Genomic DNA, 115,343 nt, shown 5'->3' on the forward strand with positions numbered 1-115,343 from the left:
GCGCTGACCAGGAGGTAGAGCGCGGACCAGAAGACGGAGAACGGTGCGTACGCCGCCGTTCCGAGCGCCGCCCCGGTCACGATCTGCAGCAGGTAGCCTGCGCCACCGCCGACGGCGGTCGCCACGAGGATGAGGACGGCGCCGTTGGGTCCGCGACGCGCGGCGTCGGCGGGCGTGGCGCTACCGGGAGCCGACACGCCGGTCCTCGACGGGAAGGTGCAGAACGAGAGGCACGGAGCGGGATCCTTCGCTTGGGACGGACGACATTCGATGGTACCGCCGCACCGGCCACCGCCCAGGCCGGCGGGTAGACTGACGCAGCAGACCAGACCGAACGCGCGGCCAGATGCAGCGTGTGCTCCCTGATTGGACCAGCCGCCCATGGCCTCAGCCCCTTCCGTCCCACCGATCGACGACCGGGAACGGGGGGCACGCCCGGCTGATGGCCTCGTCCGCCGGTTCCTCATCGTGTTCGCGTTCGCGTGGATCATCTGCACGGCGATCACGAGCGCCTGGGCCCTGACGACGCCGCTCGCGGCCGCCCCTGACGAGCCGGCACACATCGTCAAGGCCGCTTCAGTGGCGCGCGGGCAGCTCGTCGGACCCTCGACGCCGAAGGGCAACGTCGTGCAGGTTCCGTCGTACATCGCCTGGACCAACAATCAGACCTGCACCGCCTTCACCGAGACGGTCACGGCGGACTGCGTCACGCAGGTGCCGGGCGACCCGACCACCCTCGTCGACATCACCACGACGGCCGGACTCTACAACCCGCTGTACTACGTGCTCGTCGGCTGGCCGTCGCTGGTCTTCGACGACTCGACCGGCATCTTCGCCATGCGTGCCATGAGCGCACTGGTCTGTTCGTTCTTCCTCGCCGTGACCTTCGCGCTCATCGCCACCTGGCGCCATCGCGCCCTGCCGGTCATCGCGTTCCTGACCGCGGCGACACCGGTCACGCTGTTCCTGGCGGGCACGATCAACCCGAACGGGCTCGAGGTCACCGCGATGATGGCGGCCGTCGTCGGACTGCTGACGATCACGACGAGACAGTCCGCGGCTCCGATCTGGCTGCCACTCAGCGCGCTCGTGGTCGGCGGGGTCGTCGCCGCCAACACGCGTGGCCTGTCGCCGCTGTGGCTCGCGATGGCCATCGCGGCGGCGCTCGTGCTGTTGCCGGGCCGAGACCTCCTCGCGCTGCTGAAGCGCCGTTCGGTGCAAGTGACGATCGTCCTCGTCGCGCTCGGCACCGCCGCCGCCGCCGCATGGTTGCTCGGCTCGAACTCGCTCGCCATGGCGGTCGACCCCAACGCGCCCCCTCCCCCGTACCCGCACGTCGGCGACGCCCCCATCGTCGGGGTCGCGGTCATCCTCGACCTCACCTTCTACTACGGTGCGCAGATGATCGGTGAGTTCGGGTGGCTCGACACGCCCGCCCCCGACGCGGTGTTCTTCATCTGGCCGGCCGTCATCGGCCTGCTGCTCCTCGGTGCCGGTGTCCTCCTCCGCGGGCGTCGACTGGTCGTCGCCGTCCTCCTCATGGCCGCCGTCGTCTTCGTCCCCGCGCTCCTCCAGGGCGTGTGGGTGACGTCGGGCGGCATCATCTGGCAGGGCCGGTACACGCTGCCGCTGTTCGCGCTGCTCCTCCTGACGATCGGTGCGTTGCTCGCGGAGCACGCGTCGAAGCTCGAGCGTTCGGTCCGACGACGACTCATCGTGATCCTGATCGCCGCGCTCGGATTCGCGCAGTTCCTCAGCTACATCGGGGCGCTCCGTCGCTACAGCATCGGTGACACCGGTGGCAGCTGGCTCGCGATGATCACCCGGCCGGAATGGGCGCCTCCGGGTGGCATGACGCTCTGGCTCGTCATCGGCGTCCTCACGATCGGTGCAGCCTGCGTCGGCGCCGCCCGGGTCGCGCTCCGCGCGCCGAGCGAGGATGAGCTCGTGACCGCGCGCTGACTCCCCCTGCCCGCAGCGGACGACGAAGGCGCCGACACCCTGGAGGGTGTCGGCGCCTTCGTCGTGTCGGCCCGGTCAGTTCACACGGACCGTCGTGCAGCCGAAGAGGACGTTCTTGCCGGTGTTGAACACCGCGGTTCCGATCCCGTAGCCACAGACCTTGTAGTCTCCAGCGGCCGTCACCGGGATCGACTCGCTGAGCCCGTGCGCACCGCCGTAGGCGGGATAGATGCGGGCGATGTCCGAACGCACCTTGTCAGCCTGGAACGCGTACCCCTCGACCGTCCCGTCGGGTGCCGTGACATAGACGTGCATCTGGATCGGCGTCTTCGGGATCTGCGCGTCGACCGTCCACCCGGAGACGGACAGCGAGGCGTTCCCCGCAGCCGTCGACCCGGAGACCTGCGCTCCGTCGAAGGACCCGACCGGGTAGCTCGTCCCCACCGTCACCGTACGGCACCCGATCGTGGAGTTCATCCCGACGCTCAGTGGTGACACGGCGATCCCGTGGGTGCACACCTGGTAGTCACCGGGAACCGTCACCGGGAAGGACTCCGAGAAGCCGTGCGGCCCCGTGGCACCGTACACGCGGTTGACATCGTCCCGCTGACCGGCGGAGCCTCGTACGTAGCCGGTCCGCTTGCCAGACGGGTCGGTGATGTACACGTGGACCGGGATCGAAGTGCTCAGGGCACCGCGATCGAGAGTCCATCCACCGACGTTGATCGACGCGCCCGTGGGGCTCTGGGTCACGTCGACCAGGTCGAGACTGCCCGCCGGGAAGTCCTTCACGAGGTCGACGGCCACGCAGCCGAGCTCCGTGTTCACGCCGATGTTCTGCCAGAACTTGGCGATGCTGTAGGCGCAGACTTCGTATCGCCCGCCGGCGGAGACCGGGAAGCTCCGACTGAACCCGTGGGCAGCGCCCGCCCCAGGGTACACATTGGCGACATCGGGACGTGATGCGGACGCCGTCATGGCGGTGCCCGGACGCTGCCCGTCGGGCTGCTTGACGTAGATGTGCACGTCGTTCGAAACCGACCGCGCGTCAGGGTCCATCGCCCACCCTGCTACGTAGAGCGCCGTCGACGAACCGCTTCCGGTAACCCGGACCGCGTCGAGTGAACCGATCGGCGCATCCTGCGGCACGCTCACCGATTTGCATCCGAGCAACCGGTTGGCGCTCAAACCGATCCCGTACACGCAAGCGGTGTAGGTCCCCCCGCGCGTGACAGTGATGTTGGTGCTGTAGCCGTGGGCCTCACCGGCGCCCGGGTACGCGCGGGCGACATCCGGTCTGGACTTGTTCGCCTGCATGACCGACCCCTTGGTCGAGCCGTCCGGGTAGGTCAAGTACACGTGCGCCTCGAGCGACGCGGATGTGCGGTTGAGGTCCAGGGTCCAGCCCGACAGGGAAATGGTCGCATCGTTCGCCCCGACGTTGACGCTCAACGCGTCGTAAGCACCTGCAGGGTTCAGCACCCCATTGGTCGGTCCGAACCAGTCGGTGTAGATGCGGAAGAAGTTCCGGTTGCCATACGCACTGCAGCCGTCACCCGTGCCGTACAGGTTGGCGAGCGCGGCGGCGTTCGGCTGGTAGGGCGTGTAGTTGTACAGCCCAGCCGTCGCAGCGTTCTCGATGAAGACGTTACTGGATCCGCATGAGGCGGTCGGTGAGAACCGGACGGCGTTCACGCGACCGGGGACGTGGTTCCACCGGGTCGGGTTCGCCTGGTAGTTCTTGAACTGCAGCGCAGCCGCGTACACCTGGTTGAAGAACCCGTAGTAGGTCGTGTCGCAGTCGGCCGTGTCCGGGCACCCGTAACCGGTTGCGCTGCGGTACTGACGATCGCTCGGCCAGGTGTCGGTGATCAGACCCTGTTCCTTCTCGATGAGGACGATCATCGCCTTCTGGCTGATCCCGCAGGCCGCACCCACCTTGGAGATGATGCTCGCCGCGGACTCACGACCTGAACCCGCGTAGGCGGCGCATCGGCCGGACACGGCTGCCCGGGAGGGAGTGGCCTGAGCGTAGTCCTTCAGGCAGGTGTATCCGGCGCGACAGGTCGGGACAGCGCGGTTGAGGAAGTCCTGAACGGCAGGAGCACTCATGGCTCCGCCGTCGTAGAAGAGCTGGTCGCTGATGATCGAACCGGCCCGGAAGTCGGACCCGTTGGCGGCCTCCGCGCTCGGAGCGACGGCCGGTGCGACCGTCAACACCCCGACGAGCAGAGCGAAGACCGTCGCGATGACGATGAGTGGGCTGCGGCGCGTCATGGTACCTCCACCGTCAGCGGCTCCGAGGTGAGCGCTCCGGTCTTGTCCGATTGGTAGGAGAGGACGGCCGTCCACGTCCCGCTGGTGAAGTCGCTGATCTGGGTTTGAACGGTGCCGCACGACGTCGTCTTCGAGTCGGCGAGTCCCTCGCTCGTGACGATCACGTCCGGGCCCGAGCCGGAGAACGTGAACGTGCAGGTCCCGCCGTTCTCGATGACGCCGGCGATGTAGCCGGACGCCGAGACTGTCGTACCGTCGGGGTCGACCCCGGCGAAGACCATGACGGCGTCGAGCGGGATCGGTTCCGGATCCTCCGTCTTGAAGGTGGGTTCGACGCCTGGAAGCAGAGTCGGGCTCGTCGTCGGACTTGCGCTCGACTGCGCCGGATCACCGCCGAAGCAGCCGGTCAGACCGACGCCGACGAGCAGAGCCGTCACCACGCAAGCCGTTGGGCGTATGCGCCACTCGGTCATCAGTCCTCCTCGGCACGCCGGATGTGCCCCTTTCAGGGTACCGGGTCCGAATCGGCTGTCGATGACCTGATCGACGGCGCGTCGACCGAGATCAGACCCAATCGGGTGTACTGGATGAGGATCGAGTGCGCTTGGAGGCGTACGGATGGTACGCGTCGTCCGGGTGCTCCGGAAGGAAGGGGTCACGGTAGATGACACCCCAGCGAGCTCGGACGGTGTTGAGCTCCCACTCGTGCACGACGGCGAGACGGGTCTTCGACTCGTAGTGGAAGAGCTGCACTCGAGCGAGGTAGAGGATGCGCAATCCGGCGTTGCTCACCTTGAGCGAGAGGTCGACGTCGTTGAAGTTCAGCGGCAACGCCTCGGTGACCCCGCCGATGCTGGCATAGGTGTCCCGACGGAGTGCCGCACAGGCGGCGGTGACCCCGGAAACCTCGCGGTCGACTTTGAGCGCCGCCGACGGCCCGGGCTCGCCGAACCGGTACCCGGTCATGGGATGGGAGAACCCACGGTTGGCGTAGCGGTGGCCGGCGTGCTGGATGAGGCCGTCCTCGTACACGAGCTGCGCGCCGGTCATCCCGACATCCTGCTGACGGAGCGGAGCGACGAGCTCGACGAGGAACCCGTCCGAGATGACCTCGACGTCGTCGTTGAGCAGGACGATCATGTCGCCCCGGCTCTCGACGAAACCGACGTTGCACTTCTCCCCATAGTTGAACGGGCGGTCGAACGGGACCAGGGTGAGCCGATCGCCGGCGATCTCCCGCAGGAGGTCGAGGACCGTCTCGGGTGTCGTCAGGTCGTAGACCACGACGATCTCCAGGTCGACATCACCGGCGTGTTCGATCACCGAACGGACGGCGCCTACGACGAAGACCCGCTCGACGCCGTGGATGACGCCTGAGCTCGCCCGCGTGGGGATGATCACGCTGACCGACGTGGCCGGGTCGAGCGCGCGACGGACACGATACGTGTTCGGCCAGTCACCCCGTTCGGCGGTGGCGTCGATGCCGACCCGCTCGAGGTGCGCGCCGACCGCTCGGACGCCGGCGTCCCAGGTGTACGGCTTCGCTCCGCTCGAGGACGCCGTCGACTCCGGAAGCGCACGCCAGTGGTACAGGACTTCGGGGATGTGGTGCACGACGCGGGCGCGTTCCGTGACCTTCAGGGCGAGGTCGTGGTCTTGCGAACCGTCGTTGGCGCTGTCGAAACCGCCCACCGCCCGCACGATGTCCAGACGCATGACCGACAGATGTCCGAGATACATGTGGGAACGGAGACGCTCTGGAGACCAGTCGGGCTTCTTGAAGACGTCGTAGTGGTAGCCCTCGAGGTCGACCTTGTCCTCATCGGTGTACACGTAGTCGATGCGGTCGTCCGCGGCGATCGCCTGCGCGACCTGGGCGAGCGCGCCGTGGCCGAGCAGGTCGTCGTGGTCGACGAGCACGAGGAACCGGCCCGTGGCCGCTGCGATGCCGTCGTTCGAGGCCGCCGAGATGCCGCCGTTCACCTCACGGGCGACGACGATGATCCGATCGTCCTCGGCCGCCAGCTCGCGCAGGGTGACGAGCACCGCGGGATCGGGGGACACGTCGTCCACGAGGATGAGTTCCCAGTCGCGGAACGCCTGCCTCCGAACCGAGTCGACCATCTGCCGCAGCATGTCGATCGGGGGTTGTAGACCGGAGTGACGACGCTGAACAGTGGAGTTGTCACGAGCGGCGCACCACCGAGCGGATCCCACTGATGGGCTTGATGACGGCTGAGCCGAGCTTCCAGGTGGTCGAAGCGAGGATCTGATCGACCTCGGTGCGCGTTCGAGCATCGCGCAGTTCGAGCGCGAGGCGGTGGTCGCGCAAGAGTTTGTGCACCTCGTGCACGAGCCCTTCGCGCTCATCCTCGAGCTGGTCGACCCGCGCGAAGGCGACAGCGAGCTCGGTGTCGGCCATGCGCTCCACCTCCGCTCGGAGCGTGTCGCGCTCGGCCGCGAGACCGATGATCCGATCGGCATCGAGCAGCACTCGATGCTGCAGTGCCTTGACCTGGGCCACGAGGTCGTCGACGCTCCGTCCCGCGGGCTGCACCCACAACGCCCCGTCGTCGGGTGTCGTCCCCTCGTGTGCTGCCTGCTCGTCAACCATGTCCGTGCACCTTCCTGATGGGCGCCCTCACAGCGCCGGATGTCTAAACGTTGTCGGCGTCGCGCTTACGTTGCTGACGCGCAGCGAACCGCTCGACGACGACCTTCGGGCCGCCGTTCTTGAGGTAGTACGCCACCCGGTCGACGTCGCGCCGCACGCCGGTGCGCCGCGGTGGCGTCTGCTGCTGACGGGAGGACGACAGGACGACCGGCTTCGCGCCGGGCTCGGCGGGGCCTTGTCTGCAGCGAGCCGGGGGTTCCGGACGAACTCGACGAGCGGGGCGAGCGCGCTCGACCAGACGAACCGCTCGCGGACGAGCTGTACGTTCGCCCTCGCAGCCTCGCGGGACGTGTCGTCGAACAAGACGTGCTCGATCGCGGCCATGAGCGCTCCCTGGTCGCGCTCGGGCACCGCCACCCCGAGCGTCTGCTCGCGGACGAGATCACCGAACGAGTCACCCTCGGTCGTCACGATCGGCAGCCCGGCCCACAGGTAGTCGAGGATGCGGGTACGGAAGGAGAACGTGGTCTCGACGTGCTGGAAGTGGGTCGAGATCCCGAGGTCGGCTTCGAGGAGGTAGTTGTGGCGGTCGTCGTATGCGACCCATGAGTCGTTGAAGAACACGTGGGTGCCGGTCAGGCCCAGTTCGTCGCTCAACGCACGGGCCGCGACCACCGCGGGCATCTCGGGAACGGAGGGGTTCGGGTGCTTCGTACCCATGAAGAACAACCGCAGGTCCGGGTGCTGCTTGGCGAGCTCGCCGACCGCACGGATCACGATTCCCGGGTCGAACCAGTCGTAGATGCCGCCGCCCCAGATGATGACCTTGTCGTCGACACCGATGCCCGGGACGACACCGCGCAACGCGGGACGGGTGTGCTCGGGACGGCCGGCGGGAATGCCGAACGGAGCGATCGCGATGAGTGTCTCGAGATCCTCGTCGCGGGTGTACGTGTACGGGTTGATACGCCCGAGCGCCGCCATCTGTCCCAGCCAGAAGTGCCGCTGACGCTCGCTCGCGCAGAGGAAGAAGTCGCCGCGGGCCAGCTGATGGTTGAGGACGTCCGTGGCGTCGGAGACCTGGTCGCCCCAGGTGACGAGGTTGTCGCTCTTCCCCTGCTCCAGCTGCTCGAGGTGGAGCGGGTCGTACACGTCGATGACGAGCACCTTGGAAGTGGTCTCGAGGGCCGGGAACAGTGCGAGCGCGTGCCCCTGCAGGATGATGACGTCGGCCCACTTCTCGTGCGGCTTCATGCTCGCCGGGCGGTGGTGCGAGACCACGTCGAGTTCGAAGCGCTCGCTCTCGACGGAGACACCGGTCATGCTCACGAGACGGACATCGTGCTCGTCGGCGAGGGTGTCGGCCATGTTCCAAGCGCGGATCGCCGGACCGGCCATCTTGGCACCGATCGGGTCGCCGGTGATGATGAGCACGCGGCGTCGAAGCGGCTCGTCGAGGACGTTCAGCGAGGAGACGATCTTGTCGTACCCCTCGAGGTAGCTCTCGATCGGGTACGCGGGCTCGTCGATGTTGCCGAGCAGGAGCCGCAACTGGCGGTCGGAACGGGTGCGGGTCGCCTGCACCAGCGCGCGGTCCTTCGCGAGCTCCGGCAGGTTCTCCACGACCTGGTCGATGGCGTTGACACCGGCGAGGAGCTGCTTGGAGAGCATCGAGGCCGGGCTGCCGTCATCGTCCTTCGATTTGCGCAGATCCAGGGCCGTCGTGTCCATCTTCGCTCGACCGGTGGCGCGACGCGTCGCGAGCAGCAGGGCTGCCGCGAACGAGCGGCTGAGGGCCTCGTCGTCGAGGTTCTTGTAGAGCGTGTAGAGGGCGTTGCGCTCGAGCAGGTAGGTCTCGAAGTAGTTGCCGAACTTCTCCATCGACGCGTGGTGTTTGTGGAACGCCAGCGACTTCGGCTGGAACCGGAACCGGTAGCCGAGGAGGTTCAAGCGCCAGCCGAGGTCGACGTCCTCGTAGAACATGAAGTAGCGGTCGTCGAACCCTCCGAGTTGTTCGAAGAGCTCGGCCCGGACGAACATCGCCGCGCCGGTGCCGAAGAGGACGTCCTTCTCGACGCTCCACTCGGGTCGGTCGTGTTCGCCGGCGTGCGGCTTGTACCCCATGCCGTACCAGGTGAGCGCCGAGCCCACGTAGTCGACTCGCTCACCCTCCCAGTCGAGCACCTTGCTCGCGACGGCGCCGATGTCCTTGCTCTCGGCGAAGGTCTCCATCGCCGCGTTGATCCACTGGTCGTCCGGGCGTGCATCGTTGTTGAGGAAGGCGACGAATTCACCGCTCGACTTCGAGACGCCGAGGTTGCAACCGCCGGTGAAGCCGCCGTTGACCTTGGAGGGCACGATCGTCGCGAGGTCGCCCAGGGTGGCGAGCTGCTCGAGGCTGTCGTCGCCGGAGCCGTTCTCGACCACGATGATCTCGAGGCGGTCCTGCGGGAAGTCGATCTCGCGGAGCGTCCGCACGCACTGGATCGTGTCCGCGGATCCGCGGTAGTTCACCAGGATGACGGATACGACGCCCGGACGTCTCTTACGTGTGTTCTTCACTCTTGCTCCTCGACATATCCTGTCCTCGACAGACCTGCCGAGTGTATCGTTCCGCACCTGGGCGGCGGTTCGGACCGCCGCCCGCTCAGCTCAGCCGGCGTTCTCACCGAGGCTGTTGAGGTAGGCGGCGATCGTCGGAGCGGCCTCACCGCTCTCCACGAGTTCGCCGTGCCGCAACCAGGCCGCGTGATCGCACATCTGCTGCACCGTGTCCATCGAGTGGCTCACCAGGATGACCGTCTTGCCCTGCTGCTTGTACTCGACGAACTTCTGACGGCACTTCTCCTGGAACTCCGCGTCGCCGACCGCGAGGACCTCGTCCACGACGAGGACGTCGGGGTCGACGTTGATCGCGACGGAGAAGCCCAGACGCACGTACATACCGGACGAGTAGTTCTTCACCGGCTGATCGATGAACTGCTCGACGCCGGAGAAGTCGATGATCGTGTCGAGTTTGCGCTCGATCTCCTTCCGCGACATCCCGAGGATCGACCCGTTCAGGAAGATGTTGTCCCGCCCGGAGAGTTCCGGGTGGAATCCTGAGCCGACCTCGAGCAGCGCGGCGAGCTTGCCGCGCGCGGTGATCGACCCCTGCTCGGGATAGTAGATCTTGGCGAGGCACTTGAGCAGCGTCGACTTGCCCGAGCCGTTCGACCCGATGAGACCGAAGGTCGATCCTTCAGGCACCTCGAACCCGACGTTCTTGAGGGCCCAGAAGTCCTCGTGGACGGAACGACGGCGGCGCATGATGGCCGACTTGATGCTCTGGTTGCGCTCGTGGTAGAGCCGGAACTTCTTGCTGACGTCGTCCACGACGACTGCTGCGGTGCTCACAGGGCCTCCGCCAATCTCTTCTCGTGCCGGCGGAAGACGAGCAGGCCCACGGTGAAGGACACGAGCGCCCAGGCGGCGATGGTGAGCAGGTCGGCGGGGTCGGGGAACCGGTTGTCGTAGAGGAGGTTCCGGAACACGGCCACGAAGTGCTCGAGCGGGTTGATGCGGTAGATGTCGATGATCGTGATCGGCGTGCCGAACAGCGGGCCGTACTTGTCGGACTGCGCCTGGACGAGCGAGATCGGGTAGATGATCGGCGTCGCGTACATCCAGATCTGCATGATGATGCCCATGAAGTACTGCGTGTCGCGGAAGTAGACGTTGGCGATGGACAGCATCAGTGCGAGGCCCGCGGCGAAGATCGCCAGGAGGACCATGGTGAGCACGACGAGCGGCAGCCACGGCAGGACGAACGCACCGAGCAGGCTCAGCGCGATGCAGAGCACGGCCATCTCGAACAACCAGTTGAAGCCGATGGCACCGACCGCGGAGATCGGGAGCACGATGCGCGAGAAGTACACCTTCTGGATCAGTCCGGTGTTCGCGATGAGCGAGCCCATGCCGGTGTTCACCACGTTCGAGAAGAACATCCAGGGCAGGAGCCCGCAGAGGAGCCAGAGCGCGAAGATGTGCAGCCCACTCGGGTCGCCCGTCTGCAGCGGAACCTGGAAGATGAACGAGAACACGAAGGTGTAGATGAGCATCTGCGCCAGCGGGTTCGCCAAGGACCACAGCTGGCCGAAGATGGTTCGCTTGTACTGGCCGCGGATGTCGCGGAGGGTGAGGTTCGCGAGGAGCTCGCGGGATCCGAGGATCTCCTTGACGTAGCTCATCGCACCCCGGGGGTCGGGCGTGAAGACATGCTGACCAATCTAACCTAGAAGTCCTGGGTCACCACTCAGGAGCGATCGCCGGCGGCGGCGGACGAGGAACGCGTCCATGACGACGAGGACCACGACGACGAGCGACGACGCCGCGGTCACCCCCAGACCGACTTGCTGCCCGGGGACCGTGTACTGCAGGACGACACGGTGCTCGCCGGTCGGGACCGCGATGGCCGCCCCGGCATGCTCAGCCGGCAGCAGCTCGACGGGCTTCCCGTCGACCGTCGCCGCCCAGCCCGGTCGGCGAAGCGAGTCCGCGACCACGACCCAGCCTGCTCCATCGGCGACCACCTCGACCTCCATGCGACTGGTGTCGCTGGGAAGGACCGTGACCGCGGCGGTCGAGGCCGCTCGGTCGCTCGCGACCTCCCGAGCATCCTCCGGACGCTCCAGCAGGACGGCCGTGCTCGGAAGGGAGCCGTCCGCCATCGTCGCCACCTGCTCGGCAGGGTCAGTCTCCGTCACCGCGGTCGACGCCCATCTGATCCGATCGAGTGCCGTCGTCCGTTCAAAGACGGTGGCGTCGCCCGTATGCACGACGCGGAGCCCGTCGTCGGCGGGACGGACGAGCGAGATCCCCAATCGACCGGAGGGATCGGCTGCGACCGGAGCCGGAATGCCGATGCCGTCGAACCGCAGCTCTGCCACCCAGGCTCGGTCGGCTGGAATGTCCTCGCCTTCCACCGCGACCGACTGGTCGGCGGTCAGCGCGGGAAACCAGGTCGACGTCGTCGCGATCCGTTCATCGGTCACCGCGTCGCGGATGTCGAGGGTGACGGTCACTCCGTCGGGGTCGTCCTGCCCCACGACGCTGTCCGGCAACGCGAACACGACGCCTCGCACCGGGCCGGACTGCACCGCGGAACGGACTCGGTCCCCGTCGGCGACCTGCACCCGGCCGGTGCGGTCGATCGTGCCTTCCGGTTGGCCGAGGACCGTGGCCTCCGGGTCGTCGACGACGTACTTGACGGCGAGTCGGTCCAGGATCGATGAGCGGATCGAGGTCGCGAGATCCCCGGACCGCAGAGCGGAGTAGGTCCGACTGAAGAAGGCATTCGGCTCGACCGCCTCCAGGAGATCCTGCCACTCGCTCGTGTGGAACGCGTGTCCGCCGACGGAACGGAGCCGGTCGACCGTGTTCGTTCCGGGCAGCATCGTCTGATCCACGGAGGCGTACCGGCTCTCCCCGAGCTCGCGCTCCAGAAAACGATGCGTTGCCGTGCTCGGGTAGACCGTTTCGGGAGGTGACTGCGGCCACCACTCGTTCGCGACGACGACCGCCGGCACGACGAGCATGATCGGGAGGATGCAGCCCGCCAGAATGCCGACACGTCGACCACCGGCCCAGGCGGCGACGACGACGAGGACGGCGAAGGCCGCGAAGGCTCCGACCACGCCGATGTGCTCGCGCATCGCGGGGATGACGTCGGCGGGCAGCGTCCAGAGCGTGTCGCGAACGGTGAACGCCGCGACGCACCCGATGGCGATCACGACGACGAGCGCCAGGATCCGCCACCAGAGATGACGTCTCGTCCGAGCGCGCCGCAGGAGACGCACCTCCGCTCGCAGCGAGGTCGGATCGATCACCGCGGCGAAGCCGACCGCCGCGAGCAGCGCCAGGAAGAACCCGACGAGGACCCGCAGCCGCGCGATCGGGTTGTTGGAGAAGACCGGAAGCTCCTGGAACGCCGCGAGGATCGGACCGCCCACGAAGGTGAGGACGACACTGAGCGCGAGCGCGACGACGACGAAGGTCACACTCGGGCGGAGTCGCCGGCTCCGGGGGACGATGAGACCGGCGGCGGCGACCAGGGCCAGTGCTCCGACGCCGATGTAGGACAAGCGCTCGATCGGATTCCCGGCTCCCCAGGTGAGCCCGGCGTCGACATCTCCGACAATCTCCGGTACGAGGAGCGACGCGAGGTCGCCCCAGTGCAGTGACGCGCCGGACGTTGCCGCACGGGCAGACAGATCGAGGACACTCGACGCGTTCACCGCGAACGGGACGAGCTGCCACGCGGAGAGCCCGACACCGAGCACGACACCGGCGGCACCGGTGCCGACTGCTGACAGCACCCCCTGCCATCGCCGTCGGACGACGATCGACCTCACGAGCAGGTAGGCGCCTCCCGCATAGAGCGCGTAGCCGGCGACCGCCGGGAAGCCACCGAGGAGGAGCGAGGCGACCACGAGCCCGAGGATGGCCACGTCGACCGGTCGGGGACGGATCGCAATGCGGTCGAGCGCCCAGAACAACAACGGCAGCAGGGCCGCCACACGGGTCTGCGGCCAGTTCGTCCAGGAGATCATGAATCCGGACGACGCGAAGATGAGGCTCGCGACCGCCCAGCTCGCGTTCGGCAGCCTCCAGCGCCGCAGGAGTAAGGACATGCCGAGGGTGATGACGACGATCTCGAGCAGCTTCACGTACCCGGGTGCGGCGCTCACCGGGAGGAACCACCACGGCAGCGACAGCGGGGAGTACACCCCCGAGTTCGGCAGGCCGGCAAGCTCGGCGCCACCCGCCGCGTACGGATTCCAGGCCGCGAACGAGCCTTCTCGCGCGGCCTCGACGATCAGGGCGGTCTGCGGCACCACGGTGTCGATCGTGTCGCCGATGAAGCGGTTCGTCGGATCCTGGACCATCGCGATCGTGGACTGCCACGGGGCGAAGGAGACCAGCAGGTCGGTACCGAGGAAACTCGTCACACCGATGAGAGCGGGTCCGATCGTGCACACGACGAAGGCCACCAGTGCAGCCCACGCGATCACGGACACCGCCGACGACCCGAGACTCGGGCCGAGCATCGAGGGATTCCGAGGCGCGGAAACGCCGTCGCGAGGTCGCGATCGTTGCACGGCACTCCTCGGGCTCGTCAGGGTCAAAGCCCCCAGTATGCCTCAACCGTCGTGCTGCAACCGGTGACCGCATGACCCGACGGACCTGCTCGGGTCGGCTCCGAGCAGCGACCCGACGGATCCGACGGTACTCTGGGACCGGTCGTATCGCCTACAGTTCCGGAAGTCGCCTATGAAGCTCTTTGTCCAGATCCCGTGCCTGAACGAAGAGGAGACCCTTCCGCTCGTCCTCGAGTCGATTCCGACCTCCATCCCGGGCATCGACGAGATCGAGATCCTCATCATCGACGACGGGTCGACCGACCGCACGATCGAGGTCGCGAAGTCCTATGGCGTGAAGCACTTCGTGAAGCACTCGACGAACATGGGACTGGCCCGGTCGTTCCGCGACGGCGTCGACTACGCCCTCCTCCACGGTGCGGACATCGTGGTGAACACCGACGGCGACAACCAGTACCCGCAGGACCGCATCGGCGACCTGGTCCAGCCCATCCTCGCGGGTGAGGCCGAGATCGTCGTGGCGGACCGGCAGACGGCCCTCATCGAGCACTTCTCCCCGTTCAAGAAGGTGATGCAGCGCTTCGGGAGCTTCATCGTCAACAAGGCGGCGAAGACGACCCTCCCCGATGCCGCCAGTGGGTTCCGCGCCTACTCAAAGTACTCACTCATCCGGCTCAACGTGGTCACCAAGTTCAGCTACTGCATGGAGACGATCATCCAGGCGGGCAACAAACGCTTGGCCATCACGAGCATCCCGGTCACGACGAACCCGAAGACCCGGGAGTCACGGCTGTTCCGCTCCATCGGTGAGCACATGTACCAGTCGGGTGTCGCCATCGTGCGGGCCTTCCTGATGTACCGGCCCTACGTCGTGTTCGCCGGACTCGGGCTCCTGCTACTGCTCGCGGGGCTCACCCCGTTCGTCCGGTACCTCATCCTCACGATCGTTCAGGACGAGGGGAACCACCTCCAGAGCCTGCTCGTCGGGGCGACGCTGCTGATGGGCGCGCTCCTGTCCTTCGCCATCGGTGTGGTCGCCGACCTCACCAGGATCAACCGCACACTCAACGAGGAGATGCTCGACTACCTCAAGCTGCAGCGGTACGGCGGCTGAGCCATGGTGCGCAGCCTCGTCATCGGCGGCAACGGGTTCCTCGGCGGACCACTCGTGGACGCCCTCGTCGAACGCGGTCACGACGTGACGGTGTTCGACCGGTTCCGATCCCCGCGGAACTTCGACACGCCCGACGCGACGATCCTGGCCGGAGACTTCTTCGACCGCAGCGACCTCGCAGCCGCGGTCCGCGGTCAGGACCTCGTGTTCCACTTCCTCTCCACGACCGCGCCGGCGACCTCTGAGAACGACCCTTCGCTCGATCTCCGCACCAACGTGGGGCAGACCGTCGAGCTCCTGGGACTGTGTGCCGACGCCGAGATCGAACGGTTCTACTTCGCCTCCACCGGTGGCGCGATCTACGGCGATCAGGGTCTCGAACGATACCGGGAGACCGACCCGGCCCTCCCCCGCTCCCCGTACGCCATCGGGAAGCTCACGATCGAGCACTACCTCCGGTACTTCCGTGTCAAGCGTGGGCTCGACGCGGTCTCACTCCGCATCTCGAACCCGTACGGACCCGGCCAGCACCCCGGCCGGCGCCAGGGCCTCATCCCCATCGCGCTCGCGAACATCGCGACAGGCGACGCTGTGGTCCGCTACGGCGACGGCAGCATGGTCCGCGACTACCTCTACATCGATGACGCGATCGAGATGATCGCCCGGATCGTCGACGGCGATCCGGCACACTCGGTCTACAACATCGGGAGTGGCGTCGGACACACGGTCTCGGAGGTCCTGGACGCCATCGCACGGGTCGTCGGCCGACCACTGGACATCACTCCGCTACCCGTGCCGAGCACGTTCGTCGAGACCGTCGTGCTCGAGACCGCGCGCTACCGCGCCGAATTCGGCGTCCCTCCGACGACCCCTCTCGAGCGCGGCATCGCCTCGACCTGGGAACAGCTCGAACGACGCTGACCGGTCAGTCGGACGAACGACGACCGGCGGCACCCAGCACGTCGTGCAGCAGCGTGCGGTATCGGGAGCCGATCGCCTCGATCGAGAACTGCTCGGCGTGGGTCGCGGCTGCCGCGCCGAGTCGTGCCCGGAGATCGGGATCGTCAGCGAGCCGCTGGATCGCCCGGAGCAAGGCGGCAGTATCCCGATCGGGCACGACCAGGCCGGTCGCGTCGTCGAGCACGACCTCGTTCAACCCCGGCAGATCGGTCGCGATGATGGCGCGGCCGGCACGCATCGCCTCGAGCAACGCGACCGGAAGACCGTCCTGATCGCCGGAGGTGGAGGCGACCGACGGGAAGACGACCACGTCGGCACGTCGATACGCAGCGAACAGCTCCGTGCGCCCCTGCTGACCGATGAAGACCACCGGTAGGCCGGAGGCCTCCGTTTCGAGGGCGGTCCGCAGCGGCCCGTCGCCCACGATTTCGAGTTCCAGCGACCCGGCCGGAGCCCGGCGGACGGCCTCGATGAGGTAGGACAGACCCTTCTTCTCAACGAGTCGTCCGACGAACATCAGGCGGGTGGTCGCCACCCCTGGCACCGGTGCCGCGACCTCGCCCGCTCCTGCTGGCACCGACGCAGGCACCGGAGGCAGATCGGCACCCATCGGGATGACCTGGACGCGGGCAGGCGCGGCACCCAAGGCGATCACGCGGTCTCGCATGTCGGCGTTCATGACGGTCACCGCGCCGGCCCGACGCACGATCCGCGCCTTCAGCGCCCGCAGCGGAGCGGCGTTCAGGGCGTACAGGTCGCCGCCGAGGGTCGTCACGAGCTGCGGGACGCGTCGGCCGCCGAGCAGGGCCACGACCCCCTGGGGGATGATCCAATGCACATGGAGGACGTCGGGACGGAACTCACGGAGAACACGTCGGAGCGCAAGCAGTTGGGCCAGGAACAGCCCTGGAACCTGCAGCCAGCGAATCGGCTTCGCACGGAGGTTCTCGATGATGGCGCCGTCTGCGAGGTCCTCCCAATGCTTCGGAAAATACGGGTATCGCGCGATGTGCAGGTCACCGTCCTGCTCATCCGATGCGGCCCCTGGCACCCGTGGTACGAGGACCCTGGTGTCGAAGTCGAGGGATTCCTGCAGAGCCAGGTCCCTCACGAACGCCGGCACCCCGTCGCCCCGACGGGCGGGGAACGTGGAGGCGAGGACGAGGAGACGGGGACGTGGCACGGGACCTCCGGATCGGGCGGGTGCTCCCATCGACGTACGGCGATCGCCGCACGCACCGGCTGTGGACGCCGTGGGAGATAATGGGCATCTGCCATGAACAAGCTTACCCAGGTCAAACGGCCCCTCCAGATCGCCTTCGCGGTGGTCGTCATCGGCTTCATCGCGTGGACCGTCGTCCGCAACTGGGACGATTTCCTGTCGAGCGTGCTCACGATGCATCCGGTCTGGCTGCTCGGTTCCCTCGTGGCCGGTTTCCTCGGTGTCTTCTTCTCGATGCTCGCCTGGCGCGCCGTCGTCATCGCTTTCGGCTACCGCATCTCGGTGCGGGACGCCTCGCACGTCGTGTTCGTCTCCCAGATCGGCAAGTACCTGCCGGGCGGTGTGTGGCCCATCGTCGCCGGCAGCCAGCTCGGCGCGCGCGCGGGCATCCCGGCGGGGGTCACGGCGATCACCCTCACGGCGCAGCTGTTGGTGAGCCTCATCGCCGGTTCCACCGTCGCCGCCGGCGCGCTCCTGGCGTTCCCGACACTCGCTGCGTCCTACGGCTGGCTCGTCGTCCTCGCGGTCGCCGTCGGCGTGATCGCCCTCCTGCCGCCGGTCCTCACGAGGATCATCGGGTTCGCCTTCCGCCTCCTCCGCAAGAAGGACACCTTGCCGCCCATCCGGGCGCTCCCGCTGTCCGCCGCGATCGGCTGGTCGCTCATCAGCTGGGCGTGCTTCGGCGTCCATCTCTGGACCATCGTCACGTCGCTGGGCACCTTCGATCCGGGGCTGCTCCCGCTCGCGATCTCCGGCTACGCCCTGGCCTGGGTCGCGGGGTTCCTCGCGATCATCGCGCCTGCCGGTGCGGGCGTGCGGGAGGCGATCCTCGCGCTCGTGCTCACGAACGTCGTCGCCGCGGGCTCGGTGCTGGGCATCGTGCTGGTGAGCCGGTTCGGACTCATCATCGTCGATGTCGTCGTGTGCCTCTACGCACTCGCCACCACACACATCAGGCCCGGCACCGCAGCGGTCGGACGACCTGATGCGGCTCCGGGCCCGGAGTGAGGGTCTGCGCTCAGCGCGGGACCACGAGGGTCACGCCTGCGCGAGCAGGGTCTGCAGGTAGCGTCCGTACCCGCTCTTGACCAGCGGCGCGGCGAGGACGGCCAGCTGCTTGTCGTCGATCCACCCGGCGCGCCAGGCGATCTCCTCGATGCACCCGACCTTGAACCCCTGTCGGTCTTCGATGACGCGCACGTACTCGGACGCCTGCATCATCGACTCGAAGGTTCCGGTGTCGAGCCAGGCGGTCCCGCGGTCGAGGACCTGGACCTGCAGGGAACCCTGCTCCAGGTAACGCTCGTTCACCGTCGAGATCTCGAGCTCACCACGCGCTGAGGGCTCGATCGTCTTCGCGATCTCGACGACCGAGTTGTCGTAGAAGTACAGACCGGGAACGGCGTAGTTGCTCTTCGGCTTCGCCGGCTTCTCCTCGATCGAGATCGCGGTGAAATCGTCGTCGAACTCCACGACGCCGTAGGCGGTCGGGTCTGCGACCTGGTAGGCGAAGATCAGCGCACCGTCGATGCTGTTGTGGTTGCGGAGGGCGGAACCGAGACCCGTGCCGTGGAAGATGTTGTCGCCGAGGACGAGCGCGACGCTCTCGTCACCGATGAACTCCTCACCGATGATGAAGGCCTGGGCGAGTCCGTCGGGCGAGGGCTGGACCGCGTACTCGATGCGGATGCCGAGGTCGGCCCCCGTACCGAGGAGCGCACGGAACTGCTCGTTGTACTCCGGCGTCGTGATGATGAGGATCTCGTCGATCCCAGCCATCATCAGCGTCGACAGGGGGTAGTAGATCATCGGCTTGTCGTAGATGGGCATCAGCTGCTTCGAGATGCCCTTGGTGATCGGCCACAGACGTGTGCCGGATCCTCCGGCCAGAATGATTCCTCGCATAACTCATGCAGTCTAGTCGGAGTTCGCGTCGGCGATCTGACGGCGACGAAGCGCCCATGGGTGCCGACGTTCAGTCGCCGCGACGCCGTACCGCTCCGCTGAACTTCCGCACCGGTGCCGTGAGCTTCCAGCTCGTGCTCGATCGAACGGCCTCGAGCTGCTGACGGAGCCCGAGGGCTTCCGCCGCCGCGGCGGCAGCACGCTGTTCCGCCTGTGCGAGTTCGCCCTCACGGCGAGCGAGCGCCTCCCGCGCCGCAGCGTCCTCGTTCCGACCGTTGACGATGCCCGAGAGGTCGGCGCCGAGCCGCTCGTACGCGTCGCGGACCCGCTCGGGTTCCTGAGCTGCGGCCTCGAAGAACCGCACCATCGTGTCGGGCAGGGCCGAACCGACGCCCAGGACGCCGAGGCCATGGTTGTGCTCGAACGTGAAGGAGGGGTGCCTGGTCTTGATCTCATCCCAGAAGCGCCAGACTCCGAACCCCTCCTGGTGCTCCGAGATGTCGTGGAAGAGGACCACGGCGCGCTCGGAGAGCTTGGGCCGCCAGGACTCGTAGTCGTGGATGACGTCTTCGTATCCGTGACGACCGTCGATGTGCAGGAGGTCGATCGTGCCATCTGCGAACTGGTCGACCGAGTCGTCGAAATAGCCGCGCAACAGGGTCGACGATGCGGAGAACTCGCGGCTGTTCACCCCGGCGACGTACTCGTACACCTCTTCTCCATAGGCACCGGCCTGGTCGTCTCCCTGCCAGGTGTCGAGCGCGAAGGTCTTCGTGTCCAACCCGAGGCGACGGAACGCCTCGCAGAAGGCGAAGTAGGAATAGCCGTAGTGGGTGCCGAGTTCGGCGAAGACGCGCGGTCGGACGGCCTCGGCGATCCAGAAGGCGAACGGGGCGTGCTCGACCCACGCCGAGAGTGGGAAGAACCTCGGCTGCCAGAAGGCCGCGGGACCGAGCCAGTCCGGCTCGATCACCACGGATGCCGAGCCGACGAGCGACCGGTTGGCGGGCTCGCTCATACGATCAGCTCGACCGGAGCGACGCGTAGAACGCCCGGGCGTCGTCCCACGTCGGCAGCAGGCCGGCCGCTGCCGCCTCCGACAGGCCGGGAGCCTCGGTGTCCTTCGGCGACAGGAGCGGCGTTCCAGCCGCCTCCGGGATCACGAGTCCGATCTCCGGGTCGAGCGGGTTGATACCGTGCTCGCGGTCAGGACGGTACACGTCGGTGACGAGGTAGCTGACGGTCGCATCGTCGGTCAGCGCCACGAAGCAGTGCCCGAGCCCCTCGGAGATGAAGATCGCCTTGCGGTCGGTGTCGTCGAGCAGCACCGAGTCGACCTGGCCGAACGTCGGCGAACCGACGCGGATGTCGATGACGTAGTCGAGGACCGCGCCGCGCGTCGCCGTGACGTACTTCGCCTGCCCGATGGGGATGTCGGCGAAGTGGATGCCACGGACGGAGCCGCGCTTGGACACGGAGGTGTTCGACTGGGCGAGCTTGATCGAACGACCGCTCGCCTCTTCGAGCTTGTCGAAGCGGTACCACTCCAGGAAGACACCTCGGTCGTCGCCGAACTGCTTCGGCGTGATCTCGTAGCTGTCTGGGACGTTCAGTTCTCGGATCTGCACCCGGCGATCCTACCAATCCGTCGACTGCCGCGGCACTCTGTGACAACGCTCACAGCGCACGGAGCGGCGTCCCCTGTGATACTCGAACGATCGGTTTCGTCGTTTGGGAGCAACATGGAGCGGCTCAAGAGGCTCGCAGAGCGCGTCTGGTTCGGCATCGCGCAGTACGCGCTCAAGTTCGGCGTCGTCGGGCTCATCGGGTTCGGCATCGACATCGCCCTGTTCAACCTGCTGCGCCTCGGCGTGTTCGGACACGACCACGCCCTGCAGTCGCCCATCGGGGCGAAGGCCGTCAGCGTCTCGGTCGCCATCGTCTTCAACTGGATCGGCAATCGCTACTGGACCTTCCGAGAGCACCGTCGCAAGAACTTCGTCCTCGAGCTCGTCGAGTACGTGGTCGTGTCGCTCGGCGGCATGGGGATCGCGCTCCTCTGCCTCTACATCAGCCACTACGTTCTCGGGTACGACACGCTCCTCGCCGACAACGTCGCGAGCAACGTCATCGGGCTGGGCCTCGGCACGCTGTTCCGGTTCGCGTTGTACCGCTACTGGGTCTACGGACACCATCGCAAGGACGGTCTCGCATCGGCAGCACGCGTCGAGGAAGCACAGCGGACGATCTTCGAAGAGCCTCCACCGCGAACCGGCACGGTCACGGAGCCGACAGACCGCCCTTCCCTCGGCTGAGGCGGACACCGGCTGTGCGGCGGCGCGGGGTGTCCGGTCTCGGCCGTCCAGATCGCCCGAAGCCCCACAGGTTACGATGACTTCGCCCCATCGGAGAGGAACCACACCTTGTCTTATCTCATCACCGGAGCCTCCGGCATGCTCGGCCATGACCTGCAGGAGGCCCTCGCGGGCCGTCCGGTCACCGCCCTCGGCCGCGCCGAGCTCGACGTGACGGATCTCGAGGCCGTCCGCGCCGCCGTCGCCGGCCACTCGGCGGTCATCAACGCCGCCGCTTACACGAAGGTCGACGACGCCGAATCGAACGAGGCCGACGCGGCCGCGGTGAACGCCATCGGAGCCCGCAACCTCGCGGTGGCCGCTCGTGAAGCCGGAGCGAAGCTGGTCCAGGTGTCCACCGACTACGTCTTCGACGGCTCCGCCACCTCGCCGTATCAGGAGGACCACCCGCTCGCGCCGATCAGCGCCTACGGTCGCACGAAGGCCGACGGGGAGCGAGCCGTCCTCGCCGAGCACCCGAACGGCGGCTACATCGTCCGGACGGCGTGGCTCTACGGCAAGAACGGACCGAACTTCGCCGCGACGATGGCGAAGCTGGCGGCGAACGGCGTCGATCCGGCCGTCGTGACCGACCAGCTGGGACAGCCGACCTGGACGGCGGACCTGGCTGCGCAGATCGTCGCGCTCCTCGACGCCGACGCGCCGGCTGGGGTGTACCACGGCACGAACGCCGGACAAGCCTCCTGGTACGAGTTCGCACAGGCCGTCTTCGTGGCGGTCGGCGCGGACCCTGCCCGGGTCTCCCCCACCGACAGCTCTGCGTTCGTCCGTCCCGCGCCGCGCCCCGCCTACTCGGTGCTGGGTCACGACGCTTGGGCCGTCGCAGGTCTGGCGCCGATGCGCGACTGGCGCGAGGCCTTCGAAGCAGCGACGCAGCACGGCGTCGTGACGGCACCGTGACGACGCTCCGGGTCGTCGTCGACCAGATCGTCGCTCCGGTGGCCGGCGGTGTCGGCCGGTACTCCGAGGAGCTCACCCGCGAGATCATCGCGAGCGCCCCTCCCGGCTGCGACGTCGAAGGCATCGTCTCCGCGGTGTCGAAGGAGAAGGTCGACCTCCTCGAGTCGAAGCTGCCGGGCCTCGCAGCCCTGCACCGTACGACGCTGCCCCGACGTGAGCTCAGCGCCGCCTGGCAGCTCGGTATCGTCACCCCGGGCGCCGGCAACGGCATGGTGCACGCGCCGGGTCTCCTCGCTCCGCTCAGCAGGCACGACCGCATGAACGACGGCAATCAGATCGTCGTCACCATTCATGACACGCTCGCCTGGTCGCACCCGTCCTCGCTGACGCCCTTGTCGGTCAGCTGGCAGAAGGCCATGGTGAAACGCGCCCGAAAACACGCCGACGCCATCGTCGTCCCGACCCACGCCGTGGCAGACGAACTGCGTCAGATCATCGACCTCGGCGACCGGGTCCGCGTCATCGGAGGCGCCGCCGCATCGACCCTCGCCCTCCCCACGGATGCCGACGGCCGAGCACGGACGCTCGACCTCCCCTCGGAGTACCTCGTCTCGGTCGGCTCACTCGACCCGCGTCGCGGCATCACCGAGCTCATCACCGGGCTCGGTCGTCCGGGAGCACCTGACCTGCCGCTCCTCATCGTCGGCACCGACAGTTGGGGAGACGTCACGCTCGCGCAGGTCGCCGACGAGGCCGGTCTTCCCGAGGGCCGCGTGCGAGCACTCGGATTCCTCGACGACGCCGACCTGGCCGTCGTCCTCGACCGCGCCACCGCACTCGTGTACCCGAGTCTGGCCGAGGGTTTCGGCCTACCGCTCGTCGAGGCCTTCCGCTTCGGCACTCCCGTCATCCACTCCGACGTGCCCGCGCTCGTCGAGGTCGGCGGCGGAGCCGGTGTCGTCGTCGAGTCCGGCGCGAAGGGCTACGCGGACCGTCTGATCGCCACCATCAACGACGTCATCGGCGACAGTGAACGACTCGCTCGACTGCGGATCCTCGGCATGGACCGCGAGCAGGCGTTCAGCTGGCGTGACTCCGCAGAGCGCGTCTGGCAGTTGCACGCCGAGATCTGACCGGTCCCGGTGGACCGGTCGCGGGGTCAACCCGCGTCGGTCGGGTCCGCGGTCGGTGTCGGCGGCCAGAGCGTGTCCTGGACGGTCTGCTTGATGAGCCCGTAGTCGGGCTCGGTGGGGTCGATGAGCGGCGGCACGAACTCCACGCTCGCGAGGCCGGCGGTCTTCGTCTTCCCGGCGAGGTTCACGAAGTATCCGAGCATCGACTGCGGGACATCCGTCTTCACGACATCCGGGCTCGCCGCCGCGATCTCCTGGAAGCGCAACAGGACGTTCGTCGGGTTGAACTGCTTGAGCATCGCGTCCTGGAGTTCGCGCTGGCGGGCGATCCGGTCGTAGTCGCTCGTCGAGTGCCTGGAGCGCGCGTACATGAGCGCTGTCCGACCGTCCATGACCTGCTTACCGGGCTCGATCCACTCGGTGACGTCGTTGAGGTCCTCATCGCCGTCCATCGGGAGCCGCTGCGTCGGCGTCATGGTGATACCGCCGAGCGCATCGATGAGCGTCGCGAAGCCCTGCATGTCCACAAGGACGTAGTACTGGATCTTCAGGCCGGTCGCGCCTTCGGCCGCCTGCTTCATGGCCTCGATGCCTGGCTCGCTCCCCGCGGCCTCGGCCTTCGGGAACAGCTCGGGGTTCTTGAGCTGGATCTCCGTGTAGATCGAGTTGAGCTGGCAGACGTCGACGTCGCAATCGTCTTCATAGCCGTAGCCGTTCGGATACAGCGAAGCCATCTCGGACCCCTCCGGGAACGGCACGGGATCGAGGTCACGCGGGAGCCCGAATGCGGTCGCTTTGCCCGTCTCGGCGTTGACGGCGACGACCGAGGTGCTGTCGGGTCGCAGTCCCTCACGGTCGGCGCCGGCGTCACCCCCGAGGAGGAGGAAGGTGTAGTACCCGTCGACCGGGTCGACCGGGGCGGTCTGAGCGAAGATCGAGCCGATCGTGCCACGTGCCGAGCCCGCCACGACCGCACCGTAGCCCGCTGTCCCGGCGACGGCGACGAGCGCCAACGTGGCGAAGAGCGCGACACCGAGCCGCGCGTTCGGAGAGGCTCGGACGAGGCGGACGAGGCGCAGGGTGTCGAGCGTGAGAACGACCCACAGGATGGCGTAGAGAGCGAGGAGCACCTGCACGGCGGTCAAGGTGAACCAGTTCGTCGCGATGGTGATGACCGGGGCGGGCCACAGCAGGTAGGCGACGACGGCCACGATCGCGAGCACCCAGAGTGACAGGGTGCAGAAGAGTCCGAACCGCCCGAGCTTCCGGTTCCCGGCGAGCACCTGTGCAGAGCCGGGATCAGGAGGTTGAGGACGACGAGCCACCAGGCGCGCTTGGTCATCACCTCGCGTGAACGGGTGTCGGGATACCGCATCGGCTTCGCGGCGGTGGCTGCACTCGTCATAGCTGCGCTTTGAGGTTCCGGTTCTTCTCCTCGACCGAGTCGGCGAGGGCCTCGGCATAGGCGACGAGTGCCTGGTGCAGGGCGTCGTCGGCCGTGGCGAGGATCTTGACGGCGATCAGCGCGGCGTTCTTCGCGCCGCCGATCGAGACGGTCGCGACCGGCACGCCCGCGGGCATCTGCACGATCGACAGGAGCGAATCGAGGCCGTCGAGGCGGGAGAGCGGCACCGGCACGCCGACGACCGGCAGGGTCGTGACGGAGGCGAGCATCCCGGGGAGGTGCGCCGCGCCGCCGGCTCCGGCGATGACGACCTTCACGCCACGGCCGCGGGCGGCCTTGCCGTAGGCGATCATCTTCTCGGGCGTGCGGTGGGCCGACAGCACCTCGACCTCGAACGGCACGCCGAAGTCGCGGAGCACCTGCGCCGCGTCGCTCATGACGTTCCAGTCGGAGTCCGAGCCCATCACGACGCCGACGAGCGGCGGGGCGTCAGGGGACGAGGCGGAGTTCTCGGGCATGAGCACCATCGTAGATCGCGGTGGCTGAAGATCAGCTCAGGACGCACCGCAGCTGGCGGACAAGCCCTCCTCAAGGGGACCCCAGTCCGGGGACGCCTCCGCACCGCGCAGCGCACCGATCAACTGGTGTCTGGGACAATCGGCGGATGAGCACGTCGACCGCGGACGGATCCGCAGCACGCCACGAGCCACCCAGCCAGCGGGAGCTGCGGCGGTGGCGCGGGTACCTCGCCGACGAACGCGCTGAAGCCGCCGTCTACCGCGATCTCGCTGGCCGGCGGAGCGGTGAGGAGCGCGACATCCTGCTCGCGCTCGCCGAGGCCGAGAAACGCCACGAGTCGCACTGGATCGCCCTGCTCGGGGATGACATCGGCAAGCCGCAACGCGGTGACCTGCGGACCCGGCTGCTCGGCTGGCTCGCGAGGCGGTTCGGATCCGTCTTCGTCCTAGCGCTCGTCCAGCGCGCCGAGTCGCGCTCGCCCTACGCGACCGAACGGGCGGCCACCGAACGCATGGCCGCCGACGAGCAGATCCACGAGGAGGTCGTCCGGGGCCTGGCCGCCCGAGGACGCAACCGCCTGTCCGGAACCTTCCGGGCAGCCGTGTTCGGAGCGAACGACGGACTCGTCTCGAACCTCGCGCTCGTCATCGGCATGAGCGCCACCGGCGTCGGCAACGGCGTCGTCCTCGCCGCCGGGCTCGCGGGCCTCCTGGCGGGCGCGCTGTCGATGGGAGCCGGCGAGTACGTCTCGGTCCGGTCGCAGCGGGAACTGCTCGAGGCGTCCAGCCCCAACCCGGCGGCCGACGACGCCCTCCCCCACCTCGACGTCGACGCGAACGAACTCGCGCTCGTCTACCGGGCACGCGGCATGGAGGTGGGCGAAGCCGAGGCCCACGCAGCGGACGTCCTGGCCCGCGTCGGCGCCGGCACCTACCAGCGCGAGGCGCGCGCGGCGATTGAGCACGAGGCCATCGGGACCGGGCTCGGCGCCGCGCTCTCGAGCTTCTGCTTCTTCGCGTCCGGCGCCGTCATCCCGGTCCTGCCCTACCTGTTCGGGCTGCAGGGTGTCGCTGCGCTGCTGGTCGCCGCGCTCCTCGTCGGGGTGGCCCTGCTCGGCACCGGCGCCGTCGTCGGGCTCCTCTCCGGAGGGCCACCGCTCCGCCGGGCACTGCGACAACTTGCGATCGGGTACGGCGCTGCTGCGGCGACCTATGTGCTCGGCCTGCTCTTCGGTGCGAACGTCGGCTGACCGACCGTCGGCCGTCTGCCGCGCGACACCCGAAACCGAAGCGAACCCGTCATCTGCCGTCCACGAGTGCGTCACCGACGTTCCCTACGCTGAGCCCGCCGTCCGTCGACCCGGACGGCGGAGGAGGGCGCGTGAGGCAGCTGCAGGACCGGATCGGCGCGTCTCCCCTCCTCGGAGCGGTTCCGCGCACGCAGCCCGACATCCAGCTGCTCCGCGCGATCGCCGTCCTGTCCGTCGTGGTCTTCCACCTGTCGTCGAGCCTCCTGCCCGGTGGGTATGTCGGCGTCGACGTGTTCTTCGTCGTCAGCGGGTATCTGATCACGAGCCATCTCGCACGCCAGGCCGACGAGACGGGACGCGTCGACCTCCCGGCGTTCTGGGCCCGCCGGATCCGGCGACTCCTGCCGGCCGCCCTGCTCGTCCTCGCCGTCACCGCCGTCCTCATCTGGCGGTTCGCACCGCCGAGCGCGTGGACGCAGTTCTTCACCGAGACCGTGGCGAGCGCGACCTCCTGGGAGAACTGGTTCCTGGCGGGGAGTTCCGTCGACTATCTCGCACAGGGCAGCGCCGCGTCACCGGTCCAGCACTTCTGGTCGCTGTCCGTCGAAGAGCAGTTCTACCTCGGCTGGCCGCTTGTCGTCGTGCTGTGCGTGTGGCTCACGCGGCGACGACCGTGGGCCCTCCGCCGCACCCTCGGAGTGGCGCTCGGGATCATCGGTGCCACCTCACTCCTGTGCTCGATCCTGTACACGGCGGCGGACCCGGCACCGGCGTATTTCGCCACGCCGACCCGTGCCTGGGAGTTCGCGGCCGGCGGTCTGCTCGCACTCCTCGGGCCGGTCGTGGTCGTGCACCGCGCCCGGTGGCGGACGGCCTCCGGTGTCCTCGGCGTCGTCCTCCTGGCGGTCGCACTGGTCGCCTTCACCGAGCGGACGGCGTTCCCCGGGATCGCCGCCGCCCTCCCGGTCCTCGGGACGCTCCTCGTGATCGTCGGTGGGTCGTCGACCCACCGGTGGTCCGTGACGACCATTGCGCGCACGCGTGCGTCGCTCCTGCTCGGCGATCTCTCCTATTCGCTGTACCTGTGGCACTGGCCGCTCATCGTGGTCGCACCGTGGGTGCTCGGCGTGCCCGTCGCGCTCGACGACCCGCTCGGTTGGGCGATCGCGGCCGCTCTCCTGGTCGTCGCCGTGGTCCTCGCTGCGCTGACGAAGCGGTTCGTCGAGGACCCCGTCCGACGAGCCCCCGTCCTCGCGCACGCGCGCTCCGCACGGACCGTCATGCTGGCGGGCGCGGCGACCGCACTCGTGCTCTGCATCCCGACGGCGGGGTTGCTGACCGTCGCCGCCGAGGAACGCACCCTCGCGAGCACCGTGGACGCCTACGTCGCGGACGGCGAGCCGTGTTTCGGTGCCGATGCGGCCGTGTCGGGCTGCACCAATCCGGCGTTGGCGGACGAACTCCTGCCGCCGCTGTCGGTGCGGACCGAGGACACGGGCGACACCTTCCGGTGTTCTGCGGCGGCCGATGCGCCGGTCTTCCCCGGCTGCACCTTCGGTTCCGAGCGGCCGGACGCCACGCGGGTCGCGCTCACCGGGAACTCGCACGCCACGATGCTCATCCCCGGACTCGTCGATCAACTCGAGGCCCACAACTGGCGACTCGATGTGTACGTCGGCAAGGGCTGCGAGTGGCGGGAACCCGGACCGGACGACCGGGCGGTGTGCACGGCCCGGCGGACGCTCATGCAGCAGGCGTTCACCGGTGAGCGACCGTACGACATCATCCTGGTGACCTCCAAGAGTCCGGACGAGACCTCGGTGGCCGAACAGGCCGCGATCCGCACCGCGACGCTCGCGGCCTGGAGACCGGTGCTCGAGCAGGGGACGTCGATCGTGGTGCTGCGGGACAATCCCCGAGTGCCGACCGAAGCCGCCGCGTGCGTCGACCGCACGAGCGCCGCCGAGCTCATCGCAGGGGCGTGCGCCTTCCCCGTGGCCGAGGCGTACCCGACGTTCGACCTGAACACCGCCACGGCGGCGATGACCGACGGTGCCGTGCCGGTCGTGGATCTCGGCGAGCTGTACTGCGCGGCCGGGACCTGTCCGCTCGCCGTCGGGAACGTGCTCGTCTATCGCGATCTGCACCACATCACGGCCACCTGGTCGCGGACCCTGGGCCCGTTCCTCGTCGACCGCATCCGAGCCGCCACCTCCCGAGGGTGACCAGTCCATGATCGGGTGGAGTGCCAGCGCGGTGCGCTGACGCGAGGGTGTCGAACCCGGCGTCGGCGCGGTGCGCTGACGCGAGCGCGGCGGAACCGGCACGAGCGCGAGGCACACGCGTGAGCGCGCCCCTCCGGAGACCCGCGCTCACGTCCCCGACCCGCGGTGACGTCAGCGCACCGCGCTGGCGACCACCCACGGGAGCTCGGGCGCAGGAGCGGTCAGGCGGAGGTGGGCTCGTACTGCCGGCGGTCGCCGACGACGCCCGCAAAACGGAACGGCGCGCTGGTCTCGCGCGGACGGTCGGAGTCGTGGACGTCGGCCGATGCCGCGTCCTCGAGGAGCTGCAGGTAGCGCGCGTCGTCGACGACCGTCCGCGCATCGAGCTGCGCACGGTTCAGGTCGCTCCGCAGAGCCGAGCGGTAGCCCGGACGCACGATGCCGCTGAAGCACTCCGCGACCGCACCCGAGCCGTAGCTGAGGAACGCGATACGCCGACCGGTGAGGTCGTCGTCGCCGTCGAGCAGCGCGAGCAGCGCGAGGTACACGGAGGCCGTGTAGCTGTTCCCGATCCGGCGGTTGTACCCGGTCGTCGGCTCGATCTGTGCGTCCAGCTCCTCCTGGGTGCGCTCGGAGCCGAGCGACTTGGCCAGGTGCCGGTGCGCCTTGATCGCCATCTTCGTGAACGGCTGGTGGTAGCAGAAGTGGTCGACCTCGGAGAAGTCCGCTCCGCCGCGTGACCGGTAGTCCGCCCAGGCACCCTCGATCGCGTCCTGGTAGGCGGAGATGGACAGCTTGCCGTCGACGATCGCCGTCGCGCTGTGGTTCGGGCGCCAGAAGTCCATGACGTCCTGCGTGTAGACGCCGGTCGCGGTCTCGAGCTCGAGGATCGCCGGATCGGCGGCCACGAGCATGGCGACGGCCCCGGCACCCTGCGTCGGCTCGGCGTTGGAGTGCAGTTCGTACCGCGCGACGTCACTCGCGATCACGAGGACGGTCTCCTCGGGGTTCCGCGCCACGAGCGCAGCGGCGAACTGCAGCGCCGCGGTGGCCGAGTAGCAGGCCTGCTTGAGCTCGACCACCCGGACCGCCTGCGGCAGGCCGAGCAGCCGGTGCACGTAGACGCCAGCGGACTTCGACTGGTCGATCCCGGACTCGGTGGCGAACAGGACGGTCCGGAGGCGGTCGCTGCCGTGGCGTTCGATGATGGGCGCGGCAGCAGCGGCCGCCATCGTGACGATGTCCTCGTCGGCGGCCGGGACGCTCATCTCGCTCTGGCCGAGACCGACGTAGTACTTGGCGGGTTCGACACCGAAGCGCCCCGCGAGCTCGGCGAGGTCGATGCGGTTCGCCCCGGTCGCGAAGGCGATGTCGTCGATGCCGACGGCGGGGCTGGTGGTCTGGTTGGTGTTCACGTGCGGGGTGCTCCGTTCGAGCGTCGACGATGCACCGGTCCCCCGGTGCGGTGGGAGGGTCAGGCGGGCGCGCCGGCTGCGGTCTGCGCGCTGCGTTCGAGCTTCAGGTGGGCGGCCATGAGCTCGCCGGGGTTGGTCTGCGCGGCGAGGAGTGACAGTTCGCCACACCAGACGGCGGCAGCGCACAGGACGGCAAGTCGCCGGGCGTTCGCGCCGGGTTCACGGTCCTCGCGGCACCCGAGGCGGGCGAGGTTCTCCTCGACGAAGCCGAGCCCCTTGCCGTTGCCGACCGTGCCGACGATGAGGTTCGGCAGGGTGCAGGAGAAGTAGAGGTCGCCGTCGTGCACCTCGGCGTGCGTGACGCCCTGCGAGCCCTCGACGATGTTCGCGGCGTCCTGGCCGGTCGCCAGGTAGAACGCGAGCAGCATGTTGGCGTAGTGGGCGTTCGCGCTGCGCAGGCCACCGGCGAGGATCGTCCCGACGAGGTTCTTGCGCACGTTCAGCTGCACGATCTGCTCGGGCGTCGTGTGCAGGAACCGCTCGACGATCGCCCGCGGGATCGTCATCTCGGTGACGACGTTCTTGCCGCGACCCAGAATGCCGTTGACCGCGGTCGCCTTCTTGTCGGAGCAGAAGTTGCCGGAGATCGAGCCGTACCGGAGCATCGGCCAACGCTCCATGATGTACGGCATGAGACGGTCCGCCGCGAGCGTGACCATGTTGTGGCCGGACGCGTCACCCGTGCGGAACTCGAGGCGCAGGAAGAGCAGGTTGCCGGCGATCTGCGAGTTGATCTCGATGAGTTCTGCGAAGTGGCTCGACTGGGCGACGACGGCCTGCAGCTCGGGCAGGCTGCGCTCGATCTCGCGGAGCGCCTGCAGGGCGTCGCCGGCCGAGTCGACCTCGAACAGGACGGAGCGGCTCATCCGCTCGTCGACGAGCGTCGCGCGGATGCCGCCGGGGACCATGGAGGAGATGCGGGCGCCCCGACGGACCGACGGCCAGAGCGGGCTCTCGTAGGTGGCGAGCGGGACCTCCTGCTCGCCCTCCATGACGTTGCCGCTCAGGTGGAGCGGACCGATCCACTTGAGTGGGACCGGTGCGACGCCGTCGGGTTCGTTGCTCATGCGTGGGGTTCCGTTCCGCCCCGGAGGACGTCATGCTGCTCGGCGAAGGCACGAGCGTAGGTGGATCTGATGGATTCGACCGCGTCGTCGTCGGTCCGGCTGATCTCCGACGGCCCCCACGGGCTGTGGGCGGCGTCGATGAGTCCGGTCGGCGGGTGCACCGTGAGCGGGAGCCGCTCGATGCCGTGCGCCGACCAGTCGTCTTCGAGGGCGGCGGTGGAGACGGACTGGCCGATGAACGCGATGCCGCAGTCGCCACCACCGGCACCGGACGACTTGGCCGCCCCGCCGAGGCGCTCGGCGGCGTCGCAGAGCTGCGCGAGCGCGGCGGTCTCGATGTCGACACCGGCGTCGCGACCGAGACCGGCGAGCGTCGCGCGCGCGGAGCGGACGGCACCGAGCACGAGGGCCGGGTCCTCGTCGTTCAAGCCGATCGTGAGGGCGTCGACGGCGGCGCGGCTGGCCGCGAGGAAGGAGGTGTAGTGGGCGGTCTCCGCCCACTTGCGGGACTGCAGTTCATCGACGAGACGCGTGGTCGAAGCGGGCTCGCCGGTCCAGCCGACGAGGAGCCGGAGCGAGGTGGGCGGCGACAGGCGCTCGAGCCCCAGCTCGGCCCAGGGGTCGCGGAGGGCGGCGAGCACCCCTTCGCGGTGGCGCACCTCCCGCAGCCGGGCCCGGTCGGGCGAGGTGTAGCGGAGCCAGCCGCCGAACATGCTCGCCGCGAGGTCGCCTCCGGAGGCTGCCGGTGCGACGTCGATGGTGGCGAGGATCGCGAGCTTGAGCATCTGCGTCCGCGTGAGGTCGAGCTGGTAGAACTCGTCGAGGGCGCGGATGGTGGCGGTCGTCACGGCCGCGCTCGAGCCGAGGCCGAACTTCCGGCCACTCGCGTCGTCGAGCTCGCTCGTGATGGACAGGGCGGAGAACCGCTGCGCCACGCCGAGTTCGGCGACGAGGGTCTCCATCGTGCTCACGGCGGAGAGGACGTGGTCGAGCGGGCGTTCCTCGTGTTCGACGACGACCCCGTTGCGGTTGCGACGCCAGATGATGGGCGCCCGGCCGTACTGGTCGGAGAAGATGCGGCCCTCGTGCTCGCTCGCCTCGAGGCGGACGGTGACGCACCGGTCGACCGCGACGAGGATGGAGGGGTGCCCTGGTTCGACGACGGCGTACTCGCCGGCCACGAAGAGTTTGCCGGGCGCCTTGATCTCGATCATCGCGCTCCTTCCGTTGTCTGCTCGCCCGCCGATCCGCCGGGCTCCGAGGTGATGAGCCTCGCGCCCCGTCCGGCTCTGGCGGGGATGACGCCGATGTCGGGCTGCGCCTCGAGGATCCGAGTCGCGAGCTCGTCGACCGCGTCGGCCCGACACAGGATCTTCACGTTCGGGCCGGCGTCCATCGTCGCATAGCATTCGAGGCCGTCGCCTCTGAGGTTTGCGACGAGATCGAGCAGTTCCACGCTCGCCGGTCCCCAGTACCTGACCGGCGGCTCGGCGCCGAGCATCGTGGCGTGCATCCGCATCGCGTTCCGCTCGGCGATCGTGCCCACCGCGGTGAAGTCGGCGCGGGCGATCGCAGCGAGCATCTCCTCGAGTTCGACGGGGGTGCGTTCGACCCAGGCGGGGTAGTACGGGGAGGTGTCGACCGTGCGCCGCATGCCGTCGCGGCTGGAGACCGACTTGGCCCGGGCGTCGAGGACGGTGAGGACCATGCCGAGCTCGAGTCCGGGCGCGGGGACCGCCTCCGCGAAGGAGCTCTCGTCGTCGTGCCCGGCGTGCCAGACGGCGATCCCGTCGAAGATCGAACGGGAAGCCGATCCCGAGCCACGGCGGGCCAGCCGGGAGAGGGCACGCCGATCGAGGTCGAGTCCGAACGCGGTCGATGCGGCGAGCGCCAGCGCAGCGAAGCCCGAGGCGGAGGAGGCGAGGCCGGCGCCCGTGGGGATCTCGTTGTGGGAGTCGACGGTGACGCGCTCGTCTCGGCCGGCGAGCGCGCGCACGAGGTCGATGAAGCGCGTGACGCGGGAGCGGGCGGTGCCCTCGAGGGCTCGTCCGCCGAGGAGCACGACGTCGTCGACTGCGTCCGTCAGTCGCACCGTCGTCGTCGTGGGCGCTGCGTCCAGGGTCAGTGAGAGGCTTCCGGTCCACGGGAGGATGAGCGCCTCGTCCCGCTTGCCCCAGTACTTGACGAGGGCGATGTTGGGGTTGGCCAGCGCGGTCGCGCTGCCCTCCTCAGAGGCGGTCGTCGCGAGCTGTTGCGGGGTCAGGGTCACGCGTAGTCCTCCGCGTCGATCGTCCAGGTGCCGAGTGCTCCGGCCTCGAGGAGGGCTTGCGAGATGCGTCGGGCTGACGCGGGGTCTGCGGCGAGGGTGATGATGCATCCGCCCTGCCCGCCGCCCGTGAGCTTCGCGCCGAGGGCGCCGTTCGCCGCGGCGACCGCGATGAGCGCGGTGATGGCGGGGTGGCCGGCGCCGAGTTCGTCGAGGACGACCCGCGCCGCGTTCATGCGGGTCCCGAGGTCGTCGCGGCGGTCCGCGGCGAGGTCGGCGACGCCCGCCACGGTCCCGCGTTCGAGCTCGGCCAGGAGCGCGCGACCACGCTCGGGGTGCAGCTCGACGAAGGCGCGGACGTCGGCGACCGCCTTCCGGGTCGACCCGCGCGCACCGGTGTCGGCCACGACGAAGCTGCCGCCGAAGCGGATCGGCGGATGCTCGACGCGGCCGGCGGTGAAGAGGATGGGCGTCGAGGCGCTCGTGGCCCGGGCGTCGAGACCGCTGGGCGTCCCGTGGGCGACGCGTTCGCCGCGCTGCACGAGCTCGAACCGGTCGGCGTCGTCGAGCGCCACGCCGTGCAGGTCGGCGACGGCGTCCACGATCGCGTTGGCGGCCGCGGCACTCGAACCGAGGCCTCTGCCGATCGGCAGGGTCCCGCGGACGACGACCTCGACACCGGCCGGTGCGGCACCGACGTGCGCGAGGGTCTCGAGGACGGTGGTCCCGAGCGGATCGGAGGCGTCGAGCGGGCCGAGCGAGATCTCGGTGTCGAGGACCGAGGCCCCGTCGATGCGTCGGGCGGTCGCCTCGACCCGGAGCGACGGGATGGGCAGGGCGACGGCTGGAGACCCGTACACGACGGCGTGCTCGCCCAGCAGGATCGCCTTGGCGTGCGCGAAGCCGCGACCGGTCGCAGCCGTGTGCTCTGTCGTCATCTCACCATTCTGGTCCGAAAAACATGCAGCTGGCTGCACATCGGTCGTCCGGTCGCGATCCGATCCACCACGGGGCAGGCTCGTGAGCCGTCCCGCAGCGCATCCGGGCGCTGCACGATGGGCCGTCGACGGGAGCCGCCGGAGCGCTCACGGCGTGTCCCATGCGTACCGGAAACACCCAGCCTACGCCGAACGGCCCGGTTCGGCTCGTTACGGTTGAGTGGGCGGGACGGCCCGGTTAGTATCGGAACACCTCCATTCATGCAGACGACGGCCGCCGCACCCAGCGCCCGCGTCGACACGGACCCTCCCTCCAGCGACGTAGATCCGGTCCCGTCATCTCACCGTCTCCGGGCCGTCCAGCGCCCGCATTCCGAGGGGTACCCCGTCGTGATCTCGTCTTCCGTTCCACCGCGCCCGCGCACCGCAGCACCATCGCCCCTGCCCGACCTCGTCGATCGCCAGACCGACAAGAGCGACTGCGGCGTCGGCTTCATCACCCGCAAGGACGGCGTGCAGAGCCACGACGTCATCGCACTCGGCGACACCGCCCTGTGCGCCATCCCCCACCGCGGCGGCATGTCCTCCGAGGGCGTCGGCGACGGAGCGGGCGTGCAGATCGACCTCTCGGTCGACTTCTTCAGCTCCCTCGTCGGCAAGCAGCTCGTCGCCGGGCGGTTCGGCGTCGCGAACGTCTTCCTCCCGGTCGACCACGGTCGGATCGGTGACGCCGAGGCGCTCATCGAACGTTCGCTCGGCGAGGCCGGCTTCACCGTGCTGCTCGCCCGTGCCGTGCCGACGGTCAACGCCGTCCTGCGCCCGAAGGCCGTGCAGTACCAGCTGCCGATCCGGCAGTGGATCTTCGAGCCCTCGGACGACGCCTCCACGGAGGACCTCGACCGGCGCGCGCACGCGGCCCTGCTCGCGATCGAGGCGACCGCCTACACGGACCTCACCCTCGACGGCCTCTACCCGCTGTCGCTCAGCACGCGCACCCAGGTCCTCAAGGGACGCCTCAACTCCGGCGAGGTCATCCCCTACTTCGCCGACCTGGCCGACCCCCTGCACCGGGTCAGGACCCTCGCCTTCCACACCCGGTTCTCGACGAACACCGCTCCCCACCCGTCGATGGCGCAGCCCTTCCGCCTCATGGCGCACAACGGCGAGCTCAACACCGACCGCAAGAACCGCCTGTCCGAGACGGCGCTGGCGGCGTCACGTGGCCGGAAGATCATCCGGGCCAGAGGCCAGTCGGACAGCTCGCGACTCGACCAGACGCTGCACAGCCGCGTCGTCGAGGACGGCCTCGAACTGCTCGAGGCGGTCGTGTCCGTCATGCCCCCGGCTTGGGAGAACGATCGCACCCTGAGCCGCGAGGTGCGCGCGATGCTCGAGTACTTCTCGCTCGTCGAGGAGAAGAACGACGGCCCGGCCGCGCTCATCTTCAACGACGGGACGACCGTCGGTGCCCGGCTCGACCGCCTCGGCCTGCGTCCGTTGCGCAGCGTCGAGACGGCCGACTACCTCTGCGTCACCTCCGAGGCCGGGCAGCTGCCGTTCCCGGACGACGAGGTGGTCCACCGCGGTCGTATCGAGGCCGGCGGCATGCTCGCCTACGACCACCGCACGGGCACGCGCCTCCGCACGGGCGAGGCGCTCGAACTCCTCGCGGCGCGCAAGGACTACCCGGCGATGCTCGCCGCATCGGCCACCGACCTCGACGCGCTCGAGGACCGGGGCGTCCCGGTGCCGGCACCGACGGCTTCGGCGGACGACGCCTTCGCCTACCGCGGTGGCCTGAGCCAGGTGCAGCGCTACGTCGCGTACTCCCTCAACCAGGAGAGCTTCCGGTTCATGACGGACCCGATGCTCGCCTCGGGCAAGGAGCGGATCTCGGCGATGGGCTACGGCAACGCCATCAACGCCCTGTCCGACCAGGAAGGCGGCCTGGCGAAGTACTTCTCGCAGCGCTTCGCCCAGGTGACCAACCCGCCGCTCGACAGCATCCGTGAGGCGGACGGCATGACCCTCCGGGTCGCGCTCGGCCCGAAGCCCGGCAGCGGCACGATCGGAACGAAGCAGCTCGTCCTCCGATCCCCCATCGTCAGCGAGGACGAACTGCGGCGCCTCAGCGCTCAGCACGAGTCGCCGGTCGCGTGGTTCGACATCCTCTACCGGCCCGAGGTGGACGCGCAGGCGAACGCCGACGCGCTCGAGGCCGCCGTCGAGCGCGTGGCCGCGGAGGTCGCCGGGTTCGCCGCAGAGAACGGTGGCATCGCGATCCTCAGCGACCGTGGCGTCCACGCGGAGGGTGCCGCCCTGCCACTCATCCTCGTCGTGGCGGCCGTCAACCAGCGACTCATCGACGACGGCCTCCGGCTCCGCGTGTCCCTCGTGGTCGACAGCGGCCAGCTGCCGTCCTCGCACCACGTCGCCTCCGCCCTCGGCTTCGGTGCGTCGGCCGTCCACCCGCTCGCGGTCCGTCTGCGTGCCGAGCAGCAGCACCCCGACGAGGTGGAAGCAGCGTTCCGCCGGTTCGCCTACGCCGCCGAGAAGTCGCTCCTGAAGACCATGGGCCGGGTCGGCCTCTGCACCGTCGAAAGCTACATCGGCGGCGAGTTCTTCGAGCCGAACTATCTCGACACGAGCGACCCCGTGCTCGCGCGCGCTTTCCCGCACCTCCGCGCCCCCGTCGGCGGCGTCGGGTTCGCCGGGATCGCCCGGACGGCGAGCGCCTGGCACCAGCGCGCCCTGACGACGTCGAGCGACGCGGACGTCCCGCTCCTCGGCCTGTTCAAGGAACGCGCCGAGGGCGCCGGCCACTCCTACGGGACGACCGCGGTCCGCGGCTTCGTCGACCTCACCGAGGAGCCCGTGCAGCTGCCGCGAGCGGATACGACGGCCGTCGACCGCGACGGCGGCACGCTCGGCGACGACCCGCTGCGCCTCCACACCATCGGGAACCTCGAGGACGCGTTCGGGATCGACGACGACGCCTACCAGCACACCTCCTTCGACGCCCTCGACGACGACGAGATCGACGCCTTCACCATCACGCCCGGCTACCGCTCTTTCGTCCAGTCGATGACGACCGAGCGGCGCCGTCGCCCGGCCGCGCTCCGCGACGTGCTCGTGCTGCCCGAGGACATCACCCGGCTGACGACCCCGGAGGAGTTCGCGCGCGAGCTCGACCGGCTCGGCCCCGTCGGCAACTCCTCGATCGTCGTCCGTGGCCTGCGTGCGACGCGGACCGAGCAGGGCCGGCACCGGCTGCAGCTCACGGGACCGCTCGCGGGCGACCTCACCCGGGTCTCGGCGCTCGGCGAGTACTACGTCCACCGCTTCGGCGGCGAGGTGACGGGTCACTGGATCTCCGGTGGCGACCTCATCGTCGAGGCGACGGGGTCCGCCGACGACTACTTCTCGATGCTCGTCGAGGGTGCCGAGAGCATCTCGACCGACCTCGTCCAGCCGGCGAGCGAGATCACCCGATCCCTCGCGTCTGGGGCGATGAGCCACGGCGCCCTCGTGGCGACCGCGCACGAGGCGGTCGCGCACGGCACCAACATGGTCGGCGGGATGTCGAACAGTGGTGAGGGTGGCGAACACCTGTCCCGCTACGGGACGATCCGCGGCTCGCGCATCAAGCAGTTCGCCTCCGGGCGCTTCGGTGTCTGGGCCGGCTACCTCGCCGACCCGATGCTGCAGGAGCTCGAGATCAAGATCGGCCAGGGCGCCAAGCCCGGCGAGGGCGGTCAGCTCCCGGCTCCCAAGGTGACGGTGGACATCGCAGCCGCCCGGGGTGGCACGCCCGGCATCGAACTCGTCTCGCCGCCGCCGCACCACGACACCTACTCGATCGAGGACCTCGCGCAGCTCATCCACGACTGCAAGGCGGCACGGGTCCGCGTCGTCGTCAAGCTCGTCTCCTCCGAGGGCATCGGCACGATCGCCGTCGGCGTCGCCAAGGCCGGTGCCGACGTCATCAACGTGGCCGGCAACACCGGTGGTACCGGCGCCGCCGCCGTGACGAGCCTCAAGTACGCCGGACGCAGCGCCGAGATCGGCATCGCCGAGGTCCACCAGGCCCTCAGCGCGAACGGTCTGCGGTCGAAGGTCACCCTGCGCTGCTCCGGCGCGCACCAGACCGGTCGCGACGTCGTCATCTCCGCCCTGCTCGGGGGCGACAGCTTCGAGTTCGGGACCACCGCGCTCATGATGCTCAAGTGCGTCATGGCGAAGAACTGCAACGTGAAGTGCCCGGCTGGTCTCACGACCAACCCGGAGACCTTCGACGGCGACCCGCGCGCGCTCGCGCAGTACCTCCTGAACATCGCGCACGACGTCCGCGAGCGGCTCGCCATCCTCGGCCTCCGCTCGCTCCGCGAAGCCCGCGGTCGCACCGACCTCCTCCACCTCGTCGACCACCCGGCAGCCGTCGCGGACCTCGACCTGCGCGCCATGCTCGCGGTCGTCCCCGAGGTCGTCGTCACCGACCCCGTGTACCTGGAGAAGGACTTCACGCTCGACGACGCCCTCATCGAGCGGGTACGGGCAGGACTCTTCGACGACGGCCGGACGACGCTCGACCTGGGCGCCGAGGACGCCGACGGTGGGATCCGCCTCGGCAACCGCTGGCGTTCCGTCGGCGGGCAGCTCGCGATCGACCTCGAGCGCATCCTCAACCACGAGCTCGACGACGCCCAGGCGGCGGCGATCCCCTCGGTCGTCACCGACGACCGTGGCCACCGTTCCCTCGCCGCCGACACCGTGACCATCCGCACCGAGCACTCCGCGGGGCAGTCGTACGCGGCGTTCTGCGTCGACGGCCTGCACTGGCGGCACACCGGCACCTGCAACGACGGCGTCGGGAAGAGCGCCTCCGGTGGCACCATCGCGATCCTCTCCCCCGGCGGCGGCAGCTCGGAGGACGGCGGCAACGTCCTCATCGGCAACTTCGCGCTCTTCGGGGCGACCGGCGGACGCACTTTCGTCCAGGGCGAGGCCGGCGACCGCTTCGCCGTCCGCAACTCGGGCGCCACCGCGGTCGTCGAGGGCGTCGGCGACTACGCCTGCGAATACATGACCAATGGCGCCGTGCTGAACCTCGGCGGCTTCGGGATCGGCTTCGGCAACGGGATGAGCGGTGGCTTCGTCTACCAGTACGACCCGCGGGGCGAACTGCCGAGCAAGGTCAGCGCGGACTCCCTCCTCCTCGGATCGATCACCGAGGGCGAGCAGGCGGCGTTCCACGAGGCCGCCGTGCTCCTGCTGCTGGAGTGGCACGTCGAGGCGACCGGCTCGCCGCTCGCCTCCCGGTTGCTCGCCGACTGGGACACGGCCAGGCACCAGTTCGTGTTCGGCATGCCCCGCGCGCTGCTCCTCTACCAGGACAGCGACGCGATCCTCGCGGCCAAGAGCCGCAAGGAACTCCTCGACGAGCTCGGCGCGGCCCTCGCGGCACAGCAGCTCCGCACCTTCAAACTCGACTACCGCGACCGCCGACCGGTCCGCGGCGGTCGCGCCCCCGGACTCGGCGAGCCCGCGGCGGACCCGCAGGACGTCTACGCGCTCCTCACGAGCTACACGGTGCTGAAGCTCGCCCAGGAGGTCGCGCTGTCCCGCACGCCCGGCGTCGACGACCCGTCGCACCCGCTCGTGCAGGCGAGCGTCCGCACGCTCATCCTCACCGAGGACTTCTTCGTCATGCAGCGGGTGCAGCGGGCGGCTCGAGAGCTGCTCGAGCGGTACGACGACGGGGCGCTCGCCGCCATGATCGCCGCGAAGCGACTCCACGACTATACGGAGGCCCTGCGCCTGCGGAACGTGCGGTCGATCGACCACCCGGGCACCACGGGGTGGATCATGCACCAGCACGCAAAGAACCGTGCCCGATCCGCAGCGACCGGTGGCACCGAAGCACTCCTTGCATCGGCCGCTCTGGCCGAACTGACGCTGGCGGGTGGCCGATGAGCGCGCCCGGCCCGGAGGGGATCATGACCGAGACACGGACACCGACGGCGAACGGCCCGAGCCCGGTGCTCTTCGAGGCGCTCGCCGCGCTCGGCAGCAGCGCCGACGACCCGTTCATCCCGGCGGACGCGCCGTTCAGCCCCGAGCAGCGGGTCTGGCTCGCCGGTTTCCTGGCCGGTGTCCGCTCCAGCGCGATCGACGCCACTGACGCCGGTGGTCGCACGCCGCAGCTCGCCCTGCACGTGCTCGTCGGGACGCAGACGGGCACCGCGGAGGCCATCGCGGAGGATCTCGGCCGAGCCGCCTCCGGCTACGGTGTGGCGGTGACGACGATCGGACTCGACGACGTCGAGGTCGACCGGCTCCCGGCTATGGGACACGTCGTCGTCATCACCTCCACGTACGGAGAAGGTGAGATGCCCGACAACGCCGAATTGTTCTGGGAGACGCTCCAGGCGAGCACCGCACCACGCCTCGACGGCCTGAAGTTCTCCGTGCTCGCGCTCGGCGACTCCGGATACGACGGGTTCTGCCAGGCGGGCAAGCTCATCGACACGCGCTTGGAGCAGCTCGGCGCGGAACGCATCCTCGCCCGCGTGGACTGCGACGTCGACTACGAGGAGCCCGCCGCGGCGTGGACCACGCAGGCGCTGTCGCTGTTCGGCGCCCTCGCCCCGACGGACGCCGACGCAGCACCCGCTCCCGCGCCGGCGGCCAAACCGGCGAAGAAGCCCGGCCGCACGCGTTCACCGTGGACCCGCAAGACGCCGTACGGCGCGACCCTCGCCGTCAACCGCGTCCTCTCCGGGCCCGCCTCGTCGAAGGAGATCCGGCACTACGAGTTCGACCTTGGCGACAGCGGCATCGAGTACGCGGCCGGCGACGCCCTCGGCGTCATGCCGAGCAACGACCCGGCGCTCGTCGACGCCATCATCGCCGAACTGGACGCGGCCGCGGACGAGTCGGTCGACGGCTCGACCCTGGCGGACCGGCTCACCCACGGGTTCGAGATCCGCACCCCGTCGAAGGACCTCGTGGCCGAACTCGCCGACCGCGCGCCGGACTCGGAGCTGGCGGGGATCCTCGCGCTCGCCCAGGCGGAGACGCTCGACTCCTGGTTGCGCGACCGCGACATCCTCGACCTCCTGCGCTCCACCGCGGTCCGGTTCGACGCCGCCGCGCTCCTCGACGTGCTGCGTCCGCTCCAGCACCGCGCCTACTCGATCTCGTCCAGTCCGCTGGCGGCCGACGGGCGCGTGCACCTCACCGTCGCGAGCGTCCGGTACGCGGTCGGCGACCGTCTGCACGGCGGCGTCGCGTCGACGCATCTCGCCGACCGGGTCGCGGAGGGTGCCACGAGCGGGATCTTCGTCTCCGCGAACGCGGGCTTCCGGGTGCCGTCGGACGACGATGCGCCGCTCATCATGGTCGGCCCGGGAACCGGGATCGCACCGTTCCGCTCGTTCCTCCAGGAGCGCCGCGAGCGCGGGGCCACGGGTCGGAACTGGCTGTTCTTCGGCGACCAGCATCGGGCACACGACTTCATCTACGAGGACGAACTCGGCGAGCTGCTCACCGGAGGCGTGCTGGACCGTCTGGACCTCGCGTTCTCCCGCGACCAGCGCGAGAAGGTGTACGTCCAGACCCGGATGCGCGAGAACGGCAAGGAGCTCTACGCCTGGCTCGAAGAGGGCGGCCACTTCGCCGTCTGCGGCGACGCCTCACGGATGGCGAAGGACGTCGACCAGGCGCTGCACGAGCTCATCGCCGAACACGGCGGGCGTTCGACGGAGGCCGCGGCCGAGTACGTGCACACGCTGAAGCGCGAGAAGCGCTACATCCGCGACGTGTACTGAGGCGTTCCGGGGTCGTGAGCAGGGCCCTTCGACAGGCTCAGGGACCGGTCATCGGTCGCCGGTCCCTGAGCCCAACCACCGGTCCCTGAGCACCCCACGCGGTCCCTGAGCACACCCGCGGTCCCTGAGCTTGTCGAAGGGCGGTCAGGCGTTCTCGGCGCCGAGCAACGCCGCGGCGGCCCGTGCCTCGTACACGACGTCGTCGAGGTCGTCGCCCGCGACGTTGACGTGGCCGACCTTGCGCCCGGGGCGCGGGTCCTTGCCGTAGTTGTGCACCTTCGCCAGCGGGTGCGCACCGAGGACCTGCGGGTAGCGGTCGTCGAGCGTCCCCTCGGTGGGCCCGCCGAGCACGTTCACCATGACGGTCCAATCGCGGTGGCAGCCCGTCCAGCCGAGGGGCAGGTCGAGAACGGCTCGCAAGTGCTGCTCGAACTGGCTCGTGACGCTGCCGTCCTGCGTCCAGTGCCCACTGTTGTGCGGACGCATGGCGAGTTCGTTGATGAGCAGACGGTCGTCGTCGGTCTCGAAGAGTTCGACGGCCAGGACCCCGGTCACCCCGAGCGCGGTCGCGACGGTCACGGCGATCTCCTCCGCGGTGTCGGCGAGCCGACCAGCCGAGCCGGGCGCCGGAGCGATGACCTCGCTGCACACCCCGCCGAGCTGCACGGTCTCGACGACGCGCCACGGCACCACCTCGCCGGACGGGCGCCGGGCGACGAGCTGGGCGAGCTCGCGCCGGAACGACACCAGCTCCTCGACGAGCAGTGCTCCGCCGTTGGCGTCCTCGGAGAGCGCCGTGAACCAGTCGTCGACCTCGTTCGGTCCGTGGACGACACGGACGCCCTTGCCGTCGTAGCCACCACGCGGCGTCTTCACGACACCCTTCCCGCCGTGCTCGGCGAGGAAGGCCGCGAGCTCCTCCTGGTCGTGCACGCGCGCCCAGTCGGGGACCGGCAGTCCGAGCTCCGTCAGGCGTTCGCGCATGAGCAGCTTGTCCTGGGCGACGGCGAGCGCGTCCGGTCCCGGGTGCACCTGTACACCGGCGTCGACGAGTGCCCGCAGGACGTGCTGCGGCACGTGCTCGTGGTCGAAGGTGATGACGTCGACCGTCTCGGCGAAGGCGAGCACGGTGTCCGCGTCGCGGTAGTCGCCCACCTCGACGGTGGCGAGTCGGGCGGACATGCCCTCCTGCTCGGAGAGCACCCGGATGTCGAGTCCGAGGTTCACGGCCGCGGGCACCATCATCCTGGCCAGCTGACCGCCGCCGATCACTCCGACGCGAATGCTCATGGGTTCACTCCAGCTCTCCGGCGACCGGCCGGCGGGTCTCGTTTCGGCAGGCGGGACGGGCGGATCCGGAGGCGGATCGGCGGGTGCCCCGACTCGAACATCGTACCGGCCGGGCACGCCCCGCACGGGTCAGCGTCGGACCGGTGGCTGCTGCGTCGGGTTCGGTGCAGCCGGGTAGGGCGCGGCGATGCTCTGGTTCTCCGCGACGAGCTCGTGGAGGGCGTTCTGGACGAGGACCGCGCCGGGCACGTCCCGCAGGACGACCGGCACCTCGCCACCGCTCGTCACCCGGACGTTGCCGCTCCCGAAGGCGCTCTGCACCCAGCTCTTGTGCACCGTGATGCCGTAGCCGCGGGCGTGGTAGAGCTCCTGGCGCGTCCGCACGAAGAACCCGCGACGGACGATCAATCGACGGGTCGTGATCACGTAGCGGACGGACAGCCAGGCGATGAACGGCAGGACGCAGGCGACCAGCACGATCACCCCGCCGCCGATGAGGACGGCCCAGTTCTGCCACTCGAGGTCGAACGAGCCGAAGAAGTACGCACCGGCACCGCTCACCGCGATGAGCAGGAGCGCGGGGAGCAGGAGCCGCCGGGCATGCGGACGCAGGCGTGCGACCACACGTTCGGTCGCCGCCGCGGGAGGAGCCGGCCTGCCCGGCCCGTCATACCGGGATCAGCCATACTCCCATTCTTAGCAGTCGCGGGAACCCGCCGCCTGCTCCCACCCCGCCCGTCGGCGATCCCGAACATCCGTGCATCGGCCGCCCGGCTAGCATGAAGGCGTGAAACCGGCCGACAGCACCGCACCGACGGCGCAGCACCCCGGCGTGGTCGGGTCGTTCCTCGAGGGGATCGGCATCCTCTTCGGCGGGTTCCGCCTCTGGGGCACCTCGCCGAAGCGCATGCTGCTCGGCATGATCCCCGCCGCGATCGTGGGCGTCGTGTTCATCGCGTTGCTCGTCGTCCTCGGCGTCAACGCCGCCACGATCGTCGACTGGGCGACACCGTTCGCCGACACCTGGGACGAGCCGTACCGCTCGTCCATCCGGGTGGCCGCCGCGGTGGCGTTGGTGGCCGTCGCCGTCGTGGTGATGCTGTACGCCTACGCCGCAGCGACGCTCCTCGTCGGCGACCCCTTCTACGAGCGGATCTGGGCCGACGTCGAACGCACCCTCGGCGACGCTCCTCCGGAGTCGGGTGAGTCCGCATGGCGCGGCCTCCTCACCGGTGTCACCCGGGCGCTCGGCCTGCTCCTGCTCACCATCCCGACGGCGGCCGTCCTCTTCCTCCTCGGCTTCGTCCCGGTGATCGGCCAGACGGTGGTCCCGGTGCTCGGGCTCGCCGTGAGCGGCTGGTTCCTCGCCCTCGAACTGACGGGCTACGCGTTCGACGCGAGGGGGTTGTCCTTGCGCGAGCGCCGCCGGACCCTCGCCAGGAGACGCGCCCGCACCCTGGGCTTCGGGATGACGGTCGCGGTCCTCTTCCTCGTGCCGGTCCTGTCCGTTCTGGTCATGCCGGCAGCCGTCTCCGGCGCGACGGTGCTCGCACGCCGGTCCCTCACCGAACAGGCGGGAACGCTCAGCGCACGTGCGTGACGTCTCCGGCCGCCACTGCGACCGGCGCACCACCGCCGGTCGGTCGGACGACGAGCCGCCCGTCCACGTCGATCCGCTCGGCCGTGCCGGTCAGGACGTCGCCGCCGGGGATTTCCACCCGCACCGAGCTGTCCAACGTCACACATCGCTCGGTGACCGCCGCTCGGAGCCCGCTGGCCTCGGCGTCACCGGACGCCTCCAGGTAGGCGTCGTACAGCGTGCCGAACGCACGCAGGTAGCCGACGAGGACGGTGTCCGGGTCAGGATCGACGAGACCGGCGAGCGCGAGCGAGGTTGACCGGTCGGTCGGCAGTTCCTCGGCACGCTGACGGAGGTTGACACCGGTCCCGAGGATCACCGCGTCCCCACTCGGCAGCAACTCGGCGAGGATGCCGGACACCTTCCGACCGCCGATGAGCACGTCGTTCGGCCACTTCACGTCGGCGGACACCCCGAGCTCCCGGAGCGACTCCGCGAGCGCCGCACCCGCGAGGAGCGGGAGCCAGCCGTAGGCCTGCAGCGGGAGCGGATCACCCGACGGAGTGACCGGCCGGAGCAGGACCGAGACGGCGAGCGACGTGCCGGGTGGCACCGTCCACACGCGACCGAGGCGGCCTCGTCCCCGCGCTGGTCGTCGGTGAGGACCACCGAGCGGTCGGGCCACGCGTCGCCGCCGTCCTCGCGCACGCGTCGGGCGAGTTCGTCGTTGGTGGAGCCGGCGTGGGCGAGGATCTCGAGGCGTGGCACGAGGGCGGCGGTGAGGGGCAGATCCATGGCACAACCCTACTGAGGCCGCTCGTCGGCGCCCGCGTCGCCCACCGGCACGCTTGGTCGATGCCGACAACGGATCGGCGCGCCGCTTGTACCCGATCGTCAACGGGTCGGCCGGGGGACCACCGGGTAAGGTGAAAGCGTGACCGACGAAACCACCTCCGGCCCTGACCTGTACACGACGGCCGGGAAGCTCGCCGACCTCAAGAACCGCTATCACGAGGCCGTGACGGCGAGCGGCGAAGCCGCCATCGAGAAGCAGCACAAGAAGGGCAAGCTCACCGCGCGGGAGCGCATCGAGCAGCTGCTCGACCACGGCAGCTTCGTCGAACTCGACGAGTTCGTGCGGCACCGCACGACCGCCTTCGGCATGGACCGCTCACGGCCGTACGGCGATGCCGTCGTCACCGGCACCGGCACCATCCACGGCCGCCAGGTCGCCGTGTACTCGCAGGACTTCACCATCTTCGGCGGTTCGCTCGGCGAGGTCGCCGGCGACAAGATCATCAAGATCATGGACCTCGCGTTGAAGACGGGCGTCCCGATCATCGGCATGCTCGACTCCGGCGGCGCGCGCATCCAGGAGGGCGTCGTCGCGCTCGGCAAGTACGGCGAGATCTTCCGGCGCAACACGCAGGCCTCCGGGGTCATCCCGCAGATCTCCATCATCATGGGTCCGGCGGCCGGCGGCGCCGTCTACTCCCCCGCACTCACCGACTTCGTCATCATGGTCGACAAGACCAGCCAGATGTTCGTCACGGGCCCCGACGTCATCAAGACCGTCACGGGCGAGGACGTCGGCATGGAGGAGCTCGGCGGCGGGTACACGCACAACACCCGCTCGGGCGTCGCCCACTACCTCGCGAGCGACGAGCCGGACGCCCTCGACTATGCCCGTACCCTCGTCGGCTTCCTGCCCGACAACAACCTGTCCGAGGCCACGGTGTTCGACGTCGAGGTGGAGCTGGAGACGACGGACGAGGACCGTCGCCTCAACACGCTCATCCCCGACTCGCCGAACCAGCCCTACGACGTGAAGACCGTCATCGAGCACGTCGTCGACGACGCGGACTTCCTCGAGGTCCAGCCGCTCTTCGCGCCGAACATCGTCATCGGTTTCGCGCGCGTCGAGGGACGATCGGTCGGTGTCATCGCGAACCAGCCCTCCCAGATGGCCGGGACGCTGAACATCGAAGCGGGCGAGAAGGCGAGTCGGTTCGTCCGGTTCTGCGACGCGTTCAGCATCCCGATCCTCACCCTGGTCGACGTCCCCGGTTACCTGCCCGGCACCGACCAGGAGTGGACCGGCGTCATCCGCCGCGGCGCGAAGCTCCTCTACGCCTACGCCGAGGCCACGGTGCCCCTGGTCACCGTCATCCTGCGCAAGGCCTACGGCGGCGCCTACATCGTCATGGGCTCGAAGCAGCTCGGGGCCGACATCAACCTCGCCTGGCCCACGGCCGAGATCGCGGTCATGGGCGGGCAGGGTGCCGTCAACATCCTGTACCGCGGCGAGATCAAGCGGGCCGAGGAGGCCGGCGAGGACGTCGCCGCCGTGCGCACGCGCCTCGCGAACGAGTACACATACAACGTCGCGAGCCCGTTCCTCGCCGCCGAGCGCGGCGAGCTGGACGGCGTCATCGAGCCGGCGACCACGCGGGTCTCGGTCATCAAGGCGCTCCGCGCACTCCGGACGAAGCGTGCGAGCCTGCCCGCCAAGAAGCACGGGAACATCCCGCTGTGAGCGCCGGCGCCGAGCCGAACACGACCGAGCCGTCGTCGATCGATCTCCGGATCGAGCGCGGCACCCCGACCGACGAGGAGCTCGCGGCGCTCACCGCGGTACTGAGCGTCGCGATCGCCGAACAGGCACTGCGCGACGCCGACACCGCCCCGGCACCTCGCGTCCCGTCGACGTGGGAGCGGACGAGGCGGAACCTCCGCACGGGGATCACCGTGGGCCCAGGACACTGGCGCGCGTTCACGGGCTGAGCCGTCTCGACGGACGACCCATCGGTTGCCCCTCGTGGCGCGCGGTGCTGTCCCCCATTCGTGTCCTCCATAGTGCCGACTGTCGGGGCTACCCCTGATGGAGGATCATCATTCTCGAAAGTTGCGTCTCATCGAGACCACTTCACCAGCTCCTGCTCCATCTAGGGTAAGCGGGCAGGAGTTCGGGGGCGGGTCAGAGCGGTATTCGGGTTACCGCTCTGACCCACGAACGTCACGGAGGGCCAGCATCGGGTGCTGGCCCTCCTTTCGTTCGTTCAGGACCAGGCACGTCGGCACTCGCAGTGGCCGGGAGTGGTTCGCTCGGATGCGTTCCGGCTCATGCGCTCGTCGAAGTGCACACGAGGAACCTCCCGCTCCGGCGATCCCCTCCTGATCCCGGAGCTGGCCGAAGGGCACACGGAGAACCCCGCCGATTCGGCACCCTTCCTCCGCCCCCTGAGCAACCCTTCCTCCGCCCCCTGAGCAACCCTTCCTCCGGTCCCTGAGCCTGTCGAAGGGCACACGAGCGACCTCCCGCTCCGGCGACCCCCTCCCGCCCCCTGAGCCTGTCGACGGGCACACCAGGGAGCTCCCGCTCCGGCGATCCCCTCCCGGTCCCTGAGCTTGTCGAAGGGCACACGAGGAACTTCCCCAACCGGCACAACTCGGCATCTGGAATGTCAGTGGTCCATGGTGGACTTGTTCCATGACCGAGACCACCCGCACCGCGATCCGCGTCGGCGCCGACTACGCCGCGCAGCTGGCGGAGTTGTCGGACGAGTGGACTGAGATCCACCGGCAGCAGGCCGTCCTCGACGCACGGAAGGCGCGCCTCCTCGCCCGTTCCGCCGCCTATGCCGACGCCTTCGCTGACGCCACGGTCCCGGTGATCTTCCCACCGGCTGAGCGTCAGGCGTTGTCCCGTCGGTCGACGTGTGCGGCCCTGGCGATGGCGACTCGGACGCCGGAACGAACGGTGCAGCGGGCGACGAACGACGCCGAGCGTCTCGTGAACGACGCACCCGCCGTGCTCGCGTCCCTCGAGGCCGGTCGCATCTCAGCGCGGCACGCGCAGACGATCATCGACCAACTCAGTGACGTGCCGACCGCGGGGCGGGCGGCGTTCCTCGCTGAGGTACTACAGGTCGCGGAGGAGACGACCAACGCGCACCTCCGCAGGCGCGCCCGCATCCTGCGCGAGCGACTCCACCCCGAGTCCATCACCGCCCGAGCGGTCCGCTCCGAGGCCGACCGCCGGGTCGAGTTCGAACCGGCCGCCGACGGCATGGCGTGGGTGCACCTGTTCACCACGGCGCCGATCGCGCAGGGCATCATTGAGCGGATCGAGGCGGCCGCCGCCGAGTCCCGCTCAGCAGGCGACACCCGCACCTGCGCCCAGCTCCAGGCGGACGCCCTCGCGGCCCTCGCCCTCACCGGTGTCACGCCCGACGACCTGATGTCGAGCCCGGTGCTCCCGCACCCGATCGAGGTCCAGGAGCACATCAAGCCGACCGTGCAGATCACGGTGCTGGCGTTGACCATGGCCGGCGTGAGCGACGCCCCGGCCACCCTCGACGGATACGGTCCGATCGACCCCGAGACCGCGGCACGTATCGCGGTGAACGCACCGAGCTTCACCCGGATCCTGGTCCAGCCGGAAACCGGTGCGGTACTCTCCGTCGGGCGCAATCAATACCGGGTCCCGGCCGACCTCCAGCGCGCGGTGCGGCTTCGGGACGGCACTTGTCGGGCACCGGGGTGCGGGAGGCGAGCGCGCGCGTGTGACCTCGATCATTCGGTCGCGTGGGACGACGGCGGCACCACAGATGTCGGCAACCTCGCCTGCCTGTGTCGACATCACCACCGGATGAAGCACCTCCCCGGCTGGAACCTCGACCACGAGCCCGGCGGGGTACTCGACTGGACAACGCCCGACGGGAAACACCACCGGACGGAACCGGACCCCGCACCGTTCTGACCAGCTTGAGTCCCTGAGCCTGACGAAGGGGTCCTCGTGGGCACTTCGACAAGCTCAGTGACCGGGAGAGGTGTACCCGGAACGCTCCGGTCCCTGCGCTGCGCTGGTCGACGTGTCGAAGGGTTCCTGGTGGGCACTTCGACAGGCTCAGTGACCGGGAGAGGTGCGTCCGGAACGCTTCGGTCGCTGCGCTGCGCCCCTCGACGTGTCGAAGGGTTCCTCGTGGGCACTTCGACAGGCTCAGTGACCGGGAGAGGTGTGCCCGGAACGCTCCGGTCCCTGCGCTGCGCTGGTCGACGTGTCGAAGGGTTCCTCGTGGGCACTTCGACAGGCTCAGTGACCGGGAGAGGTGTGCCCGGAACGATGAGGCGTCCTCATGGGCACTTCGACAGGCTCAGTGACCGGGACAGGTTCACCGGGACTGATTCGGTCCCTGAGCCTGTCGAAGGGCACTCAGGTCGCGCCGGTTCCGTGGACGGCCGCGGTCCACCCGGAGTAGCTCGGTCCCTGCGTGTGTCGACGGACACAGTCGTCGTCGAAGCGGTTCAGTGTTCGTCCGGAGCGCCGACCGCACCCACACCGGCACGGGAGCCGTCGCGCGGGATCTCGAGCCAGACGTCGAGTTCCTCATCGTCGTCGTCCGGACCCGCCGTGACGCCCGGTTCCCGGTGCACCGCACGCAGGCCGACCACGGTCACCGCGACGCGCTCGTCGTCCGGGACGCTCCGCACGATGAGGCGCGTGGCGTGCGAGGCGGCGAGCGCTTCGGCGATCTGCTCGTGGATCGCGTCGAGGACGCCGGCGTCCAGCTCCTCGAGGCCGCCTTCGTCCAGCATGTTCACGATCGCGCCGCGCCGCCGGGCCGCGAGCACCTCGGACCGGACCGGATCGCTCAGGAGGTGACGCCCGCGGATCTCGTCGCGGAGACTGGCCTCCAGCGTCCGGCACTCCGTGCGATCGGCCACGGAGAGCCTGCCACCGTTGGCGATGATCGTGCGGAGCATCGGGGTCGCCAGACGGCCCGTCTGGCTGAGGCGTCGCCTCCGCTCGTGCACGTGCGCGTACTGCGCCGCCTGCCAGTCCGAGGTCGCGTGCTCCGCCTGGGTGAGGCGCTCGGCGTCGTGCTGGGCCCCGGCGATCGATCGGGTGAGCACACTCGCGAGGACGACCCAGATGAGGCTGCCCGTGACACCCATTCCGAGCGCCAGTCCCGGACCCGCCCAGAGGAGCGACTGGACCGTGAGGAAGACGATCCCGATGTAGGCGACCGCCTCCCGCTGCCGGACCACGGTGATCGTCATCAATGTGCCGATCGACGCGACGTGCCAGGTGGCGTACCCGTTGTTCCGCGTGGGGTCGAGCTGGCTGGTCACGAGCAACGGCACGATGATCGCGGTCGCGAGGTTGATGCTCGCGAGCCACGACGGCATGCGCGTCGTGCCCATCGGCCAGAGACTCAGGACGCTCGCGACGGCGTAGACGAGCATCGCGATGAGGACCGGGACGACGTCGCGGGGTGTCTCGAGCGTCAGCGCCGCACGGAGCAGGTGGTACGCCGAGAACAGGGCGGCGAGGATGACGAGGGCGTACCGCGGTGCCGGGGTCACGAGCCGTGCTCCGGAGACCATTCGATCCGGATGACGGCACCCTCACCCGGACGGGAGATCACCGTCGAGCGGCCCCCGACCGCGGCGACGCGCTCGACGATCGAGACCTTCAGCCCGAGGCGCTCCTCAGCGACCTGCTCGGGGCAGAACCCGACGCCGTCGTCGCCGACGATGACGCAGACGCCGCCGGAGACCGTGCCCTCGATGGACAGGCTCCGCGCAACTGCCGAACCCGCGTGCTCCACGCTGTTGACCATCGCCTGCACCGTCGCCCAGTAGACCGCGTTCGCGACCGTGACGGGCAGGACCCGGCCGGAGGCCCCCTCGACCGTGACGGAGAACGGTTCACCGAGCATCGACGCGGCCGCACGCAGCCGTTCGATGAGTTCGGCGAGACCGGTGACCTCGTCCTCGTTCGTCATCGGCGCTCCGACACCCTCGAGCTGTTCGATCGCGACCCGCGCCATCATGACGGCGAGCGCCTCCGACTTCGGGGTCAGCGCCCGATCCGCGGCGAGCAGGGAGGCGAGGACGCTGTCGTGGACGATCGAATCGACCTCGACGCGCTCCACCTCCGTGGCGTGCTGCTTGACGGCCGCGTCGTAGGTCGCGAGGGCGGCCGCCCTCGCGATGTCGACCCGACCGGCCAGCACACGGAACAGCCCGACGAGGACGACGATGAGCCCACCGATGATCGTCGCGTACGAAGCGTCGAGCGCACCGATCTCGAAGGACGCCGGCGCGAAGTCGGCGTCGATGACGCGGTTGACGCCGTACATGACCGAGGTCACGACGAGGTACACGATGGCCCCCGCAACTGCAGCGGGATGCAGGCGAACGCGACGGCGATCGTGCAGAGGTACCAGATCCACGGTTCCTGGTTGATGTCCGCCGACGCCTGCGCGTTCACCGCCGGCCAGATGAGGAGGGCCACGAAGAACACGGCGGCGAAGACGCCGGAGGCGATGCGGTGATGCCAGAGGAAGAAGCAGCAGAGGATGGCGGCGAACATCGTCCCGAAGACGAGGGAGACGTAGACCACGCCGAACCAGCCGGTGATCTGGACACCCTGCCCGAGCGTGGTGAACGCGGTCTGCAGGCCGAAGACGAGTCCGATGATCGCGACCGAACGGCCGAGGAGGCGTTCGAAGTTCGCGGTGTTCAGCATCCGGCGCTGAACCTGGGCATCTCTCGTGGTCGCGGGGATCGCGGGATGCCTGGTCGGTGCCCGGAAGCTAGGAGACATCCGTCCCGCCTTGATCGAGGCCGGGGAGGATCCCGTCCTCGACCGCTCGGCGGAGCAGGTCGACCTTCGTCGGTGCCGGGCGACCCACCTCGACGTACTTCACCCGGATGCGGTCGATGTGTTCGCGGGCCGTGGAGTAGGCGATACCGAGCTGCATGGCGACGGTCTTCAGCGGCAGGCCGGATGCGTAGAGGTGGAGGACGTCCCGCTCACGACGGCCTAGCTGCGCCCGCGCGAAGTCGCTGTCGGCGTCGATCGCGCTCGCCCACTCGATGTTGTTCAAAGCCTCGCCACGGGCCACCGTGCCGATGGCGGCGATGACCGTGTCGGTCGGTGACGACTTGGGGATGACCCCGGAAGCCCCGGCGGCCAGCGCCTCGCGCACGAGCGCGACGCGGTCCGCGATGGAGTGGATGAGGACGTGCGCCCCGACGGTCTGCACCGCATGGATGTTCGAGGTCGGCGTGCTGCCGTCGGAGAGCGAGAGGTCGAGCACGACCACGTCGGGCACCACGCCGTTCAACGCGGCGATGCACTCGGCGGCGGTCGGGGCACTCGCCACGACCTGATACCCGGCGTGCGCGCACACCGCTTCGATCCCGAGCCGCACGGACTCGTGATCATCAATGATTGCGACGGTCACCACGGCACCATCGTAGCGAGTGACGGACCCGCCGGGCGCGACGGCCTGATCGCGAGTCGCCTCCGTCGGCACGGGCCCGCTCAAGCCGTTCGCGAGAAGCCCGCGACGGCCTCGAGGTGGTGCGTATTGGGGAAGAGGTCGTAGGCCGCGAGGTGGTCGAGCTCGTACCCCTGCTCGGCCAGGAGGGCGACGTCGCGGGACAGCGCGATGGGGTCGCACGCTACGTAGACGATCGACGCGGGCCGCAGCTCGCCGAGCATGGCGACGATCTCCGCGCCGGCGCCCGAGCGCGGCGGGTCGAGTACGACGGTGGCGGTGGCGTACCGGGATCGCTCGATCCGGCTGCCCGTCGCGATCTCCGACCGGAGGAAGGCGTCGACCTTCGCGGTGACAGCTTGCGCGCCCACCCACTCGGACAGGTTCTCGCCTGCGTACTCGGTGGCGCGTTCGTCACTCTCCACGGTCGTGATGCGGGTGGTGGAGCCGAAGCGGTCCCCCACGCCCGCGGCCAGGAGGCCGACGCCGCCGTAGAGGTCGAGGTTCGCGGCGCGCGGGTCGAAGCGTGCGTCGTCGATGGCCGCGGACACGGCCTGCTGGAGGGTCGTCGCAGCCTGACGGTGGACCTGCCAGAATCCGTTCGCATCGACGATGAACTCGCGCTCGCCGACGAGCTCGCGGATCGGGTCCGCCGCGGGACGGACCGGCTTCGGTCCCCCGCGTCGACCGCGCCCGCCACCGCGTCGGCGGTCGCCGCCTCCGGCCTCGTCCGCGCGCGTCAGGACGCGGACCGTCCCGGTCGACGAGGCCACGATGTCGATGGAGGTGGTGCCGTGCGGCAGCTCCTCGAGCTTGGCCGCTTCGGCCACCGCTTCGATCGCGAGCGGCAGGTCGTCGACGGGGACGACGTGGTGGGACCTCGAGGCGTAGGGACCGATGTTGCCGTGCTGGTCGACGTGCAGCGAGACCCGCGTCCGCCACCGGGTGCCGTCGGGCGTCTCGCCGTCGACCGCGGCGACCGTGAACTCGGGAGCGACTCCGGCGAACCGCTCGAGCCCTTCCGCGAGGACCTGGTGCTTCAGCGCGCGCTGGTGGGCGAGGTCGATGTGTCCGAACTCCGCTCCCCCGGCCCGCTCGCTCGGCTCGCGGTCGACGGAGGCCTCGGCCCAGACGTGCGGACGGCGATGCTCGGAGGGCGTGAGGACCTCCAGGGTCTCCGCCCGCCAGAAGCGCTTCTCGTTCTCGTCGACGATGCGTGCCCGCACGCGCTCACCGGGGAGCGTGTCGGGTACGAAGACCACCCGGCCCTCGTGCCGGGCGACGAAGACACCCCCGTGGGCTACGTTGGTGATGTCCAGTTCCACGGTGCGTGCAGTCGTCGTGCTCATGCGTCGAGCATGTCACACGGGCGGCTGCGGGGAGTCCACCGTCCACTGCAGAAGGAACCGTCATGCGCCTCACGCTCGCCTCCACGTCACCGGCCAGACTCGCCCTGCTGCGGTCGAGCGGCATCGAGCCGATCGTCGTCCCGTCGTCGGTCGACGAGGAACAGGCCGTCGACGACGCGACCCGCGCCGCGGGTGCGCCGCTCGCCCCCGATGAGGTCGTGGCCCTCCTCGCCCGTGCGAAGGCGGAGGCCGCTCTGGCCGTCGTGCACGAACGCGGCGACGCGGTCGACCTCATCCTCGGCGGCGACTCGGTCTTCGTCCTCGACGGCGTCGTCCACGGCAAGCCCCACACCCCGAGCGCGCCCGCGAACGCTGGCACGCCCAGCGCGGGAGGACGGGGACCCTGTACTCCGGTCACTGGCTCATCGACTGCACCGGTGCCTCGCCGGTCGGGATCGGTGCGGTCGCGAGCGCCGAGGTGTCCTTCGCCGACGATCTCGACGACGCGGAGATCGACGCCTACATCGCCTCGGGTGAGCCCCTGGCGGTCGCCGGCGCGTTCACGATCGACAGTCTGGGCGCCGCCTTCATCACCCGGATCGAGGGCGATCCGTCGACCGTCGTCGGCCTCTCCCTCCCGACCCTGCGGCGTCTCGTCCGCACGCTGGGACACGACTGGCACGAGCTCCGCAACCGGCCCGGAGCCCTCTGACGTCCCTGCCCTTGTAGAGGCGACACGTCGTTCCTCGGACTTTTTTGTGCGTGTGAGCCAAAGGCTCACCCGGGCCTCCCGGTAGGCTCGTGGACTGTGCCACGTATAACCAAGGTCCTCATCGCCAACCGTGGCGAGATCGCCGTCCGCGTCATCCGAGCCGCGAAGGACAGCGGGATCGCCTCCGTCGCCGTCTACGCCGACCAGGATCTCGACGCCATGCACGCCCGTCTCGCCGACGAGGCCTACGCCCTCGACGGGACGACGAGCGCGGAGACGTACCTCGTCATCGACAAGCTCCTGTCCATCGCCCGACGGTCCGGCGCCGACGCCGTCCACCCGGGCTACGGGTTCCTCGCCGAGAACGCGGACTTCGCGCGTGCCGTCATGGCCGCGGGGCTCATCTGGATCGGCCCGTCGCCCGAGGCCATCGAACGGCTCGGCGACAAGGTCTCCGCCCGCCACGTGGCCGAGAAGGTCGGCGCTCCACTCGCCCCCGGCACGCTCAACCCCGTCTCGGGCGCCGAGGAGGTGCTCGACTTCGTCGACATCCACGGCCTGCCCGTAGCCATCAAGGCGGCGTTCGGCGGCGGTGGTCGCGGCCTCAAGGTCGCCCGCGAGCGCGAGGAGGTCGCCGAGCTCTTCGAGTCGGCCACCCGCGAGGCCATCGCGGCGTTCGGTCGCGGCGAGTGCTTCGTCGAGAAGTACCTCGACCAGCCGCGCCATGTCGAGACCCAGTGTCTCGCCGACGCACACGGCAACGTGGTCGTCGTCTCCACCCGCGACTGCTCGCTGCAGCGTCGCCACCAGAAGCTCGTCGAAGAGGCACCGGCACCCTTCCTCACCGACGACCAGGTGACGGAGCTCTACCGAGCGTCGAAGGCGATCCTCAAGGAGGTCGGCTACCTCGGTGCCGGCACCTGCGAGTTCCTCATCGGCAAGGACGGCACCGTCTCCTTCCTCGAGGTCAACACCCGCCTGCAGGTCGAGCACCCGGTCTCCGAGGAGATCACCGGCATCGACCTCGTCCGCGAGCAGTTCCGTCTCGCCGAGGGCGGCGTCCTCGACTACGACGACCCCGAGCCGAGCGGCCACTCCTTCGAGTTCCGCATCAACGGTGAGGACCCGGGACGCGGCTTCCTCCCGCAGCCGGGCCCGATCCACGTGTTCAAGACCTTCGGCGGCCCCGGTGTCCGACTCGACTCCGGCGTCACGGCCGGCGACACGATCTCAGGCGCGTTCGACTCGCTCCTCGGCAAGATCATCGTCACCGGTCGCACCCGCGAGGAGGCGCTCGAACGCAGCCGTCGCGCGCTCGACGAGTTCGAGGTCGCCGGCCTCCCCACCGTCATCCCCTTCCACCGCAAGATCGTCCGCGACCCCGCGTTCACCGCGGAGAACGGCACCTTCGGCGTCTACACCCGATGGATCGAGACGGAGTTCGTCAACGACATCGAGCCTTGGGACGGATCGATCGATGCGCAGCAGGCACCCGCTGCCCGCTCGACGGTGGTCGTCGAGGTCGGCGGCAAGCGGCTCGAGGTCAGCCTTCCGGGCGGACAGCTCGGGCTGAACGTCGGCGCACCGGTCGCCGCTCCCGCTCCGCACCGCCGCGGTGGTGCAGCGGTGGTCTCGGGTGCGACGGGTGATTCCGTCTCGGCGCCGATGCAGGCGACCATCGTGAAGCTCGCGGTCGCCGACGGCGATGTCGTCGTGAAGGGCGACCTCGTCGTCGTCCTCGAGGCGATGAAGATGGAACAGCCCATCACGGCGCACAAGGACGGCACGGTCGGCGCGATCGACGCGACGGTCGGCGCCACGGTCTCCTCGGGTCACCAGCTCCTCACCATCAGCTGACCCGACCGGCGCCCTCGGGCGTCGGAACGGACCCGGCGGCGATACGCTGAGCTGGTGTCAGCAGCCGACCTCCTCGAAGATGCGTTGGATCGTGTGGCGGACTTCGACGCCGCCGGTGCGATCGCGCTGCTCGAGGCCGAGCCGCACGCGGCGTCCGATCCCCGCGTCCTCGCCCTCCTGTCCTACGCCAGGTTCACCACGGCCGACTTCGCGGGGTGCCGCCGGGATGCGGTGGACGCGATCGCCGCCTCGACGGACGCCGATCGGACGACGCGCCTGCTCGTGCTCGGAGCCGCCGGGCTCGCCCTCGGTTCGGACCGCTCGTCCGGATCGGAGCTGGAGGGGTGCTTCGCGGAGGCGGACGCCCTCGTCCGTGACGGCGGCGACCTCGAACCGTCCCTCGCTTGGCTCGTCGGATACCTGCTCGTCGAGGGTGCCGTCGTCAACGTCCTGATCCACGCCGCCCGACGCTTCGCCGATGCGTTCGCCGACGAGATCGCCGCCACCCCGGGCCGCTTGTACCGGACGCTCGTCGACGGGGTCCTCGCCCGCCTGCTGCTGAACGAGGGACGCGTCGCCGAGGCCGAGGCGGCTGCGCTCGCGATGTTCGAGCGCGCCGGGAGCGGACCGACCGCCCTGTACGCGGAGGCCGTGCAGTGCCTCGTCGCGGGGAACCGTGCGGAACAGGCGGCGACCAGGACCCTCGCCCGTCGCGTGCGTCAGGCCATCCCCGAGCCCACGGGCGCCTTCCAGACGACGTGCTACCTCCTCGTCGGCTACGGACTCGCCGCCCTCGCGGACGACCACGGCGCCGCGGCCCTCGCACGGAGCGCTTCGGGGAACGACTTCAGTGGCCTGTCCGTCCAGGACCGGGCCCTCGCGATCGAGCTGCTCGTCTCCAGCGCCTTCCTCGACCGCGACATCGTCGAGTCGGAACGCCTGATCGGCTTCATCGCCGCAGACGTCGACCGGAGGGTCCCGGGGCCTGCCATCCTCCGGATGCAGTGCAAACTCGAACTCCTGCGAGGCAACCCCGCCGAGGCCCTCGCCCTGGCGCGGACCGCGGCGGCCCGCGCGCTCGTCGACGGCCGCATGCTCGAAGCCGGGATCGGCGAGATCCTCGCGACGCGTGCCCTCATCGCCATGTCCGACCGGACGCAGGCCGTCCGTGAGTTGGCAGCCCTCGCCGAGCAGGCGGTCCGTGGTGGTCACACCGCCGCGACCCGCTCCGCCGCCCGGGAGCTGAAGGCGATCGGCCGACGACTCGCCCCGGTCGCCGGGTCCGGGTGGGACGGGCTCTCGCCGCGGGAACGCGAGGTCGCCCTCCTCTCGGCCGAGGGCAACTCGACGGCGGAGATCGCGTCGGTGCTCCAGCTCTCCTCCCGCACCGTCGACGCGCACGTCACCCGGGTGCTCGCCGCCTTCGGGATCGTGTCCCGCCGCCAACTCCCGTCCCGGCTCCCGGCCACGTTGCCGCTGACCGCCGTCCCCGTCCCGACCGCGCGACTCACGCCTCGGCAGCAGGATCTCACGGAACTCGTCGCGGACGGCCTGTCGAACGACGAGATCGCGACCGCCCTCGGTATCTCCCGCAAGACCGTGGAGAAACACCTCAGCGCCGTCTTCCACGCCTGGGGTGTGCGCTCTCGCGTCGCGGTCGCGCGCATCGTGCTCGCGAACCGCGTCCGGTGAACCTCGGCGCCTCGACGACGGTCCGACGAGGACGCCGGGGATGAGGGCTATTCGACGATGTGCATGGCACGCGCGGCGTCGGTGATCGACCCGGTGAGCGACGGGTAGACCGTGAAGGCACGCGCGACCTGGTCGACGTTCAGCCGCTGCTCGACCGCGAGGGCGAGCGGAAAGATGAGCTCGCTGGCCTTCGGGGCGACGATGACCCCGCCGATGACCGTCCCGCTGCCGGTCCGCGCGAACAGCTTGACGAAGCCGTCCTTGATGCCCATCATCTTCGCGCGCGGGTTCTGGGCGAGCGGCAGCTTGTAGATCTCGCCCTGGGCGATGCCGTCCTCGATCTGCTTCTGGGTCCAGCCGACGGTCGCGATCTCCGGCTGCGTGAAGATGTTCGCTGCGACGTTGCGGATCTCGGTCGGGTTCACCGCGTCGCCCATCGCGTGCAGCATCGAGGTGCGACCCTGCATCGAGGCGACGGACGCGAGCGGCAGGAAGGTCGTGCAGTCACCGGCGGCGTAGATGTTGGGGACGCTCGTGCGCGCCACCCGGTTCACGCGGATGTGCCCGGACTCGGTCAGCTGCACGCCGGCCTCCTCGAGACCGATCCCGGCGGTGTTCGGCACCGAACCGACCGCCATGAGGCAGTGCGACCCCTCGACCGTGCGGCCGTCGGAGAGCGTGGCGACGACACCGTGCTCGGTGCGGGTGACGGAGTCGGCTCGCGACTTCGACAGGACCGTCATGCCGTTGCGCTTGAAGACGTTCTCGATGACCGCCGCCGCATCGGCGTCCTCACCGGGCAGCACCTGGTCGCGGCTCGAGATGAGCGTGACCTTGGAGCCGAGCGCCGTGTAGGCGGAGGCGAACTCGGCGCCGGTGACGCCCGAGCCGACGACGATGAGGTGCTCGGGGACGGAGGTGAGGTTGTAGAGCTGCGTCCAGGTGAGGATGCGCTCGCCGTCCGGCAGCGCGGAGGGCAACTGGCGCGGGCTGGCCCCGACGGAGACGACGACGGTGTCGGCCTCGATGCGGTCGAAGTCGGTGCCGCTGGAGAGGTCGGTGGAGACGATGACCTCGTTCGGTCCGTCGAGCCGCCCCTGACCGTTGACGATGCGGACACCGGCACGGATGAGACTCGCGCGCATGTCCTCGGACTGCTGGCGGGCCAGCCCCAGCAGTCGCTTGTTGACGGCGGCGAGGTTCACGGCGACCTCGGGACGGCTGGGCTTCCCGGTGGTCTCCGAGCGGACGAAGAACTGCACACCGAGGTCGGCAGCCTCGCCGATCGCCCCGACCGCGTCGGCCGTGGCGATGAGGCTCTTCGACGGGACGACGTCGGTGATGACCGCCGCGCCGCCGACGCCCGTACGCTCCACGAGCGTGACGTCGGCGCCGAGCTGCGCTCCGGCGAGGGCCGCCTCGTACCCGCCGGGTCCGCCTCCGATGATCGCCACTCGCTGCTTGCGTTCGAACTCGTAGGCCATGCGTCCATTCTCGCGCGCCACCAGGGCGGGACCAAACCCGTTCGGGCCTGCGGCGGCCGGGATCGTGCGCGGATGAGCGGGGTCGCCACGGTTGGGCGGCGGCCCCGCCCCTGTCTAGAGTGAGAGGATGTCCGAAACCTCTGCGAACCCACTCGATCTGTCCGATGTCGATCCCTTCGAGATCGCCCGCGAAGCCGCCGGCCAGATCGCCGAGAAGACCGGCGTCGAACGCCACGACATCGCGCTCACCCTCGGCAGCGGCTGGGGCAAGGCGGCCGACCTGATCGGCGAGACGACGGCGACGATCCCGGCCTCGGAGATCGTCGGCTTCTCGAAGCCGGCGCTCGAGGGCCACGTGGGCACCCTGCGCTCGATCCTGCTCCCGAGCGGCAAGCGTGCGCTCGTCATCGGCGCGCGGACGCACTACTACGAGAACCACGGTGTCCGCCGTGTCGTGCACAGCGTGCGGACGGCCGCGGCTGCCGGTGCGCGCATCATGGTGCTGACCAACGGCGCCGGCGGCATCAAGGACCACTGGACGCCCGGCACGCCCGTGCTGATCAGTGACCACATCAACCTCACGGCCGACTCGCCGCTCGAAGGCGCGACGTTCATCGACCTCACCGACCTCTACGCCAAGCGGCTGCGAGACATCGCGCACAGCGTCGCCCCGGAGCTCGACGAAGGCGTCTACACGCAGTTCCGCGGACCGCACTACGAGACCCCGGCTGAAGTCCAGATGGCGAAGGCGATCGGCGGGCACATCGTCGGCATGTCGACCGCGCTCGAGGCGATCGCCGCACGTCAGGCCGGCATGGAGGTCCTCGGGATGTCCCTCATCACGAACCTCGCCGCCGGCATCCAGCAGACGCCGCTCAGCCACGCCGAGGTCATCGAAGCCGGCCAGGCGGCCGAGCCGGTGATCAGCAAGCTCCTCGCGCAGATCGTCGCGGCCCTGTGAGCGAGGCGACGAGCCTGCTCGCGACCGCCGAGGCCTGGCTCGCCCAGGATCCCGACGACGAGACCCGGGCCGAACTGGCAGGCCTCGTCGAACGTGCCCGCGTGTCCGACGACGTGGCCGTCGCAGAGCTGCACGACCGCTTCGACACCCGACTGCAGTTCGGCACGGCCGGGCTCCGGGGACGCATCGAGGCCGGCTCAAACCGGATGAACCGGGTCCTCGTCTCACAGGCCGCGGCCGGACTCGCCGCCTACCTGCTCGAGCAGGCACCGGAAGGAGTGACGCCGAGCGTCGTCATCGGCTACGACGGCCGGAAGAACTCCGCCGTGTTCGCCAGCGACACCGCCGAGCTGATGGCCGGGGCCGGTGTCCGCGCCATCCTGCTCCCACGGCTCCTGCCGACGCCCGTCCTCGCGTTCGCCGTGCGGTTCTTCGACGCCTCGGCCGGCGTCATGGTGACCGCCAGTCACAATCCGCCCGCCGACAACGGGTACAAGGTGTACCTGGGCGGCGAGCACCACGGTTCCCAGATCGTCTCCCCCGCCGATGCGGCGATCGCAGCCCACATCGCACGTGTCGCCGAGACCGCACTCGTCCCGGACCTCCCGCGCAGCGACGGGTACGAGACCGCGGGCGACGACGTCGTCGACGCCTACGTCGCCGAGACTGCGGCCGTCGCTCCCGCCCCGGCGGGCAGCCAGCTGCGCGTCGTCTACACGGCCATGCACGGCGTGGGTTGGGAGACGACCCGACGCGTCCTCGAGACCGCCGGGTACCCGGCACCGGAACTCGTCACCGAGCAGATCGATCCCGACCCCACCTTCCGGACCGTCAGCTTCCCGAACCCGGAGGAGCCCGGCGCGCTCGACCTGTCGTTCGCGACGGCGCGAGCGGTCGGCGCCGACCTCATCATCGCCAACGACCCCGATGCCGACCGCCTGGCGATCGCGATCCCCGACGACGCGGCACCGTCGGGGTTCCGTCGACTCACCGGCAACGAGGTCGGTCTCCTCCTCGGCTGGCGGGCCGCCCAGGCCGCCAGTGCTGCACTCGACGGCGATGCGGCACCCGAGGGCACACTCGCGTGCTCGATCGTCTCCTCCCCGGCCCTGCGCATCGTCGCCGAGGCGCACGGCCTCGAGTTCCGCGAGACGCTCACCGGGTTCAAGTGGATCTCCCGGACGCCGGGCATGCTCTTCGGCTTCGAGGAGGCCCTCGGCTACCTCGTGAACCCCGGAACCGTTCGCGACAAGGACGGCATCTCGGCCGCCGTCGCGTTCCTCGGTTTCGCGACGGCGTCGGCGCAGGCCGGTGAGAGCGTCGCGGGGCTCCTCGACCGGTTCGCGGACACCTTCGGTTCCTTCGGCAGCGACCAGATCTCCATCCGCTACGCGGAGCTCAGCCGCATCGGCGAGGTCATGTCCGGACTGCGGGCGCTCCCGCCCACGGAGCTCGCGGGAGCTCGGGTGATCCGGATCGACGACCTCGCCGACGGGTTCGAGGCTCTCCCGCCGAGCGACGTCCTGCGCGTCTGGCTCGACGACGGCACCCGGGTCATGATCCGGCCGAGCGGCACGGAGCCGAAGCTCAAGGTGTACGTCGACGTGCAGTCCGCCGACGGCGACGCCGCCGAGCGGGCGGCGACGGTCACCGCGCGGCTCGCCGCCCTGCGGACGGACCTGACGGCGCTCGTCTCCTAGCCCGTCGACGCGCTCGACGCCCGGTGGTGCGGCCCGGAGAACGGGCCGCACCACCGTTCAGCCGATGGCGCGTTCGAGCTTCTCGGTGAGTTCGGCGAGGTCGAAGTAGTTGTCGATGACGACGATGTCGGCGAAGGTCTTGCCGATGCGATCGACGAGCTCCGGCGAGGTCAGGATCACCTGGGCGTCGGCCGCGGTCGTGCCGAGGCTCTCGATGTCGCCGGCGACGACATCGGCCTCGAGGTCGAGGCGTTCGAGCGCGCGTTCGGCGTTGAGCTTGAGGATCGCGGAGGAGCCGACCCCCGAACCGCAGACGGCGACGATCTTCATGCCTGGTCTCCGATGCTCAGGGGGACACACCGAACACGGCCCGCACCTCGTCGAGCGTCGTTGCCGCTGCGAGCCGCGGGATGGCGGTCTCGTCGTTGAAGACGTTGGCGATCTCCGCCACCCAGCCCACGTGCGACTCGGCGGTGGTGACGGCGAGGCCGAGGACCACCGAGACGGGGTCGTTGTGGGGGTGGCCGAACCGGACCGGCGCGGCGAGCGTCGCGACGACGAGGGCGTCGTCGTGGACGTCGGCACCCGGTCGGGCGTGCGCGAGCGCCAGGCCCGGCGCGATCACGACGTACGCCCCGAACTCCTCGACGACGTCGATCATCCGTTGCGTGTACGCGATGTCGGTCGCGTGGGTGTCGGACAGCAGCGCTCCGGCTACACGGATCGCCTCGCGCCAGTCGTCGGCATCGACGTGGAGCGCGACGCTGGATTCGGACAGTTCTGGGAGTGGCATCGCTTCAATCAGAGGATCGGTCGACCCGAATGGATCGGAACCATCGTAACGCTCCGAGGCTGGAAGCCTGCCGCGCAGGTGCCGCCCAGGCGGTCGCCGGAGCAGCACCTGCCGGCATCGTCAGTCCTCGTCGTCGTCGAGGAACTCGTCGAACGCCTCGCTGATGCGGTCCGCCAGGGCCTCACGGATCTCCAGCGGCTGGAACGTCGCAGCGGCGGCGTTCAGCTGGAAGGTCTCCAGGTCGGTGAGGTCGTAGTCGAACGCCTCGGAGAGGAGCGCGAGCTCCTTCGTCAGGCTCGTGTCGCTCATCGTGCGGTTGTCGACGTTCACCGTGACGGCGAAGTCGAGCTGGTAGAGCAGGTCGAACGGGTGGTCCTCGAGCTCCTCGCCCCAGGCCGCGATGGCTCCGGTCTGCAGGTTCGACTGCGGGCTGAGCTCCAACGGGATCTTGCGGTCGCGGACCCACTCCGCGACGGGACCGAGCGTGGCGTAGAGGGACTCGGCGTCGTCGCGCTCGATGAAGATGTCCTCGGCGATGCGGACACCGTGGCCGAGTCGCAACGCACGGCCGTCGAGCATGGCGCTCCGGATCGACTCGATGCCGTCGGCCTCCCCAGCGTGGACGGTCACCGGGAACAGCTCGGCCGCGAGGTAGTCGAACGCCAGCCGGTGCTTGCTGGCGGGGAAGCCCGCCTCGGCGCCGGCGATGTCGAACCCGACCACGCCGCGCTCGCGATGGCGCACGGCGAGCTCAGCGATCTCGAGCGCGCGGTCGGCATGCCGCATGGCCGTGATGAGCTGGCCGATCTGGATATCGGAGCCGGAGTGGGCCGCGTCCTTGATGCCGAGCTCGATGCCCTCCTGGACGGCCTCGACGACCGCGTCGAGGGTGAGACCCCGGGTGAGGTGCTGTTCGGGAGCCCAGCGCACCTCGCCGTAGATGACGCCGTCCGCGGCGAGGTCCTGGACGAACTCGCGCGCGATGCGGACGAGCCCCTCCTCGGTCTGCATGACCGCGGTGCTGAGGTCGAAGGTCTTCAGGTACTCGACGAGCGAGCCGGCATTGCACTGCGTGTAGAACCAGTCGGCCAGGCCGTCGGGGTCCGACACGGGGACGTCGACACCGTTCGCTTCGCCCAGCTCGATGATCGTGGCGGGCCGCACACCACCGTCGAGGTGGTCGTGGAGCGAAATCTTCGGGAGCGCGCGGAGGTCGACGCTGGAGAGGGGGATTCGTCTGCAGAGGTCACGGGGTTCACTGTACCGCTCAGCCCTCCGTCGAGGTGAGGCACTTCGTCACTCCCCATCGCCCTCAACGACCAACCGCCTCAACTCGGCCGGGGCCGCCGAGGCGCACCCGGATGCGCTCCGCGAGCATCGACGGCCGGCGGAGGTCGTCGGCGGTCAAGCGCATCACCGTCCATCCCTCATGTGCCAAGTCCTCCGTGCGCGCGATGTCCTTCCGCCATTGCGACCGGTCGGTCCGGTGATGGTCTCCCTCGTACTCGAGGACCAGACGCTGGTCACGGAACACCACATCGCCCCGGACCACTCGCCCGGAGCCGTGGAGGACGATCTCGGCGTTGTACTCAGCCTTCGGGAGCGCCGACGCCTCGAGGATCAACCGGAGCTCGGTCTCCTTCGGCGACTGGCAGCGGTCATGCAAGCGCGGGATCGCCGACCGAAGGGCGACGACGCCACGACGCGACGGATAGTCCTCGACGGCCTGACGAAGCCGATCGAGGGACGTCCGAGGATCCAGGAACCAGAGGAGGGCGTCGCCGGCGGCGATCAATGCCGGGAGCGGTACCACCGACGCGAGGTCGCACCAGGTCCGCTCGACACTGGTGACCGGGAGTCCGTCGAGATCGACGACGTCCCCCGGGCCGAGGGTGCCACGATGTCCCACCACGCCGCGCCCCTCTCGCGCCCGGACGCCAGCAGGTGACATGACATGCAGTGGGACGTCCGGGCTCGTCGACCTGGGCGTCGGGATGCCGTGCAGAGCAGCGGCCGTCTGATGGCTGAAGGCTCCCCCGATCGGGAGAGCACTCAGGTAGGCGACCGCTTGGTGGTACAGGTCAGTCGGGTAGCCCGGCGGCGTTCGGATCCCGTGGAAGGGAGCACCAAGCGCTGGGTTCCGGAGCTGGCTGGGAGTGAACCCGGCGCGCACTGCCGACTGAGCGGGCTTCGGCCCGGCCATGATCGGGATCGAGGATCGGAAGGTCATCCCTCGATCGTGCCGCCGGCAGGAGCTTCCCCCGTCGTTCTCCACAGGTCGCGTACTCAGGTGAGGCAACTCGTCGTCCGGAACGGCGATGGACGACGAGTTGCCTCATCTCAACGGACTCAGACCTCGATGCGGGCCCGGACGATGGGGCCGCGCGGCGGGGCCGTGTCCTCGATCGTGTAGGCACCCTCGAGGGCCTCGAGCGCCCGCGGGAAGCGGGCCGCATCGTCGGCACTCAGCGTGAAGAGCGGCTGCCCGGCCCGGACCTCGTCGCCCGGCTTCGCGTGCAGGTCGATGCCTGCCGCGTGGATGACCGGGTCCTGCTGTCTGGCCCGACCGGCACCGAGGCGCCAGGCCGCGATGCCGAACGGCAGCGCCTCCTGCGTCGCCAGCACGCCGTCGCGCGACGCGGTGACGACATGGGTCTCCTTGGCGACCGGCAGCGGCGCGTCCGGGTCGCCGTCCTGTGCGCGGATCATGCGCTTCCAGACGTCCATGGCCCGACCGTCGGCGAGGGCGCCCTCGACGTCCGCGTCCGGCTGCCCGGCGAGCGTCAACATCTCCCGCGCGAGCGCGAGGGTCAGCTCGACGACGTCCGCCGGACCACCGCCCGCCAGGACCTCGACGGACTCGCGGACCTCGTTCGCGTTGCCGATCGCGAGGCCGAGCGGGACGTTCATGTCCGTCAACAGCGCGGTCGTGGCCACACCGGCGTCCGTCCCGAGCGCGACCATCGTGCGCGCCAGTTCCTCGGCACGCTCGTAGTCCTGCATGAAGGCGCCGGAGCCGAACTTGACGTCGAGGACGAGCGCCCCGGTGCCTTCGGCGATCTTCTTCGACATGATGCTCGACGCGATGAGCGGGATCGCCTCGACCGTGCCCGTCGTGTCGCGCAGGGCGTACAGACGCTTGTCGGCCGGGGCGAGACCGGAGCCGGCGGCGCAGATGACCGCGCCGACGTCCGCCAGCTGCGCCATCATCTCGTCGTTCGTCAGCGCTGCACGCCAGCCGGGGATGCTTTCGAGCTTGTCGAGCGTCCCACCCGTGTGCCCGAGCCCGCGGCCCGACAGCTGCGGCACCGCGACGCCGAAGACGGCGACGAGCGGGGCGAGCGGGAGGGTGATCTTGTCGCCCACGCCGCCCGTCGAGTGCTTGTCCGAGGTCGGCTTGTCGAGCGATGCGAAGCTCATCCGCTCACCACTGGCGATCATCGCCATCGTGAGGTCGCGGATCTCGCGCCGCTCCATGCCGTTCAGCAGGATCGCCATCGCCAGCGCCGACATCTGCTCGTCGGCGACGTAGCCACGGGTGAAGGCGTCGATCAGCCAGTCGATCTGCGGCGTCGACAACTCGCCGCGGTCGCGCTTCGTGCGGATGAGGTCGACGACGTCGAATGCTTCTACGGAACTCATGCGTGGTACTCCTCGAGTTGACGTGGTCCGAAGGCGTCCGGCAGGACCTCGTCGATGGTGCGGATGCCGGAGACGGTGTCGAGCAGCATGCCCGCCGTCGAGTGCTCGTACAGCAGCTGTCGGCATCGGCCGCACGGCATGAGGCGTTCGCCCTTGCCGTCGACGCAGGCGAACGCCACGAGGCGTCCTCCGCCCGACATGTGGAGGGCCGAGACGAGCGCGCACTCCGCGCACAGCGTCAGGCCGTAGCTGGCGTTCTCGACGTTGCAGCCGGAGATGATCCGGCCGTCGTCGACGAGGGCCGCGGCGCCGACCGGGAAGCGGCTGTAGGGCACGTAGGCGTGACCCATCGCCTCCCGGGCGGCGGTGTGAAGCGCCTCCCAGTCGACGGGTGGCGTGGTCGTCGTGTCGCTCACGGTCAGCCCTTCACGTAGGGCTTGCCGGCGGCCGCCGGTCCGCGGGAGATGCCGACGAGTCCGGCGACCGCGAAGATCGTCACCACGTACGGCAGCATGAGCATGAAGGCGCTCGGCACCGGGGAGCCGATGGCACTCAACGCGAACTGCAGGTTCTGCGTGAAGCCGAACAGCAGCGCGGCGAGCGTCGCCTTGAGCGGGTCCCAGCGTCCGAAGATGACCGCCGCGAGCGCGATGTAGCCGGCGCCCGCCGTCATCTCCTTGTTGAACGCACCGACCGAGCCCAGGGTGAAGTACGCCCCACCGAGGCCGACGATCGCGCCCGCAAGCGCGACGTTCCAGAAACGCGTCCGGTTCACGTTGATGCCCACGGTGTCGGCCGCCTGCGGGTGCTCACCCACGGCGCGGAGGCGGAGGCCCCAGCGCGTGTAGAACAGGCAGAAGAACACCACGGCCACGGCGATGTACATCAGGTAGATGATGATCGTCTGGCGGAACAGCACGGGTCCGATGAGCGGGATCTCGCTGAGGATCGGGATGTTGATCCGGGGGAACTTCGGCGGGCTGTTGAAGAGCGCCTCGTTCTTCGTGAGCACCTGCGAGTACAGGAAGCTCGTGAGTCCGACGACGAGGACGTTGAGCACGACACCGACGATGACCTGGTCGACGAGGTACTTGATCGAGAACGCCGCGAGCAGGAAGCTCACGAGCGTCCCGGCGATCATCGCCGCGACGAGCCCGAGGAAGGCGTTCCCCGTCACCGAGGCGACGAAGGCGGACGAGAACGCACCGGCGAGCAACTGGCCCTCGATCGCGATGTTCACGACGCCGACCCGCTCGGAGATGACGCCGCCGAGCGCACCGAAGATGAGCGGGACGCTCAGGGCGACGGTGCCGAGCAGGAGCCCGGTGATCGGGATCGCCTTGCCCGCGGCGGCCCACGACAGGAACCCGACCATGAACAGCACACCGAACACGGTGATGAGCCAGAGCGGGACCTTCTTCCCCGTCGTGACGAGGTACGCGCTCAGTGCCGTGATGGCGGCCAGGAGGATCGTGACGACGATGCCGGTGATCGTCGACGGGAGCACGACCGTCGGCAGTTGGATGACGTCGCCGTCACTGGAGAGCCGGAACGTGCTGTTGCCGTCGCGGTGCCAGATGACGAACAACAGGAACGCGATGACCGTGAAGATCCCGAACGCGATCGGGGCCTTCCAGCTCCGGACGACGACCGTCTCGAGGACGATCGGCGCGTCGGGAGCCGGCTGCGGCGTCTGCTTGTCGAGCGTGAATCCACTCATGCGGACACCTCCTTCTTGGCGGAGCGACGCGTTCGGCGCGTCGAACCGTCGGGCTTCGGCAGGAAGAAGATCGCCCGCACGAGCGGCGGAGCCGCGATGAACAGCACGATGAGTGCCTGGAGCACGAGCACGATGTCGATCGGCACGTTGACTCCCTGCGTGGCCTGCATGGAGTACCCGCCGGCCTTCAGCGCACCGAACAGGATGCCGGCGATGAGGATGCCGCCCGGCCGGCTGCGTCCGAGGAGCGCGACGGTGATGGCATCGAAGCCGATGCCGGCGTCGATGCCGTTGTCGAACCCGGAGGTCACCGTTCCGAGCACCTGCGAGACGCCGGCGAGACCGATGAGCCCGCCGGACAGGAGCATGGCGTACACGTAGGTGTTCTTCACGTCGATACCCGCGACGCGAGCGGCGTTCGGGTTCTCCCCCACCGCCCGGAAACGGAAGCCGATCGAGGACCGGCTGAACAGCCACCAGACGAACACGACCGCGAGGATCGCGATCAGGAAGCCGGCGTGCAGGTTGTAGCGGTCACCGAGGAGCTTCGGCAGCACGGCGTTCTCCGCCATCCCCGCGCTCTTCGGAACGTTGGAGCCGGGAGCCTGCAGCAGCCCCTGCGTGGAGAGCATGAAGGTGATGAGGTAGAACGCGACGTAGTTGAGCATGATCGTGATGATCACCTCGTGCGCGCCGGTGCGTGCCTTGAGGACACCGACGATGCCGCCCCAGAACGCGCCACCGATGATGCCGGCGGCGATCGCGACGAGCAGGTGCACCACGGGCGGGAGGTCGAGCGTGAAGCCGACCCATCCGGCGCAGGCGGCGGCGATGAGCATCTGGCCACGCCCGCCGATGTTGAACATGCCGACCCGGAACGCCAGGCCGACACCGAGTCCGGCCAGGATCAGCGGGGTCGCGAAGGTCAGCGTCTCCGTCAGCGGGCGGATGCCGTTCAGGAAGTCGGGGCGCTTGAAGTTGTAGATCGACCCCTGGAAGAGCGCGCCGTATGCGCCGGTCGCCGACTGCCAGACCGCCGCGATGGTGTCGCCCGGGCGGGCGAAGAAGTACCCGGCGGCGGTGTGGACCTTCGGATCGGTCAGCGCGATGAGGATCGCACCGACGACCATCGCCAGGACGACGGCGAGGATCGAGATGACGATGCTCGAGTTGAGGATCTCGGCGAGCACCTTGTTCGAGCGCGGCTGGGTCGTGTCGGGCTTCGCCTCTCCAGGTGCCACCGGCTGGACCGTTCCGGGCGGGGTGTGGGATGTCTCGCTCATGCTGCTGCTCCTGCCGGGAGTTCGCCGGCCATCATGAGGCCGAGGACCTCTCTGGGGGTCGATGCCGGGACGATCCCGACGATGCCGCCGCGGTACATGACGGCGATGCGGTCGGCGAGCGCGACGACCTCGTCGAGCTCGGTCGACACGACGATGACGGGGATGCCGGCGTCGCGCGTGGCGACGATGCGCTTGTGCACGAACTCGATCGAGCCGACGTCGATCCCGCGGGTCGGCTGTGCGGCGACGAACAGCCGCAGCTCGCGGCTGAGCTCACGGGCGAGGACGACCTTCTGCTGGTTGCCACCCGAGAGGGAGCCGGCCGGCGATTCGATGCCCTGCGACCGGACGTCGAACTCCTGCGACTTCTCGCGCGCGAACTCGTCTCGGAACCCGCGCTGGACGTTGCCGCCCTTCACGAAGGGTGCACCCGTCGATCGGTCCAGCATGAGGTTCTCGGCGATGGTGAACTGTTTGACGAGCCCGTCCTCGGACCGGTCCTCGGGCACGAACCCGACGCCGGCGTCGAGCACCTTGCGCGGGGTGGATCCGACGAGTTCGACGCCGTCGAGCTTGATGCTGCCCTTGGTGTGCGGCTGCAGCCCGAGGATCGCCTCGGTGAGCTCGGTCTGCCCGTTGCCCTGGACACCGGCGATGGCGAGCACCTCACCCTCGCGCACCTCGAAGCTGACGCCGTTGACGACGAGCTGGCCGAGGTGGTCGACGACGGACAGGTCCTGCACGGTGAAGGTGGTGTCGCCGAGGTTCGGCGCCTCCTTGTGGACCGTGAGTTCAACGGGACGCCCGACCATGAGCGACGCCAGCTCGGCGTTCGTCGCGGTGGGCGAGGCCTCGCCGACGACCTTGCCGAGGCGGATGACGGTGATGCGGTCGGCGACTTCGCGGACCTCGCGCAGCTTGTGGGTGATGAAGACGATGGACGTCCCCTCATCCTTCAGCTGCTTCATGATCGCCATGAGCTCGTCCGTCTCCTGCGGCGTGAGCACGGCGGTGGGCTCGTCGAAGACGAGGACGTTGGCGTTGCGGGAGAGCGCCTTGACGATCTCGACGCGCTGCTGCACCCCGACCGGGAGGTCGCCGACGATGGCGTCCGGGTCGAGGCTGAAGCCGAACCGCTCGGAGATGTCGATGACGAGCTTGCGGGCCGCTGCGACGTCGAGGCGGCCACCGCCCTTGGTCTGCTCGTGACCGAGCATGACGTTCTCGGCGACGGTGAAGACGGGGATGAGCATGAAGTGCTGGTGCACCATGCCGATGCCGGCGCCCATGGCGTCGCCAGGGCCCTGGAAGTGTTGGACGACGTCGTCCAGGAGGATCTCGCCCTCGTCGGCCTGATACAGGCCGTACAGGACGTTCATGAGGGTGGACTTGCCGGCACCGTTCTCGCCGAGGAGACAGTGGATCTCCCCCGGTTCGACGGTGAGGTCGATGTGGTCGTTGGCGGTGAGTGCGCCGAACCGTTTGGTGATGCCGCGGAGCTCGAGCTTCATGGGTCCCAATCTAGTCACGTGTCGGATGTCGGCACAGGCGGTCGGGATCGCCGTCCGGCCGTGCCGCGAACAAAGCGGGGGGAGGTCGCGGATCGCGACCTCCCCCCGGAGTCCCGGGCGAGGGCCCGGGTGAAGAGGGACTACTTGACGGGCGAGGAGACCGAGGTCGCCTTGATCGAACCGTCGATGATGCCCTTCTTGATGGTCTCGAGCTCGTCGGCCAGGGTCGGGGAGACCTTGGACTCGAAGTCGTGGAACGGCGCGAGGCCGACGCCCTCGTTCTCGAGGGTGCCGATGTACGCGGCGGCGTCGAACTTGCCGCCGCCGGCCTCGGTCACGGTGTCGGCGACGCCGGCCTTCATGCCCTTGAGGATGGAGGTGAGGAACAGGCCCTTGTTCTCGGCGTTCGTCTCGTACAGGTCGGCGTCGACACCGATCATGGCGATGTCCTTACCGGTCTCCTGGATCTCGGCGATCGCGCTCAGGAAGATCGGGCCACCGACCGGAAGGAGCACGTCGGCGTTCTGGTCGATGAGCGTGCGGGCGAGCTGCTTGGCGGTGTCGTTCGCCTCGAAGCCACCGGTGAAGGAACCGGTCTGAGCGGCGACGTCCCAACCGACGACCTGGACGCTCTTGCCCTTCTGCTCGTTGTAGTACGCGACGCCCTCGGCGAAGCCGTCCATGAAGATCTGGACGGACGGGAAGGGCTGGCCACCGAAGGTGCCGACGACGCCGGTCTTCGAGTAGTCGGCCGCCGCGTAGCCCGCGAGGAACGCGGCCTGGACGGTGTCGAACAGGATCGGCTTGATGTTCGGGGCGTCGACCTTGCCGTCGAAGTCGTTGTCGGCCGCGTCGTCGATGATCGCGTAGTCGACGTCCGGGTTCGCGAGTGCTGCGTCGACCGTGTCGGCGGAGAGGGCGAAGCCGACGCTGACGATGAGCGAGCAGCCCTGGTCCGCCAGGCTCTGCAGGTTCGGCTTGTAGTCGTCGGCCTTGTCGGACTGGACGGTGATGGGCTCGACGCCGAGCTCCTTCGCCGCCTCGGTCAGACCCTCATAGCCGAGCTGGTTGAACGACTTGTCGGTGAAGCCACCGGCGTCGGAGACCATGCACGGGAGGAAGTCGGATGCGGCACCGGTTGAGTCGCCGCCACCGGTGCTGGGAGCCGATGCACAGCCGGCGAGCAGTGCCATGAGACCGACGCCGGCGATTGCGCCCGCAGCGGCCTTCCGAGTTGAGATTGCCAAGGTAGCCTCCAAGATGCAGCCCCGCGGGTCACGGGGCGTATGGGGTTACGTTACCCAATACGACGACTGCCGAACGGACGATCCCGGCTTCGCGACCGAAGCGTTACAGAACGGTGGCACCGGCGTCACGCGCCGGAAACACGGCGATGCGCAGACGCGCATCGCCGGGTCGTGCTGCTGCGCACGTGAGCAGGACGGACCCACTCGCCGGATGCCCTTTGCGCACCGGGTGTTCGCGTGCCGCGACCAGATCAGCGCTGCACGACGCAGAACAGGTTGCCGTCGGGATCCGAGAGGACAACGTAGTCGGCGTCCTCCTCGTACTCCCACTCCACGGAGCCGGCACCCAAGCTGAGCAGCCGCACGACCTCGGCTTCGCGGTCGTCGGTGAAGAGGTCGAGGTGGTGCCGCCGCCGGTCCTCGGCGCGCGAGGAGACGAGCATGAGCGACAGCTGCACGCCGTCGCCGTCGCGTGGGACGAGCGAGGCCCAGTCGGACTGGGGCTCGCCACGGAGGACGTAATCGAGCGCCCGGGTCCAGAAGGCGACACTGCGGTCGATGTCCTGCACGCCCCAGACCGGGGCTCCGATGGAAAGGCTCATGCCCGTATCCTCCCGGCGTCGGGGCGTGCGCGCACGGGCTTGACGGTGACGGGCGGAGGAGTCGTGGACACCCCCACCCGTCACCGTGAGCGTCACCCGAGTGTCATGGCCTCGTCACTCCACCGACGCCTGAGCCACCGGGCTTGGGTTGCGTGGCAGCACCCTGATGCATGTCACCCTTCTGCCGTCGAGGTCGCATCACATAGGTGATCTGAGCGATCACCGCGAGCATGACGAGGATCGTGACGAGAGGAAGCCCCGGCGAGTTCAAGCCCGCCGCCGCCGCGTAGATGGCGATGACGATTGCGTCTGCGACCACCATGAAGCGAAGTTGATGCTCGAACGTCGACGTCTTCATGATCGATTCCTCCCCCTCTGTTCGCGGTTGCGGTCGCATGCTTGGAATGTGGAATCTCACATGCAGAAAGCTAGCAGATCGACTCGTTCCCGTAGAGCGTGTCAGGCGGGTCCTCCCCGCCCGACGTCGTCACCCGAGTCGAAGCCGGTCGCCGGTCCAGCGTCGACGGAGCCACCGGTCGTGGCTCGCGATGACGACCGCGCCCGGGTAGTCGCCGAGGGCGTCCTCGAGCTCCGTCGCAAGCGCGAGCGACAGGTGGTTCGTCGGCTCGTCCAGGAGGAACAGGTGTGGAGGCCTCGCGATGATGAGCGCGAGGGCCAGACGGCGCTGCTGCCCGACGGAGAGTTGGCCGATCGGGCGGTCGAGGTCACGAAGCGCCAGGAGCCCGAGACCCGCGAGCGGGGTGCGCGCGGCACGCGCCTCGCCGAGCGTCCGGTCGTAGACCTCCCGAGGTGATCGCGCCGCATCCGGGAACGCGACGTCCTGCTCGAGGAGCCCCACGCGGAGCCCCTTCCGCCGGAGCAGTGTCCCCGAGTCGAGGCGCAGCGAACCGGCGAGCACCGACAGGAGCGTCGACTTCCCCGAACCGTTCGCCCCGGTGACCAGCACCCGCGACCGGGGCGCCAGCTGCAGGCGTTCGAGATGCAGCCGGCCGTCGACGCGGGCGTCGGCGAGGTCGAGCAGCTGCTCCCCCTCGTCGAGGACCGTCGAGCCGCTCGGGATCCCTGCGAACGAGAGTTCGCGAGGCGGGCGCCGCACCTGCTCGCGCTCGAGGACCTCGAGTCGGAGCTGCGCGTTCCGCACCCGCCGACTGATCTGCTGCTCGACGCGGTCGCCGCGCATGCCGAACGCCATGCGGTTGTTGTCGCGAATGCCCCGATCGTGATTGATCCGCGGGGCGACGTCGTGCACCGCGGAGGCAAGGCGGCGCAGTTCGGCCTGCTCCTCCTCATACCGTGCCGACCAGCGGTCGAGCTCCGAGGCCTTCCAGCCGAGGTACTCGCTGAACGGCCCGCCGAACTCCACGACGGGTGACGCCTCGCCGACGGGGACGGGGCGGGACGGATCGATGTCGACGAGCCCCGTCGCCACCTCGTCGAGGAAGGCGCGGTCATGGCTCGCGAAGAGCACCGGTCCCGGCCACTCCGACAGGTGGCCGCGGAGGAACGCGACCGCCTCGTCGTCCAGATGGTTGGTCGGCTCGTCGAGCAGCAGTGCGGTCGGTCTCGCGACGAGGAGCGCGGCGAGGGCGAAACGGGATCGCTGTCCCCCGCTCACCTCACCCAGTCGTCGCGACCGTTCGATCGCGGCGATGCCGAGGCCGTCGACGACCGCGTCCAACCGGGCGTCCGCCGTCCAGACGTCGGCGCGTTCCGCCGCATCGAGCGCGGCGGCGTACCGCTGTTCAGCGGAACCGTCGCCGGGGGAACCCGTGTCACCGAGTGCCGCCGCCGACGTCTCGAGCTCCTGCTCGACGGCCCGGACCTCGCCGAGCGCCTGCTCCAACAGCTCGCCGACCGTCGTGTCCTCCGGGAGTCCGAGTTCCTGCATGAGGATGCCGGTGCGCACCGGGCGGACGGCCTCGCCGTCGTCCGGCTCGTCGATCCCGGCGAGGATGCGCAGCAGCGTGGACTTCCCCGCGCCGTTCTCGCCGATCAGGCCGAGACGGTCTCCGGCCGACACGACGAGGTCGACGTCGCGCAACACGACGCGGTCGCCGTAGGAGCGGGTGACGCCGTCGGCGCGGAGCTGCTGGATGTCGATGGATCGCCCGAAGGTCCGGGTCGTATCGCGGTGGACGGGTGTCGCATGGGTGATGGGTGCTCGCATGGAGGCCCCTTTCGAGATGGGGCACGCTGCGCACGGCCGTCGTCCGACACGTCAGGAGTGAGCGCTGGGCTCGAACTCCTGGGCGGACCTGGAAGCGTCTGGCGTACCTCGATGGATTCCCGCCGGGCGCATCACGGTCGTGATGGTCTGCCGCAGGCGCGGGACGTCAATTCGCTCAGTTCTTCACAGTGATCTCAGGCTATCCGTCGGTTGTCGACCGCCGCAAGCCCTTCGCGTCACCGGTCCCGATTAGGCTGGTCGTCATGCGTGCTCCGTCGGTCCCCTCGCCCGCGCGGCGTCGCCGTGCGCATCGATCGACCGCGGCCTCGCTGCTCGCCGCGCTCGGTATCGGTGCGCTCGTCGCACTCGGCGCACTGCCGACCACGCCGACGACCGCGGCAGCTGCGAGCTCGCAGCTGAGCCGGACGCAGACGACGCCGACGCCCGCCCCGAGTCCCTCGCCCACCACGCCCTCGACGGCGACCCCGAAGCCGACGAAGCCTGCGACGCCGGCTCCCAGTAAGCCTGCCCAGCCGGCGCCGCCCACGGTCCGCGGCACGGACTTCGACCCGGGCGAGATCATCAGCGACGCGAACTTCTACGACGCGAACGCCATGAGCGAGGCGGACGTCCAGGCGTTCTTCGCCTCCCAGCCCTGCACCCCGAAGGACGGCGTACCGTGCCTGGCGGACTTCCGTGCCAGCACCGAGTCCGTCCCGGCGGCCGAGCCCGGGCACTGCGAGGCCTACCGCGGCGCCGTGAACGAGTCGGCGGCGAGGATCGTCGCGAAGGTCGCGCACGCGTGCGGGATCAACCCCAAGGTGCTGCTCGTCCTCATGCAGAAGGAACAGTCGCTCATCACCGGCCCGAGCGAGTACGGCTACGCGCGCGCCATGGGCTGGGGCTGCCCCGACACCGGCCCGAACTTCAGCGCGAGCTGCGACGCGGACTACTTCGGGTTCCAGAACCAGGTCTACCGTTCCGCATGGCAGTTCCGCCAGTACACGCTGTACCCGCTCAACGTGCCGGGTGAGTCCTACCAGCGGGCGTACCACCTGGGATCGGTCTACATCCAGTACAGCCCCGACGCGGCCTGCGGCGGCACCCAGGTCGACATCCGCAATCAGGCGACGGCCAACCTCTACCTCTACACGCCGTACCAGCCGAACGCCGCGGCCCTCGCGAACGTCTCGGGCACTGGCGACGCCTGCAGCGCCTACGGCAACCGCAACTTCTGGCGGCTCTACACGGAGTGGTTCGGCCCCGCGGTCTGATCGCCCGGTTCGTTCGCCCACTCCGGGGCGAATCAGGGCCCCTTCGCCCAGCAACGGGCAAACGAACGGGTCACTCGCCGATGAGGAGCGAGACGCGGTCGTCGAGGTAGGCGGCGAGCGGGGTGAGCCCGAGGTCGTGCCCGGCCCAGCGGAGCATGACCGTGTCGTCGACGAGGCGCAACGGACCCGAACCCTCCCGGAGTGACCCCTCGTCCAGCGCGAGCTCGACGACCTCGAAATTGACGACGTCACCCTCGGCGAACGGGCCGCGGTGGGCCGCCTGCTGCGCGACCCGACGGTGCTCGACCTCCGAGGAGCGGTGGTTGAACCACTTCGGCTCCACGGCGCGAGTAGACTCGGCCGCGGTGAAGAGGCGACCGTCGGCGGAGAGGAGGACGACCCCGAGGCGCCACGCCCGGCCGATCGGCCGCAGCGCGGGTGCCCGCTTGACGAGCGGGAGTCCGCGCGGTGTGTAGACCTCCGCCAGGGCCTCGTCACGCACGCCTGCGGTTTGGAGACGCGCGCCCGCCTGCAGGAGCAGCTCGCGCAGCGCGGTCACCGTCGGTCGCCGATCAGAGGACGTCGTCGCGACCGGACAGCTTGAGGGCGTCGACGACGCTCTTCACCCGCTGCGCGTTGGCGCTCGTGGTGACGAGCAGGGCGTCCGGGGTGTCGACGACGACGATGTCCTGCACGCCGATGAGGCTGATGACCCGACCGGTCTGGCTGACGACGATGCCGCTGGAGGCGTCCGACAGCACGCGCGCGTTCTCGCCGAGGATGGCGAGGTCGGACTTGCGCCCACCGGAGTTGAGCTTGGCGAGGGAGGCGAAGTCCCCCACGTCGTCCCAGTCGAAGTGCGCCGGCACGACGGCCATGCGACCGGCGGCCGCGGCGGGCTCCGCAACGGAGTAGTCGATCGCGATCTTCTCGAGCGCCGGCCAGACGCGGTCGACGACCGGTCCGCGGGCCGCCGGGTCGTCCCAGACCTCGGCGAGTTCGAGGAGGCCCGCCAGGAGTTCGGGCTTCTGCCGACCGATCTCCTCGAGCAGGACGTCGGCCCGCGAGATGAACATCCCGGCGTTCCAGAGGTGCTCGCCGCTCGAGACGTACCGCTTGGCCGTGGCGAGGTCGGGCTTCTCGACGAAGGAGTCGACCAGCATGACCCCTTCGGCACCTCGGATGCCGAGGTCGCGGGCGCTCTTGATGTAGCCGAAGCCGATGGCGGGCTCCGTGGGCTGGATGCCGATCGTGACGATGTAGCGCTCCTCGGCGGCGGTGACGGCCTGGGCGACCGCTGCGCGGAACAGGCGGTCACCTCGGATCACGTGGTCGGCGGCGAACGAGCCGACGATGACGTCGGGTTCGCGGCGGACGAGGATCGCTGCGGCGAGCCCGATCGCGGCGGTCGAGTCGCGCGGCTCGCTCTCGAGGACCACGTTGGCGTCGGCGAGGTCGGGCAGCTGCTGTTCGACGGCCGCGCGGTGCGCACGCCCGGTGACGACCATGATGCGCTGGTCGCCGGCGATCGGCGCGAGGCGGTCCCAGGTGGCGCGCAACAGCGTGCTGCCGGAGCCGGTGAGGTCGTGCAGGAACTTGGGTGCGTCGGCTCGCGAGAGCGGCCAGAGACGACTGCCGATGCCGCCGGCCGGGATCACCGCGTAGAAGCGTTCGAGGGGCGTGGTCATCCCCCGAGCGTACCGCCAGGCTCCAGCCTGAGGACGACGGCGCGGAAGCGTCATCTGACGGGTTTACGATGAGCGCCAGATCGAGCACGAGAAAGAACGGTACGAGCATGGCTGGACGCAACGTCCTCGGGATCCCGATCCCGTCCTTCGGCAGCAAGCAGGCTCCCCCGGCCCCCGTCGGTCCGCCTGACGCCGCGGACCTCGACGGGCGCAACAGCATCGTCAACGCCTGCATCTACCGCCACGGTTCCCGCAGCTCGACGCTCACCTCGCTCGAGGACACCTTCCGCGCGCTCCACGAGACCCCGGACGGCGTCGCTTGGATCGGGCTCTACCGGCCCGACGCCGGCGAGCTCGGCGTCCTGGCGGCGGAGTTCGGTCTCCACCCGCTCGCCGTCGAGGACGCCATCACCGCGCATCAGCGGCCGAAGATCGAGCGGTACGACGACGTCCTGTTCGTCGTCCTCCGTGCCGCCAACTACGTCGACGAGACCGAGACCGTCGAGTTCGGCGAGCTGCACGTCTTCGTCGGCCCGAACTTCGTCATCACCCTCCGGCACGCCGAATCCCCCGACCTGTCGCACGTGCGGGCGCGGATGGAGCAGGAGCACGAACTCCTCGCCTACGGTCCGCAGGCGATCCTGTACGCCATCATCGACGCCGTCGTCGACGGCTACGGTCCGGTGGTCGCCGGGCTCTCGAACGACATCGACGAGATCGAGGAGCAGGTCTTCGTCGGCGAGTCCCAGGTCTCACGCCGCATCTATCAGCTCTCCCGAGAGGTCATCGCCTTCGAGCGGGCGACGCACCCGCTCAGCGACGTGATGCTCTCCCTCGAGCAGGGCAGCGCCAAGTACGGCGTCGCCGACGAACTGCAACGCGGCCTCCGCGACGTCGCCGACCACCTCACGAGCGTGAACCAGCGGATCGACGCCTACCGCGAGCTGTTGCGCGACATCCTGACCGTGAACAGCACCCTCGTCGGGCAACGCCAGAACGAGGAGATGGCGAAGATGACCGAGGCGAGCCTCAAGCAGGGCGACGAGGTGAAGAAGATCTCCTCCTGGGCCGCCATCCTGTTCGGCCCGAGTCTCATCGCGGGGATCTACGGCATGAACTTCACCCACATGCCGGAGTTGTCGTGGTGGTTCGGCTACCCGATGGCGCTCGCGCTCATGGCCACCACGAGCGTCATCCTCTACAAGGTGTTCAAGCGTCGGAACTGGTTGTGAACAGCCGGTGTCGCCCGGTCGTCGCGTAGATGTCCGGCCTCTCTCGACGTCGAGACAGTTAGGCCAGCCTTAGCGGCGGGACCGCGCATCCCACGCCTACACTTGGTCCAGCGCGCCGATTCGACGCACGGCAGGCAACAACCCCCGCACGGCAGAACGATCTGCCGCAGATAGCGACTATCAGGGAGGACCTCGTGACCGCGAGTCTCACGCGAACGTCACCGTTGGAATCCACGACATCCAAACGCCCGGCCGGCACCCTGTACCGGGGCCGTGAGGGCATGTGGTCGTGGGTGCTCCACCGGATCACCGGCGTCGCCATCTTCTTCTTCCTCCTCGTGCACGTCCTCGACACCGCGCTGGTGCGGGTCTCCCCCGAGGCGTACAACGCGGTCATCGGCACGTACAAGAACCCCATCATGGGGCTCGGTGAGGTCGCGCTCGTCGCCGCCATCGCCTACCACGCGTACAACGGCATCCGCATCATCCTCATCGACTTCTGGTCGAAGGGCACCAAGTACCAGCGGCCCATGTTCTGGATCGTCATCGGTCTCTGGGTCGTGACGATGCTCGGCTTCACGCCGCGCCACCTGATCAACGTGTTCAGCGAGATGGGCCACTGATGACGACGATCGCCGCTCCCCGCACCCCCGCCCGTCCCGCGCGCCGCAAGGGCGTCAACTGGGAGAAGTGGGGCTGGATCTACATGCGCGTCTCCGGCGTGATCCTGCTGGTCCTCATCTTCGGCCACCTCTTCGTCAACCTCATGGTGGGCGACGGCATCAAGGCCATCGACTTCGCCTTCGTCGGCGGCAAGCTGTCGAACCCCTTCTGGCAGTGGTGGGACGTCGCCATGCTGTGGCTCGCACTGATCCACGGCGGCAACGGCATGCGCACCATCGTCAACGACTACGCCACGGGTCGCACGATCCGCGGTGTCCTCAAGGTCGCGATCCTCGCCGCCGTCACCATCCTCATCATCCTCGGGACCCTGGTCGTCTTCACCTTCGACCCGTGCCCCGCCGGCGCACCTGCAGACCTGCTCGCGTCGTTCTGCCCCGCCAACTGAGCAACCGAGACCGAGCAACGGAAACCGTGACTACAGAAACCACCGAGTCCACCGTCATCGACGGCATCCACTACCACCAGTTCGACATCGTGATCGTCGGTGCCGGCGGTGCCGGCATGCGCGCCGCGATCGAGGCCGGCCCCGGAGCGAAGACGGCCGTCATCTCCAAGCTCTACCCGACGCGGTCCCACACGGGAGCGGCGCAGGGCGGTATGGCCGCCGCGCTCGCGAACGTCGAGGAGGACAGCTGGGAGTGGCACACCTTCGACACCATCAAGGGCGGCGACTACCTCGTCGACCAGGATGCGGCGGAGATCCTCGCGAAGGAGGCCATCGACGCGGTCATCGACCTCGAGAACATGGGTCTGCCGTTCAACCGCACCCCCGAGGGCAAGATCGACCAGCGTCGATTCGGCGGCCACACCCGCGACCACGGCAAGGCTCCGGTCCGCCGCGCCTGCTACGCGGCCGACCGCACGGGCCACATGATCCTGCAGACGCTGTTCCAGAACTGCGTCCGCCTCGGCATCAACTTCTTCAACGAGTACTACGCGCTCGACCTGATCATGACGAACGTCGACGGTGTCGACAAGCCGTCCGGTGTGGTCGCGTACGAGCTCTCCACCGGCGAGATCCACGTCTTCCAGGCGAAGGCGGTCATCTTCGCCACCGGTGGCTTCGGCAAGATCTACAAGACGACCTCGAACGCACACACCCTCACGGGCGACGGCGTCGGGATCATCTGGCGCAAGGGCCTCCCGCTCGAGGACATGGAGTTCTTCCAGTTCCACCCCACCGGCCTCGCCGGTCTCGGCATCCTCCTCACCGAGGGAGCCCGGGGCGAGGGTGCGATCCTCCGGAACGCGAGCGGTGAACGCTTCATGGAGCGGTACGCCCCGACCATCAAGGACCTCGCCCCGCGAGACATCGTCGCGCGCTGCATGGTCCAGGAGGTCGCGGAAGGCCGCGGCGCCGGGCCGAACAAGGACTACGTCTACCTCGACTGCACCCACCTCGGTGCCGAGGTCCTCGAGACCAAGCTGCCCGACATCACCGAGTTCGCGCGCACCTACCTCGGCGTCGACCCGGTGACGGAGCCCGTCCCGGTCATGCCGACGGCGCACTACGCCATGGGCGGCATCCCGACGAACGTCAAGGCCGAGGTCCTGAGTGACAACAACACCGTCGTCCCCGGCCTGTACGCGGCCGGCGAGTGCGCGTGCGTGTCCGTCCACGGCTCGAACCGACTCGGCACGAACTCCCTCCTCGACATCAACGTGTTCGGCAAGCGCGCCGGCAACAACGCCGTCGAGTACGTCCAGGGCGTCGACTTCACGCCGCTGCCCGAGAACCCCGCCGGCTTCGTCTCCGGCCTCATCGAGCAGATGCGGAACTCCAACGGCACCGAGCGGATCTCCACGATCCGCAAGGAGCTCCAGGAGGAGATGGACCGCAACGCCCAGGTGTTCCGGACCGACGAGTCCCTCGCCGGTGTCACCGCCACCATCCACAACCTGCGCGAGCGGTACCAGAACATCGCCGTCCAGGACAAGGGCAAGCGCTTCAACACCGACCTCCTCGAGGCGATCGAGCTGGGCTTCCTGCTCGACCTCGCCGAGGTCGTCGTCTACTCCGCTCGCAACCGTCAGGAGAGCCGTGGCGGTCACATGCGCGACGACTACCCGAAGCGCGACGACGAGAACTACATGAAGCACACGATGGCGTACCTGTCCGGCGACCCGCACTCGTCCGACGCGGCCGACCACATCCGGCTCGACTGGAAGCCCGTGGTCATCACGCGGTACCAGCCGATGGAGAGGAAGTACTAGCGATGAGCACTGCAACGCTCGAGAACCCGCCGGCCGCAGCACCGGAGGAGATCCAGTCCTTCACGGTCACCCTGATCATCCGTCGGTTCGACCCGGACGTGGACGCCGAGCCGCGCTGGGAGGACTTCGACGTCGAGATGTTCCCGACGGACCGCATCCTGGACGCGCTCCACAAGATCAAGTGGGAGCAGGACGGGACCCTCACGTTCCGTCGCTCCTGCGCGCACGGCATCTGCGGCTCCGACGCCATGCGGATCAACGGCCGGAACCGCCTCGCGTGCAAGACGCTGATCAAGGACCTCGACATCTCGAAGCCGATCTACGTCGAGGCGATCAAGGGTCTGCCGCTCGAGAAGGACCTCGTCGTCGACATGGACCCCTTCTTCGCGTCGTTCCGTGAGGTGCAGCCGTTCCTCATGCCCGGCAAGCCCGCGGAGAAGAACAAGGAGCGCGTGCAGTCGGTCGCCGAGCGCGCCCGCTTCGACGACACCACGAAGTGCATCCTGTGCGCCGCGTGCACCTCGTCGTGCCCCGTCTTCTGGACCGACGGTCAGTACTTCGGCCCGGCGGCGATCGTGAACGCGCACCGCTTCATCTTCGACTCCCGCGACGACGCGTCGCAGGTCCGCCTGGACATCCTCAACGACCAGGAGGGCGTGTGGCGCTGCCGCACCACCTTCAACTGCACCGAGGCGTGCCCCCGCGGCATCCAGGTCACGCAGGCGATCGCCGAGGTCAAGCAGGCCATGATCTCCGGCAAGGTCTCCTAGCCCGCACCCGGTTCGTCCGTCCGGCCCAGCGCACTGCGCTGGGCCGGACGTGTTCGTGCAGGGCGACCTGTGCGTCGAGCGATGTCAGGCCAGCGCAGCAGCTCTGGCTTCAGCCGGTGACGCGGCGCTCAGGGCGTCCATGGCCATGGCACGAGCCGCCTCGAGCGTGTAGCGGCGCAGCTCGCTCCGGACGTCGCCGAGCGCGGCCGGGGTGACGGAGAGACTCGTCGCCCCGAGGCCGACGAGCACGACCGCGAGGGCCGGATCCGCTGCCGCCTCCCCGCAGACGCCGATGGAGCGCCCTGAGGCGAGACCGGCGTCGCCGACGAGCTTGACGAGCCGCAGCACGGCCGGGTGCCACGGGTCCTGATACGAGCCGACTGGCCCGAGGAGACGGTCCGCCGCGAGCGTGTACTGCGTCAGGTCGTTGGTCCCGATGCTCACGAAGTCCGCGACGCCGAGGATCTGCGCGGCGAGCAGTGCGCTCGACGGCACCTCGATCATCGTCCCGACCGTCCGCAGGCCGAGCCGCTTGGCGAGGGTCACGAACGCCGCGGCCTCGGGAAGGTCGGCGATCATCGGGGCCATCACCCAGAGGTCCGCCTCGTGGGCGTCCTGTGCGAGCGCGAGAGCCGTGAGCTGGTCTCGGAGCACCTCGTCACGAGCTCGGAGCGCCCGGATACCCCGCACCCCGAGCGCCGGGTTGGGCTCGGCCTCGTCCGGTCGGAGGAAGGCGAGCGGCTTGTCGGCTCCGGCGTCGAACACCCGGACGACGACGCGCTTCCCCGGGAACGCCGCGAGCAACTCGCCGTACCGGTCGGCCTGTTCGGCGACGCCCGGCGCCTCCGCGCGATCGAGGAAGAGGAGCTCGGTGCGGAACAGCCCGACGCCCTCGGCGCCGAGGGCCAGGGCACCGGCCGCGCCGGTGACGGAACCGAGGTTCGCCAGCAGGGGCACCGGGGTTCCGTCGGCGAGTTCGCCCGGCGAGCGGGGCGAGACACGGACTCGCTCCGCCGCGGTGGACCTGGCCGACCGAACCTCGCGCTTCGTCGGCGACCCGGTGACGACCCCGGCTCCGGCGTCGACGAGGACGATCTCACCGTCCTCGAACTGCTCGGCTCCGGCGACGCCCACGACGGCGATGAGTGACTGCTCGCGCGCGAGGATGGCCGTGTGCGAGGTCGCCGAGCCGCCACTCGTCACGAGTGCCAGCACCCGCTCGAGATCGAGAAGCGCAGCGTCGGCCGGCGCGAGGTCCGCGGCGACGAGCACGAAGGGCTCGTCTGATTCGGGTGGTCCGGGGACAGGTCGGTCGAGCAACCGCGCGATGACCCGTTGCGAGACGTCACCGACGTCGGTCGCGCGCGCCGCCATCGGCTCCCCCAGGTTGAAGAGGACCTGCTGGACCGTCGCCAGGGCCTCGAACACAGCGCGCTCCGCGGAACGACCCGCCGCGATGCGCGTCGCGACGTCCTCCGCGAGCGCCGGATCGTCGGCCATGACCGCCTGCGCTTCGAGCACGTCCTGCGCATGTCCGCCGGCTCGTCGAGCCCGCTCCTCGAGGTCGGCCCGCGTCGCGCTGAGCGCCGCGACGGCACGGGCCTGTTCGAGCGTGACGTCCCCGAGGAACGGGTCGGCACTCGGTTCGGGGAGCGGCTCCGGCATGCGGAGCACGGGACCGGCCACGACGCCGCGTCCGACGCCGGTGCCGGTGAACGTGCGTTGCCCCTCCGCCTCGCGCATGGTTCGACCCTAGTGCACCGCCTCTCCCCCAGTCCGGCCCGCTTGTAGGCTGGTCCGGTGACCAATCCGCGTGCGCCGAGGAAGGACTCCGCCGACGCGCCGGACGTGAGTACCACCCCCAAGGTGCGGCTCCAGCAGACGCCACCTCCACTGGTGTTCCAATGGATCCAGAACAGCGAGAACCCGTTCATCCGGCGACTCGCGCCCCGCGCGGCGAGAGCGGAGCGCGCCACGACGTGGGTCATGCGGCTGAAGCCCTATCGCGTCATCCATCGGTATCTCGCCATGGACGGCAACCTCCTGGCCGCCGGGATCAGCTTCCAGGCCGTCTTCGCCGTGTTCGCCGCGGTCTACGTCGGATTCGCCATCACCGGCATCTGGCTCGGCAACAACGCCGAGGTCTTCCAAGCGCTGGTGGAGATCATCAACCGCGCCGTCCCCGGCCTCATCGGCACCGACGGCGAAGGCATCATCGCCGAGGAGCAGTTGTCGAGCGCCTCCCTGCTCGGGTGGACCGGGGTCATCGCCGCCGTCGGTCTCATCTGGACGGCGATCGGTTGGCTGTACTACACCCGGCAGGCGGTCAGGTCGATCTTCGCGCTCCCGAAGGTCGCCGCGAGCTTCTTCCTGCTGAAAGTCGTCGACCTCGTCCTGGCACTCGCCTTCGGCGTCCTGCTCCTCGTCTCCGCGACGCTGTCGGTCGCCAGCACCCAGGCGCTCAGCTGGCTGCTGTCGCTCGTCGGCTTGGAGGGCACCTTCTGGGTGACCGTCGGCAGCCGGGTCGTCGGTCTGGTCGTCGCGGTCGTCGTGAACCTCGTCACCCTCGGCGCCATGTACCGCGTGCTCAGCCGGATCCGGATCCCGTGGCGCAACCTCTTCGGCGGCGCGCTCCTCGGCAGCCTGGTGCTCTCGCTCCTGAGCGTCGCGAGCAGTGCGGTGATCGCCGGGGCCTCCCGGAACCCGTTGCTCGCGACCTTCGCGGTGTTCATCGGCCTCATGCTGTGGTTCAACCTCGTGAGCCGCGTCATCCTCGCCTCCGCCGCGTGGATCGCCGTGGGGCTCGACGACCAGGGCATCAGTGTGCGCACGACGACGCCGGAGGAGCAGGCGGCCGAAGAGCTGGCAGCCAGGCGGCTGATCGCCGAGGCGGAACTGCGGGAGGCTCGCGAATCCCTCCGGCGCGCCAAGGGCCCGGCGGTCTGGTTCGCCCGCCGGCGCGTGCGGCACGCCGAGGAGGCCTCGGCCGAGTTCATCCGAGAGCACGGCGAAGCCCCCGAGTCGCCCGCGGCGGACGCGTCGGACCCACCCCATCGCCGACGCCCGGGCGGACGCCGGGGCCAGGGCGTTGTCGGCCCCCGCGACTAAGCTGGAGGCATGTCTGCACCCCTCCGCATCGCCAGTGTCAACGTCAACGGAGTCCGCGCGGCCTTCCGCAAAGGGATGGGCGACTGGCTCGAAGACCGCGGGGTCGACATCCTCGCTCTGCAGGAGGTCCGCGCCGCGACGAGCGACCTCGAGACGCTCTTCGGACCGGAGTGGAACATCCTGCACGATGCCGCGACCGCCAAGGGGCGTGCCGGCGTCGCGATCGTCAGCCGTCGCTCGGCGGGCATCCACCGCGTCGCCCTCGGGGCGGACGACTTCGACAGCGCGGGTCGTTGGATCGAGGCCGACTTCGACATCGACGGCACGCTCGTCACGGTCGTGAGCACCTACGTGCACTCCGGCGAGGTCGACACCCCCAAGCAGGTCGAGAAGTTCCGCTTCCTCGAGGCGATGCTCGAGCGGCTGCCCGCACTGCGCGAGCACAACCCGCTGTCCCTCGTCGTCGGCGACCTCAACGTCGGCCACACCGAGCTCGACATCAAGAACTGGAAGGGCAACGTCAAGCGTGCCGGCTTCCTGCCTGCCGAGCGGTCCTACTTCGACCGCTACCTCGGCCCGGCGGGTGAGACCGTGACGGGCGTCGACGGCGTGACCGGCACCGGCCTCGGCTGGGTCGACATCGGGCGCCAGTCCGCCGGCCAGGTCCCCGGTCCCTACACCTGGTGGTCGCAGCGCGGCCAGGCCTTCGACACCGACACCGGCTGGCGCATCGACTACCAGCTCGCCACGCCCGAGCTCGCGGCACTCGCGTCCGGGTACACGATCGACCGCGCCGCGGCGTACGACCAGCGATGGTCCGATCACGCCCCCGTCGTCGTCGACTACGCCGTCTGACCCTTCGGCATCACGCCACCCCACCACTCCGTGCCCCGGCTCCGGCCGCTCATCCCTCTGCGAGAACCCACATGACCAAGCCACGCCTGTACTCCGGCATGCAGCCTTCCGCCGACTCGCTCCACCTCGGCAACTACATCGGTGCCCTCCTGCAGTGGAAGCAGATGCAGCAGGAGCACGACGCCTTCTTCAGCATCGTCGACCTGCACGCGATCACGGTGCCGCAGGACCCCGCCGAGCTCCGCGAGAAGACCCGCCGCACGGCCGCCCAGTACATCGCCGCAGGCATCGACCCCTCGGCGTCGACCCTGTATGTCCAGTCGCACGTCCCGGCGCACGCACAGCTGGCGTGGGTGCTCAACACGATCACCGGTATGGGTGAGGCCGCGCGCATGACGCAGTTCAAGGACAAGTCGGCCAAGCACGGGCGCGACGCCTCGTCGGTCGGTCTCTTCGCCTACCCGATCCTCATGGCTGCCGACATCCTGCTCTACCAGACCGACATCGTGCCGGTCGGCGACGACCAGCGACAGCACATCGAGCTCACGCGCGACCTCGCCGAGCGGTTCAACGCCCGCTTCGGCGACACCTTCGTCGTCCCGAAGGCGCAGATCCAGAAGGACTCCGCGCGCATCTACGACCTCCAGAACCCGACGTCGAAGATGTCGAAGTCCGCTGAGACCCCGGCGGGGATCATCTGGTTGCTCGACGAGCCGAATGTCACGCAGAAGAAGATCATGCGTGCGGTCACCGACAACGACGGCGTCATCGCCTTCGATGTACAGGAGAAGCCCGGCGTCTCGAACCTGCTGAGCATCTACTCCGCGATCACCGGCTCCCCCATCGAGGCCGTCGTCGGCGAGTTCGAGGGTCGTGGCTACGGCGACCTCAAGAAGGGCCTCGCCGAGGTCGTCGTGGGCGAACTCGAGCCGGTCCGTGCCCGCGCACTCGAACTCCTCGACGACCCTGCCGAGCTCGACCGCCTGCTCGCGGTCAACGCCGCGCGCGCGACCGAGGTCGCCGAGCAAACCCTGGCCGAGGTCTACGACCGCGTCGGACTCCTCCGCCGCGCCTGATCCCGCCCTCGTTCGCAACTCCTGCTCGTCACTGTCCGCAAGACCGCACTCACCGCACTCACCGCGCGGCCCGCGGAGTACCCACGCGGTGAGCAGGAGTTGTGCGCGCGTCCCCGATCAAACCGGTGATCGCTGCCGCGACGAGCCCGGGCTCATGCACCACATGCTGGTAGAGCGGTCGCAACGTCATCAGCCCACGCGAGGCGGCTCTGAGGTCGCGGGTGCGGTCTGAGACGGCGTGCGACCACCCCTCATGATGGGCTCGACTGTCGACCTCGATCAACAACGACTCAGCCACCAGGAGATCACCGCGTCCACCCTCCGCCAGACGGGGCTGCACTTCGTACGACAGGCCGAGGCTGCGGACGATCAAGCGCAGGAGTGTCTCCGGACCTGACTCAGCGCGTCCATCGATCAACGCCATGAGCGCACGAAAGCGTTCGGGCACCAGGGCGAAGACTCGTCGGAGGTCGGGCTCATCCACCAACCCGAGATGGACCGCGCTGTCGAGCGTCGCCAGTGCCATGCGCGGCGACTGGCACCTGATGGACTGGGCCAGTGCGTCGATGATCGACACGTCGCAGTCGAACGTGCCGCACGGCTGATCAAGCGGTCGCCAGTGGAGAGTGAACTCCCGTCGATCGCTGGTGGCCAGCCGTCGGTCCTCCGCCCGCGGTCCGCGAAGTCGTGAGGCGCTGCGGTCCACATGCACATGGACCCGGGTGGCGTCGAACACGAACACACCACGAGCGGCCAGGGTGGACAGGCATGCTCGCCTCCCCCCGATGCGCACTGCGGCACGGATGTCATCGTGCACTCCGGGGAGCGCGTATCGATCGCGCCGCACACGAACGATCGTTCCGTCACGCACCGCCTGGGTGATCTCACGCGGTCGCATACCTTCCTCGAGAAGGGTCGAGCGAGTGAGGATCGTGTGACCAGAAGCTGCACTGTCCATCCATCGAGGTTCGGGGCACCGATCGAGCGAGCGGTCTCACGCGGCTGCTTCGTCGTCGGTCGAGGACTACGGGAGCACTGTGGAGGAGGGTCACGGTCGGGGCGTGACCGTCGCGCGCGGTTCACAACTCCTGCTGGCCACTGGCCAACGCTCAGGATCGACCCCCGGGAGGCACCACAGCAGCGATGAGCAGGAGTTATGCGCAGGTGGGACACCCGTCTCGACAAGATGGGGGCAGAGCGAGTCTCGCGGGAGGCAGCGAGTCCGCGCAGAACTCCTGCGCCTGACCGGCCCGGTCGGCGCGGGCAGGCGGAATGGCGCGGTTGCTCCCGAGTCGGTCCTCAAGCTGCAGGAGTTGTGCGCAGGTGCACCCTGCGGGGAGCGGCACGAGGACGGACGACAGAACGGCCCGCCCTCCGCGAGGAGGACGGGCCGTTCCGGTCGGTCGGGACTACTGCACGTCGTCGTCGACCCAGTCGAAGGTCTTCGTGACGGCCTTCTTCCAGTTGCGGTAGAGGCGGTCGCGCTCCGCGGAGTCCATGTTGGGCTCCCAGCGCTTGTCCTCCTGCCAGTTCTTCGCGAGGTCGTCGAGGTCGGACCAGAAGCCGACGGCGAGACCGGCCGCGTAGGCCGCGCCGAGCGCCGTGGTCTCCGCGACGACCGGTCGGATAACCGGCACACCGAGGATGTCGGCCTGGAACTGCATGAGCGTGTCGTTGGCGGTCATGCCGCCGTCGACCTTGAGTTCCGTCAGCGGGACACCCGAGTCGGCGTTGACGGCGTCGATGACCTCGGCCGTCTGGAACGCGGTCGACTCGAGGGCCGCCCGGGCGATGTGGCCCTTGTTGACGTAGCGGGTGAGCCCCACGAGCGCACCGCGCGCGTCCGGACGCCAGTACGGCGCGAACAGCCCGGAGAACGCCGGCACGAAGTACGCGCCACCGTTGTCCTCGACGGTCTTGGCGAGCGCCTCGACCTCGGGGGCCGAGGAGAACATGCCGAGGTTGTCGCGCAGCCACTGGACGAGCGAACCGGTCACGGCGATCGAACCCTCGAGCGCGTAGTGCGGCTTCGCGTCGCCGAGCTTGTAGCCGAGCGTCGTCAGCAGACCGTTCTCGGAGTGGACGATCTCCTCACCGGTGTTGAAGATGATGAAGTTACCGGTGCCATAGGTGTTCTTGGCCTCACCCTGCTGGAAGGCGGCCTGACCGAAGGTCGCCGCCTGCTGGTCGCCGAGGATGCCGGCGATCGGCGTCTCGCGGAGCAGGCTGTCGTCGGACGCGTGGCCGTAGATCTCGGAGGAGCTCTTGATCTCCGGGAGCATCGACTTCGGGACGCCGAACGCCTTGAGGATCTCGTCGTCCCACTGCAGGGTCTCGAGGTCCATGAAGAGCGTGCGCGAGGCGTTGGTGACGTCGGTGACGTGCACGCCGCCGTTGACACCACCGGTGAGGTTCCAGATGACCCAGCTGTCGGTCGTGCCGAAGAGGAGGTCGCCCGCCTCGGCCTTCTCGCGAGCACCCTCGACGTTCTCGAGGATCCAGACGATCTTCGTGCCGGAGAAGTAGGTCGCCAGCGGCAGGCCGACGGTCTTCTTGAAGCGCTCGACGCCGCCGTCCGCAGCGAGGCGGTTCACGATGTCCTGCGTGCGCGTGTCCTGCCAGACGATCGCGTTGTAGACGGGCTGTCCGGTGGTCTTGTCCCAGACGACGGCGGTCTCGCGCTGGTTCGTGATGCCGATGGCCGCGATGGCGTGCCGGGTGATGTTGGCCTTGCTGAGCGCCTGGCCGATGACCTCGCGGGTGTTGTTCCAGATCTGGTTCGGGTTGTGCTCGACCCAGCCGGCCTTCGGGAAGATCTGCTCGTGCTCGAGCTGGCCCGTCGAGACGATCGATCCGCTCTTGTCGAAGACGATGGCCCGGGAACTCGTCGTCCCCTGGTCGATTGCGATGACGTAGTCCGCCATTGGATACTCCTTCGTTGCGTGCGTTGCGAGGTGAGGCACCGGAACCGGTACCCCGGGGTGCCGCGGCGGTGATCGTGTCCGGTCACCGCCGCAGCGTCAGGTCAGACTGCCGGGAGCAGCACCATCGAGGCGAGGGCCGCGAGGACACCACCGAGCAGGGGGCCGACGACCGGCACCCAGGCGTAGGACCAGTCGCTCTTGCCCTTGCCCTTGATGGGGAGGAGGGCGTGGGCGATGCGCGGACCGAGGTCACGTGCCGGGTTGATCGCGTAGCCGGTCGGGCCACCGAGGGAGGCGCCGATACCGACGACGAGCAGGGCGACGGGCAGAGCGCCGAGGGCAGCGAGTCCCCCGGGGACGCCCTCGATGACCACCGCGTCTGGGCCGGTCTTGCCGAAGGACATCACGACGAAGACGAGGACGAAGGTCGCGATGACCTCGGTCACGAGGTTCCAGCCGTAGCTGCGGATCTCCGGACCGGTCGAGAAGACGCCGAGCTTCTTGCCCGGGTCCTCCTCCTGGTCGAAGTGCTGCTTGAAGGCGAAGTACGTCAGCACGGCACCGATGAAGGCACCGACCATCTGCGCCGCCCAGTAGACGAGCGCCGTACCGAAGTCGATCGACCCGGTGGTGAGGAAGCCGATCGTGACAGCGGGGTTCAGGTGTCCACCGGAGGCGTAGGACACCGTGACACCGGCGAAGACCGCGAGGCCCCAACCGAAGTTGATGAGCAGCCAGCCGCCACCGAGGCCCTTGGATTTCGTGAGGATCGCCGTGGCGACCACACCGGTACCGAGGAGGACGAGCATCGCCGTCCCCACGGTCTCGGAGAGGAAGATGGTTCCGAGGTTCATGTCTTCATTGACCTTTCATAGGTGTGGCCGTGTGGGGGCCGACGCCGAGGCGCGAGCCCCCGCTGGGCGAGGTTGCACTGACCAGTTGCTTGTAAGGTAGCCAGCTCCTGTTGCACAGGACAAGGGCCTTGCCTGCACATTCGTGCATTATGAGAACGCCGGGGCCTCCTTGGCGGCGTCGACCCGGAGGTCGACCTGGTGGGCGTCGCGCAGGCGGTCGAGCGCTGCAGTGATCTGCGCGGTCCGCTCGGCGTCGTCCCACCCGAGGACACCGCCGACGACACGGGCGATCTCGTCGACGAGGCCGGCGGTCAGCGATCCGGTGAAGGCGAGGCTCGTGCGGCGGTGCAGCACGTCGGAGAGGTGCACGACCTGCTCCTGCTCGACGAGGTACTCGAGCTCCTGCACGCTGTAGTCGGCAGCGCCCTGCAGGCGGTCGTCACCGTGCTCGGCCAGGTGCTCGAGGAGCGCGGCGGCCTTCGTGCCGTACCGGCCCAGCAGCTGCTCGGCACGCTTGGCACCGGTACCGTCCTCGTGCGCGGCGACCCAGGTGCGCGTCGCGGCGTCGGTGCGCGGGAAGCCGGCGCCGCCGCCGATCGCGAGTCCGAGGGTCTCCACGGGGCGCGGGGCCCCGATGGTGTTGAGCACGTCCGTGCTGAGGTGCTCGGCGAGTGCCCGGAAGGTGGTCCACTTGCCACCGACGAGGCTGAACACGGTGGTGGACGGACGTGCAGCCGCGGCCCGACGCTCGATCCGGTAGTCGCGCGACACGAAGCCGGGGGCCTCGTCGTCGTGCTTCGGCAGCGGGCGGATGCCGGAGAACCGGTAGACGATCTGCTCGCGCGAGGTGGCGATGGTCGGGAAGACGTGCTTCACGAGGTCGAAGAAGTAGTCGACCTCCTCCTCGGTGCAGACGCTCGGGGTGCTCGGGTCGGCGTCGATGTCGGTCGTGCCGACCATGACCTTGCCCTTGAGCGGGTAGATGAGGACGATGCGACCGTCCTCGTGCTCGAAGAAGATCTCGCGCCCCTTGGTGGCCGCGTAGAGCTCCGGGTTGTCGAGGACGATGTGCGAGCCCTTCGTGCCGCCCATGTAGGTCGTCGGCTCGCCGAGGCCGGCGTTCGTGAGGTCGGTCCAGGGGCCGGAGGTGTTGACCACGACGTCGCTCGTCACGGTGAAGGTCTGGCCGGTGACGGTGTCGCGGAGCTCGACGCCGTCGGCTCCCATGCCGACCGCCTCGACGTAGTTGACGGCGCGGGCGTGCGGGCCGGCGGCGAGGCCGTCCATGAGGACGTCGAGTGCGAGGCGCTCCGGGTCGTGCATGGAGGCGTCGTAGTAGGTCGCCGTGTACTTGAGGCCCGGGTTCATCTTCGGCAGGTCGGCGAGGGACTTCTTGCGGCCGTGGAAGCGGTGACGCGGCACGCTGCCACCGTCGCGGGAGAAGGAGTCGTACGCGGTGAGGCCGACCTTGATGAGCAGCGCGCCACGCTCCTGCGGCTTGCCCTGCTTGTGGGTGAGGAAGCGCAGCGGTGCGGAGAGGATGCCGGAGAAGGTCGAGAAGATCGGGACCGTGGTCTCGAGCGGCTTCACGTAGTGCGGGGCGATCTTGATGAGCCCGTTGCGCTCCTGAACCGACTCCTGGACGAGGCGGAACTCACCGTTCTCGAGGTACCGGATGCCGCCGTGGATCATGTGGCTCGATGCGGCGGAGGCACCGGAGGCCCAGTCGTTGCGTTCCACGAGCGTGACGTCGACGCCCTGGAGCGCGAGGTCGCGGAAGGTCGCGATGCCGTTGATGCCGCCGCCGATGATGAGCACCGACGCCTGCGGGCGGTCGATGACGGACTGGACGGTGGAACGGGGAGCTGACGACTTGAGGGACATGAGATGCCTCGCTTCTTCGCGGTTGGTACGCGGCGCTGCCGGGATTGCGCGCCGCTGAATGATGTGACTGAATACATCGTGACACCCGCTGCAACTCTGAACAGCCCTAGTGAACAAACGTGCAAGGAGACCCGATGTCGCTCGCAGACGCGCTCAGCCAGCCGGACCGGACGGCCGAGGCGCTCCGTGCCGCACAGCTGTATTACGTGCAGGACCTCACCATGGAGGCCATCGCCCAAGAGCTCCACACCTCCCGGTCGTCGGTCTCACGCCTGCTCGGATATGCGCGGGAAAGCGGGCTCGTGGACATCCAGGTGCGCTCCCCGCACGACATGCCGTCGCGGCTCGAGGCGGAGTTCCGCGACCGCTTCGGCGTGACCGCCCACATCGTCCCGGTCCCCGACCACACGAGCGACATCGACCGCCTGGAGCGGGTCGCCCTCTCGGCTGCACGTTTTCTCGGCTCGGTGTTCGACTCGAACATGACGCTCGGCCTGGCATGGGGCTCGACCGTGAGTGCGGTGGCGAGGCACCTCACCCCCAAGCGGACCCACAACTCGCAGATCGTCCAGCTGAACGGTGCGGCCAACACGCGCACCTCGGGCATCCTCTACGCGAGCGAGATCCTGCATCGGTACGCGGACGCCTACGGGGCCTACGCGCAGCAGTTCGCGGTGCCGGCCTTCTTCGACGACCCGTCGACCAAGCTCGCGCTCTGGCGGGAGCGCAGCATCCGACGCGTGCTCGAGATCCAACGCCGCATGGACGTCGCGCTGTTCGGTCTCGGTTCGCAGCTCTCGGGTGTGCCCAGCCACGTCTACGTCGGCGGCTACCTCGACGACAGCGACTTCGAGGCGCTCGCGAGCGCCGGAGCGGTGGGGGACGTCGCGACCGTGTTCTTCCGGGCCGACGGCTCCTGGCGCGACATCCCCTTCAACAACCGTGCGTCCGGGCCCGACCTCGACGTGCTGCGCGGCGTCTCCCGTCGGATCTGCGTGGTCGCGGGAGCCGCCAAGGTCCCCCGCTCCTCGGGGCGTTGGCGGGCGGGCTCATCTCCGACCTCGTGGTCGACGAGGGAACCGCCCGCGCGGCGATCGACCAGCACGACGCCCAGCGCTGACCCCGGCCGCATCGGGCGCTGCAACCGGGCGTCATCCGAACCGGGAATAGGGCACCCACTCAGCCCGTTGACCTAGAATCGACAACACGTAACGTGCTCCGGGGTCGGTGAGAGTCCGAACCGGCGGTGATAGTCCGCGACCCGTGTCTCGCGCAAGCGAGGCCCGGTTGACCTGGTGGAACTCCAGGACCGACGGTTATGAACGCGTCTGCTCGCAGGCGGCGTTCGAGTCCGGATGGAAGGAAGCACGGGCGTCGGCCGATGGTCGACGCCGGCGAGCACCTGCCCGCGACCCCGGAACTCGTGTCAGTACCGACCGAGATGACGGACAGATGAGCGCAGGAACCGAGGCACCGCAGGCGAGTGTCCGCGAGGAGCAGGCCATGCTGCGCGCGCTCGCACTCGCCGCCAACGGCCCCGCCCGCGGGGTCAACCCCCGCGTCGGCTGCGTCATCCTCGACGCTGAGGGCACCGTGCTCGCCGAGGGCTGGCACCGTGGAGCCGGCACCCCGCACGCGGAGGTCGACGCCCTGTCCCACCTCGCACCCGGAGCGGCCCGCGGCGCGACCGCCGTCGTCACCCTCGAACCCTGCAACCACACGGGCCGGACCGGACCGTGTGCCGTCGCCCTCCTCGAGGCCGGCGTCGAGCGCGTCGTGTTCGCCGTGGACGACCCCGGCCACCACTCCGGAGGTGGAGCGGAACGACTCCGCGACGGCGGCGTCACCGTCGTCGGCGGCGTACTCGCCGGACCGGCGGAGGACCTCCTCGGTGACTGGCTCACCACCGCCCGCCTCGGGCGTCCGCTCGTCACGGTGAAGTGGGCCTCGAGTCTCGACGGGCGGATCGCCGCGAGCGACGGCACGAGCCGCTGGATCACCGGCGATGCCGCGCGCGACGACGTCCACCGTCGGCGGGCCGCCCACGATGCGATCCTCGTCGGCACGGGCACGGTCCTCGCCGACGATCCGAGCCTCACCGCTCGCGACGACCGCGGCGACCTCCTGCCCGAGCAGCCCCTGCCCGTCGTCATGGGCGATCGCCCGATCCCCCGGGACGCCGCCGTCCACCGCCACCCCCGGCCGGTCGTCGTCCACCACGGGCATGATCCGGCTGCGCTGCTCGCCGAACTCCGCGCCGCGGGCGTCCGGAGCGTCTTCATCGAGGGCGGCCCGACCATCGCCACAGCGTTCCTCCGCGCAGGACTCGCCGACACGGTCCTCACCTACCTCGCCCCGGTGCTCCTCGGCGGCCCTCGCCTCGCGATCGGCGACCTCGGCGTCGACACCATCGGCGATGCGATCCGCCTCACCACCGTCGGCGTCGAACCACTCGGCGACGACCTCCTCGTCATCACGACACCCGACCGCAGCGCCTCCGCCTCGGCCGCCCACGACCTCACCGCCTGACCCCCAGAGAACGGACCATCCATGTTCACGGGCATCATCGAAGAACTCGGCACCATCGTCGCCATCGACCACGGCGAGGACTCGGCACGTTTCACCGTCCGCGGCCCGCTCGCTCTCGAGGGCACCCGGCACGGGGACTCCATCGCCGTGAGCGGTGTCTGCCTCACCGTCGTCGAGCAGACCGGCGAGACGTTCACGGCCGACGTCATGGCCCAGACCCTCGCGATGAGCTCGCTCGACGGCGTCACGGTCGGGTCTTCGGTCAACCTCGAGCGTGCGGCCCGCGTCGGCGACCGCCTTGGTGGCCACATCGTCCAAGGGCACGTCGACGGCACCGGCACCGTCCTGGCCACGGTGCCCGGCGAGGCCTGGCGCGTCGTACGCGTCTCGCTCCCCGCGGCACTCGCGCCGCTCGTCGTCGACAAGGGGTCGATCACCGTCGACGGCGTCTCGCTCACCGTCAGCGCCATCAGCGCACCGGACGCACCGGAAGCCTGGTTCGAGGTGTCCCTCATCCCCGAGACGCTGGCCGCGACGACGCTCGGCGACCGGGTCCCCGGCGACCGTGTGAACCTCGAGACCGACATCCTCGCCCGGCACGTCGAGCGCATGCTCGCATTCAGCCGTCTCGAGTCGGCACTCCCCAGCAGCATCGACCAGGATCCGCAGTCCGCGGACCCGGTCGGCACCACCGCCACCGGAAGGGGCAACGCATGAGCATCGCCAGCATCCCGGAGGCCCTCGAGGCACTCCGCCAGGGCCGTCCGGTCATCGTGGCCGACGACGAAGGCCGAGAGAACGAGGGCGACGTGATCCTCGCCGCGGAGTCCGCCACCCAGGAGTGGATCGCGTGGACGGTCCGACACTCCTCCGGATTCATCTGCGCACCGATGACGAACGAGATCGCCGACCGGCTGGCCCTCCCGCCGATGGTCGCGCTCAACGAGGACCCCAGAGGCACCGCGTACACCGTCACGGTCGACGCGGCCGACCGGCTCAGCACCGGTATCAGCGCCGCCGACCGCGCCCACACCCTGCGCGTGCTCGCCGACCCGGCGTCCGTGCCGGCCAACCTCTCGCGCCCCGGACACATCGTCCCGTTGCGCGCCGTCGACGGCGGGGTGCGCGAACGCGATGGCCACACGGAGGCGGCCGTCGACCTCATGAAGCTCGCTGGACTCGTCCCGGTGGGGGCGATCTCCGAGATCGTCGCCGACGACGGCGAGATGATGCGCCTGCCCGGCCTCATCGCGCTCGGGGAGCGGGAGGGCGTGCTCGTCACGACGATCGCCGCACTCATCGCCTTCCTCGAGGAGAACCCCGACTTCCTCGAGGAGAACCCCGACGCGGCCGCGGTCTGCGCCGAGGAACGCGCCGCCCAGGCGGCCATCCCCGAATCGTCGAACGTGTCGTTCGAGGTGGAGACGACGGTCCCGACGACGCACGGCTCGTTCCGGTTGCGCGCCTACCGCGACCGCAGGACCGGTGCCGACCACGTCGCCATCATCGCCGGCGACCCGCAGGCCACCGGTGCGCTCGTGCGCGTCCACTCCGAGTGCCTGACCGGCGAGGCGTTCGGCTCACTCAAGTGCGAGTGCGGTCCGCAGCTCGACAGCGCTCTCGACACCATCCAGCGCCACGGCGGTGTCGTCGTCTACCTGCGCGGACACGAAGGGCGCGGCATCGGCCTCGTCAACAAGCTGCGCGCCTACCGGTTGCAGGAGGACGGTCTCGACACCCTCGACGCCAACCTCGCGCTCGGATTGCCGGCCGACGCCCGCGACTACACGGCGGCGAGCGCGATCCTGACGGACCTCGGCATCACGTCCGTACGCCTGCTCTCGAACAACCCGGAGAAGGAGCGACAGCTCACGAACCACGGCATCGCCGTGAGCGAGCGCGTCCCCCTGGTGGTCGGCGTCGGCCTGTTCAACGAGGGCTACCTCGAGACCAAGCGCGACCGCATGGGCCACAGCATCGGGTTCGAGCTCGCACCGGAACCGCACCCCCACCAGTAGTCCACCGCCGCCCTCGATTCCCTCGAGGAGCGAGCACCACCAACCCCCTCGACGCACTCGGGGGACGAAGACAGGAGACCGCATGAGCGGCGAAGGATCCCCACCATCAGCGTCGACGGCACCGGCCTCGACATCGTCGTCATCGCCGGCACCTGGCACGAGACCATCACCGACGGTCTCATCGCCGGAGCCGTCAAGGCCCTCGATGCGAGCGGCGCCAACCACCGCCTCGTGCGGGTCCCCGGGAGCTTCGAACTCCCGGTCGTGGCCAAGGCCGCCCTCGAGGCCGGGGCCGATGCGGTCGTCGCGCTCGGCGTCATCATCCGTGGCGGCACGCCGCACTTCGAGTACGTCTCCGACGCCGCGACGAGTGGCCTCACGCAGGTCAGCATCCAGACGGGCAAGCCCGTCGGCTTCGGCGTCCTCACCCTCGACGACGAGAAGCAGGGGCTCGACCGCGCGGGGCTGCCCGGGTCGAAGGAGGACAAGGGGCGGAGGCCGCTGATGCCGCCGTCGCGACCGCGGTCGTCCTCCGCGAACTGCGCGGCTGACGGGACCGGAAGTTCCTTCCTGCGGCATTCCGGTATCGGCATTCGCCCTGCCGGGCAACCGAATACCGGAATGCCGCACTTCGGCGTACAGTGTCATGGTCCTGCCACAAGCGGGCGAACCTCTGATCCTGCCGTCGTCGGCGGGCGTGCGCGACCGGTGCTGATGCTTCGACGGCGTCCATTCCCGAACCGAAACGCGCACGCATGTCTCTCGAAGCAACCCCAGTCACCAAGGCCCCGGTCAATCCGCGCTCTCGTGTCGTCCTCGCCAGCCTCATCGGCACGACGATCGAGTTCTACGACTTCTACGTCTACGCGACGGCCGCCGTCCTCGTCTTCCCGCACCTCTTCTTCCCGAGTGAGGACCCGACCGCGGGTCTCCTCGCCTCCTTCGCCGTGTTCGGTGCCGCGATGGTGGCCCGCCCCGTCGGTGCCGTCATCTTCGGGCACCTCGGCGACAAGCGCGGTCGGAAGGCGACCCTCGTCGGCGCGCTCCTCACCATGGGGATCGCGACCTTCCTCATCGGCCTGCTGCCGACCTACCAGCTCGTCGGCTGGGTCGCCCCGCTGCTCCTCGTGATCCTCCGCATCGGTCAGGGCTTCGCGCTCGGCGGCGAGTGGTCCGGTGCCGCCCTCGTGGCGACGGAGAACGCGCCGACCGGCAAGCGTGCCCTGTTCGGCACGTTCCCGCAGCTCGGTGCGCCGATCGGCTTCATCATCGCCAACGGACTCTTCCTGATCATCGCGGCGATCCTCCCGAGCGACGACCCGTCCATGCCGTCCGAGGCGTTCCTCGAGTGGGGCTGGCGCATCCCGTTCCTCTTCTCCGTCGTCATGGTGATCGTCGGCCTCTGGGTCCGACTCCGTCTCGTCGAGAGCAACGCGTTCACGAACGCGAAGGAGCAGGGCAAGGTGCAGCGGTCGCCGCTCGCGAGCGTCATCAAGCTGCACTGGCGCAAGCTGCTCCTCGGCACCTTCTTCATGCTCGCCACCTACGTGCTCTTCTACCTGATGACGACGTTCTCCCTGAGCTACGGCCGTGCGCCGCTCGACGCGCCGGTCGCCGGGCTCGGCTACAGCTACACGACCTTCGTCCTCATGCTCATCGCCGGCGTGGTCTTCTTCGGGATCTTCACGCTCGTGTCCGGTCCCTTCGCCGACAAGTACGGACGCCGCAAGACGCTCATCGTCGTGACGAGCGCGATCCTCGTGTTCGGGCTCGTCTGGGTCCCGCTGCTCGGCGCCGGGTTCACCGGGGTCATGATCTGGCTCATCATCGGATTCAGCCTCATGGGGTTCACCTTCGGACCGATGGGCGCCCTGCTGCCCGAGCTGTTCCCCACGAACGTGCGGTACACCGGGTCGGGCATCTCGTACAACGTGTCGTCGATCCTCGGCGCAGCGGTCGCACCGTTCATCGCCGTCGCGCTGTGGAGCGCCGGCGGGGGCAGCCCGTTCTGGGTCGGCGTCTACCTCTCGGCGATGGCCCTGATCACGCTCGTCGCCCTCATCGTCTCCAAGGAGACCAAGGACGTCGACATCGACGCCTGATCGAGGCGATCACCGAGGGCCGGTGCGTGGAGGACATCTCCGCGCACCGGCCCTCGGTGCGTCCGCGCTCGATGCGTCGGCTTCGGGCTCGGCGCGTGCGACCGTCGCCTAGAGTTGAACCACGGTGCGCCGTCGCCATGGACGTCTCGGAGCCGCGCACCGCACCTCGGAGGAAGAGCACCATGAGCACCCCAGCGCGCCCGGCACGCAGCCGCAACCCGTTCAGCCGACCGAAGGACGACGGTCCCCGCGCGAGCCTCAAGCAGCTCATGCCGTACATCTTCGAGCACCGCTCGATCCTCATCGTCGTCATCATCCTCAGCGTCATCGGAGCGGCCGCGTCACTCGCCCAGCCGCTCATCGTCAGCCAGGTGATCGGGGTCGTCGAGGCGGGCCGGTCGCTCGGCAACCTGGCATGGCTCCTCGTCGGGCTCGTCGTGGTCTCCGGCGTCATCAGCGGGTACCAGCACTACCTCCTGCAGCGCGCCGGCACCGGGGTCGTGTACTCCTCCCGGCGCCAGCTGATCGCGCGCATCTTCCGGCTCCCCATCAGCCAGTTCGACACGCGCCGCACCGGCGACCTCGTCTCGCGGGTCGGCAGCGACACGACCATGCTCTACGCCGTCCTGACGCAGGGCTTCGTGGACGCCGTCGGCGGTGCCATCACCTTCCTCGGCGCGCTCATCGCCATGGCGATCATCGACCCCGTCCTGCTGGGTCTCACCCTCCTCGTCGTCATCGTCTCGGTCGTCGTCGTCGTCGCGCTGAGCGGACGCATCCGCGTCGCCAGCCGCGAGCAGCAGACCAAGGTGGGCGAGCTCGCCGCCGCGGTCGAGCGCGCCATCAGCTCCATCCGCACCATCCGGGCGTCCAACGCGACCGACCGCGAGATCGACGCGGTGGACGGCGTGGCCAAGGAGGTCTACGGCGTCGGCGTGCGGATCGCGAAGATCTCCTCGCTGGTCGTCCCGGTCGCCGGCATCGCCATGCAGACCTCGTTCCTGGTCGTCCTCGGCGTCGGTGGGTTCCGGGTCGCGTCCGGGGCCATCACCATCGCGAGTCTCGTCGCGTTCATCCTGTTCCTGTTCATGATGATCATGCCGCTCGGCCAGGCCTTCGGAGCGATCACGAGCGTCAACCAGGCGCTCGGAGCGCTCGGCCGGATCCAGGAGATCCTCGACCTGCCCGACGAGGGCGATGACGACGCGGCCATCGCCGCGCGGGTCGGACGTCCCGGGACCGCCTCAGCGTCCGCTCCGGCGATCGAGTTCGACGGGGTCGAGTTCGCCTACCCGGACGCGGCGGTCATCGAGCGCGAACGGGCCGCAGCGGAGGCGCTCGCGACCGAGGCGCTGAGCGAGGGCGCCAGCGCACCGGAGGTCGTCGCCGCCGACGCCGCCCGACTCACCGACGCGCAGTCCGCGCTCGGTCGTCAGGTCCTCCGTGGGGTGTCCTTCGCCGCGATGCAGGGCAGACGCACGGCGCTCGTCGGACCGTCCGGCGCCGGCAAGAGCACCATCCTCGGGCTCATCGAACGGTTCTACGACCCGACGGCCGGTGCCATCCGCCTGGGCGGCGTCGACATCCGCACGATCCCCCGCGCCGACCTCCGGGACCAGATCGGGTACGTGGAGCAAGACGCCCCGGTCCTCGCCGGCACGCTGCGCGACAACCTGCTGCTGTCGTCACCGGATGCGAGCGACGCCGACTGCGAGCGCGTGCTGCACGCGGTCAACCTCGGCGGGGTCCTCGACCGCAACCCGCTCGGTCTCGCCGCTCCGGTCGGCGAGGACGGCATCATGTTGTCGGGCGGCGAGCGGCAACGCCTCGCGATCGCACGCGCCATCCTCGCGGCTCCCCCGATCCTGTTGTTGGACGAGTCGACCTCGAGCCTCGACGGCGTCAACGAGCAGATGATGCGCGAAGCCATCGACGCGGTCGCGACGGGACGCACGCTCATCGTCATCGCGCACCGGCTCTCGACCGTCGTCGACAGCGATCAGATCGTCGTCCTCGAGGAGGGTCGGGTGGTCGGCGTCGGCACCCACAGCGACCTCGTGACCGAGGTCCCGCTCTACCGCGAACTCGCGAAGCACCAGCTCCTCGTGTGATGTGGCTTCATTCGCCCATGTTTGGGCGAACGGGTGCTCCGTCGCCCAAACATGGGCGAATGAACGGGGTCACGGGCGCCATCCTGCCGCGATGAGGCGTTCGCGCGCTCGGTCGATCGCGACGGCGGCGCCCGCCTGCAGGTGATGTGCGAGGAAGCGGTCGTGGGACCATCCGAGGCTGGTGACGGCATGGATCCGGTCGACGTCCTTCGCGAACTGACCCGGGTCGGCGGCGTGCTGGCGCCCGTCGTACTCGAACGCTGCACGGTATGCCGGATAGGCGAGGTCGAGACGTGCGACGAACCGCCCCAGCGATCGCGGAGGTCGTGGTTGAGCACCGGCTCCGGGAGGCCGGCGCGAACGAAGGCGAGCCGGAGTTCCGTCTCCTTCGGCGACTCGGAACCAGCGCGGATCTGCGGGAGCGCGGCACGGAGTGACTTCGCGCCGAGATGCCGTGATCCGCTGAGCGCCGCTGCGAGGTCGTCGAGCGAGCACAGTGCTGGAAGGCGCTGGTGGAGCCACCGGCCGGAAGCACCGCGCTCACGGACCAGATGATCGCCGACCGCGACCAGTTCATCGATGTCGAGACTCGGTCCGAGCTGACACCACATGTCGGCGGGACTCACGACCGAGAGCCTCTCGATGAGGATCGGATCGCCGAAGAGCCGCGCCAAACGATGGCCGACGACCCCGGCGACCCTCGGCGCTCGGTCCGGCGGCCGGACGCCGACATGCACCTCGTCCCAGCGCAGCCGCGCCGGGAGCGGAGCATCCAGGAGATGCGCAGCCGACAGGTGCGAGAAGAACTGCGCCGGTGCCATTCGCTGGGCGTACGCCCGACACAGCTCCAGGTGCGCCAGATGACGCTGTTCGGGAGGCAGGTCCGCGCCCCGACGCGGTGCAGCGAAGCTCCGAACCCCCGGGAACGGTGCGGGAACACGCGTCGTGCGGAGGCGCTCCGGGGAGACGCCCTGCTCCAGCGCCGAGCGGACGGAGAAGGCATGGTGATCGGGTAGATCGGTCGGCATCATGCTTCGATCGTGGCGCGATCGGTCGGCCCGCGACCGTCGCGATCGTTCGCGCGTTGATGTCCCGGCCGACCGTCGAGCTGTGGAGCACCCTCGTCGCCGGTTCGTTCGCCCATCTTTGGGCGCGCGAACCTCCATTCGCCCAAAAATGGGCGAATGGAGGACGAGCATCAGGACCGGAGGCGGTAGCGCAGGGCGGCGAGTTCCGCACGGAGGGCGGCCGGGACCCGGCTGCCGAAGGTGTCGAAGAAGGACTCGGTGAGGTCGCACTCGACGAGCCAGGACTCGCGATCGACGGCGAACAGGGCGTCGAGGTCGGCGTCCGGCACGTCGATGCCGTCGAGGTTCAGCTCGTCGAGGACGGGCAACCGGCCGATCGCCGACTCCCGTGCATCGACCTCGTGCTCGAGCCGCCGCACGATCCACTCGATGACCCGCGAGTTCTCGCCGAAGCCAGGCCACAGGAAGGAGCCGTCGGCGTCCTTCCGGAACCAGTTGACCTGGAAGATCCGCGGCGCCTTGCCGTGCTCGAGTGCACCGCCCACCCGGAGCCAGTGACTCCAGTAGTCCGCCATGTTGTAGCCGCAGAACGGGAGCATCGCGAAGGGGTCGCGACGGAGTTCCCCGACCGTGCCCTCGGCGGCGGCGGTCTGCTCGGACGAGATCGTCGCCCCCATGAACACGCCGTGCTCCCAGCTGCTGGCCTCGACCACGAGCGGGACGTTCGTGGCACGACGCCCGCCGAAGAGGATCGCGTCGAGCGGGACGCCGTCGGCCGCGTCCCAGTCGTCGGCGATCGACGGGCACTGTGCGGCCGCGACGGTGAACCGCGAGTTCGGGTGGGCCGCCGGGCGCCCCGACTCGGGCGTCCAGTCCTGCCCCTGCCAGTCGAGGAGGTGGGCGGGCGGCTCGGAGGTCAGCCCCTCCCACCAGACGTCTCCGTCGTCGCGGAGCGCGACGTTGGTGAAGATCGTGTTGCCCCACAGGGTGTCGACGGCCGTCGCGTTCGTGCCGGCGCCCGTGCCGGGTGCGACCCCGAAGAAGCCGGCCTCCGGGTTGATGGCGTACAGCCGGCCGTCGTCGCCGGGCCGGATCCACGCGATGTCGTCGCCGAGCGTCTCGACCGTCCACCCGGGGATCGTCGGCCGCAGCATCGCGAGATTGGTCTTGCCGCAGGCCGAGGGGAACGCCGCGGCGATGTGGAACGCCCGGCCCTCCGGCGAGACGATCCGGACCAGCAGCATGTGCTCGGCCAACCAGCCCTCGTCGCGGCCGATGACCGAGGCGATCCGCAGCGCGAAACACTTCTTCGCGAGGAGTGCGTTGCCGCCGTAGCCGGACCCGAAGGACCACACTTCGCGCGTCTCCGGGAACTGGACGATGTACTTGGTGTCGTTGCACGGCCAGACCACGTCGGCCTGCCCCGCTTCGAGCGGAGCGCCGACCGAATGGACGGTCCGGACCCACGGCTGTCCGTCGGCGATGAGCTCGAGGACGCGGTCGCCCATCCGCGTCATGATGCCCATGCTGAGGACCGCGTACGCCGAGTCGGTGATCTGCACGCCGAGCTGCGAGAGCGGCCCGCCGACCGCGCCCATCGAGAACGGTACGACGTACATCGTGCGACCGCGCATGCTGCCGGCGAAGACCCCGTGCAGTTCGTCGCGCATCACCGCGGGATCCCGCCAGTTGTTCGTCGGGCCGGCGTCCTCCTCCTGCTCGGAGCAGATGAAGGTGCGGTCCTCGACGCGCGCGACGTCGCGCGGATCGCTGCGGGCGAGGAAACTGTTCGGCCGCCACTCCGGGTTGAGCTTGATCAGCTTCCCCTCCTCGACGAGCTGGTGGGTGAGCCGGTGCGACTCGCTCGCCGAGCCGTCGACCCAGTGGATCGCGGACGGCTCCAAGAGGGCCGCCAGGTCGTCGACCCAGGCGTGCAGCTCGGCGAGGCCGCTCCGCTCCGGGCGCGGCACCGCGCGGAGCTCCGCGCGCGCGGCGGGAGCGGGTGCGGTGTCGGGAATCAGTTCTGCGATGGACATGCGTTCCTCCGGCGTTGGTGGGACGGTCAAGAAGTGGTCGTAGAGCCACCATGCGCCCGTTTCGGTCGATCTTCACGGTATTTAACCCTTCAAGAATGGCTGTTCTTTCGATACGGTGAAGGAATGACGCCGACCCCCGCATCGACCGCCGCCGCCGAACTGCTCACGCTCGGCCATCGGATCCGGCACTTCCGGACCCGGCGAGGCCTCACCCTCGACGACCTCGGCGAACGGGTCGGGCTGGCGGCGAGCCAGCTCTCCCTCATCGAGAACGGGAAGCGCGAGCCGAAGCTGTCGGTCCTGCAGGAGCTGACGACCGCGCTCGGGGTCGACCTGACCGACCTCCTTTCGAAGGAGGCTCCGAACCCCCGCGCAGCGCTGGAGATCGAGCTGGACCGCCTCCAGCGCAGTGCCCTCTACAGCGAGTTGACCCTGCCGATCGTCAAGCCGTCGAAGGGCATCCCCGACGAGGCCCTCCGCGCACTCGTGGGCCTGCACCGCGAACTGCAGCGGCACGCGAGCGAGGCGATCGCGACCCCGGAGGAGGCGCGGCGGGCCAACACCGAGTTGCGCGAGTGGATGCGGGAGCGCGACAACCACCTGCCCGAGATCGAGGAACTCGCGGAGTCGCGCGTGCTGCGCGCCGGGCACAGTACCGGCGCCCTCACCCACCGCACGGTGAGCATCATGGCGGAACAGCTCGGCTTCGACCTCATCTACGTCAACGACCTGCCGCACTCCGCCCGCAGCGTCACCGATCTCGAGAACGGGCGTATCTACCTGCCGCCGGCCTCGATCCCCGGCGGACACGGCCTGCGATCCATGGCCCTGCAGGCGATGGCGCACCGCCTGCTCGGGCACCAGCGTCCGACGAGCTACGCGGAGTTCCTCCGGCAACGGCTCGAGATCAACTACTTCGCGGCGGCGGCGCTCATGCCGCAGACGGCCGCCGTCTCGTTCCTGCAGCAGGCCAAGCGCGACCGCAACCTGGCCGTCGAGGACTTCCGCGACGCCTTCGGGGTCACCCATGAGGCCGCGGCGCTGCGCCTGACCAACCTGGCGACCGCCCGGCTCGACATGCGCCTGCACTTCCTGCGGGTCTCCGAGGACGGGGCGATCTCGAAGGCCTATGAGAACGATGCGCTGCCGCTGCCCGTCGACGTGACGGGGGCGGTGGAGGGCCAGATCGTGTGCCGGAAGTGGAGCGCGCGGAACGCCTTCGCACGGACGAACCGCACCACGGAGCTCTACCAGTACACCGACACCCCGGCCGGTACCTTCTGGTGCGCGACGCAGACCGGCACGACCGAGGCCGGGGAGTTCTCGATCTCGGTCGGCGTGCCCTGGGGCGAGGCGAAGTGGTTCCGCGGACGGGAGACCACGACGCGTGCGGTCTCCACCTGCCCGGACCCGACCTGCTGCCGTCGACCACCGTCGGACCTCGCCGACAAGTGGCGGGAGCAGGCCTGGCCGAGCGCCCGGTTGCACACCCACATCCTCTCCCCGCTGCCGAGCGGCACCTTCCCGGGCGTCGACGACTCCGAGGTCTACGACTTCCTCGAGCGTCACGCGGCGGGCTGATCGCCGGGGGCGGCGACGTCGCGTGTTCCCGGGGCGCTGCAGAACGCCCAGGCCGGGAGGTGCCTCTGGCGGATCAGCGACCCGACGGTCGCCGCCAGCGGGTGGTCCAGCTCCTCGTCGACCAGCTCGGCGAGGAAGGCGGCCGCGCGCGTGCTCTGACCGAGCGCCCACGACAGCCAGGCGAGCATGGCGAGGGGCGCGACGCGTGCCGACTCCGACGCTCTCGCCGCGACGCCGAGGAGCAGGCTGCTCGCGGCCCGGATGCGCTGGACGTCGGGATGCGGTCCGTCGCCGACCAGCAGGTGGGCGACCCGGTGGAACACCTCCGGGTCGTCCGTCCCGACCGGCAGATGCCCGTACGCGCGTTCGGCGTCGTCGAGTTCCTGGCCCAGCTCGCGCCCGAACGCCCACTGCATGAGTGCGAGATCGCTCGCCCACGGGCGTGACAGGCTCAGCAACAGGAAGGCCACCTCCCGGGCGGTCATCGCCTCGACGCCGCGGGCGAGCGCGTCCTCGAAGACCGTGGGAAGGCCGTCGAGTCGTTCCACGGCGTCTCCGACGTCGATCCGCCAGGTCGTGCGGGCGCGATCGGCGGCCGCGTCGAGCATGGAGGCCAGTCGAGCGCAGAGCACCCGGTACTCGAGGTCGACGGCTGCGAACGTCGCCACGTCCACCGACGGGACCTCGGTCGTGACGAGTTCCCAGGGGAGCGGTGGGACCGGCGGGACCTCCGCCGAGGCCACGATCGCCGGCGACCGCCCTCCGGCGGGGAGTCCAGGGTCGAGGTAGGAGCCCCAGCCGTCGGCGGCCGAGCAGAGCGCGTCTTTGACCGTGAACCCCTGCGCGCTCGCCAGCTCGAGGACGGCGTCGGCGATGGTCTTGCCCGGCGGCTCCGCCCCGGCTCCGAACACGTCGTCGGTGTAGACCACGGGCACGATGGCGTCGACGCCCGGGGCCCGGCAGGCGAACCCGAGGGCGCGCTCCGCGGCGGCGTCCGCCACCTGTCGGTCGAGGTCCGTTCCGGCCGGCAGGTGCACCTGGAGTGCACCGCGGCTGTGACGGCCCGCGAACAGGACGACGACGAGACTCGATCTCGGAGTGCTTCCGACGAGTCCGGGGATGAGGGCGAGGAGGTCTTCGGCCGCGTTGGCCTGCACGATGTGGGTCATGGAGCCAGCCTCCGTCGAACCCGGGTCCGACTGTCCGGCAGGCGTCACGGATGTGGAGCGGATGCGGTCGCCACCGCACTGTGCAGCGCGGTCGCCGCGGAGTAGAGTGTGCTCGTCAGACTCCGCAGCACGGGGGTCGTTGCTCGAAAAAAGGGCGATAGCGCGGCCAGCACCGGCGAGACACACACGGAATCCCATCCGTCCACGTTCTCGAAGGTCTCCCATGTCCGAACACGCTTCGTCGACCGTTCCCACGTCGATCCGCTCCTCCACCGTCTCCGCCCGGGTGGCACAGGCACTCAGCCGCCATGTCTCCGAGGTGTTCGGCGTCATGGGCAACGGCAACGCGCATCTCCTCGACGCCCTCGCCGCGACCACGACCCGCTTCACCGCCATGCGCCACGAGGCCGGGGGCGTCGCCGCGGCCGACGCCTACGCCCGCGCGGGCGGCGGTCTCGCTGCCGCCACCGCGACCTACGGAGCCGGATTCACCAACACCCTGACGCCCCTCGCGGAGGCGGTGATGGCCCAGATCCCGCTGATCCTCGTCGTGGGTGACGCCCCGACCACCGGCGCCCGCCCCTGGGACGTCGACCAGTTCCAGATCGCCGCCGGGCTCGGTGCACCGACCTTCACCGTCGGTCGTGACGACGCCACCGCGATCACGCTCCGCGCCATCGAGCACGCCGTCCACCGCCGGACCGCGGTCGTGCTCGCGATCCCCTACGACCTCGCCGCCGTGGCGTCCGACGAGCCGCTGCGGGCGGACGGGACACCGCACCACCCGGCGCTCGTCCGGCCGTCCCGCGTGGAGCCCGTCGCGCGGCGCCTGGACACCGCCGCCGCCGCTCTGCGCAGCGCACACCGTCCGCTCATCCTCGCGGGGCGCGGAGCCTGGCTGGCCGACGCCGGACCCGTCCTCGGCGAGCTCGCCGAGCGGCTCGACGCCCACACCGCGACCACGGCGCTCGGACGCGGGCTCTTCGGTTCCAGCCCCCGTGATCTCGGGGTGGCCGGCGGCTTCGCGACGGAGCACGCCGCGAGGCGCATCGCCGAAGCGGACGTCGTGCTCGTCGTCGGCGCCGGCCTCAACCAGTTCACGATGCGGTTCGGCGAGGCCTTCTCCCCCGATGCGCACATCATCCAGGTCGACCTCGCCGACGCCCCGACGAACGCCAGGGTCGACGAGCTCATCCACGGTGACGCGGCCCTCGCAGCCGCAGGTCTCCTGGAACGGCTCGCTGACGGCGCGGGGTCCGGATGGGTCGCGTCGGACGGTACCGCCCGCCCCGCACCGCACCTCGACCGCGACCTGGGCGGCGGTTCGAGCGGCGACGGACGGTGCGCCGACGGGCGCCTCGACCCACGAAGCCTCGCGCACCGACTGGACGAGCTGCTCCCGGCCGACCGAACGGTCGTGCAGGACGGCGGCCACTTCATCGGCTGGGCGCCGATGTACTTCGACATCCCCTCGCCCGACCGCCTCATCATGGTCGGGACGGCGTACCAGTCGATCGGACTCGGGTTCCCGAGCGCCGTCGGTGCTGCCGCGGCCGGGCACACGGGCACCACCGTCCTCTGCACGGGCGACGGCGGCGGCCTCATGGCGCTCCCCGACCTCGACACCGTCATCCGCACGGTGCCGAGCGGCGTGATCGTGGTCTTCAACGACGCCGCCTACGGAGCCGAGGTCCACCAGTACGGCTCGCGTGGACTCGACCAGACCCCGATGCTCATCGACGAGGTCGACTTCGCCGCCCTCGCGCGGGCCTTGGGGGCCAGGGCGTGACGATCGACACGCTCGCGGACCTCGACGGACTCACCGACTGGGTCCACGCCGGGGCGCAGGGCGTCCTCCTGCTCGACTGCCGCATCTCCACGAGCGTCGTCGCCCCGTACCTCTCCGAGATGATGCAGCAGGGACCACGGCCGGTCGCCGTCGACTGAGCCTGCGCGGCGCCACCGCGGGTATCGTTGACGGGTGCTTCCTCAGCCTGCCCCGACCGCACCCACCTACGTCATGTCGACGGACGGCATCCGGATCGCGACGTACCTCCACGAGCCGGCTCCGGGCTCAGGCGACCTCGGCACGATCGTCGCGGTGCACGGCTTCGCCTCGAGCGCCGGACTCAACTGGGACCTCGCCGGGTGGACACGCACGCTGACGCGCGCCGGGTACCGCCTGCTGACCCTCGACCAACGCGGTCATGGAGCCTCGGACAAACCGACGGATCCGACCGCATACCGACTCGACATCCTCGTCGACGACGTCCTGTCCGTCCTCGACGGCTACGGCGTCGACGAGCCGCACTATCTCGGGTACTCGCTGGGTTCCCGGGTGGGTTGGCGGTTGGGTGTCCGGCACCCCGACCGCGTGCGCTCCCTCAGCCTCGGCGGTCTCCCCGAGGGCGACTCGCTCCGCGACTTCGACCTGGAGGCGGCCCGTCACCACGTGAGGACCGGCACGACGATCACCCACGCCCTCACCGACACGTACGTGACGATGGCCGAGGGCGTCCAGGGCAACGACGTCGAGGCGCTCATCGCCCTGGTGGACGGCCTCCGCGGAGGACCGCAGCCGAGCACGGCCGAGGTGCCGCCGCTGCCGATGCTGCTCGTGACCGGAGACGACGACGCGGTCGCCGCCGGGAGTCGGCGGCTCGCCGAAGCCGCCGGCGCCCGGTACGTGGGGCTGCCCGGCCGCGAGCATTTCAACGCGGTCTCGTCGCGGGCGTTCAAGGACGCCGTGCTGGCGTTCCTCGCCGAGCAGGGGTAGCCGGTCGCGTCCGCCTCGGTCAGGCCGCGTGCCGGTGCTCGACCCGACCCTTCGCGAGCTTCGACGGCCACCAGATGGCGCTCCCGATGTCGTGGCTGAGGGCTGGGACGAGCAGCGTTCGGACGATGATCGTGTCGAGGAGGACCCCGAACGCCACGATGAAGGCGATCTGCGCGAGGAACAGGATCGGGATGACGCCCAGCGCCGCGAACGTGGCCGCGAGCACGAGTCCGGCCGAGGTGATCACGCCACCCGTGATCGCCAGCCCCCGCAGCACGCCGGCCCTCGTTCCGACCCGCAGCGACTCCTCGCGGACCCTCGTCATGAGGAAGATGTTGTAGTCGATCCCGAGCGCCACGAGGAAGACGAAGCCGTAGAGCGGCACACTCGGGTCCGCGCCCGGGAATCCGAGCACGTGGTTGAACACGAGCGCGGAGACCCCGAGGGCCGCCCCGAAGGACACCACCACGCTGAGGATCAGCAGGACCGGGGCGAGCACCGAGCGGAGCAGCAGCATGAGGATGAGGAGGATGACGGCGAGCACCACGGGGATGATGAGGTTCCGGTCGTGGATGGACGCGTCGTTCGAGTCGATGGCGGTCGCCGTGACGCCGCCGACCGGTGTGTGGGTGCCGACCTCGGCGTCGAGGGTCGAGCGCAGCTGTCGAACGCTCTCCTCCGCCGTCGTCGAGTCCGGTGCCGCGTCGAGCGTCGCCTGGAGCAGGATGCGGCCGTCGTCGACCGTCGGTTCGGCGGATGCCACCGGGGTCCCCGGGGGTCCCGCGGCGGGAGCCGTGAACACCGCCTCCCCGTCGCTCACCGTCGCATCCGCGGTGCCGGTCGCTGAGTCGCTCGACAGCACCTGGACGCTGTCGAGACCGTCCGTCTCCTCGAGGATGCCGATGACCTGCGCGGCATCACCCTCCTGCGTGAGGACGTACACGGGGCTCGCCGAGCCGGCCGGGAAGTGCTCACCGAGGGCGGCCTGACCGTCACGGGCCTCGGACGTGCCGAGGATGAGGTCGCTCTGGGCGACACCGTCCGCCTTGAGCTGGAAGACCCCGAGGCTCGCGACCAGGAGGAGCAGGGTGCTCCCGATCCAGACGACGCGGGCGTGGCGGGAGATGAGGCGGGCGATCCCACCCCACAGACCGGTGGTCGGCACGGCGGTGTCATCGGTCGACGAGGCGCGCACGCGGTGCTCGCTCCCGACCTTCGGGCGCAGCGGCCAGAACGAGGTGCGACCGCAGGCCAGCAGGAGCGCGGGCAGGAAGGTGAGCGCCGCGAGGACCGAGAAGACGATCCCGATCGAGGCGACCGGCCCGAGCGCCTTGTTCGAGTTCAGGTCGCTGAGCAGCAGGCAGAGCAGTCCGGCGATGACGGTGCCGCCCGACGCGACGATCGGCTCGAACGATCCTCGGAGCGCAGCCCACGTCGCGTCCCACCGCCGCTCGTGGTCGCGGAGCGCCTCCCGGTACCGCGAGACGTAGAGCAGCGAGTAGTCGGTCGCCGCACCGATCACGAGGATGAAGAGGATGCCCTGGACCTGGCCGTTCAGCAGGACGACACCGGCCTTCGCGAGCCACCACACGGTGAGGAGTGCGGTGCAGAGGGCGAACAGCGAGGTGCCGAGCACGAGGAACGGGAGGACCGGCGAGCGGTACACGACGATGAGGATGAGGAAGACGGCGCCGAGCGCGGTCAGGAGGAGGATGCCGTCGATGCCGGCGAAGGCGTCGGTGAGGTCGGCGGTGAACCCTGCCGGGCCGGTGACGAAGACGTCGAGGCCGGCCGGGGCGGCTTCGGCGAGCTGCGCACGGAGGGCCTCGACGACGTCGCCGACCTCCGCGTCGCCGCTGATCGGGACGAAGACCTCGACCGCGTCGCCGTCCTCGGAGGGGATGGCCGGAGAGACGCCGTCGGCGACGCCCTCGGTGGAGGACAGGGCTGAGCGCTCGTCGTCGATCGCCGCCCGGTCCTCGTCGGTGATCCCGCCGTCGCGGACGAACAGCACGAGGGCCGGGATGTCGTCACCCTCCCGGAAGCCGTCGAGTGCCGTCTGGACCTCAGTCGCGTCCGCACTCGCGGGGAGGAAGCTCGTCTGGTCGTTGGTCGCGACCTCGCTCACCTTCCCGAAGTACGGACCGCCGACGCCGGCGGCCGTGAGCCAGAGGAGGATGAGGACCGCGGGGAGCAGGACCCGCAGCCACCGCGGCGCACCCGCACGGTCCCGCTGCTGCGTCCGGGTGTCCGCGTCCGCCTGCGTTCCGCCGTGTCGTCCGTGCGTCATGCGCGCGCCCCGTTCTCGCCCTGCTCCGAATAATATGCAGCTAGCTTACTATCTACGACGGGCGGCCGGGGACGGGGTTCAGGCGGGGACGACGACTCCCCCGGCTTCGGTGATCTCGGCGAGCGCCGCATCCCCGGCGGCCCGGTCGACGGGCGCGACGAGACCTGCGAGGACGCGGACCTGCAGGCCGTGCTCGATGGCGTCGAGCGCACTCCGGCGGACGCAGTAGTCGGTCGCGAGACCCACGACGTCGACCTCCGTGATGCCGGCATCCGTGAGGACCTCGTCGAGGCTCAGCCCCTCGGGCGTCACGCCCTCGAAGATCGAGTATCCGTGGGCGCCCTGGCCCTTGCGGATGTGGGTGTCGACGCTCTTGGTGTCGAGCGCGTGGTGGTACTCCGCACCCTCGCTCCCCGCGACGCAGTGCACCGGCCAGTTCGTCTCGTAGTCGGGCTCGCCCGTCGCGAAGTGACCGCCGTTGTCGCCCTCGGCGTCATGCCAGTCGCGTGAGGCGAACACGTGCGCGTACTCGTCCCCGTGCTCGGCCAACAGCTGCGTGACCCCCGCGGCGACGGCCTCGCCGCCGTTCACGCCGAGCGCACCGCCCTCGGTGAAGTCGTTCTGTACGTCGATGATGAAGAGCGCGCGCGCCACGATGCCTC

The 115,343-nt window shown here is 69.5% G+C and carries 91 protein-coding genes and 3 pseudogenes (1 of these 94 running past the window's edge); 40 read left to right on the top strand and 54 right to left on the bottom strand.

Annotation, left to right across the window (positions count from 1 at the left end; translation table 11 throughout):
• Window positions 1–197, bottom strand: the 5' end (the start) of a protein-coding gene (locus tag FGL15_RS02085) for a hypothetical protein (RefSeq protein WP_138944759.1). 1,069 nt of this gene lie to the left of the window's left edge; 197 of the gene's 1,266 nt are visible here — the first part of the coding sequence; it begins with the start codon at window positions 195–197; its stop codon lies beyond the left edge, outside the window.
• A gap of 184 nt (window positions 198–381) precedes the next feature.
• On the opposite strand from FGL15_RS02085, the gene FGL15_RS02090 reads away from it, so the two are divergent.
• The gene (locus tag FGL15_RS02090) at window positions 382–1,962 is read left to right on the top strand and encodes a DUF2142 domain-containing protein (RefSeq protein WP_138944760.1); all 1,581 of its coding nucleotides are present in this window, start codon (window positions 382–384) and stop codon (window positions 1,960–1,962) included.
• Between the two features lie 75 nt (window positions 1,963–2,037).
• On the opposite strand, the gene FGL15_RS02095 is transcribed toward FGL15_RS02090, so the two are convergent.
• The 8 genes from FGL15_RS02095 to FGL15_RS02125 form a co-directional block, all read right to left on the bottom strand.
• Window positions 2,038–4,239, bottom strand: coding sequence for a hypothetical protein (locus FGL15_RS02095; RefSeq protein WP_138944761.1), 2,202 nt, complete (start codon window positions 4,237–4,239; stop codon window positions 2,038–2,040).
• Window positions 4,236–4,676 carry a hypothetical protein gene (locus FGL15_RS02100; RefSeq protein WP_138944762.1) on the bottom strand — a complete coding sequence of 147 codons (441 nt, stop codon included), beginning with the start codon at window positions 4,674–4,676 and terminating at the stop codon, window positions 4,236–4,238. Before FGL15_RS02100 ends, FGL15_RS02095 begins: the two co-directional genes overlap by 4 nt.
• Before the next feature lie 127 nt (window positions 4,677–4,803).
• Entirely contained in the window at window positions 4,804–6,363 is a 1,560-nt protein-coding gene (locus FGL15_RS02105) for a glycosyltransferase (protein ID WP_168223279.1), read from the bottom strand.
• Between the two features lie 61 nt (window positions 6,364–6,424).
• Window positions 6,425–6,853: a hypothetical protein gene (locus tag FGL15_RS20165; protein WP_168223280.1), complete on the bottom strand. Its 429-nt coding sequence runs from the start codon at window positions 6,851–6,853 to the stop codon at window positions 6,425–6,427.
• 27 nt (window positions 6,854–6,880) lie between these two features.
• Complete coding sequence (locus FGL15_RS02110; protein WP_240773729.1) at window positions 6,881–9,415, bottom strand: glycosyltransferase; 2,535 nt, start codon at window positions 9,413–9,415, stop codon at window positions 6,881–6,883.
• Window positions 9,416–9,505: 90 nt separating this feature from the next.
• Complete coding sequence (locus FGL15_RS02115; protein ID WP_229939008.1) at window positions 9,506–10,249, bottom strand: ABC transporter ATP-binding protein; 744 nt, start codon at window positions 10,247–10,249, stop codon at window positions 9,506–9,508.
• Complete coding sequence (locus tag FGL15_RS02120; protein ID WP_064295194.1) at window positions 10,246–11,082, bottom strand: ABC transporter permease; 837 nt, start codon at window positions 11,080–11,082, stop codon at window positions 10,246–10,248. The genes FGL15_RS02115 and FGL15_RS02120 overlap by 4 nt, the downstream gene beginning before the upstream one ends.
• 39 nt (window positions 11,083–11,121) lie before the next feature.
• Window positions 11,122–13,941 (bottom strand): YfhO family protein, encoded by a 2,820-nt coding sequence (locus FGL15_RS02125; protein ID WP_138944764.1) that lies wholly within the window; start codon window positions 13,939–13,941, stop codon window positions 11,122–11,124.
• Window positions 13,942–14,164: 223 nt separating this feature from the next.
• Here FGL15_RS02125 and FGL15_RS02130 point away from each other — a divergent pair, with 223 nt between their 5' ends.
• Together FGL15_RS02130 and FGL15_RS02135 are read left to right on the top strand one after the other, a co-directional pair.
• On the top strand, window positions 14,165–15,106 hold the full coding sequence (locus tag FGL15_RS02130; RefSeq protein WP_138944765.1) for a glycosyltransferase family 2 protein: 942 nt from the start codon (window positions 14,165–14,167) through the stop codon (window positions 15,104–15,106).
• 3 nt (window positions 15,107–15,109) lie between these two features.
• Window positions 15,110–16,027, top strand: coding sequence for an NAD-dependent epimerase/dehydratase family protein (locus FGL15_RS02135; RefSeq protein WP_138944766.1), 918 nt, complete (start codon window positions 15,110–15,112; stop codon window positions 16,025–16,027).
• 4 nt (window positions 16,028–16,031) lie between these two features.
• On the opposite strand, the gene FGL15_RS02140 is transcribed toward FGL15_RS02135, so the two are convergent.
• Complete coding sequence (locus FGL15_RS02140; protein WP_168223281.1) at window positions 16,032–17,249, bottom strand: glycosyltransferase; 1,218 nt, start codon at window positions 17,247–17,249, stop codon at window positions 16,032–16,034.
• A 93-nt stretch (window positions 17,250–17,342) separates the two neighbouring features.
• On the opposite strand from FGL15_RS02140, the gene FGL15_RS02145 reads away from it, so the two are divergent.
• The gene (locus FGL15_RS02145; protein ID WP_138944768.1) at window positions 17,343–18,296 is read left to right on the top strand and encodes a lysylphosphatidylglycerol synthase domain-containing protein; all 954 of its coding nucleotides are present in this window, start codon (window positions 17,343–17,345) and stop codon (window positions 18,294–18,296) included.
• Window positions 18,297–18,326: 30 nt separating this feature from the next.
• On the opposite strand, the gene rfbA is transcribed toward FGL15_RS02145, so the two are convergent.
• From rfbA to FGL15_RS02160, 3 genes are all read right to left on the bottom strand, one after another.
• On the bottom strand, window positions 18,327–19,193 hold the full coding sequence (rfbA, locus tag FGL15_RS02150) for a glucose-1-phosphate thymidylyltransferase RfbA (protein WP_138944769.1): 867 nt from the start codon (window positions 19,191–19,193) through the stop codon (window positions 18,327–18,329).
• A 70-nt stretch (window positions 19,194–19,263) separates the two neighbouring features.
• The gene (locus FGL15_RS02155) at window positions 19,264–20,211 is read right to left on the bottom strand and encodes a class I SAM-dependent methyltransferase (RefSeq protein WP_138944770.1); all 948 of its coding nucleotides are present in this window, start codon (window positions 20,209–20,211) and stop codon (window positions 19,264–19,266) included.
• A 4-nt stretch (window positions 20,212–20,215) separates the two neighbouring features.
• Window positions 20,216–20,821, bottom strand: coding sequence for a dTDP-4-dehydrorhamnose 3,5-epimerase family protein (locus tag FGL15_RS02160; protein ID WP_138944771.1), 606 nt, complete (start codon window positions 20,819–20,821; stop codon window positions 20,216–20,218).
• Between the two features lie 114 nt (window positions 20,822–20,935).
• On the opposite strand from FGL15_RS02160, the gene FGL15_RS02165 reads away from it, so the two are divergent.
• From FGL15_RS02165 to FGL15_RS02175, 3 genes are all read left to right on the top strand, one after another.
• The gene (locus tag FGL15_RS02165) at window positions 20,936–21,508 is read left to right on the top strand and encodes a GtrA family protein (RefSeq protein ID WP_138944772.1); all 573 of its coding nucleotides are present in this window, start codon (window positions 20,936–20,938) and stop codon (window positions 21,506–21,508) included.
• Between the two features lie 108 nt (window positions 21,509–21,616).
• Window positions 21,617–22,468 carry a dTDP-4-dehydrorhamnose reductase gene (gene rfbD, locus FGL15_RS02170; protein WP_138944773.1) on the top strand — a complete coding sequence of 284 codons (852 nt, stop codon included), beginning with the start codon at window positions 21,617–21,619 and terminating at the stop codon, window positions 22,466–22,468.
• The gene (locus FGL15_RS02175; protein ID WP_138944774.1) at window positions 22,465–23,601 is read left to right on the top strand and encodes a glycosyltransferase family 1 protein; all 1,137 of its coding nucleotides are present in this window, start codon (window positions 22,465–22,467) and stop codon (window positions 23,599–23,601) included. Before rfbD ends, FGL15_RS02175 begins: the two co-directional genes overlap by 4 nt.
• 26 nt (window positions 23,602–23,627) lie before the next feature.
• On the opposite strand, the gene FGL15_RS02180 is transcribed toward FGL15_RS02175, so the two are convergent.
• Together FGL15_RS02180 and purE are read right to left on the bottom strand one after the other, a co-directional pair.
• Window positions 23,628–24,884 carry an LCP family protein gene (locus FGL15_RS02180; protein WP_370281999.1) on the bottom strand — a complete coding sequence of 419 codons (1,257 nt, stop codon included), beginning with the start codon at window positions 24,882–24,884 and terminating at the stop codon, window positions 23,628–23,630.
• 118 nt (window positions 24,885–25,002) lie between these two features.
• Complete coding sequence (gene purE, locus FGL15_RS02185) at window positions 25,003–25,524, bottom strand: 5-(carboxyamino)imidazole ribonucleotide mutase (RefSeq protein ID WP_138944775.1); 522 nt, start codon at window positions 25,522–25,524, stop codon at window positions 25,003–25,005.
• A 146-nt stretch (window positions 25,525–25,670) separates the two neighbouring features.
• Between purE and FGL15_RS02190 the strand changes: the two genes are divergently transcribed.
• Both FGL15_RS02190 and FGL15_RS02195 read left to right on the top strand, forming a co-directional pair.
• Window positions 25,671–26,774, top strand: coding sequence for a VIT1/CCC1 family protein (locus tag FGL15_RS02190; protein ID WP_138944776.1), 1,104 nt, complete (start codon window positions 25,671–25,673; stop codon window positions 26,772–26,774).
• A gap of 131 nt (window positions 26,775–26,905) precedes the next feature.
• Window positions 26,906–28,999, top strand: a complete 2,094-nt coding sequence (locus FGL15_RS02195; RefSeq protein WP_168223282.1) for an acyltransferase family protein — start codon at window positions 26,906–26,908, stop codon at window positions 28,997–28,999.
• A 221-nt stretch (window positions 29,000–29,220) separates the two neighbouring features.
• On the opposite strand, the gene FGL15_RS02200 is transcribed toward FGL15_RS02195, so the two are convergent.
• The 5 genes from FGL15_RS02200 to mvk are packed head-to-tail and all read right to left on the bottom strand — an operon-like array spanning window position 29,221 to window position 34,745.
• Window positions 29,221–30,414 carry a hydroxymethylglutaryl-CoA synthase gene (locus tag FGL15_RS02200; RefSeq protein ID WP_138944778.1) on the bottom strand — a complete coding sequence of 398 codons (1,194 nt, stop codon included), beginning with the start codon at window positions 30,412–30,414 and terminating at the stop codon, window positions 29,221–29,223.
• Window positions 30,415–30,473: 59 nt separating this feature from the next.
• A complete protein-coding gene (locus tag FGL15_RS02205) occupies window positions 30,474–31,541 on the bottom strand; it encodes a hydroxymethylglutaryl-CoA reductase (protein ID WP_138944779.1) in 1,068 nt (355 codons plus the stop codon).
• Window positions 31,538–32,755 (bottom strand): phosphomevalonate kinase, encoded by a 1,218-nt coding sequence (locus tag FGL15_RS02210; RefSeq protein ID WP_071262515.1) that lies wholly within the window; start codon window positions 32,753–32,755, stop codon window positions 31,538–31,540. Before FGL15_RS02210 ends, FGL15_RS02205 begins: the two co-directional genes overlap by 4 nt.
• Window positions 32,752–33,810 carry a diphosphomevalonate decarboxylase gene (mvaD, locus tag FGL15_RS02215; RefSeq protein WP_240773730.1) on the bottom strand — a complete coding sequence of 353 codons (1,059 nt, stop codon included), beginning with the start codon at window positions 33,808–33,810 and terminating at the stop codon, window positions 32,752–32,754. The genes FGL15_RS02210 and mvaD overlap by 4 nt, the downstream gene beginning before the upstream one ends.
• Complete coding sequence (mvk, locus tag FGL15_RS02220) at window positions 33,807–34,745, bottom strand: mevalonate kinase (protein WP_138944781.1); 939 nt, start codon at window positions 34,743–34,745, stop codon at window positions 33,807–33,809. Before mvk ends, mvaD begins: the two co-directional genes overlap by 4 nt.
• Before the next feature lie 390 nt (window positions 34,746–35,135).
• On the opposite strand from mvk, the gene FGL15_RS02225 reads away from it, so the two are divergent.
• Together FGL15_RS02225 and FGL15_RS02230 are read left to right on the top strand one after the other, a co-directional pair.
• On the top strand, window positions 35,136–40,718 hold the full coding sequence (locus FGL15_RS02225; RefSeq protein ID WP_240773732.1) for a glutamate synthase-related protein: 5,583 nt from the start codon (window positions 35,136–35,138) through the stop codon (window positions 40,716–40,718).
• Between the two features lie 23 nt (window positions 40,719–40,741).
• The gene (locus tag FGL15_RS02230; RefSeq protein WP_138944783.1) at window positions 40,742–42,574 is read left to right on the top strand and encodes a sulfite reductase subunit alpha; all 1,833 of its coding nucleotides are present in this window, start codon (window positions 40,742–40,744) and stop codon (window positions 42,572–42,574) included.
• 144 nt (window positions 42,575–42,718) lie between these two features.
• Here the strand turns inward: FGL15_RS02230 and FGL15_RS02235 are convergent, their stop codons facing one another.
• Window positions 42,719–43,864, bottom strand: a complete 1,146-nt coding sequence (locus FGL15_RS02235; protein WP_138944784.1) for a 5-(carboxyamino)imidazole ribonucleotide synthase — start codon at window positions 43,862–43,864, stop codon at window positions 42,719–42,721.
• A 129-nt stretch (window positions 43,865–43,993) separates the two neighbouring features.
• A complete protein-coding gene (locus FGL15_RS02240; RefSeq protein ID WP_138944785.1) occupies window positions 43,994–44,488 on the bottom strand; it encodes a PH domain-containing protein in 495 nt (164 codons plus the stop codon).
• 163 nt (window positions 44,489–44,651) lie between these two features.
• On the opposite strand from FGL15_RS02240, the gene FGL15_RS02245 reads away from it, so the two are divergent.
• A complete protein-coding gene (locus tag FGL15_RS02245; protein ID WP_138944786.1) occupies window positions 44,652–45,464 on the top strand; it encodes an EI24 domain-containing protein in 813 nt (270 codons plus the stop codon).
• Here the strand turns inward: FGL15_RS02245 and FGL15_RS02250 are convergent.
• Window positions 45,448–46,056, bottom strand: coding sequence for a biotin--[acetyl-CoA-carboxylase] ligase (locus FGL15_RS02250; protein WP_240773734.1), 609 nt, complete (start codon window positions 46,054–46,056; stop codon window positions 45,448–45,450). The genes FGL15_RS02245 and FGL15_RS02250 overlap by 17 nt on opposite strands.
• 321 nt (window positions 46,057–46,377) lie before the next feature.
• Between FGL15_RS02250 and FGL15_RS02255 the strand changes: the two genes are divergently transcribed.
• From FGL15_RS02255 to FGL15_RS02265, 3 genes are all read left to right on the top strand, one after another.
• A complete protein-coding gene (locus FGL15_RS02255; RefSeq protein WP_138944787.1) occupies window positions 46,378–47,979 on the top strand; it encodes an acyl-CoA carboxylase subunit beta in 1,602 nt (533 codons plus the stop codon).
• Complete coding sequence (locus FGL15_RS02260) at window positions 47,976–48,227, top strand: acyl-CoA carboxylase subunit epsilon (protein WP_138944788.1); 252 nt, start codon at window positions 47,976–47,978, stop codon at window positions 48,225–48,227. Before FGL15_RS02255 ends, FGL15_RS02260 begins: the two co-directional genes overlap by 4 nt.
• Before the next feature lie 706 nt (window positions 48,228–48,933).
• On the top strand, window positions 48,934–50,205 hold the full coding sequence (locus FGL15_RS02265) for an HNH endonuclease signature motif containing protein (RefSeq protein WP_138944789.1): 1,272 nt from the start codon (window positions 48,934–48,936) through the stop codon (window positions 50,203–50,205).
• A gap of 545 nt (window positions 50,206–50,750) precedes the next feature.
• Here FGL15_RS02265 and FGL15_RS02270 read toward each other — a convergent pair.
• The 5 genes from FGL15_RS02270 to FGL15_RS02290 form a co-directional block, all read right to left on the bottom strand.
• Window positions 50,751–51,812, bottom strand: a complete 1,062-nt coding sequence (locus FGL15_RS02270) for a hypothetical protein (protein ID WP_240773736.1) — start codon at window positions 51,810–51,812, stop codon at window positions 50,751–50,753.
• Window positions 51,809–52,615: a sensor histidine kinase gene (locus FGL15_RS02275; protein WP_138944791.1), complete on the bottom strand. Its 807-nt coding sequence runs from the start codon at window positions 52,613–52,615 to the stop codon at window positions 51,809–51,811. The genes FGL15_RS02270 and FGL15_RS02275 overlap by 4 nt, the downstream gene beginning before the upstream one ends.
• Entirely contained in the window at window positions 52,600–52,980 is a 381-nt protein-coding gene (locus FGL15_RS02280) for a hypothetical protein (protein WP_138944792.1), read from the bottom strand. Before FGL15_RS02280 ends, FGL15_RS02275 begins: the two co-directional genes overlap by 16 nt.
• Before the next feature lie 67 nt (window positions 52,981–53,047).
• Complete coding sequence (locus FGL15_RS02285) at window positions 53,048–53,704, bottom strand: response regulator transcription factor (protein ID WP_138944793.1); 657 nt, start codon at window positions 53,702–53,704, stop codon at window positions 53,048–53,050.
• 77 nt (window positions 53,705–53,781) lie between these two features.
• A complete protein-coding gene (locus FGL15_RS02290; protein ID WP_138944794.1) occupies window positions 53,782–55,086 on the bottom strand; it encodes a class I SAM-dependent RNA methyltransferase in 1,305 nt (434 codons plus the stop codon).
• A gap of 62 nt (window positions 55,087–55,148) precedes the next feature.
• Here FGL15_RS02290 and FGL15_RS02295 point away from each other — a divergent pair.
• The 3 genes and pseudogenes from FGL15_RS02295 (at window position 55,149) to FGL15_RS02305 (ending at window position 59,347) form a co-directional block, all read left to right on the top strand.
• Window positions 55,149–55,798 (top strand): annotated as a pseudogene (locus tag FGL15_RS02295) (nucleoside triphosphate pyrophosphatase).
• A 96-nt stretch (window positions 55,799–55,894) separates the two neighbouring features.
• Window positions 55,895–57,655: a biotin carboxylase N-terminal domain-containing protein gene (locus tag FGL15_RS02300; RefSeq protein ID WP_138944795.1), complete on the top strand. Its 1,761-nt coding sequence runs from the start codon at window positions 55,895–55,897 to the stop codon at window positions 57,653–57,655.
• A gap of 54 nt (window positions 57,656–57,709) precedes the next feature.
• The gene (locus FGL15_RS02305; RefSeq protein ID WP_138944796.1) at window positions 57,710–59,347 is read left to right on the top strand and encodes a LuxR C-terminal-related transcriptional regulator; all 1,638 of its coding nucleotides are present in this window, start codon (window positions 57,710–57,712) and stop codon (window positions 59,345–59,347) included.
• 47 nt (window positions 59,348–59,394) lie between these two features.
• Here the strand turns inward: FGL15_RS02305 and FGL15_RS02310 are convergent, their stop codons facing one another.
• A complete protein-coding gene (locus tag FGL15_RS02310; RefSeq protein ID WP_138944797.1) occupies window positions 59,395–60,831 on the bottom strand; it encodes an NAD(P)H-quinone dehydrogenase in 1,437 nt (478 codons plus the stop codon).
• Between the two features lie 127 nt (window positions 60,832–60,958).
• On the opposite strand from FGL15_RS02310, the gene FGL15_RS02315 reads away from it, so the two are divergent.
• Entirely contained in the window at window positions 60,959–61,792 is an 834-nt protein-coding gene (locus FGL15_RS02315) for a purine-nucleoside phosphorylase (protein ID WP_071262525.1), read from the top strand.
• The gene (locus FGL15_RS02320; protein WP_138944798.1) at window positions 61,789–63,492 is read left to right on the top strand and encodes a phospho-sugar mutase; all 1,704 of its coding nucleotides are present in this window, start codon (window positions 61,789–61,791) and stop codon (window positions 63,490–63,492) included. The genes FGL15_RS02315 and FGL15_RS02320 overlap by 4 nt, the downstream gene beginning before the upstream one ends.
• 57 nt (window positions 63,493–63,549) lie before the next feature.
• On the opposite strand, the gene FGL15_RS02325 is transcribed toward FGL15_RS02320, so the two are convergent.
• The 13 genes from FGL15_RS02325 to FGL15_RS02385 form a co-directional block, all read right to left on the bottom strand.
• Window positions 63,550–63,822, bottom strand: coding sequence for a PTS sugar transporter subunit IIB (locus tag FGL15_RS02325; protein ID WP_086474095.1), 273 nt, complete (start codon window positions 63,820–63,822; stop codon window positions 63,550–63,552).
• Window positions 63,823–63,838: 16 nt separating this feature from the next.
• Window positions 63,839–64,285 (bottom strand): PTS sugar transporter subunit IIA, encoded by a 447-nt coding sequence (locus FGL15_RS02330; protein WP_138944799.1) that lies wholly within the window; start codon window positions 64,283–64,285, stop codon window positions 63,839–63,841.
• 120 nt (window positions 64,286–64,405) lie between these two features.
• A complete protein-coding gene (locus FGL15_RS02335; protein ID WP_138944800.1) occupies window positions 64,406–65,518 on the bottom strand; it encodes an adenosine deaminase in 1,113 nt (370 codons plus the stop codon).
• 79 nt (window positions 65,519–65,597) lie between these two features.
• Window positions 65,598–66,515 carry a DUF559 domain-containing protein gene (locus FGL15_RS02340; protein ID WP_138944801.1) on the bottom strand — a complete coding sequence of 306 codons (918 nt, stop codon included), beginning with the start codon at window positions 66,513–66,515 and terminating at the stop codon, window positions 65,598–65,600.
• Window positions 66,516–66,634: 119 nt separating this feature from the next.
• Window positions 66,635–67,927: a thymidine phosphorylase gene (locus FGL15_RS02345; protein ID WP_138944802.1), complete on the bottom strand. Its 1,293-nt coding sequence runs from the start codon at window positions 67,925–67,927 to the stop codon at window positions 66,635–66,637.
• A complete protein-coding gene (locus FGL15_RS02350) occupies window positions 67,924–68,343 on the bottom strand; it encodes a cytidine deaminase (protein ID WP_064294834.1) in 420 nt (139 codons plus the stop codon). Before FGL15_RS02350 ends, FGL15_RS02345 begins: the two co-directional genes overlap by 4 nt.
• A gap of 2 nt (window positions 68,344–68,345) precedes the next feature.
• Complete coding sequence (locus tag FGL15_RS02355) at window positions 68,346–69,647, bottom strand: ABC transporter permease (RefSeq protein WP_138944803.1); 1,302 nt, start codon at window positions 69,645–69,647, stop codon at window positions 68,346–68,348.
• A complete protein-coding gene (locus FGL15_RS02360) occupies window positions 69,644–70,930 on the bottom strand; it encodes an ABC transporter permease (protein ID WP_124769711.1) in 1,287 nt (428 codons plus the stop codon). Before FGL15_RS02360 ends, FGL15_RS02355 begins: the two co-directional genes overlap by 4 nt.
• The gene (locus FGL15_RS02365; RefSeq protein ID WP_079707332.1) at window positions 70,927–72,441 is read right to left on the bottom strand and encodes an ABC transporter ATP-binding protein; all 1,515 of its coding nucleotides are present in this window, start codon (window positions 72,439–72,441) and stop codon (window positions 70,927–70,929) included. Before FGL15_RS02365 ends, FGL15_RS02360 begins: the two co-directional genes overlap by 4 nt.
• 140 nt (window positions 72,442–72,581) lie before the next feature.
• On the bottom strand, window positions 72,582–73,688 hold the full coding sequence (locus FGL15_RS02370; protein ID WP_138944804.1) for a BMP family protein: 1,107 nt from the start codon (window positions 73,686–73,688) through the stop codon (window positions 72,582–72,584).
• A 251-nt stretch (window positions 73,689–73,939) separates the two neighbouring features.
• On the bottom strand, window positions 73,940–74,290 hold the full coding sequence (locus FGL15_RS02375; RefSeq protein ID WP_138944805.1) for a VOC family protein: 351 nt from the start codon (window positions 74,288–74,290) through the stop codon (window positions 73,940–73,942).
• Between the two features lie 103 nt (window positions 74,291–74,393).
• Complete coding sequence (locus tag FGL15_RS02380; RefSeq protein WP_138944806.1) at window positions 74,394–74,648, bottom strand: hypothetical protein; 255 nt, start codon at window positions 74,646–74,648, stop codon at window positions 74,394–74,396.
• 129 nt (window positions 74,649–74,777) lie between these two features.
• A complete protein-coding gene (locus tag FGL15_RS02385; RefSeq protein ID WP_138944807.1) occupies window positions 74,778–76,478 on the bottom strand; it encodes an ABC-F family ATP-binding cassette domain-containing protein in 1,701 nt (566 codons plus the stop codon).
• 263 nt (window positions 76,479–76,741) lie between these two features.
• On the opposite strand from FGL15_RS02385, the gene FGL15_RS02390 reads away from it, so the two are divergent.
• Window positions 76,742–77,752 carry a hypothetical protein gene (locus tag FGL15_RS02390; protein ID WP_138944808.1) on the top strand — a complete coding sequence of 337 codons (1,011 nt, stop codon included), beginning with the start codon at window positions 76,742–76,744 and terminating at the stop codon, window positions 77,750–77,752.
• Window positions 77,753–77,822: 70 nt separating this feature from the next.
• On the opposite strand, the gene FGL15_RS02395 is transcribed toward FGL15_RS02390, so the two are convergent.
• Together FGL15_RS02395 and FGL15_RS02400 are read right to left on the bottom strand one after the other, a co-directional pair.
• Window positions 77,823–78,311 carry a hypothetical protein gene (locus FGL15_RS02395; protein ID WP_138944809.1) on the bottom strand — a complete coding sequence of 163 codons (489 nt, stop codon included), beginning with the start codon at window positions 78,309–78,311 and terminating at the stop codon, window positions 77,823–77,825.
• A 13-nt stretch (window positions 78,312–78,324) separates the two neighbouring features.
• Entirely contained in the window at window positions 78,325–79,440 is a 1,116-nt protein-coding gene (locus FGL15_RS02400; protein ID WP_138944810.1) for a mannose-1-phosphate guanylyltransferase, read from the bottom strand.
• Between the two features lie 107 nt (window positions 79,441–79,547).
• On the opposite strand from FGL15_RS02400, the gene corA reads away from it, so the two are divergent.
• The 5 genes from corA (at window position 79,548) to FGL15_RS02425 (ending at window position 84,340) form a co-directional block, all read left to right on the top strand.
• Window positions 79,548–80,672 (top strand): magnesium/cobalt transporter CorA, encoded by a 1,125-nt coding sequence (gene corA / locus FGL15_RS02405; protein ID WP_085512255.1) that lies wholly within the window; start codon window positions 79,548–79,550, stop codon window positions 80,670–80,672.
• A 194-nt stretch (window positions 80,673–80,866) separates the two neighbouring features.
• Window positions 80,867–81,295, top strand: coding sequence for a succinate dehydrogenase, cytochrome b556 subunit (gene sdhC, locus FGL15_RS02410; RefSeq protein ID WP_255376691.1), 429 nt, complete (start codon window positions 80,867–80,869; stop codon window positions 81,293–81,295).
• Entirely contained in the window at window positions 81,295–81,741 is a 447-nt protein-coding gene (locus FGL15_RS02415) for a succinate dehydrogenase hydrophobic membrane anchor subunit (RefSeq protein WP_064294824.1), read from the top strand. The genes sdhC and FGL15_RS02415 overlap by 1 nt, the downstream gene beginning before the upstream one ends.
• A gap of 26 nt (window positions 81,742–81,767) precedes the next feature.
• Window positions 81,768–83,570 carry a succinate dehydrogenase flavoprotein subunit gene (gene sdhA, locus FGL15_RS02420; RefSeq protein WP_086474106.1) on the top strand — a complete coding sequence of 601 codons (1,803 nt, stop codon included), beginning with the start codon at window positions 81,768–81,770 and terminating at the stop codon, window positions 83,568–83,570.
• 2 nt (window positions 83,571–83,572) lie between these two features.
• Entirely contained in the window at window positions 83,573–84,340 is a 768-nt protein-coding gene (locus FGL15_RS02425; RefSeq protein ID WP_064294822.1) for a succinate dehydrogenase iron-sulfur subunit, read from the top strand.
• A gap of 84 nt (window positions 84,341–84,424) precedes the next feature.
• On the opposite strand, the gene ptsP is transcribed toward FGL15_RS02425, so the two are convergent.
• On the bottom strand, window positions 84,425–86,083 hold the full coding sequence (gene ptsP / locus FGL15_RS02430; protein WP_138944811.1) for a phosphoenolpyruvate--protein phosphotransferase: 1,659 nt from the start codon (window positions 86,081–86,083) through the stop codon (window positions 84,425–84,427).
• Between the two features lie 105 nt (window positions 86,084–86,188).
• On the opposite strand from ptsP, the gene FGL15_RS02435 reads away from it, so the two are divergent.
• The 3 genes from FGL15_RS02435 (at window position 86,189) to trpS (ending at window position 89,379) form a co-directional block, all read left to right on the top strand.
• Complete coding sequence (locus FGL15_RS02435) at window positions 86,189–87,448, top strand: YihY/virulence factor BrkB family protein (protein ID WP_138944812.1); 1,260 nt, start codon at window positions 86,189–86,191, stop codon at window positions 87,446–87,448.
• 9 nt (window positions 87,449–87,457) lie between these two features.
• Window positions 87,458–88,303, top strand: a complete 846-nt coding sequence (locus tag FGL15_RS02440; protein ID WP_079707339.1) for an exodeoxyribonuclease III — start codon at window positions 87,458–87,460, stop codon at window positions 88,301–88,303.
• Window positions 88,304–88,374: 71 nt separating this feature from the next.
• Window positions 88,375–89,379 carry a tryptophan--tRNA ligase gene (trpS, locus tag FGL15_RS02445; protein ID WP_138944813.1) on the top strand — a complete coding sequence of 335 codons (1,005 nt, stop codon included), beginning with the start codon at window positions 88,375–88,377 and terminating at the stop codon, window positions 89,377–89,379.
• 58 nt (window positions 89,380–89,437) lie between these two features.
• Here trpS and FGL15_RS02450 read toward each other — a convergent pair whose 3' ends face one another.
• The 4 genes from FGL15_RS02450 to FGL15_RS02465 form a co-directional block, all read right to left on the bottom strand.
• On the bottom strand, window positions 89,438–90,337 hold the full coding sequence (locus tag FGL15_RS02450) for a hypothetical protein (RefSeq protein WP_138944814.1): 900 nt from the start codon (window positions 90,335–90,337) through the stop codon (window positions 89,438–89,440).
• Window positions 90,338–90,788: 451 nt separating this feature from the next.
• Window positions 90,789–92,303, bottom strand: a complete 1,515-nt coding sequence (gene glpK / locus FGL15_RS02455; RefSeq protein ID WP_079707342.1) for a glycerol kinase GlpK — start codon at window positions 92,301–92,303, stop codon at window positions 90,789–90,791.
• A 101-nt stretch (window positions 92,304–92,404) separates the two neighbouring features.
• Window positions 92,405–93,157: an MIP/aquaporin family protein gene (locus FGL15_RS02460; protein WP_079002885.1), complete on the bottom strand. Its 753-nt coding sequence runs from the start codon at window positions 93,155–93,157 to the stop codon at window positions 92,405–92,407.
• A 147-nt stretch (window positions 93,158–93,304) separates the two neighbouring features.
• Complete coding sequence (locus FGL15_RS02465) at window positions 93,305–95,041, bottom strand: glycerol-3-phosphate dehydrogenase/oxidase (RefSeq protein ID WP_138944815.1); 1,737 nt, start codon at window positions 95,039–95,041, stop codon at window positions 93,305–93,307.
• 134 nt (window positions 95,042–95,175) lie between these two features.
• On the opposite strand from FGL15_RS02465, the pseudogene FGL15_RS02470 reads away from it, so the two are divergent.
• From FGL15_RS02470 to FGL15_RS02500, 7 genes and pseudogenes are all read left to right on the top strand, one after another.
• Window positions 95,176–96,161: pseudogene (locus FGL15_RS02470) on the top strand (sugar-binding transcriptional regulator).
• 332 nt (window positions 96,162–96,493) lie between these two features.
• The gene (gene ribD / locus FGL15_RS02475; RefSeq protein WP_240773738.1) at window positions 96,494–97,570 is read left to right on the top strand and encodes a bifunctional diaminohydroxyphosphoribosylaminopyrimidine deaminase/5-amino-6-(5-phosphoribosylamino)uracil reductase RibD; all 1,077 of its coding nucleotides are present in this window, start codon (window positions 96,494–96,496) and stop codon (window positions 97,568–97,570) included.
• A gap of 21 nt (window positions 97,571–97,591) precedes the next feature.
• On the top strand, window positions 97,592–98,287 hold the full coding sequence (locus tag FGL15_RS02480; protein WP_138944816.1) for a riboflavin synthase: 696 nt from the start codon (window positions 97,592–97,594) through the stop codon (window positions 98,285–98,287).
• On the top strand, window positions 98,284–99,588 hold the full coding sequence (gene ribA / locus FGL15_RS02485; protein ID WP_138944817.1) for a GTP cyclohydrolase II: 1,305 nt from the start codon (window positions 98,284–98,286) through the stop codon (window positions 99,586–99,588). Before FGL15_RS02480 ends, ribA begins: the two co-directional genes overlap by 4 nt.
• An 82-nt stretch (window positions 99,589–99,670) precedes the next feature.
• Window positions 99,671–100,139, top strand: a pseudogene (gene ribH, locus FGL15_RS02490) (6,7-dimethyl-8-ribityllumazine synthase).
• A gap of 204 nt (window positions 100,140–100,343) precedes the next feature.
• Window positions 100,344–101,690, top strand: coding sequence for an MFS transporter (locus FGL15_RS02495; protein ID WP_137243440.1), 1,347 nt, complete (start codon window positions 100,344–100,346; stop codon window positions 101,688–101,690).
• A gap of 182 nt (window positions 101,691–101,872) precedes the next feature.
• Window positions 101,873–103,801 carry an ABC transporter ATP-binding protein gene (locus FGL15_RS02500; RefSeq protein ID WP_138944818.1) on the top strand — a complete coding sequence of 643 codons (1,929 nt, stop codon included), beginning with the start codon at window positions 101,873–101,875 and terminating at the stop codon, window positions 103,799–103,801.
• On the opposite strand, the gene FGL15_RS02505 is transcribed toward FGL15_RS02500, so the two are convergent.
• Both FGL15_RS02505 and FGL15_RS02510 read right to left on the bottom strand, forming a co-directional pair.
• On the bottom strand, window positions 103,765–104,832 hold the full coding sequence (locus FGL15_RS02505) for a hypothetical protein (protein WP_138944819.1): 1,068 nt from the start codon (window positions 104,830–104,832) through the stop codon (window positions 103,765–103,767). The two genes, FGL15_RS02500 and FGL15_RS02505, sit on opposite strands and share 37 nt — an antisense overlap.
• 167 nt (window positions 104,833–104,999) lie before the next feature.
• Window positions 105,000–106,865, bottom strand: a complete 1,866-nt coding sequence (locus tag FGL15_RS02510) for a phosphoenolpyruvate carboxykinase (GTP) (protein ID WP_138944820.1) — start codon at window positions 106,863–106,865, stop codon at window positions 105,000–105,002.
• Window positions 106,866–106,988: 123 nt separating this feature from the next.
• Here FGL15_RS02510 and FGL15_RS02515 point away from each other — a divergent pair, with 123 nt between their 5' ends.
• Window positions 106,989–108,446 (top strand): helix-turn-helix transcriptional regulator, encoded by a 1,458-nt coding sequence (locus FGL15_RS02515; protein ID WP_138944821.1) that lies wholly within the window; start codon window positions 106,989–106,991, stop codon window positions 108,444–108,446.
• On the opposite strand, the gene FGL15_RS02520 is transcribed toward FGL15_RS02515, so the two are convergent.
• Window positions 108,431–109,615, bottom strand: a complete 1,185-nt coding sequence (locus FGL15_RS02520; protein WP_168223283.1) for a DUF4192 family protein — start codon at window positions 109,613–109,615, stop codon at window positions 108,431–108,433. The genes FGL15_RS02515 and FGL15_RS02520 overlap by 16 nt on opposite strands.
• Window positions 109,616–109,838: 223 nt before the next feature.
• On the opposite strand from FGL15_RS02520, the gene FGL15_RS02525 reads away from it, so the two are divergent.
• From FGL15_RS02525 to FGL15_RS02530, 3 genes are read left to right on the top strand one after another with little or no spacing between them, the layout of a single operon-like run.
• Window positions 109,839–111,404 (top strand): thiamine pyrophosphate-binding protein, encoded by a 1,566-nt coding sequence (locus FGL15_RS02525; RefSeq protein ID WP_370282003.1) that lies wholly within the window; start codon window positions 109,839–109,841, stop codon window positions 111,402–111,404.
• Window positions 111,401–111,562 carry a hypothetical protein gene (locus FGL15_RS21400; RefSeq protein ID WP_370282005.1) on the top strand — a complete coding sequence of 54 codons (162 nt, stop codon included), beginning with the start codon at window positions 111,401–111,403 and terminating at the stop codon, window positions 111,560–111,562. Before FGL15_RS02525 ends, FGL15_RS21400 begins: the two co-directional genes overlap by 4 nt.
• A 34-nt stretch (window positions 111,563–111,596) precedes the next feature.
• Entirely contained in the window at window positions 111,597–112,391 is a 795-nt protein-coding gene (locus FGL15_RS02530; protein WP_240773740.1) for an alpha/beta fold hydrolase, read from the top strand.
• A 19-nt stretch (window positions 112,392–112,410) separates the two neighbouring features.
• Here FGL15_RS02530 and FGL15_RS02535 read toward each other — a convergent pair whose 3' ends face one another.
• Both FGL15_RS02535 and FGL15_RS02540 read right to left on the bottom strand, forming a co-directional pair.
• Window positions 112,411–114,681: an efflux RND transporter permease subunit gene (locus tag FGL15_RS02535; protein WP_138944823.1), complete on the bottom strand. Its 2,271-nt coding sequence runs from the start codon at window positions 114,679–114,681 to the stop codon at window positions 112,411–112,413.
• 78 nt (window positions 114,682–114,759) lie between these two features.
• A complete protein-coding gene (locus tag FGL15_RS02540) occupies window positions 114,760–115,335 on the bottom strand; it encodes an isochorismatase family protein (RefSeq protein ID WP_138947173.1) in 576 nt (191 codons plus the stop codon).
• Between the last annotated feature and the right edge of the window lie 8 nt (window positions 115,336–115,343).

This window comes from Plantibacter sp. M259, from assembly GCF_006065115.1.
Taxonomy (GTDB): Bacteria; Actinomycetota; Actinomycetes; order Actinomycetales; family Microbacteriaceae; genus Plantibacter; species Plantibacter auratus.

Excerpts from the sequence above, each read along its gene's own strand:
- mvk (WP_138944781.1), bottom strand. The coding sequence starts at position 34,745 with ATGACGACAGAGCACACGGCTGCGACCGGTCGCGGCTTCGCGCACGCC.
- FGL15_RS02495 (WP_137243440.1), top strand. The coding sequence starts at position 100,344 with ATGTCTCTCGAAGCAACCCCAGTCACCAAGGCCCCGGTCAATCCGCGC.
- FGL15_RS02165 (WP_138944772.1), top strand. The coding sequence starts at position 20,936 with ATGGAGCGGCTCAAGAGGCTCGCAGAGCGCGTCTGGTTCGGCATCGCG.
- FGL15_RS02365 (WP_079707332.1), bottom strand. The coding sequence starts at position 72,441 with ATGAAGCTCGAGCTCCGCGGCATCACCAAACGGTTCGGCGCACTCACC.
- FGL15_RS02515 (WP_138944821.1), top strand. The coding sequence starts at position 106,989 with ATGACGCCGACCCCCGCATCGACCGCCGCCGCCGAACTGCTCACGCTC.
- FGL15_RS02290 (WP_138944794.1), bottom strand. The coding sequence starts at position 55,086 with ATGAGCACGACGACTGCACGCACCGTGGAACTGGACATCACCAACGTA.
- FGL15_RS02330 (WP_138944799.1), bottom strand. The coding sequence starts at position 64,285 with ATGCCACTCCCAGAACTGTCCGAATCCAGCGTCGCGCTCCACGTCGAT.
- purE (WP_138944775.1), bottom strand. The coding sequence starts at position 25,524 with ATGCCCGAGAACTCCGCCTCGTCCCCTGACGCCCCGCCGCTCGTCGGC.
- FGL15_RS02130 (WP_138944765.1), top strand. The coding sequence starts at position 14,165 with ATGAAGCTCTTTGTCCAGATCCCGTGCCTGAACGAAGAGGAGACCCTT.
- FGL15_RS02415 (WP_064294824.1), top strand. The coding sequence starts at position 81,295 with ATGACGACGATCGCCGCTCCCCGCACCCCCGCCCGTCCCGCGCGCCGC.
- FGL15_RS02390 (WP_138944808.1), top strand. The coding sequence starts at position 76,742 with ATGCGTGCTCCGTCGGTCCCCTCGCCCGCGCGGCGTCGCCGTGCGCAT.
- FGL15_RS02520 (WP_168223283.1), bottom strand. The coding sequence starts at position 109,615 with ATGACCCACATCGTGCAGGCCAACGCGGCCGAAGACCTCCTCGCCCTC.
- FGL15_RS02385 (WP_138944807.1), bottom strand. The coding sequence starts at position 76,478 with ATGCGAGCACCCATCACCCATGCGACACCCGTCCACCGCGATACGACC.
- FGL15_RS02450 (WP_138944814.1), bottom strand. The coding sequence starts at position 90,337 with ATGGACAGTGCAGCTTCTGGTCACACGATCCTCACTCGCTCGACCCTT.
- FGL15_RS02340 (WP_138944801.1), bottom strand. The coding sequence starts at position 66,515 with ATGACCTTCCGATCCTCGATCCCGATCATGGCCGGGCCGAAGCCCGCT.
- glpK (WP_079707342.1), bottom strand. The coding sequence starts at position 92,303 with ATGGCGGACTACGTCATCGCAATCGACCAGGGGACGACGAGTTCCCGG.
- FGL15_RS02325 (WP_086474095.1), bottom strand. The coding sequence starts at position 63,822 with ATGAAGATCGTCGCCGTCTGCGGTTCGGGGGTCGGCTCCTCCGCGATC.
- FGL15_RS02155 (WP_138944770.1), bottom strand. The coding sequence starts at position 20,211 with ATGAGCGAGCCCGCCAACCGGTCGCTCGTCGGCTCGGCATCCGTGGTG.
- FGL15_RS02460 (WP_079002885.1), bottom strand. The coding sequence starts at position 93,157 with ATGAACCTCGGAACCATCTTCCTCTCCGAGACCGTGGGGACGGCGATG.
- FGL15_RS02205 (WP_138944779.1), bottom strand. The coding sequence starts at position 31,541 with ATGAGCAACGAACCCGACGGCGTCGCACCGGTCCCACTCAAGTGGATC.
- corA (WP_085512255.1), top strand. The coding sequence starts at position 79,548 with ATGGCTGGACGCAACGTCCTCGGGATCCCGATCCCGTCCTTCGGCAGC.
- FGL15_RS02500 (WP_138944818.1), top strand. The coding sequence starts at position 101,873 with ATGAGCACCCCAGCGCGCCCGGCACGCAGCCGCAACCCGTTCAGCCGA.
- FGL15_RS02505 (WP_138944819.1), bottom strand. The coding sequence starts at position 104,832 with ATGATGCCGACCGATCTACCCGATCACCATGCCTTCTCCGTCCGCTCG.
- ribA (WP_138944817.1), top strand. The coding sequence starts at position 98,284 with ATGAGCATCGCCAGCATCCCGGAGGCCCTCGAGGCACTCCGCCAGGGC.
- FGL15_RS02190 (WP_138944776.1), top strand. The coding sequence starts at position 25,671 with ATGAGCACGTCGACCGCGGACGGATCCGCAGCACGCCACGAGCCACCC.
- FGL15_RS20165 (WP_168223280.1), bottom strand. The coding sequence starts at position 6,853 with ATGGTTGACGAGCAGGCAGCACACGAGGGGACGACACCCGACGACGGG.
- FGL15_RS02315 (WP_071262525.1), top strand. The coding sequence starts at position 60,959 with ATGTCCGAAACCTCTGCGAACCCACTCGATCTGTCCGATGTCGATCCC.
- FGL15_RS02440 (WP_079707339.1), top strand. The coding sequence starts at position 87,458 with ATGTCTGCACCCCTCCGCATCGCCAGTGTCAACGTCAACGGAGTCCGC.
- FGL15_RS02425 (WP_064294822.1), top strand. The coding sequence starts at position 83,573 with ATGAGCACTGCAACGCTCGAGAACCCGCCGGCCGCAGCACCGGAGGAG.
- FGL15_RS02525 (WP_370282003.1), top strand. The coding sequence starts at position 109,839 with ATGTCCGAACACGCTTCGTCGACCGTTCCCACGTCGATCCGCTCCTCC.
- FGL15_RS02135 (WP_138944766.1), top strand. The coding sequence starts at position 15,110 with ATGGTGCGCAGCCTCGTCATCGGCGGCAACGGGTTCCTCGGCGGACCA.
- FGL15_RS02120 (WP_064295194.1), bottom strand. The coding sequence starts at position 11,082 with ATGAGCTACGTCAAGGAGATCCTCGGATCCCGCGAGCTCCTCGCGAAC.
- FGL15_RS02510 (WP_138944820.1), bottom strand. The coding sequence starts at position 106,865 with ATGTCCATCGCAGAACTGATTCCCGACACCGCACCCGCTCCCGCCGCG.
- FGL15_RS02210 (WP_071262515.1), bottom strand. The coding sequence starts at position 32,755 with ATGATCGAGATCAAGGCGCCCGGCAAACTCTTCGTGGCCGGCGAGTAC.
- FGL15_RS02105 (WP_168223279.1), bottom strand. The coding sequence starts at position 6,363 with ATGGTCGACTCGGTTCGGAGGCAGGCGTTCCGCGACTGGGAACTCATC.
- FGL15_RS02400 (WP_138944810.1), bottom strand. The coding sequence starts at position 79,440 with ATGACCACGCCCCTCGAACGCTTCTACGCGGTGATCCCGGCCGGCGGC.
- FGL15_RS02230 (WP_138944783.1), top strand. The coding sequence starts at position 40,742 with ATGACCGAGACACGGACACCGACGGCGAACGGCCCGAGCCCGGTGCTC.
- FGL15_RS02090 (WP_138944760.1), top strand. The coding sequence starts at position 382 with ATGGCCTCAGCCCCTTCCGTCCCACCGATCGACGACCGGGAACGGGGG.
- FGL15_RS02125 (WP_138944764.1), bottom strand. The coding sequence starts at position 13,941 with ATGCTCGGCCCGAGTCTCGGGTCGTCGGCGGTGTCCGTGATCGCGTGG.
- FGL15_RS02280 (WP_138944792.1), bottom strand. The coding sequence starts at position 52,980 with ATGCTGAACACCGCGAACTTCGAACGCCTCCTCGGCCGTTCGGTCGCG.
- FGL15_RS02345 (WP_138944802.1), bottom strand. The coding sequence starts at position 67,927 with ATGAGTTCCGTAGAAGCATTCGACGTCGTCGACCTCATCCGCACGAAG.
- ribD (WP_240773738.1), top strand. The coding sequence starts at position 96,494 with ATGAGCGCAGGAACCGAGGCACCGCAGGCGAGTGTCCGCGAGGAGCAG.
- FGL15_RS02375 (WP_138944805.1), bottom strand. The coding sequence starts at position 74,290 with ATGAGCCTTTCCATCGGAGCCCCGGTCTGGGGCGTGCAGGACATCGAC.
- rfbA (WP_138944769.1), bottom strand. The coding sequence starts at position 19,193 with ATGCGAGGAATCATTCTGGCCGGAGGATCCGGCACACGTCTGTGGCCG.
- FGL15_RS02235 (WP_138944784.1), bottom strand. The coding sequence starts at position 43,864 with ATGAGCATTCGCGTCGGAGTGATCGGCGGCGGTCAGCTGGCCAGGATG.
- FGL15_RS02355 (WP_138944803.1), bottom strand. The coding sequence starts at position 69,647 with ATGAGTGGATTCACGCTCGACAAGCAGACGCCGCAGCCGGCTCCCGAC.
- ptsP (WP_138944811.1), bottom strand. The coding sequence starts at position 86,083 with ATGCGCGAGGCGGAGGGGCAACGCACGTTCACCGGCACCGGCGTCGGA.
- FGL15_RS02465 (WP_138944815.1), bottom strand. The coding sequence starts at position 95,041 with ATGTCCCTCAAGTCGTCAGCTCCCCGTTCCACCGTCCAGTCCGTCATC.
- FGL15_RS02095 (WP_138944761.1), bottom strand. The coding sequence starts at position 4,239 with ATGACGCGCCGCAGCCCACTCATCGTCATCGCGACGGTCTTCGCTCTG.
- FGL15_RS02480 (WP_138944816.1), top strand. The coding sequence starts at position 97,592 with ATGTTCACGGGCATCATCGAAGAACTCGGCACCATCGTCGCCATCGAC.
- FGL15_RS02535 (WP_138944823.1), bottom strand. The coding sequence starts at position 114,681 with ATGACGCACGGACGACACGGCGGAACGCAGGCGGACGCGGACACCCGG.
- FGL15_RS02380 (WP_138944806.1), bottom strand. The coding sequence starts at position 74,648 with ATGAAGACGTCGACGTTCGAGCATCAACTTCGCTTCATGGTGGTCGCA.
- FGL15_RS02360 (WP_124769711.1), bottom strand. The coding sequence starts at position 70,930 with ATGAGCGAGACATCCCACACCCCGCCCGGAACGGTCCAGCCGGTGGCA.
- FGL15_RS02265 (WP_138944789.1), top strand. The coding sequence starts at position 48,934 with ATGACCGAGACCACCCGCACCGCGATCCGCGTCGGCGCCGACTACGCC.
- trpS (WP_138944813.1), top strand. The coding sequence starts at position 88,375 with ATGACCAAGCCACGCCTGTACTCCGGCATGCAGCCTTCCGCCGACTCG.
- FGL15_RS02310 (WP_138944797.1), bottom strand. The coding sequence starts at position 60,831 with ATGGCCTACGAGTTCGAACGCAAGCAGCGAGTGGCGATCATCGGAGGC.
- FGL15_RS02145 (WP_138944768.1), top strand. The coding sequence starts at position 17,343 with ATGAACAAGCTTACCCAGGTCAAACGGCCCCTCCAGATCGCCTTCGCG.